Below are 110,199 nucleotides of genomic sequence, written 5' to 3'. Positions count from 1 at the left end.
TCTGAGTTGGAGCGCTTCATGACCGCCCTTTTGATGTTCTGCCGCGCCGGCGTTCGGCCGCGCGACGCATCGTCATCAGGAGTGAACACCATGAATATGCTGCGAAAACTGACTGAAAACATCCGGCAGAAAGGACTCTCTGCCACGGTGAAAAAAATTTGGAAGCACTACGTGTTTTTCCATCAGGAATTGCTGTGGATGGAGCGCGATCTGGCCAGCCCGGTGCCACCGCACAGCCTTAAACCTTATCCGCCGCTGAGGGTGGTGAAGATCACGACGGACAACGCCAACGCCTTCGCCCGCTATTTCGGCGACCGTGTCGGGACCATGGCCGAACTGGCCAAAGAAGGTCACACCGGGCACATGCACCTGGACGATCAGGGTGACGCCGTGGCGTTCATCTGGGGCAGCGCACAGAACTATTTCGACCGGCATTACTACGGTTGCCTGTTCCCGGTAAAACCTGGCGAGTTTTTTGAGTTCGGCGGTGAACTGACCCGTGCCTATTGGGGCACCGAGCTGTCTGTGGACCTGCAACTGGAGTTGTGGAAAGCCATGGCCGCCCAGGGCTGCGACACAGTTGTCGATGTCTGCGAGTTCCATAACGTACCGGCACTCAAGCTACACCTGCGCATGGGCTATACCGAACAACACCGGATCATGAATGTTTACACCCTGTTCGGTCGCTGGCGCTTCTACCGCGAAACCCGCTACAGCGGTTCGCGCCTGGATGCCCTGCGCAAACCTTCCCGACCACCTGTAACAGCAACGGCGGCCTGAGCCTATGGTGACGCGATTCGAATGGCGCACTTCACTGTGCGCCGCCGATTTCCCGGCAGCAGCCTATGAAACGCTGCGCCTGCGGGTGACGGATCACACGCCGTTCAACAACCTTGGCTGGTTGTGTGCGGCTGAGCAGGCACTTGGCGAGGGTGAGCATCTGCACATCCTGCTGGGTTGGGAAGCGGAGGAGTTGCGTCTGTGCTTGCCGCTCGTGGCGAGTCGCGAGCGCTTTTTCGGCGTACCGCTTCGAGTGTTGCATCACTTGGGCTATCCGCTGGCCGATCGACTGGCATTGCTCTCTTTGCTCGGCAGCGAAGACATGCGCGAGGCCTTGCTGTTGATCCGCCAACGCCTGCCCCACGCGTTGCTGCAACTCAACGAATTGTCCGAGCCCGCCGGTGAAGAAAGCGCCCTCACCGAGTGGATGGCCCACAGCTCCAACGGTGAGCGACGGCTGAGCTGTCGGGTGCCAGTGCATCTGATCAGCGAGGCGGATCATCAGGAAGTCTCCGGCGATCCACGCTACAAACTGCGTCGGGCGCGCAAGCGGATTGCCGCCTGCGGTGCCGAGGTGCGGCGGATCATTCCGGATGCGATTTCGATGGGGCCACTGCTGCAGCTGATCAGAGAAGTCGAAGCGGTGAGCTGGAAAGGTGACGAAGGCGTCGGCATTTTCGCCAGCGAACACAGCCGCCAATTGATCGAGCGCGCGTTCACCGCGCTCGCCGAACAAGGCCTGGTGCGGGTGGTGACGCTGGAGTTGAACGGGCGTTGCATCAGCTACCGGCTCGGGCTGCTCGAACAGGGTCGACTCTACGATTACAACCTCGCGTTCCTGCCGCAATACGCTGATCTGGGCAGCGGTCGGGTGTTGCTGGAAGAGTGGATTCGCTGGGGCCTGGACGATCACTGGCGCTGGATCGATGCCTCGCGGGTGAGCCTGGAAAACTCCAGCCATCAACTCCATGAGCGCATGACCGGGCAACTGGAACACTGGCGCTGGAGCTTCTATTCCTGGCGGCCCAGTGGTCTCGCACTCGGCCTGGCGTTGCGCGTATGGCAGCGGTTCAAACCTGCACTGCAGCAGTGGCGAGCCAAGCGCGCAGACAAACCTGCACCCGTCGTCAAACCTGTCGCGATCACCAAGGAGGGCGAACAACATGCCTCGCCAAGTCATAGTCAACGCTGACGATTTCGGCCTCAGCCCGAACGAAAACGCGGTGATCTTCGCCGCGTTTCAGGCCGGGGTCATCAGCTCCGCCACCGCAATGGCCACCATGCCGGCGTTCGAAGCGGCCTGCGCCATGGCGCGGCATCCGTCGCTTGAGGGCCGGGTCGGGCTGCACTTCAACCTGACTTACGGGCGGCCGTTGAGCCAGGCGATTCTGGCTCGTCGCACGTTCTGCGATGGTTATGGTGTGTTCGACCTCAGCCTGCCGCGCCATCGCTTGTGGCTTTGCCGTGAGGATCGCGACGCGGTGCGTGAGGAGTTGCAGGCGCAGTGGCAGCGCTGTGTCGATCACGGTGTGCGCCCGAGCCACATCGACTCGCATCAGCACGTTCACAACATCTGGCCGATTGGCGAGATCGTCGCGCGCTTCGCCGCGCAGCAAGGCGTACCGATTCGGCTGGCGCGCAATCTGGGGCAAAACCTCAGCCTGCCCAAACGCGTGTTCAAAGGTCTGCTCAATTGGCGTTTGCAAGGTTTGGCCGGGGCCACTGCCGACTACGTCTGCACGCCGGTGGACCTGCGCAACGACAGTGCGCCGACCGACGGTGTGCTGGAAATCGTCGCCCATCCGACTCAGCTTGGGTCGGATTTCGGCGATGCCTATCTCCCCACTGACGAGTCCCTGAGCCGCGTGCTAGAGCGGCAGCTGAAGGGCGTTCCACGGGTTTCCTACGCAGATCTGAACAAGGAGTTTGTGCGTGGTGCCACGGCACTCGATTGACTTACATACCCTGCAATACTTTCCAGGATGGCACTTTGAAATGAAATTGAAGGCTTGATCTATACCCACAAAAGCACCATCCACAGCACCCTGGCTTCGGCCACGGAGGACATCATGAGCGTCATCGAAAAACTACAAGAACGCATCCGTCAAAAAGGCCTCGGCCGCACCTTCGGCACGATGTGGAAACGCTACGTGTTCTTCCATTGGGAACTGCTGTGGATGGAGCGCGACCTGGTCAGCCCGGTGCCGCCGCACAAGCTGCGCCCTTACGACGGCCTGCGCAAAGTCGACATCACCCCGGAAAATGCCGGGGCGTTCGGCAAACACTTTGGTGACCGCGTGGAGACCATGGCGGAGCTCGCCGCCGAGGGGCACACCGGGCACATGTACCTCGATGCGGACGGTCATGCCGTAGGGTTTATCTGGGGCAGTATTCGCGACTATCACGACCGCCACTATTACGGCTGCATGTTTCCGGTAAAACCCGGCGAGTTCTTCGAGTTTGGCGGCGAAATGATCCGTGCCTATTTCGGTAGCAGCCTGTCGGTGGACGTGCAAGTCGCCCTCTGGGAAGCCATGGCGGCCCAGGGCTGCAACAAGGTCGTGGACGTTTGCGAAACCCACAATATCCCGGCGCTGAAACTGCACATCCGCATGGGCTACCAGGAACAGGGGCGCATCACTCACGTCTACTGCCTGTTTGGCCGCTGGAAATTCTTCCGTGAAACACGCTACGAAGGCTCGCGGCTGGAGCCATTGCGCAAACCGGAGCGGCCGGTGGTGAGCGCGGCGGCGCAGACTTGAGCCAATCCACAAATGTATGGCGGCATTGATGCCGCCATCGCTGGCAAGCCAGCTCCCACAGGGTTTTGGGTGTACTCGGTATTTTGTACGACACAAAATGGCTTGCCAGCGAAGAGCCCTGTAGCCGCGCTGATGAATCTCAGACTTTGGTGGCAACCAAGGTGAAACACATCGGTAACTGCGCCTCCCGGTTCAGATACCGGTCATACAATTCCTCCCGATTCGAATGCGCATATTCCTTGAAGTGCGCGATGTTCAGCCCTGCCCCGATGGCGCCGCTGAAGATCGCGCCGAGGTTATGCACGAACCAGTAGGACTTCGCCGCCTGCTGCTCGACCTTGCCGACATAGACAATCGGTTCTTCCTGCACGAACGGCTCGGCGCGGAAGTACGAGCTCGCGAGGCGATACGGATCCTCGGCGTCGGGGTCGACCATTTCCAGAAACGGGTGGGTTTCGTAGATCACCAGTTTTCCACCCGGTTTCAGCGTCGACGCAACGTGACGGAAGAATTCGCCGATGTCGGGCATCCAGTTGAGTACACCGATGGTGATCAGCGCCACATCGAAGCGGTTGTGCAACGATGCCGGCAGTTGATGGATATCGCTTTCGATGAATTCGGCGTTGTGCGCTGAGCGGCTGTTCAGCTCACGGGCCTGATCGAGAAACGCGCTCGACTGATCGACACCGACCACACTGCGCGCACCGAGGGCAAACAGCGAAAGACTTTCGCGACCGTTGTTGCAGGCCAGTTGAACCACGTCTTTGCCGTCGACACCGACCTCTTCCAGCAACCCGCGCAGCGTGTAGTCGAGGCAGCAAAAATCCGCCTGTTCGACGTCGTTAATCAGCGCCTGCCAGTCAGGCGATTCCTGATGGTGGCGGGCGGAATCGTTCCACGCCTGACGATTGCTTTCGATGGCGTTTTTATTGTTCGGCACTTCCATGGCGCACTCCGGACGATGCTCGTGATTGAGCGGTCGGAGTCTAGATCAGGCTGTCAGGTGTAATTGTCGAAAACTTGTAAGCGACGCTCCTACAAAACAGGCGCTTTTCGCCCACAAGTGTCGACGAATTATCCTGGACCGATAGAAGACTTGGCCGACTGCTTATCTGTATCTAATTGGATACAGTCAGTAATGAGGTGCAGTCATCGTTCTACTGGCCGGAGGCGACAAATCCTCACAAAGCGCAGACATCCGGCGCGCAAAAAAAATGGCAAGGGAGGTTTAACCATGAGCCAGACTTTGACGAATTTCGACATGGCGACATTGTTGGACAGTGACGAGGCCATCAGCGAATACCTGTCCCAGGTTCTTGCAGATGGCGATAACGAGGAGTTTCTTCGAGCAATAGGTTATGTGCTCAGAGCCCGCGGAATGACGCAGATAGCCAAAGACGCAGGCATGGGTCGTGAAAGTCTGTACAAGGCGTTCGCGCCAGGCGCAAAGCCGCGCTTCGACACCGTATTGAAGGTCATCCATGCCCTTGGCATTGACCTTTGTGCACAACCGGGGCATTTGATCAATCACTCGACATCTTGAGCTCGTGGATGGCAGAGGCAGCTATAGTTAATAGCCTTGGGGAAAACCGCACTCGCAGGTGCCGCCATGCAAATGCTCAATCGGCTGTTGTTGACCGTCTGTCTGCTCGCCGCCACTTCGACGCAAGCGCTGGACAGCAATTTCGTTTACTACGGGCCGAACCAGCCCTTCGCCCACCCTGCCCCGTATTCGCTGAACGCCACGCCTCCGCGGCCCTTTGATGACACGGCGCCGCAGGATTTCGTGATCATTCCCGACCGCCGCGTGTTCTCCGACTCGCAACTGCCGACGGTGGCGGATGCGACAGTGCGGGTGTTTATCCGCACGTACGATGCCGAGCGCGGGATTTATGTGAATGACGAGGTGCTCGACCCGAGTTGTGTACTGGAGTGCCTGAGCCGCCAAGTGCAACACTAATCCCCTGTGGGTTCACCACTGGCGTTTGTCCGGGCGCGCGAGGCCGAGCTTTTCGATGCGGTAACGCAGCATGTCGCGGCTCAGGCCCAGCAAACGCGCGGATTTGGTGACGTTCCAGTCGGTCTTGTCGAGCATCTTGCGCACCATGTCGCGCTCGACTTCCGGCAGGTTCATCGATTCGGTGTTGCTCGCCGGGCGTGGTTCGTAGTGCGTCGGCACTTCGTGCAGGTGCAGCGGCGGCTCGTCGACCAGGCTCATGCACACGTTCAACTGATGCGCGGCGATGGTGTCGCTCGGCGCCAGCAGCACGGTTTGCTCAAGCATGTTGCGCAACTCGCGCACGTTGCCCGGCCAGGTGTAACTGAGCAGCAGCTCTTCGGCCTGCTGGCTGAAATGCAGGTTCGGTTTGCCGTAGCGTTTGCCGTGGCTGGCGAGGAAGTGCCGGGCCAGCATCAGGATGTCTTCACCTCGGGCATACAGGCGCGGCACCTTGATCGAAATGATCCGCAAGCGGAAAAACAGATCGCGACGGAACTTGCCCTGCTGGACCATTTGCTCAAGGTTGCAGTTGGTCGCGCTGATCACCCGCAGATTGACCTTGCGCTCCTTCACCGAACCGACCCGGCGAATCGTCCGGTCCTCCAGCAACTTCAACAGCTTGGCCTGCAACAGCAGATCCATTTCCCCGACTTCGTCGAGAAACAATGTCCCGCCGTCAGCGGCTTCCACTAACCCCACGCGACGATCCTTGGCGTCGGTGAACGCGCCCTTTTCGTGGCCGAACAGTTCCGACTCGACCAGATTCGACGGGATCGACGCACAGTTGAATTCAATGAACGGGCCTTTGCTGCGTGGGCCGTCGAAGTGCAGCGCGCGGGCCACCAGTTCCTTGCCGGTGCCGGTTTCGCCCTCCACCAGCACGGGCGGCAGATCGGTGTTGGCCATGCGCCGTTCGGCATCGAGCAACTGACCGATGGTGTTTTTCAGGTACTGCATCGGTGCCGACTCGCCGATCAGCGCCTGAATGCCGGACTTCTGCGCCTCGCGTTCCTGATAGAACGACAGCGTGCGCTCCATGCGCTCGGTGGCCAAGGCCTTGTCGAGCAGCAGTTTGAGTTCCGGCAGTGCAACCGGTTTGGTGACGTAATGAAAGGCGCCCTCCTTCATGGCCACCACGGCATCGTCGACGTTGCCATAGCCGGTCATCATGATCACTTTCAGATCCGGCGCGCTTATGCGCAGCTTCTGGATCAAGTCGTGCCCGCTCATGCCCGGCAGCGAGTTATCGGTCAGCACGATGTCCGGCATGAAGCTGCCCAATTGCTCCAGCGCGTCTTCGGCCGAATGGCAAACCGTCACCTCGAAGTCTTTGCGCTCCAGGTAGGTCTGAATATTTTCGGCCAACAGTTCATCATCCTCGACCAGCAGAATGCTGTGCTCCATATTCCCCTCCCGATGCCACTTTGAAGTTGAGACTGACGCGGGTTCCTTCCTGCTCTTTGCTGGTCAAGACGACCGAGCCCTGAAAACGCTCCATGATTCTTTTGACCAACGCCAGACCAACCCCGAGGCCGCCCTGCTTGGTGGTGAAAAACGGTTTGAACACCAACAGTTGCTGTTGCGCACTCATGCCCTTGCCGGTGTCGCTGAGGGTCATGCGCACGCTGTCGGCCTGCGGTGTTTCGAATTCGACGCTGAGCACACCGCCCTTGGGCATGGCTTCCAGAGCGTTGGCAAACAGGCTATTGAGTATTTGTGTGAGCAGCACCCGCTGACTGACGACTGGCGGGCAAGGTTGCGGACTGAAGCGCACCTCGACTCCATTGCGTTTGATCAGCGCGTCGAATGCGCCCAGAGTATCTTCGACCGCCAGAACCAGATCCACTGCCTCGCCTTCCTCGCCCATCGGCCGCAGCGACACCAGCAACTCACGCACCCAGCGCGACATGCGATCGACCTGGCTGATGATGTCGCCGATATTGCGCTGCGCGCCCTCGCTGGCGACTTCCTGCGCCAGTTCGGCGCTGGAGCGAATGGTCGCCAGCGGATTGCGCAGGCTGTGGGCCACGGCCGAGGACATCTCGCCCAGCGCGACAAAGGTTTCATTGCTGATCAACTGTTGCTGCTGGCTCTGCAGCAACTGCGCCGCCCGGCGGACGATCCAGAACAGCGCGAGAAAGATCACCGCGCCCCCGAAAAGCGTTGCCGCCCAGATCGAGGCGAAGCCACGGTCGATCCGGGCGACCAGATCCGCCGGCTCCTTGTAAACCTCGACCATGGCGATGACTTTGCTTTTATCGGCGTTGAACATCGGGATGTAGTTTTCGATGAAAAGGTATTTCGGTTCGCGCAGCAGCCGCTGCTCCGGACGCTCATCATCGATCTTGTGATAGCTCGACGACACCGGCACTTTCATCTCGAATGACTCGTCAAGTTCGTCGTCATCGTCGATGTGTACACCGATCAGCTCCGGATTGGTTGACCAGATCACCGTGCGATCCAGCGCATAAACCGTGGCCAGCAAAATGTCCGGCAAGTGTTTGACGTGATCGAGAAACTCGATGCGGGCGGAGACATGCGCGGCCGGATCGACATCGGGATAGCTGTTGTCCTGGCGCGGATCAAGCATTTCGCCCATGGTCCTGGCCGAAGTGATCTTGGCATGACGCATTTCTGCCTCGCCGATTGCCTGGACGAATTGCGCGGTCAACAGCGCATCGCGCTCGACACTTTCAGTGACCACAAACCGCGTGGAGATGTAGGCCAGCCCCACCGCCACGGCGGCGATGATGAAAAAACTCGCGAGCGAGAACCAGCGCAACAGATTGAACTGCGTCCGCCAGCCTTTGCCTGCTGCGGCCGATGCCGCCGGCGCAGGGATATTTTGTGCTTCCAGTCGCTGCATGAGAGTGCCCTGGAGATTTGTATCGAGCCGGTCATAGCAATCAGTGTAGGTGGCTATGACCGCGACACATGGTTCAATGATGCTATTTCGCCGCTATTGCGTACGACTCACCTTCGCGGCGGGATCGCCCGGTTTTACTCGCGTCAATGCGCAGTCAACAGTCGATGATCGCCCGCGCGAACGCCTCGTCCAGACGCCGGTCGGACATCGGGATTCGGGCATGATCAGTGTCGAATTGAGGCCAGCTATCGCTGAGGTCACGCATAGTTATGTCCATCACCAGCCTCTTCATCAGGAAGGGGTGATGGTGTTTTGCAACTACTGCGCCAGAATATTATTTCCAGCTTTAACAGGTAGTTAAGCGTGCTGTGAGTTGCCCCACTCCACCGTGACCGGGGTTTGGCACCCACTATTGGGGAAAGTCAGCAAACCTCGCGGTTATGGCACGCGCTGGAACGCCAGACGCACCGTGGTTCCCTCGCCTTCACGGCTATCCAGGGTCACGCCGCCACCAAAGCGTTCCATGATGCGTTTGACCAGCACAAGGCCCACGCCAAGACCACCGGACTTGGTCGTGAAAAACGGCCGGAAGGCCATGCTGCGCTGTTCTTCGTTCATGCCTTTGCCGGTGTCGCTGAGTACTACGCAGACTCCCCGGTCGCCGCTCGGTTCGAGGCTGACGGTCAATGTGCCGCCCTTGTCCATGGCCTCCAGTGCGTTGGCCAACAGGCTGTTGAGGATCTGCGTCAGTTGCACCGGTTGGCTCAACACCATGGGCGTACTTTGCGGCTGAAACACCACTTGCACGCCGGCCCTGGCGATCTGTTGCTCGAACGCGACGAGGCTTTCGTACAGCGTCGCCACCAGATTCACCGGTTCCGGGTCATCGTTGAGCGGGCGCAGCGACTGCAGCAACTCGCGCACCCACTTCGACATGCGGTCGACCTGACCGATGATGTCGTTGATGTTCTTCTGCGCGGGGCCAGCGTCGAACTCCAGCGCCAGTTCGGCACTGGAGCGGATGGTCGCCAGCGGATTGCGCAGGCTGTGCGCCACGGCTGAAGACATCTCGCCCAGTGCGACAAAGGTTTCATTGGCAATCAATTGTCTCTGCTGCGCCGCAAGCAGAATGGCCGCGCGCCGCACGATCCAGTACAGCCCCAGATAAATCAGGCCGCCGCCCAGCGCGGTGGCCAGCCAGATCAGCGTCAGCCCGCGTTCGATACGGGTAATCAGGTCTTTGGGCTCCTTGTAGATCTCGACCATCGCCGTAACGTTTTTGCCGTCGGCGTCGAACAGCGGAATGTAGTTTTCAATAAACATGTAGTCCGGTGGGGTGACGAATTTCTGCTCCTCACGCTCCTTGTCGACGTTGTGATAACTGGCCGACACCGGAATCTTTTCATTGAAGGCGCGATCGAGGTCTTCGTCGGAATGAATGCGCGTGCCTGTCAGCGCCGGGTTCGTCGACCAGATCACCAATCGATCGGGGGCATAGATATTGGCGAGGATGACATCCGGCAAGTGTTCGATGTGATCTAGAAACTCCCCACGGGCATTGGCCCGGGCTGCCGGATCGACGTCGGGAAAATCCTTGTCCAGGCGTGAATCGAGCAACTCGCCCATGGTCCGCACGTTGGGAATCGAGACATGCCGAACTTCGGCCGAAGCGATGGCCTGAATGAATTGCGCCGTCAGCAAGGCATCGCGCTGCACGCTTTCGTCGATCACAAAGCGTGTCGAGACCATACCGAGCGCCACGGCCACAGTGCCGATCACGGCCATGCTGATCAGCGAAAACCAGCGCAACAGGTTGAACGGCAGCGTGCGCGAGCTCAACCGTAGATTGCGGTCCTCGACTGGAAGCGATTTCGACTGCATGTTCATGGCGGCGACTTCCGGAAACTTCCCTATAGGGTTATAGCCCACGGTTGGGGCTTTGCCCGGATGCGGGGCCATCTACCCGATTGCGCTAGTCGCCAAACACCGCAGAACCCTGTGGGAGCGAGCCTGCTCGCGAAGGCGGTGCGTCAGTCGACATTTTCTTCGCAACAAGTCCGCTTTCGCGAGCAGGCTCGCTCCCACAGTTTTTGCATCCCCACCGCCCCCAATCCTGGGGACTGGCGCCCTATCCAGGCCGAACCTCCAACTTACCTCCAAGCTCCGCAAGCCCTCTAATCCAGGCCTCTCGAGCACTTTCGCCACACCTTGGCATGGAAGGTGTACAGGCCCTCTGCAACTGACCCATCCCTAAGGGGCAGGTACTTCGATAGAGGGATTAACTCATGCACCCTTTACTGTCCAAAACCGCGACCGTCCTGGTCGTGAGCGCCCTGGCCCAGGGCATTGCCCAGGCCGCTTTGTTCGCTGTTGATCCGGGTCCGTACATACCGGCCAACGGCGGTTTCGCCAGTTGGTATCAGGACACCCACGGCCGCACCCTGGATCTGTGCCTGTCCAAAGCGCTCAGCTCGCGAGTGCCCAGCGCACCCGGCGCGCCTTCGTACATGTGCACACTGCTGCCAACCCCCGGCGTGTTCGACGACGCACAGCCGATTGTCTTCCCGACCAACTTCCCCGATGAAGCGTTCTGGTTCACCGGCGAAACCACCATCGTCGATGCCGCACGCGGGATCGACCTCGGATTCGTCAGTGCCATCGAAGCCGCGTTCGCTGCCGAAGAACCGGTGGAAGGTGATCAGGTCAGCTTTGCGCGGATCCGTATCCGCGTCGATGTACCGACCGCCGGCACCTACGTGATCACCCACCCGTACGGCGTCGACGTGTTCAACATCGACACCCCCGGCCGGCGCGCGATCAACATGACCCGCGACATCGGCATCGGTATACCGCAAACCTACGACGGCGCGCTCAAGGGTGACATTGGCCCGTTCCTGCGCAGCGTCAATGGCCCCTACACCGAGACCAACCCGGTGACGGGCGCCGCCGAGCAGTTTGTCGGTGACCCGAACCTCAACGAAGCGGTCACCGGTAGCCCGTTCAACACCAACTACGTGCGGATCGAAGGCCCTAACGGTCTGGATCTGCGGTCGACCACTTTCGCCGTCTCCGGCAAATTGTCGACCGTAGTGCGGCCAACGCCAATGATCACCGAGCGCAGCACCTACTCGCGCAAAGCAGGCGACAGCGCACCCGTGGCCCAGCAGGACGTGTTTGTGAAAGCGCCGCCCGCGCCGGGCACCGTGGCCGTCACCAGCAGCACCCCGGTGCTGAACATGACCGAAGCCAACTCAACCGGTGCCTGGTACGCGCAATCGGCAGTCAACCCGACATTGCCGACCACCCTGCAAGTGACCGCCGACAACCACTTGGCCATCGCCAGCAGCACGCCAACCACCCTGCCCATGACCCTGACCGACCTGGTGGTGATCCAGCGCGCCGAATACAGCCTCAGCTCCGGGCAATTGACGTTGGTCGCCTCGACCAGTGACGAGACCTCGCCGCCGGTGCTCACCGCCAGCTCCTTCAGTGGTGCCGCCATAGGCGCCCTGAGCGGCGACGGCGCGGTGAAAACCCTGGCCACCGGGATCTCGCCGATACCACCGGCCAAGGTTCGGGTGACGTCGTCCAACGGCGGCAGCGATACCGAAGAAGTGGTCATCGTGCAATGAACGCTCACATGCCCAGATCCGTATCAGGAGGCATCATGAACAAGTGGCCACGCTTTGCGCTCAACGCGCTCGGGCTTGCTCTCTCGCTGACCGGCAGTGCCTATGCGCAACTCGCCGCCGTCGACCCCGGCCCCTACACCTTCGCCACCGGGAAATTCCCGATGTGGTATCAGGACAAAAATTTGCTGTCGATGGAACTCTGCCAGTCGCGCGCCGCCAGTTCGCGAGTGCCTGTCAGCACACCACCGGCCTACATGTGTATTTTGCTGGCCGAGCCTGGGATCTATGACGATGCCCAGCCGATGATCTTCCCCGATAACTGGCCACCGGAATCGTTTTGGTTCCTGGCAGAAACCACGATTCCGCAAGTCGGGAACAGTGGTTATGAACTGGAAGCCTACGTGGCCGCGATGGAAGCGGCGTTCGCGTCGGAGAACCCGGTCGATGGCGATCAGGCGAGCTTTGCGCGGATCCGCATTCGGGTCTCGGTACCCACCGCCGGCACCTATACCATCACCCACCCCTACGGCGTGGAAACGGTCAATGTCACCACCCCGGGTCGGCGGGCGATCAACATCACCCGCGACATCGGCATCGGTACCCCGGGCAACTTCAGTGGTGCGCTGAATGGGGCTATCGGCCCGTTCCTGCGCAGCGTCAACGGTCCTTATACCGAGGTGAACCCGGACACCGGCGCCACCGAAACCTTCGTTGGCGACCCGAACCTCACCGAGGCGGTGACCGGCAGCCCGTTCGACACCAACTTCGTGCGCATCACCGGTCCCGCTGGCACGATCCAGTCCAATATCTTCAGTCTGTCCGGCAAGGTGCTCGACAACCGTCAGCAAACTCAGGTGGAAATCGACCGCGCCACCTATCACCGCACTGCCGCTGGCGTGCGTGCCGAAGTGTTTGCCAAGGCTGACAGCAGCTCGGCGCTGTGCTTCCGGGAAACCGTGGCATTGCTCCCCGGCCCGCCGCCAACGCCTTGTCAGACCAGCCTGCTGGGTGACAACAACGGCCTGTTCTTCGGTCAGCGCCTGGGCACCGGCGCCGTCCCACCGGTCGTGGTGGTGACCGCCACCAACCCTACCGGTACCACGCGACCTACGGCCGTGTCGGCCAAACTCACCGACGTGGTGAAAGTGCAGACCGCGCGCTACAGCTGGAGCAATCACAGCCTGTTGATCGAGGCCACCTCGACCGATGAAGTGGCCGTGCCGGATATGGTCGCGCAGGGCTACGGACGTCTGTCGAAAACCGGCACCCTGCAACGCATCACCATCGCCGACCTGACCCAGCCACCGGCTACCGTAACGGTCAAATCCGCCGCCGGCGGCAGCGACACCGAGGCTGTTGTGGTGGTCGGCACCGCGCCGAACACCGGTGAGAACCAACCACCGATCGCCAATACCGACGCCGGCAGCACCAGTTTCGGCGTGCCGATCACCCTCAGCCTGTTGACCAACGACAGCGATCCCGACGGCGACACGCCGCTGAGCATCACCGCGCTGACACAGCCGGCTGCCGGCCAGGGCACCGTCGCCCTCAGCGGCTCTACCGCTGTGGTCTACACCCCGCCAGCCGTGGTGAACGCGCCACTGACCACGACCTTCACTTACAAGGCACAAGACGTCAAAGGTCTGGCCTCGACGGCTCCGGCCACCGTGACCATCACCGTAGCACCTAACCGGGCACCGACTGCGGTCGCCGACAGCGTCGCGACACTGGGCGTGGCGATCCCGATCAACGTCCTGGCCAACGACACCGATCCGGAAGGCAACGTGCCGCTGGGCGTCGCCAGCCTGACCCAACCGGCCGCCGGCCGCGGCACGGTCAGCACCGACGGCACAGTGATCACCTACACCCCACCGGCCACCGTGACCACGGCGTTCACCACCACCTTCACCTACATCGCCCGGGACAGCTTCGGCGCCCAGTCGACGTCGACCACGGTGACGGTGCAAGTCTCGCCACGGCCAGCGGCGGAGACCTTCGCAGTCACCGCCTCGACGGTGCAGGCACGCTCCGGTGGACGCTTCAACTGGGACTTCACCGGCACCTCCTCGGTGACCACCGGCAACACCATCACCGTGCAGGTCACCACCCCGACCGGGCTGGTCACCTTGGGCACGACGACGGTGCCGCTGACCGGTCGCTGGCGGTTGACGCTGAACAACACGACGGTGGTGCCATCGGCTAACCCGACCGCAACCATCCGCTCGTCCCAGGGCACCGTTCGCACGGTGTCGGTGAACACGCTTTGAACCTGCGCCCCACCCACTTTCGGGTGGGTGGGGCTTGGCTTCAAGCGCTTATTGCCCAAGAGGTTTTCCGCCATGAACACGCCGACCGCCGCCCTGCTTTGCCTGCTCTTGCTGTGCAGCAGTGCAGGCGCGCGCGCCGACGACCTGATGGAAAACGACGACCTGGCGCCCTCCAGCGCCGACCTCGGCGAGCTGCCACCCCCCGTGGGCCAGCAAGCCCTGATCGAGCAGATCGGCCAGGCCAACCTCGCGCTGCTGCAACAGAACGGTCAGTCGCTGCTTGGGCGGATCGTGCAGTCGGGCAGCAATCAAGAAGCTTACATCCTGCAACAGGGCAGCGACCTCATGGCCTTGATCACCCAGAACGGTTCCGGCAACGCCGCATCGATCACCCAAAACGGCAGCCACAACCGCGCGCAGATTTCGCAAAACGGCAACAACAACGACGCCAGCATCGAGCAGGCCGGCGCGGGGCTGCAAAGCGCCGTGACCCAGTCGGGCAACGGCATGAGCGTTTCGGTCAAGCAATATCGCTAAAGCACTGCACTCATCGGAGAGTTAATCATGTTCAAACTGACGCCCCTCACCGCCGCCCTCCTGGTCATGATCAGTGCCCAGGCCATGGCCGACGACAGCCTGTCCACCCAGAACCAGTCCGGTACTGCCAACATCGCCGATGTGAAGCAGACCCAGGCCCCGTTCAGCACCGCCACCCAGACCCAACTGGGCCAAGGCAACAACGCCGCCGCCCTGCAAGACAACGCCACTAGCGTGATCACCCAAGACGCGGTCGGCGACTACAACGCCGGTTACGCCGAGCAACTGTTCGAAAACAACAGTGTCATCACCCAGCAGCAAGCCGGCGCGTTCAACACCAGCCACGCCAGCCAGTCGCTGGGCTTCGGCGCCGGCAACCAGGCCCTGCAACAACAGCAAGGCACCGGCAACTTCTCGTTCGTCTATCAAGACTCGCAGAACGGCAGCGAAGCCAAAACCTTCCAATACGGCGACGGCAACGAAGCCAACATCGAGCAACTCTACGAAGGCACCGGCAACAGTTCGGTGATCACCCAGTACGGCACCGCCAACTACGGCACCGCCGAACAGGTCACCCACAACGGCGGGCAGATCGGCATCAACCAGGCTGGCGAAGGCAACTACGCCTATGGCGACCAGCGCGACGGCACCGGCGGCAACATCACCATCAACCAGTTCGGCAACCTCAACGGCACCGAGATCTGGCAAGACGCACAACTCGCCAGCCAGGCCACCGTCAACCAGTACGGCGACAGCAACGAAACCGTGGTCGATCAAAGCTTCGGCGAAAACAACAGCGCCGCCGTCACCCAGGTCGGCAACACCAACGCCATCTATGCCGACCAGTTCGAGTCGGTCAACTCGACCCTGGCGCTGTACCAGGTCGGCAACGGCAACGTGCACTACACCTACCAAAGCGGCGACAGCCACGTCCTCAACGCCACATCGGTAGGCAACGACAACAAGGTCTACGCCAGCAACTGGAAAGGCCCGCAAACCGGCGGCCAATTCGGCAGCAACCAGCGCGCCAACATCACCCAGGCCGGCACTGGCAACATCGCCAACTTCACCCAGGATGGCGTCGGCCAGATCATGACCACCAGCCAGACCGGCACTGGCAACAAAACCACGGTCAAACAGGCTGACTCCTACAACGAGCTGTACTTTGATCAGAACGGCAGCGACAACATCCTGATCTCCGATCAGCGCGGCACTAACAACCTGATCCAGGGCTCGTCGAACGGCACCGGCAACAGTGCTGAGTTTGATCAATCCGGGACTGGCAACCAGGCGTACACCGCGCAGCTCTATGGCAGCGACAACATGATCACGGTCAAACAGGCTGACACCATGAACGTGGCGTATGTAACCCAGGGCGGGACGGGGAACATTGCCAATGTCGATCAGAGCGGGATGACGCAGACGGCGAACATTCAGCAGTTCGGGTCGGCTAACCAGGCGAGTGTTTTGCAGCAGTAAGGGTTGAGTGTTGATGAACCGCGATTCTCTGGTGAAGAGGGTCGCGGTTTTTTTGTGGGCTGACGTAACCACACGCGCGGCTTGCCAGACCAGCCGAGTCCTACAGAAAAAAGAATGCTTTTACCAAATCCGTGGTGTTTTCCTACCACTTCTGGCGGTTGGCGGTCGGAAGTACGGCGTCTAGGATTCTTCGGGACAAATTGATCCTCATGGAGCTTGACCAACGTGCTATTCATCCAGCCAGCGACGACAGCAAATGCTTTACCGAATAGACTTCGAGGCATTAAACCCGGAGGTGCCATGATCGACCCGTCTTTAATCGACCCACTGTGCCCAGTCGTTTCAGATCTTGACCCTGAAGAGCAAGCCGCGAGCTATGACCGCTGGTTAATCGCCAAAGTGCAGGCTTCAATGAATGATCCACGACCGAGCATTCCAAATGATCAGGTTATGGTGGAGATGCGTGCCCTGATGGAAGCAAAGCGTAAAAAATACGATGCAGGTTGAGTGGCAGCCCGAAGCTCGGGCTGAACTCCTGAAAATCCTTGATTACATCAGTGACCGGAACTTAGTAGCGGCTGACAGACTTTCCCAAGCTATCGAAGGCGCTACGGTTACCCTTGCTCAACATCCACACCTCTATCGAATAGGTCGAGCGCCCGGCACTCGCGAGATGGTTGTGCACCCCAATTACCTGATCATTTATCAAGTGGTGGGTCGGATAAATATTTTGAGCGTTTTGCATGCGCGTCAGGAATATCCATAACGCAGACCGAAAAATGCCGGCAGACCAACGTAATTATTTTGTTAACGACAAAAACGCGACCTTTTCGAGGGTCGCGTTTTTTGTTTCCCATCCTTCCTGAGTTATGGGGAACTCTTGGATGGTGATTCCGAGCAACTCAAAGAGTCAGCCCAGTCCTGCACTGCTTGATCATCAATAAAGCGACCAGCATCCACATCGGCCAACGCTTCCAAGGTCAGACGGCGCTTTTCTACTTCCTGATCGTTTTGGATCTTCGGGGAATTAGCCATCCTTCAACTCGACGTGATCCAGCGCTTGATTGACTGCCAGTTCACCCAGCATCACGACTTGTGCGATACCGAGCGCGGTCTTGCGGTGTGAGGGCGGCAGCGAGGCGGCGAAGTTGTTGAGCATTTCACTGGCCGAACCGAGGGTTTCGCTGGCATTGGCCAGTAGAGACTCGGTGTTGTACCTGGGGTTGGCGAAGTACATGGGCTCCGGCTCGTTAGTGCTGGACATGATCGGAGCGGAAGGATTGAGGTAGTAATCGAGCGCACGGTCGGCGGCTTCGTGGAGTTTTTTGCTGTCGACTGAGGCGTAGGGGGATGTGGTTTCGGTGGTGATTTCTGATTCTGGCGGATTGGGTGTTGGTTTTTTCATGATTATTTACCCTGTATGACGGTTATAGCTGGCCCCCCATTCGGTTTCCAAGCGAATAGGTGGCAGCTGTACGCAGGTTGGAAACCCGGGACAGAGGCAACCCGGCAGACACAAGGTCTCCCACGCACAGCCGCCATAACAAAGTGCACACAGTGAAGGTGCGCAAGGATACGTTATGAATTGCGCTTGTGCGCTCTGTAGTTACTCGGGTTTCCATGCCCGGCCGCTGAATTGGCAGCGACGAACACAGGCTAGAGACCGGACGTCCGACGGACAACCTGAAAACATTGTGGGAAGGTTCCGCCAATTCAGACACTTTTTTAAACAAACTTCAGATCGTAACCCTCACCCTAGCCCTCTCCCGGAGGGAGAGGGAACTGACCGAGTGGTTTGGTGGAAGTACGCCGACGTGCGCTATCGCGTTGAACTCGGACTTTGAAAAGCACACAAATCGGCCCCCTCTCCCTCCGGGAGAGGGCTGGGGTGAGGGGCAAATCCACCACAAATCCAAAGCCGACCACGCTGTACTCCTCACCACTCAACAGGATGAGCGTTAGCTCGGCTGCTGCTTTTGATCTTGATCCACCGGCCCCGTCGGCAGGCTGAGTGGAGGGATTTATCCGGGGGGGGAGCGCAGCGACTGTTTGGCGAAGCCAAACACATCGAGAGGAGGTGCAGCGAAGCAAACCGGAGGCGATGCCCCCGGATCAATCCCGGAGCGAAGGAACCCCGAGCCTCAGCGAGTGGGCCGAACGTTGGGGCAAGCCTTTTTTTGCTTACTTTTTTGAGGCGTTTGTCAAAAAAGTGAGTCGCCGTCAGGGCGAAACCCTAAGCAGCCGTTACCGCAGCAACGGATATGTACTCAATCAACAAGAACCTGGTCGGCCCAAAGGCCGCCACGTTCACTCAACGTCAGCCTCAGCCTCAGCCCCCGGATCAACCTTGTTCTGACTCAAATACCGATTCAAAACATCATCCTGAGAAGGCGAAGAACTATCCCCCGCCACCTGCCACAACCGCCGCTCAATCCCCTGCGCCACCATATGCCCCACCGCCGCCTCAATCGCCGACAACACACACAACTGCGCCGGCTCATTCGTCGTATAACCCACCTCGGCCTCGAGCAACTTCTTGAACTCGATAAACTTGAACACCCCGGCACTGCGCGCCACCGAATAAATCGTCTTGCTGGTCATCACATTCGACAACACCTGCCCACTGCGCACATCCACCGCACGCAAGTTGACGGTCACCTGATCCACCCGATACTCCCGGGAAATATCAATCCCCAGATACCGCGCCCCTTCCCCACCACTACGCACATTCGTGTCGTAAGCGATGATCCCGCCCTCAAGCATCATGTTCGCCGCCTGCAACGGTGGCAGCTCACCCTGAATATTCACCGGCGTATTCGGCTTCTTCTGCGAGGCGCGAATAATCTTGCGCTCGGTCAGAAGGTTCTGCAGCCCTTCGCGCTCCAGCACCACAAACCAGCCACTGGCCTGCATCGCGTCCATCAACATCGAGGCCGCGCCCTGGGTCACGCTGGTGGAAAACGAACTCGCCGGCGTCGGCTTGTACTGCCCGGTCTGGTCACGGAAGCCGTACACCACCGCCATCAAACGCCCCTTGGGTCGCGGCATCTTCAGCAAGTCGTAGTAGGTCGAGGCCCTGGGGGTCAGGGTCGGAGTTTCGGTGTCCTGCTCGGCCGACATCGGCTCACGCAGACTGCACCCTTGTAATGTCGCCAACATCAGCCCTAGCGCGATGATCTTTTTCATGTCCGTCTCTCCCCGGAACCGTCAGCCCGTCATGGGTTGAGGCCGTTCACCTGAATTTCCGAAACTTCACCAGTCGCTCGGTCGGTCACTTCAATGCTCAGTGCCCCGGAGTCGTCGATGACGTTGACGATAAAAGTGTCGGTGGACAGGCTCCCCGTGTTGCCGGTGGAGATGTTGTCCAGCAACTGCCCTAGCAACCGCGATTGCAATTGACTGGTGAAGCGCTCCAGCGCCGAGGTGCCGGCCACGGTCGAGCGGCTTTTGAGGTCCGGGTCGTCGTGATCGTTTTGCGCCTGGGCGTTGTTGAGCAACCAGGTGCCGTTGAGCGGGTTGCCGCCGAATGACGGGTTGACCGGCGTGTAGACCAGTTCGGTGGCCTGGACGGCGGCAGCGCTGGCAAGGCCGATCAACAACCCCGAGATCCAGAATCCGCTGCGCCGTGAGAACGTTGTGGTTTTCATAGTTCGTCCTTCTCAAGGTCGGTGGTGTCCTGCAACAGAGCCTCCAGCTTGCGCTGGACAACCTGGCGTCGAACCCAGTCAGCGGCCGCGTAGGCCTCTTCCTTCAGTTCCACGGTGTTCGGCGGCAGGAAGCGCCGATACACCAGGCGTTGCTGATATTCCACGGTCACCAGGCTGCCCCAGCGCGCGTCGGGCCGCTCGCGCACCACCAGGTTGAAATCCATCCGGCTGGTGTCGCGCAGGCGTTCACTGAACGAGTAGTAAAAGTCGTGGCCGATGTGCGAGATCGTGTCGTCGACGATGAAGCCCATCAATTCATCCTCTTCAGCGGCGTGAGTGCAGCCCACCACGACACTGAGGATCAGCGCGCACATCCACTGGCGGCTCATGGCTGCAACGCCTGCGGCAAGACCGACTGGCCTTTTGCCGGGCCGTTGGTGCCGTCGAGGAAGGCTTTTTCGGCAACGAACTGCCAGTCCGAATAACGCTGCATGCCTTGAAAATCCGACCACTGCGTGGGGAAGTCCGCCTGCTTCAACGGCACCTCGGTCGAAGGGCTGTTGAGGCCGGTGATGCGTCCGTCAAAACCCCGTTGCAGTGCCCATTCACCTTTACCGATCGGGTCCGGATAGAGCTGACGCAGATGATGCCGAGCCTCCGGAAAACGCTGATCGTCGAGCAGGTCAGCGAGCTCTTTCGGGTACTGCGCCAGCCCCGGCGAACTGCGGTAGTAGCTGCGCAGCGCCTGGGCATATTGCGTGCCGACCCAGAGCAATTGCTTCTCGCGGTCGCGGCGCGAGGCGGTCGACCACAACTCGCCGGCACTGGCCAGGCCCATGCCCATCACGACGATCAGGAACAGCACGCCCAGGTAGGTGAAGCCACCCTGCTGCGCGCGGTTACCACTCGGAATACTGGCTGCCATCACGCGCCCTCCCGTTGGCACCGCTTTTGATATCGGCCACGCCGCCCGCGACGCCTTCCGGTGGCGCGATCAGCACCCACAGGTCTTTGCGTTCGGTGATCGGGTCCAGTGGCGCGTTGCGCAGGTAACGTTGTTCGATCAATTGCTCGATGGAATCGGGGTAGCGTCCGGTGTCACCGTAAAAGTGATCCAGCGCTTCGCGCATCGCCGACAGGCTCTGGCGCAAAGTGGTTTCCTTCGACGCTTCGAGGCTGTTGAAGTAGCGCGGCAGCGCGATGGTCATCAGCGTGGCGATGATCGCCATCACCACCATCAACTCCAGCAAGGTAAAGCCTTTTTCCCGGCGCATGAGGTTCACCACTCGCGGTAGGCGATGCCGTTGAGGCCCTTGCCGCGCGCCGTGGAGTAGACGTCGAACACGTCCTCGCCATCGCGCGGGTTTTGAGCCGAACTGTTGTAGGCGCGCACGCCCCAACCCCCTTCGTCATCACGTTTGGCCGGCACCAGCGGGTCACGCGGGATACGGCGTAAAAAGTAGAACTTGGCACCCTTGGCACTGCGCACATCACGCACGCCTTCGACCAGCACTTGCAGGTTCGGCGGGTAGCCGCTGCTGTTCATCGACTTCTCGATATAACCGGCATCGAACGCACGTTTGTAAGCGTCGATGCCATCGCGAATCTGATACAGCGCGGTGCGCAAATCCTGCTCCTTGCCGCGCCGCACCACGGTCTCGGTCAGTGGCGCGGCCATGCTCGCCAACAGGCCGATCAGGGCCAGCGTCACCACGACTTCGATCAAGGTAAAACCGCGCTGGGAGGCGTTCATGATCAAGGCTTCTCGACGGTGACACGGGTGGTCGCCACGGCCGAACTGCCGACAGCGCGAGGCTGCACGACAGGCGCTGGCGCGGTGTAGGTTTGCATCGAGCGATCCGGCGCCTGAATGTGCATGCTGGTTTCGGTGCCGGTAGAGAACTCCATGTCCGACGGGCTTTGATACGGCAGGTTGCGCACGATCCGTGGGGTGATCGACAGCACCAGCTCCGATTTGCCGACGGTGTCCTTGTTGCTGCCGAACAGCCGGCCAATGCCAGGTATGTCGCCAAGGCCCGGAATCTTGTTGCCGGTGGCGCCGTGGTCATTGCGCATCAGGCCAGCAAGGATCTGGGTTTCGCCGTCATGCAGGCGCAGCGAGGTCTGCGCGTTGCGGGTGTCGACCTGCACCGGGATCGTGCCCTGGCGGGTCGGTTCCAGCGGCGTGGCGTTACTCACTTCCAGGGCAATCTTGATCGCCACTTCGTTGTTCAAATGCACGGTCGGTTGCACTTCGAGTTTCAGACCGACATCCAGATACGTGACGCTTTCAGTGATCACCGGGCCTTGGGTTGAAGGCACTGAGGTGGCGCTGATGATCGGCACGCGCTGACCGATGTGGATACGCGCCTGCTCACGGTTGCTGACCCGAATCACAGGGCTGGCGAGGGTGTTGATGTCGTTGTCCTGCGCGTTGATCTTGGCCTGTGGCGATGGCGATATGCTGATGCGGCTGGAGTTGATGCCTTTGAGTTGATCAAGCAGAGTCACCGCCGAACCGTCGCTGTTGACCACACCAAAGGTGTTCGGCCATTGCAGGCCCAGGTCGAGAATGCGCTGGGTGGCGACTTCCATCACTTCCACTTCCAGCACCACTTCGGGGTTGGACTGGTCTTGCGATTGCAGGAGTTTTTCCGCCATGCGCACGGCGTCTTCGGTGTCGCGCATGGTCAGGGTGTTGAGGCGTTCGTCGACGAACACGTCGCGGGTCTTGAGCATGGTTTTGACCATGTTCAACGCGGTGTTGGCATCGATGCTGGTCAGGTAGAAGGTGCGCATCACCAGCTCTTGATAGTCCTTGAGCTTCTGTGGCGAATCCGGATAGATCAGCAGCGTGTTTTCGTTCACCACTTTCTGGTGCAACTGGTTCTGTTGCAGCAACAGTGTCACCGCGTCTTCGATGCGCACGTCACGCACGAAGATCGTCGCTTTCATGTCCGGGCGCAGGTCTTTGTCGAAGATGAAATTCAGGCCGGCGACCTGCGACAGCACTTCGAAAATGGTTTTGAGGTTGGCTTCGCGAAACTCCAGGGTTACCGGGCGGTCGAGCTTGGTGCGCAGTTGCGGATACGGGATCACGTTGCGGCTCTGCACCAGGCGAATGTTGCCTTGCAGCTCCAGCGCACCTTCGTTGGTCGGGTCGAGTTCGAGGATCTGTTTGACCTGGCGGTCGGCACCGTAGATGTCACCCCGGCGCAAGTCGCCACGGGCCAGTTCAAGCTTCTCGTCCATGCTGCGCAGGTAGTCGAGTTGGCGCAGGGCATCCTGGGCGCGGCGGTTGTTCGGCTCGATGGTCAACACGCGGTTGTAGGCGGTGCGCGCCGAGGCGAAATCGCGGCGTGAGCGGTCGGTGTCACCGGAGGTCAGCAATGCAGTGATCGCCTTGGCCCGGCCGCTGTTGAGCAGCAGGTGCAACTCGGTGTCGCGAGGATCCTCGCGCAAGCCTTCCTCGACCCGGGCCAGCCCGGCCTCGTATTGGCCCTGCTCGATCAGGTCGGCAGCTTCCTTGTTGGCCACCTGCGCAGAACTGCACGCGGCCAGCCCGGCGCAGAGGCCCAGGCTCATCAGTAAAAGGGATCTGTTCATTGCGTACTCCCCACAGACAAGGTCTGCGACAAATGCAAAGGCAGGTAGACCAGACTCAATTCCAGTTCGGAAATGCCGGTGATCTTCCAGGTGTCGTCGATCACATCCCCGTTGCGCACGACGTAGATCTTTTCGCCGCTCTGCAAAAACACTTGCAGGTCGCTGCGGTCATGCAGCTTGCCGACGAACTGAAACGGCACCGGTGGCAGGCTCGGGGCAGGCACCACCGGGGTTGGCGTAATCGCTTGTTCAGTGACCGTGGCCAGGGTTGGCGCGGCCTTCCAGCTCTTGGTGGCGAACAGATCACCGGCCGGGCTCAAGTCCTTGATCGGCGCCGCTTTGACTTTGCCGCTGCTGGCCGGCAACGCACCACGGCTGGCGCTTTTTGCAGGCGTCGCTACGGCCACTTCAGCCGAATCGGCGTCTTCGCTCGGCGAGAGAAATTCCGGCAACCAGGCCAGCGCCGCCGCCACGCCGAAGAACGCCACCCAACCTGTCACGCGCTTGGTATTCATCACGACCTCGACAGGTAAAGGGTCATACGGATCCGGCCGTTGAGGTCGGTGTCGCCAATCTTTTTGCGTTGAAACTCGACGTCTTCCACCACCACCGCCGGCAACTGACCGAGCAAGGCGTGCAGGAAGCGGCGCAGTTGCGGATAGCTGCCGCGCACCGGCAGCAGAATCTGGTAGCGCGCCAGATGGGTTTTCGGATCGACGCCGAGGGCGTATTCGCCGCGTGCCAGGGTGATGTGTTCCTGGGCGGCGAGCGCGTAGATGCGGTCGATGGCCACGGTGGCCTGCGGCTGCGCCGGCAGCTTGTTGCGGAAATCGTCGAGCTGACGCTGTGGCACCACCGGCGGCGCGATGCTGCCGTCCTCCACCTTGGCCAGATACTCGCTGGCTTCCTGAGTCTGCTGGTTCAGGTGCTGCAACGATTGCCAGCCCGGCAGCAAGCCGCCCAGTGCCCAGATCAGCGCGATCAACAACAGCGCCAGCCCGGCCAGACCCGGCAGGCCAAGGCCTTGCAGGTATTCGTGGACGATCAGTCTAGGGATTCGCATCGCCAATCTCCCAAGTCGCCGACAGGTTGAATTGCACCGGTTGTTCCGGCGATTTGACGACAATTTCGTGGCTCAGCAGCGACACGTCGGACAGCTCGTCGCTGGCTTCCAGACGCTTGTGGAAAGCCAGCATCGCTGGCAGATCCCGCGCTTCGGCGCTGATGCGCAACTGGCCCTTGCGCGCATCCGGGGTCAGGGTCAGCAGCGCGATGTCCTCGCGTGGCATGGCCTCAAGCATGGCGAACAGGCGTTCCCACGGGCGGCGCAGTTGCTGCGAGACCTTGCGCATTTCCGCAAGGTTTTGCGCTTGCTCACGGGTTTCGGCCGGGCTCAAGGTGCTTTTGCTGGCGCTGTCGCCGGTGAGCTGGCGTTGCGTGGTTTGCAAATGACCTTGCTGTTGTTCGGCCTGGGCATCGAGGTGCTGTTGCACGCCGAAGCACAGCAGCGCCAGCAACGCGCCGCCGCCGAGCAGGCTCCAACCCAACAGACCGGAGCGTGGACGTGGCTGAAAGTCGAGGTTGAGGGCGCGCATATCAGGCCACCGCCCGGGACATGACGTACAAGCCGTCACGCACGGTCATCGAGTCGTCTTCAAGGGTGCGCAGTTGCACCCCGGCCACGTCCGGATGCGCATCGAGGCGCGCCGGGGCATGCAGATAAACGTTGAAGGCGCGTTCGCTGGTCGACGCCTGCAACTGCCGTTCGCGACCGATCAAGGCACTGAGCGCTGCATCGCTGTCGCTGCCACCCGCCGAGCGCACGCCGGCCCAACGCCCTTCCCGGGCCAGCAGCAACACGCTGCGTTGCGGCTCGGCGACCACGAAGAGGAAGTCGCCGGCGTCGAGGCTTTTGTCGAAACGGTTGAACGCCGTCATCAGGTATGGCTGCACCGAGCGCAGGCGCACACCACGGCCGCTGACCAGTGCCCGCAGGCGATCGAGCAAGTCTTGCGGCAAGGCGCTGGCGATGCGGTCGTAACCGGCAGGCTCGGCAGACAACACCAGAGTCCAGGTTTGCGTCGGCACGCCGAACAGGTCTTCGAAGCACAGTTGGGCGAAGCCCCTCAGCTCATCCGGGCTGCTGATTTGCGCGCTCCACGGCACCAGACAGAAACGGCTGAAGTGGCCGGAGATCACCACGCTCAATTCGGCACCGGCGCGGGCGTGTTCGCCGAGCAGACGGTCGAGGGTGTCCAGCGCCACCGCGTAGCTCTGGAAGCCTTCGTCGATGTAACCGACGCTGCCCAGCCACAGGGTTTCGCTGCCCCGCCGCTGCCCCAGGCCAACACCGCTGGCGCCGAGCACGGCGACAAAATGTTCACGAGATAAAAGTGACACGATTGATCTCCTCCAGCGTGGTGCGACCTTGTTCCACCAGCTCCAGCGCCGATTCGCGCAGCAGGCGCAAACCACGGGCACAGGCCAGGGCTTTGATTTTGGTGATGGGTTGGCGCTCGACGATCATCTGCCGCAGCTCGTCGTCCAGGTGCAGCAACTCGGCAATCGCCGTGCGTCCGCGATAACCGCTGCCCCGGCAGTGGCCGCAGCCTTTGCCGTGAACGAAGTGGTAGTGGTCGACTTTCTGCGGGTCGAGGCCCGAGGCGCGCAGTTCTTCATCGCTCGGGTTGACCGGCGCGCTGCAACTGCTGCACACCAGCCGAATCAGGCGTTGGGCGAGGATCGCGTTGAGCGCCGAGACCAGGCTGTAGGGGTCGATTTCCATTTGGGTGAAGCGGCCAATCACGTCGAAGACGTTGTTGGCGTGGATGGTGGTGAACACCAGGTGCCCGGTCAGTGCCGATTGCACGGCGATTTGCGCGGTGTCCGGGTCGCGGATTTCGCCGACCATGATCTTGTCCGGGTCGTGACGCAGGATCGAGCGCAGCCCCCGGGCGAAGGTCAGGCCTTTTTTCTCGTTGACCGGGATTTGCAGCACCCCCGGCAACTGATATTCGACCGGGTCTTCGATGGTGATGATCTTGTCCACGCCGTGGTTGATCTCGGTGATCATCGCGTAGAGCGTGGTGGTCTTGCCGCTGCCGGTCGGGCCGGTGACCAGCACCATGCCGTAAGGTTCGGCGGCGAGGCGCCGTAACTGGCGCAGGGTCTCGTCTTCAAAGCCCAGCGCTTGCAATTGCACGCCGCAGACCTTGTCGGCCAGATCCTGTTTGTCGAGCACCCGCAGCACCGCGTCTTCGCCGAAGATGCTCGGCATGATCGATACCCGGAAGTCGATCTGCCGGCCACTGATACCGATCTTGAAGCGACCGTCCTGCGGTACGCGTTTCTCGCCGATATCCAGTTCGGCCATGACTTTGACCCGCGAGATCACCTGTTCGGCAAACTCGGCGCCCTGGACTTTGCTGATGTTGTTGAGCACGCCGTCGATGCGGTACTTGATCACCAGACCGTGGCCGGTAGTACCGAGGTGGATGTCGCTGGCGTGCATTTTCAGCGCGTCGTAGAGGGTCGAGTTGACCAGTTTCACCACGCTGCTGGCGTCTTCGCTGATGCTGGTCAGCGACAGGCTTTGCAGGGTGTCGATCTCGCTGTGGGTGTCGCCCTGGGCGTTCAGCGATTCGACGGCGTGAAAGCTCTCTTCGTGGCGTGCCAGATAGGCCTTGAGGTCGTCTGCGTGTACCAGATGCAGCGGCGCCCCGTGCAGGCAATCGTCGATCCAGGCCAGCCGCGCCGAATCAAAGGGGTCGGCAAACACGCCGATGACTTCGTCGTTGTGGCGCAGCAGGATGAATTCACGTTTGAGGCATTGTGCGAGGGTGACCCGGTCGAATACCGGCGTCGATTGAAACAGGCTGTCGGTGTCGAGCACCGGGTAATGCAGGGTGGCGCCGAGGCAATCAATGAACGGCATCGGCGCCAGTTCGCACAGCACGCCGAGCGCATCCAGTACGCGTTCCCCGGAACTGGCGGCCCGCGCCCGGGCCTGGGCCAACTGCTCACTGGAAAAGCGTTGCGGTGCGCTTTCCACCACCAGCGGTTCGACGACAACGGACAGACGTTCCATGGTTTGCTCTCCAACCGGGGCTTAAAGCCCTGTCGGCGCGACAAACCCTGGCGGCAAATGCCGGAACGTCTGATCGCGCCACTACTCCCCGGTGAGCATTTGATCGTCGTCCGGTGCCTTGGATGGCGACTGTCGTCGTCGATCCGCCAGCACCCAACTGCCATCGTACAACTGCAACGGGAAGCTCTCGGTCCTGCTCTGGCGTCGTTCGACGAAACCCTCGGAAGGGTTCGCACCGGGTTTCGCTTCGCGCTTGAACCCCAGAAGGTCGCAGACAGCTCGGGCCAGTTCCGCCAATGGAAACGGTTTGAACAGGATGTGGCTGACTTCCAGTTGCCGTGCCCGCTCACAAACTTCAGCGGTCGGGTGACCCGTTATCAGCACAAAATGACACGCCCTGTTCTGGCGGACCGCGTCGAGCACCTCAAAGCCTTCCATATCGGGCAAGCGGTAATCGAACACCAACACGTCGGGGGCAAACGTTTCGGCTGAACCGATACCCGTCGCTCCGTCATGTGCAATCCGGACGTCCAGCCCCTGCGCCGACAGATAATCCTGAAGATTCTGTGCAAGCAGCTGTTCGTCTTCGACAACCAGTACTTTGTTAACCAAGGTCGACTCCTTGAAACCCGCAAGTCCGAAAACTGAACCCGCTGGAGTGCGCCTTACCATGGGTAACGCACACTTCATGCCAGGCTGAGTGCCGGTAAATTTTAGTCTTCATGTCCTTGAATTTCATGACAATGCCCGCTCGTCCCGGTACCCCGTTCCCCAAAAACGGGGAAGCACCTGAATGGGCATCGAAGCCATTCCCCACTAATGGGGGGGAACCTTCAATCGTCGTCAATTCGTTCGATCCTGTTCTGCGCCCGCAATTGCGCGAGCACTTGGCGACGAGCCTGGGTCTGTTGCTGTCGGGCAAACTCGCCCGTGACTGCTTCCAGCCCCTCTGATTGTGGGACATCGCTCGCCTCCAACTGGTTCTGCAAATAAATCAGATGCCAACCAAACGGTGATCGCACCGCACCGCTGGCAAACCCCGAAGCGCTGATGATAGACGCTCGCATCTGATTTAAGCGTAGACGTGCCTGAGCCTGCGTGGCGGCATCGGCGTTCGGCGCGACTTTGATCAAGACGTGCCTCGTCTGGGTGAACCGCTGCCGGATCAGGTCGGCGAACATCTGCTGCGCGGCCAGTTCGCGACGCATGTACTCGACGTACGAGGCTTCATCGAAACCCGCCTCCTGCAAACGCCGGTTGAAGTTCTCGGTGCCGCCGATTGTAGTGCGAGTCTGTTCGACCTGCCGGCGCACGCTTTGCTCGTCAATCACCACGCCACGTTTGCGCGATTCCTGCCACAGCAGCTCTTTGTCGATCAGCGCATCGAGCGCGGCCTGACGCAGCTGTTTATAGGCTTTGGGATTGCGAATGCTCGCCACCGCGCGGCCCTGATCTTCCAGGTACTCGGCGAAGAACCGCTCAAGGCGAAACTCGGAGATTTCCTCGCCATTGACCCGCGCAGCCGCTGGCCCATTGTTGGCCAAGGCTACGGGCAACCAGCATGTCAGCAACAGCATTAACGTTCTGAGCTTCATGATCAGAGCCTCCGTTCAGGGGCTGGCAACAATCGGTTTATAGGGTGCAACCAGATAAAAGCGCTGATCCGGTAAATCCACCGTGACGACATGCGCGCCGCTCAACCCCAGACGTCGTCCGGGGCCGAAATTGAGGCGCGGGGTCAGACCGGTGTCGAAGTCGTGCAGGCCTTCCAGCGCGGCCACCAGCTTTTCGCGGCTGGCATCGCGTCCGGCCTGTTTCATGCCTTCGCTGAGCAGCAACATCGAGGCGTAGGCGCCGACCTGCAGCACTGCGTGCTGAGCGCCAAGGCCTTGATGCTCGCGCAGCAACGTCAGGGCCATGCGTCCGCTCTGGGTCCAGTCGCTCGGTACGAACGGATAGGCGAGGAACACCCGCCGGGAAAAGCCTTCCGGCACCTGCATCAGATCCCCGGCCACCTGGCTCGAGGCGGCGAACAGGTACGGCACCTGCCCGGCACTTTGCAAGCGTGCGGCCAGGCGACTGAAGCCAGCGCCGCTGCCCAGATAGAAGACTGAACGCGAGCCCAACGGCAGCGCATCCGCCGCCGGGTCATAGACGTGTACCTGGACGTTCTGCCAGCCGTGACCCTGCAAATACTGACCCAGGGTTTGCGCCGCTTGCGTCTGCGCGGGGTCGTCGGCACAGGCAATCAGCGTCGGCCCCTGCAGCACGCGCAGGCTGGCCGTGGCGTAATCGGCCAAGGCAATCAGTTGCTCGCGCAATCCGGGCAACGGTTCGAAAATCTGCGCACTGGCCTGCACCGAGCCGAGCAGCGACAACGGCCCGATCAGCGGCACGCCGGCCTGCTCCAAACGGGTTGCCAACGCGCTGTCGAGGGCCGGCGCCAGCGGCGCGATCAGGGCGAACACCTGTTCCTGCTCGATCAGTCGCTGCAACGCCTGTTCGGCACTGGCGCGATCCGGGCCGGGGTCGATCACCGTCAGGCGCAACTGCCGGCCATGAATGCCGCCCGCCTGATTGATCCGCGCGACACTGCCGTTGAGCACCGCCGCCACCGTGGCGCCCTCCTCGGCTAACGGTCCTTGGCTGGGCAGTAACGTACCGAGGCGCAAGGTCTCGGTATCGAGACCGGGGTCGCGCTCATCGGCCAGGCGTTTAAGGTAGGCGGTGAGGTTGCGCTGATCCTTCATCGACAGCAGAAAGCGCGGCATGCTCGGGTCGAGACGGTTGTTGCCGGGGTCACGTCCCTGCTGAATCACCCTCGCCACGCTGCTGTCGGTGTAGGCCGGATAGTGGCGGCCGTTGACCTGTTGCTGGCCATAACTGCTGGTCAGACGCGACCAGTTCAACGCCGGCGGACGCACCCCGCCTTCGGGCCGGCCGAGGCCATCGGCGCCGTGGCAGTTACTGCACGGCAGGCTGGTGGCCGGCAGCAACACATCCGCCGCGCCGACCCGCGCCATGATCGCCTCGCCACTGGCCGACAGACCTTCGCGGTACAGGCGCTTGCCCGCCGCTTCTTCGGGCGTCAGCGGCAGCGCCGTCGCGCCAAAGCTGACGCTGGCGAGCAGGAACAGGGCGAGAACGCGGCAGCGCTTCATGGTGCGTGCTCAACGGCCAGCCACGGGCATTGTCAGCAACTGCAAGCGCTGGGCAATGGCGGCGGCCGGGGCATCGGGGCGGATTTTGCTCCAGCGTTTGTTGGCGACATCGCCGACGATCAACTGCGTGGAGTGTTGTTCCGGTGTCGGAATGATCTGGCCGATACGGCTCAACACCAGGTCCATCTGCGCCTTGTCGCCGGTAAGAAAAAGCCAATGAGGGTCATCGGAACCCTGCTTCAAGGTGTAAGCCTTGAGCACCGCCGGCGTGTCGCGCAGCGGGTCACTGGTAAGGGAAATAAAGGTGATGTCCTGAGCCTTGTCACCCAGCAACTCGCGCACTTCCTTGAGTTTGCGGGTAATCAACGGGCAGGCATCGTTGCAACTGGTGAAAATCACGTTGAGCAGCACCACGCGGTTTTGCAGCGCGTCGCTATAGAAGCGCAGGGTTTCGCCATTCTGATCCTGCAACGGCGTATCGGTGAACCAGGTTTTAGCGTCGCGGGTGCCTGTGGCCGGTGCCGCCGCAACGCTTTCAGTTGCGGTGGCAGAAGCCTCGGGAGCATGGCCTTCGTGGGCAACGGCGACGTTGCCGAAAATGCACAAGCACGCGGTCAGGGAAATCCAGTCGAGGGCTCTCATGGCTGTTGCTCCATGGCAATGGCGGTGTGTTTGGCGTGGGTGCGCAGGCCGCTGAGCTTTTCCACTTCCTTGGACAGCAGCGCCGGATCGGTGAAGCCGTAATAGCGGGTCCAGTGGCGGCTGTCGCCATCACCGACGAGGATCAGCGGTTGATGATTCTTCAAGTCGCCGCTGAAACTGCCCAGCCCCTTGAGGGTTTCAGTGATCGATTGCGACGAGCCGGTCAACCAGCTCCAGCCCGGGCCGCGCTGGAAGGTGCGGGCGTATTCCTGCAAGCGTTTCGGGTCATCGCGTTGCGGATCAACGCTGATCGACACCAGTTGCACTTCAGTGCCGACCCGTGCGCCCAGCTGCTTTTGCACCTTGCCCATGATCGAAGACACCACCGGGCACACCGTGGTGCAACTGGTGTAGATGAAGCTCATGACAACGATTTTGCCCTGCACCAGATCCTGCTCCAGGCGCACGGTTTTGCCGTTTTGATCGAGCAACGAGACGTTGGCGAATTTGACTTGAGCGTTTTCCTGCGAGTTGCTGGGGACGGCTGCTTTGTGCCCGGCATGTTCGTCGGCTGAATGGGCCTGAGCCTGGTGAATGCCCACGCTCAGCAGGCACAGGGTCAACAGGCCACGGGATGCAAATCGGTTCATGTCGAAATTCCTCTTCATGAGAACGGATCAACGCGTCTGGCCCGGGGCTACCCGAACACTGGCAAAGGTCTTGTCATCGAAACCGGCACCCAGCGATGCCGCACGCACATGCAGGTACCAGGCGCCGCTGCGATCAAGGGTCACCGGCGCTTCGTACACGCCATCGGCGACTTCCCGTGCCGCCACTTCGCGGGGGTGCGAGGTCGGTGCAAGGAAGTAGCGCAACTGCACGTCTTTCACGCCGCTGCGCTGGACTTTCTGCTTGCCCTGAACGATGCGAAAACGCACCACGTAGGGGTCATTGAGCGCCACGGCAGTCTTGTCGAGCAGAAACTCGACCTTCGGCTGCCCGAGGTGTTTTGCCACCGTGCCATCGGCTTCGATTTGCGCCGTGAAGCAGTGAATGATGTTCGGTTGATTGAGCAGGAACGCCACGTCGAAACGCCCCGCTGGCGGCAGTTTCACCCGCGCGCTGTACAGCCCCGGCGACACTTCGCGCAGGCTGCGGTCGATGACCATGGCCGCCCGCGCAATCTGCCCCCGGTTGGGGTAACCGGACATCGGCGCGTTCATGCCTTCGGCGTAGAAATAGGTGGTGTTGTCCACCGGGTTGACCACGAACACTGCGTTGTCATCGCGCGATACCGCCAGGCTTGAGGCCAGCGGCAAATCCCCGGCCATGCGCGGTGGTTGCGGGCCGGCTTGAAAACCCTGGCTGATCGGCTGGCGGCCTTCACCGAGCGAGGCCAGATTGATCATGGTGACCTTCGGCGAAGCCAGTCCGCGCACGTAGGCATAGGCCTTGGTGAACACCACTTGATAGGGTTCTGCGGACACGTCGAGGTCGTGGATCGCCGAGTCGTTGGCCGCGTCGATGATCGAGGCGCGGTTTTCCACGGTGTTGAGCACCACGCCAAAGCGGCCGTCAGCGCTGAAACCCATCGGGCCGAGGCCTTGCTGGAGCGGGATAACCCGGCGCACGGCATGGCTGTTGCCGTCAATCACGGTCACGGTGCCGTCCTTGCCATCGGCCACGTAAACCGCGCCGGACAATGGCGAGTACGCGACCGACAGCGGGCTGGAGCCGGTTTTGACTTGCTTGAGGATGTTCAGGCTGGCGATATCCACCACGCTCACGGTGCCGTCGTCACGGTTGCTGACGAAGGCAAAACGGCTGTCCTTGCTGAAGCTGATTTCGTGATGGCCACGGCCGGTGGCCAGATGTTTGAGGGTTTTGAGGCTCTGAGTGTCGATCACCGTCACCCCGGACTCTTCGGCTTTGCTCGCGTTGTTGCCGACCCACAACAGACGTTCGTCCGGTTGCAGTGCCACGCGCACCGGTTGGCTGCCAGCGGCAATCGAGTCGAGGACTTTGAATTGTTCGCTGTCGATCACCGCCACTTCGCCGGCCGTGGGCATCGACACGAATACGCGTTTGTTGTCTTTGGGCGTGACCCAATCCATCGGCGGTTGCTTGAGTTCGATCCGCGCCATGGTGCTGGTGATGCCGCCGACCGACACCGAGGGATCGACCACGGCAATGCTCGCGTCGCGGTTCATCACCAACAGGTAATAACTGTTGAGATCGAGCAGTGGGCGCGCGCCGATGTTGGATTTGAGGAACACCCCGACCCGGGATTTGCAGCTTTTTTCGCGACCCTGGGCCAGATCGGCGGCGACGGTTTCAGGGTCGACCCACGCCCCCGGCGCCACACCGGACAACGGCTGGCCGGAGGCGCTGTCGGTGATGCGGAACTGCACGTCGGCGAACTCGCCTTCACGCAGTTTGCCGTCAGCGGCCAGCGGCTGGAGTTTGAAGTCCACCGCCACGCCATCGCGTTTCAGCACCTGGCCGGTCTCGGGTTGCGCCAGCGCCATTTCGCTGAGCGTGAGCAACGCCCCCGCGACTGCCAGCAGACAAACTCCCGTGATGTTGATGATCCTGTTCATACCGCACTCCCCAAGAAACTTATGTCCAGAAACCGTGTTTCCTGTGGGAGCGAGCCTGCTCGCGAAATCGGTGTGTCGGCTAGCGCTGATGCCGCAGGTACCGCCGTCTTCGCGAGCAGGCTCGCTCCCACAATGGATCGCATGTATGCCGCTCCTGCTACTGCCCCTGCGGTGCCGGTTCCGGTTCATTGGTCACCCGCAGCAATCCCCACAACCCGGAAATGTTGCCGTAGGCGCCGTAGTCGCGGAACAGGTAGTCCCCCGGTATCGCATTGCTGCCCCCGGCGCTCGGCAGCATGAGGCTGAAGTGCGCTGCCGGCAGGACGCTCTCGCGGGCGCCGATGTACATCGACATCGGGTTGTAGCCGTAACGCACCGAACCCACGCCCGGCGTGCCCAGCGGATAGCCACTGGTGTCGCTCTTCTCGGCCTGGAACGGATTGATCGACCAGACGTGCCCGTCGAGCTGGAACGTGCTGCCACGGCTGCCACCGCTCGGCATCAGGACGTGTGCGCGCAACGGCTGCCCCGGTTTGGCGTAGAGCACCGGCGTCTGCGGATCACCGCCGACCAGCGCATTGCTGTAGGCCATGTGCGCGTTGGTCATGTCGCCATAACCAGCGCCATCGGCGTGCCCGAACGGTGCGTCCGGGGCGAGGCCGAAGCGATACCACAGCGGCTCGGTCTTGTAGTTGATCGCCATGCTCGAGTTGTCCTGCGGATCGGTCGGCAAGCCGAAGCCTTCGGCGGCAATGCCTTCGACCGGCCGGCCGTTGGCCCAACGGGTGTTCAACGCTTTGTGCCAGACCATCGCGAAGTCGCGGTAAGTCGTTTGCCCCGGCGCGGTGACCGTGGCGTTGACCTTGCGTGCATCGTCGACCCAGGTGGCGCCGATCGGCAGGATGCTCATCGCCCCGCCAAGGCCTTTTTGCGGCTGCTTGATCACGTCCGCCGGAGTGAAGTTCAAACCGCCGAACTCGACCGCCGTGGCATTAATGTTGTCGACGCTGCGACCCAGTTGGGTCACCGGTTTGCCTTCACGCTCCAGGTGCCCGGCGTAGTACTGATAAGTACGGGTCGGGTACGCGCCGCTGCTGCCAACGCGCGGCGGCACGGTCTGGGTCGGATTGACGCCGACGTTGGTGCCGTCGGATTTGGTGATGTCGTAGGCCAGCAGTTGCGCGTGCAGGCCGACGTGGCTGGACGGACGCATCAGGTTGTTGCTGAAGGTGGTCGAACCGAGGCCGCTGTTGCGGTCGCGCTTGACCATGCCTTGCATCACGGCGGTCTGGGTCAGATCCGGCATCACGCTCGGCAGACGGTTCTCCAGAGTGATGTTGATGCAGTCCCCGGCAGCCGCGCGCAGCACCAGCGGCTCGACTGGAATGCCGGGCTTGAGCTTGCCGCTGACCGGATCAAGGTCGGATTTGCGCACGTACAGGATCGCGGTCGGATCATGCAGCGGCCCGCTCTGCCCGCCGATGGTGATGGTCTCGCCATTTTCAGGGTCGGTCACCGTCACCTGCGGGATGCTCACCGTGCGCGAGTTCAGCACCAGGGTGCCGCCCGCCGGGTTTAGCGGCCCGCCAACATGCTGGCCGAGGCCTTCGGGATCGCCGATGGTCAGGCCCAGCGTATTGCCGAGGATGTCGTTGGCCAGGGCTGCGACCACTTCATAGTTGCGCTGCACAGTCGGCCGGGTGCCGATGCCGTTCGGGTTGGCGCCGTAGCGTGGGCAACTGCCTTCAAACGCGACGGTGTTGCGCATACCGGCCGGAGTCGGGTTGTTCGGGATGGCGAACAGGTCACTGCGTTTGGCGGTGTAGTTGCGCATCACGCCCCAGATTCCGCTCCAGTAGCCTTCGATCGAGGCGTCCATCGAGTACAGATAGTCGCCCGTCGTTGCCGCAGAACTGGAGAGCATCGACACCGGCGCAATGAAGCCCATCTGCTCGGAGATGCCGATCATCTGCGACGCACGCCAGCCGGAGTTGGAGCTGTTGCCGAAACCGGAACCGCTCTGCAGCCATTTCACGCCGTGCAGGGTGACGTTGTGCTCTTCCTCATGACCGCCGGCATGCACCCGCAGCCGCACGTTGTCGCCGGTGTAAGTGCGCAGCATTGGCGTGAACGGGTCGCCCGGTTCTGCGCCGCCCTTGTTGATGTGCGGCGGGAACAGCGTGGTGCCGCCGGTAGGCCCGGTGGCCGAGGTGAGCAGGTTCGGCGCCAGGTTCATCGCCGGGATTGCACGGTCGGTACGGCTCTGCATGGCATACGCCAGGTCACCGCCGAGGCCGTCGGCCTGCATGCCGCGCTTGCCGTCCGGGCCGACCTTGTTCGGGTCGTAGACGCGCAGGGCCAGCGGCTCGTTGCGGTAGTTGACGACGAACATGCCAGGGTCATCCACCGAGATCGCCTGTGGGCATGGCCGGCTCGGGCAGCCCGGGACCTGACCACCCTGCACTTCCACGATACCTTCGAGCAGGTTGCTGGCGTTGTTGCGCACTGGCGGGTTGATCGCGTAGCGGAAGCTGTCGGCCGTGGCCGGGAACGCTTGCGGATTCGGCACGCCATTAGGCCCGGCGCCGACATACACACCGGCTTCATAGGCGTGCTGGAAGTCGCTGTATTCGAGGAAGAACTCACGGAAGCTGTCGTTCTTGCCGTCGCCATCGAGGTCGCCGGTGTTGATCACCGCCTGCCATGAAGTCGGCCCACCGTCCTGACGTGCGCCGCTGTACAGAGGCTCGCCGGTTTCGGCGTGCAGCCAGGTGGAACCGGCAGGTTCAGCCAGCACGGTGGCGTACAGACCAATCTGTTGGTGCGTCGATGGGCCTAAGTGGTCGTGAGTGAAAATCGTGCCGAGGCCACGGTCCACGCCTTTGATATTGACCACCGGATCGACGAACCAGCGCTGCATCGCCGTGCGCGCACCGATCCAGTCGGCACGACCGAATTGACCAAAGTACGGATGCGCCTTGGCTTTCGGGCAGGCCTGAGTGCCATCGCGCGGGTCGGTGCCTTCGCACTGGTTGAACTCGCGGATCGCGAGGATACGTTCCTGCACGGCACCTGGGGAGAGCACGCCGTCCTCGTAGTTCCAGCCGTTGGACGAGCCATCGGCAGAGGTCAGATCCCACTTCGGCAAGTGGATGTGCTGGCCGATCACGTCGGTTGGCGTGCGGACTTGATAGTCGTCCATTTCATAGGTGGCCGGCACCAGGTTGGTTTGCTGGTATTGCACGCAATCGAAGGTGTTCATGCGCATCACCAGAGGCTCTGGCGGACGCTGCTTGGTGATCACCGGCCAGGCGTCTTCCCACAGCGCCAGAATGCGCGCCTGCGGAAAGTGGTAGCCGACTTTGTTGTACACCGCGTCGAACTGGATGTTGGCGGCTTTGTAGATCCGTGGCCGGTCGGCGGTGAACGTCGAGGCGCCGACGAAGGACATGCCGTCAACCCGCTCGCCGCTGGCAAACTCACCGCTGCCGGCGCTGCTGGTCAGGCGTTTTTGCCGGTCATCCATGCAGGGCTCGTAGTACGGCGCGCCGGCAATCGGCAAGGCGCCGTTGGTGCGGAAAGCCTTGGCCACCACCTGATTGCCGGGCAGCAAGGCATAGCTTGGGTGATCCTTTTTCGCGTGGAAGGCCATGGCCGCCTGTTCGACTTCAGTGCCCTCTTCCGGCATGTAAATCGGTTTGGCACGGGTGACTTCCTTGGAGAAATCCAGCGACGTGGTCACGGTGCGCGCCTCGCCTCCCGCCGACACGCCATCGAGTGTATGGCGCTGCAAACCACCGTCCCAGCCACCGGATTGCGCCGGCTCGAGGTTGGCCCACAGCGCTTTGCCGCTGGCCTTCAGGGATTGCGCGGTGGCGGCGTCGAGCATGTCCAGCGGTGGGGTTGGCGGACGTTGGCCGACCGAGCTTTCCATGCCGCCGATCCAGAATGGATAACCAGGGTTTTTCAGGCTGCCGTCAGCATTGCGGTTGGCTTCGCTGCGATCCACCAACGCCAGGGAACCGATGGCTTGCCCACCCGCGTTGCCGCCTTGGTGCTCGCCGTCGTCGTCGCCCTCTTCTTCGTCATCGTCGTCGTTGCCGGCCACCAGGGTTTCACCGATTTTCGGCACCACCACGACTTTGCCGGGCATCGGTGCCATGGCTTTGCCAGGCAGCGGCACTATTGCAGGAATGGGTGTGCCGGCGATGATTTCGCCATCGGGCAATGCCCGGGCACCGACCGCCGGTTTACCGCTGCGCAGCGCAAACGGTTCGCTGTGATAACCGTCCGCGCCTTGCTGCGAAACATCGAGTCGGGTGCCTTCTTCAAACACATCGTGAACCCGCCACATGGCCCACATGCCTTGGGCGAAGTGCGGGTAGAAGTGGCAGTGATAGATCGCATCCCCCGCCACCCGGTTGCGGTTACCCGAACCGCCGTTGGCGATTTCATAGGTATAACCGGCGCCCGGCCCAATGCCCTGGGCGTCGACGTAATCGGAGTTGTCGTCGTTGGGGTTGAACAGCCACTGATGGCCGTGCAGGTGGAAGATGTGCTGCTCGTGACCGTTGTGGGTATTGCGGAATTTGACGAAGTCACCAATGTAGCTGTGGTTGACGTTCGACGGCTCCGACGGATACAGGGCCATGGTCGCTTTGACACCGATCTGATCGGCACGAGGCGTTTGGCCCGGGAGAATATTCTCAAGTCCCGCGTTGGCCGGTACGTCCACCAGCATTGCCACGTCGCCGACGGTGTGCGAGCTGAGGAAGAATTCTTCGTAAGCGCAGGACAGGCAGTCATGCATCGGCCCTACGCCCAAACGGTTGGCGACTACTTCGGCGCCCATGCCGCCGGAGCCGTAGTTGATCATGAACGAATCGCGGGTCGGCTCCAGCACATGGGCCATCACCGGGTCTGCCCAGTAAGCGGGAAATGCTTGCGTGGCGGCGGTTTCGTCCTGGAATTGCGAGGCGAAATCGCGGAACGGTTCGAGTCGGTTAGGGATCGCAGGGTTGCGTTTGCCGACCGATTCCAGCGGATAAGTGCTGGCCGGGAAGCTGCCGTCGGCGTTGCTGCCCATGACAATCGCGTCGCTTTCGCTGGAAATGATTTCACTGCCGTCGACCATGTTGATGATCGGCGTGCCGGCCTTGCCTTCGCGCAGCCACGGTTCGCGCTGCGGATAACGCGCCTGGTAGTCGACGATGGGCTGACCGGTCGGTGCACGGCCGGTGGTGGCCAGGCGCATTTCCTCTTCGGTCAGGGTGTTGCGATAGCTGCGGCCGCCCTTGGGCACCACCACGACCTGGCCGAACAGGCCGTTGGCAACGTTACCCGCCGCGCCTTCGCCGCCAAACGTCGCACCGCGGCTGCTGACCGCAAACGCGCCTTCGCGCTCAGCGAACAACGTGTAGGAGCGGCTTGCGCCCGGCACCACCAGGGTGTTGGCGTTGCGCCCGGTGAACGAGGAAATGTCGTCGATGCTGTTCACCGCTTGCAGGCCGTTGACCTGAAAACCGACATGACGATCAGCGACTTGCTCGTCGACTTTGAATTCTTCGGCGCCGTTGGCGTTTTCACCGCCCTCTTCTTCGCCCTCGTTTTCGAAGTGCTTGTTCGGGTTGGCCTGATAGTCGAGCAGGTTCTGCAGATTGATCGTCAGGCAATCCCCCGCCGCCACCCGCAGCACCAATGGCCGCGGACGCTTGTCCGCACGCAACGACACCTTGCCCGGCACCGCCGCGCCGCCGTAGGCCAGCGACACGTCATGCTCATCGACCACATCGCGGCGCAGGGCGTACATCATGCCGTTGGCATTCTGCGCACCGAGGCGGTTGAACATCAGCGGCTGATCGAAGGCCACGACATTGGCCACCAGGTTGCGCTCGCAGCGAACGGCCGCGCTGGCCAGGTCGATGCTGAGCATCGAGGCCAGTATCAGCAACCAATTGAATGAGCGATGAGCGTGATGAAAGCCGACCATGATCGCAAACCTCGTAGTGGGTGCTCACGGGAATGATTCTCGTAAACCGGTGGAGCAATCCGCGTGCCACAAAAAATTTCATTACCGTTCAATCAGTTACCGCAACGACTTGAGATTACGGGGGATATTCCCCACCGCTTTTCCCCACTTTTCGGGCCTGCCCGATTTGCTCCGAAAGTGGGTGAACCGGGTGGGCCTACAACGGCGCATCCATCGCCAGCCCCTGCAATCGCCGGTATTGGCGCAGCACGTTGGGCACATAACGCTGGGTTTCAGCGAACGGCGGAATCACCCGGCCACGGCTGAGCACGGCTTCCGGCCCGGCGTTGTAGGCGGCCACCGCGAGCGCGATATCGTTGTCGAACAGGGTCATCAGACGCTTGAGGTATTTGGCCCCGCCCTGGATGTTGGCCTTGGGGTCGTAGACGTCCTTCACCCCCAACTCCCGTGCGGTGTCAGGCATCAACTGCATCAACCCGCCTGCCCCTTTGGGCGAGGTCGCGCCGGCGTTGTAATGCGACTCGGCGTTGATCACCGCGTGCAGCAACGCTTCAGGTAATTGATGGGCTGTCGCCGCCGCCGAGACCAGTTCGGCATAGGGCTGCCTGGCGATCATCTGCGGCTGCTGATCAAGGCTGACCAGCGGTTTTTCGGCTTCCTGAATCACCCGTTCGTAAGTGCGTCCGGGACGGTGAACATTGGACAGAACGTAGCTGCCCTTGGCGTCCACGGAGATGAACACATCGGCTTGCGCGGTGCCGCCAAGCAGCACACAGCCGAGCAATCCGCTGGCAAGAAATTTCATGTCGGGCCTCCCCGGATCAGCCCCGATAAATTGGGGGAAATGCCCCAATGGCCGATCACGTTTGAGCCATACGCAAGCACTGTGCCGTTTCATGGAAAGCCCGAAACACAAGGGCTTCAGCCAATCAACCAGGTTTAAGCGGGGGCTGAGCATGGCAATTGCATAAGCCCTCCTGGCGACACGGCTGCCACTCACGGGAGGTCATCATGAAGCTGCAAATTCGTCCGCGTAGCCAACGCGGATTCACCCTGCTCGAACTGCTTGTGGTGCTGGTGGTGCTCGGTCTGTTGGCCGGGATCGTCGCGCCGAAATACTTCGCCCAGTTGGGCCGCTCCGAGGTGAAAGTGGCCAAGGCGCAGATCGAAGGCCTGAGCAAGGCGCTGGACTTGTATCGACTGGAGGTAGGCCACTACCCGTCCACCGAACAAGGCCTACAGGCATTGGTACTTGCGCCGAGCGATGAAGCGAAATGGACCGGCCCGTACTTGCAGAAAAAACTTCCGCAAGACCCATGGGGCCGAAATTACGCCTACCGCTATCCCGGCGAAAACAGCGAGTACGACCTGCTGTCGATGGGCAAGGACGGCCAGCCCGGCGGTGACGGCGAAAACGCCGAAGTGACCAATTGGCAGTAAGCGGAGCGCGGCCCATGCGATTTAATCTGAAAGCGGTCGGCAAGGCTGGTGTGGTGTCTATGAGCATCGAGGCGCCGGGGCACAGCGAGGCGCGGCACATCGCCGAAGACCAGGGTTTGCGCGTGCTTAGCCTGCACGCAGAAAAACACTGGCGCTCACTGCGACTGCGCCAGCGCGAAACCTTCAATCTGGTGTTGTTCAGCCAGGAACTGACCACCCTGATCAACGCCGGCTTGCCGTTGATCGATGCGCTGGAAAGTCTCGCCGAAAAAGAAACCGCCCCCGCTGCCCGCAAAACCCTGAGTGAGCTGGTGCGCCTACTGTACGAGGGCAAATCGTTCTCCCAGGCATTGGGCCAGTTGTCGGCAGTGTTTCCGCCGCTGTACGTGGCGCTGGTGCAGTCCAGCGAAAAGACGGGTGCGGTCGGCGAAGCACTGGGTCGTTACGTCAGCTATCGCCAGCGTATGGACGAGGTGCGGCAAAAGATCGTCAGCGCCTCGATCTACCCACTGTTGTTGCTGGTCGTCGGCGGTGGCGTGGTGTTGTTTTTGATGGGTTACGTGGTGCCGCGCTTCAGCCTGGTGTTCGAAGGACTGGGCTCGAACCTGCCGTGGCTGTCGCAGATCCTGATGAGCAGCGGGATGTTTCTGCATGCCCATCAGCTTGAGTTCTTCGGTGCGTTGGCGGCGATTGTCGTGGCCCTCGCCCTGCTGCAAAAACAGCCGGCGTTTCGCCGATGGCTGGATCGGCTGGTGGAGAAGCTGCCCGCCGTCCATCAACGGATTTTCATGTATGAACTGGCGCGGTTTTACCGTTCGCTGGGGATTCTGCTGCAAGGCGGGATTCCGCTGGTCACCGCCATGGGCATGGTCCGCGGCTTGCTCACCGTGGCGTCGCGGGCGCGGCTGGATCAGGCCTGCGAGCGAGTGCGCGAAGGCCAGTCATTGTCTGCTGCGCTGGAACTCAACCGGCTGGTGACGCCAGTGTCCCTGCGGCTGCTGCGAGCGGGCGAACAATCCGGCAACCTTGGGCAGATGATGGAACGCAGCGCCGATTTCTACGACGAAGAAATCAGCCGCTGGATCGAGTGGTTCGTGCGTTTGTTCGAACCGTTGCTGATGACCTTCATCGGCCTGCTGATCGGGGTCATCGTGATCCTGATGTACATCCCGATTTTCGAACTGGCTTCGAGTATTCACTGACCTCGGGAACGGGTCGGATCGACGCAACATCGCTCATCGACGTTCCCAACCAAATCACAAAGATGGAGAACGATATGCACATTCAAAAGCTCATGCTCGCAATGGCCATCGGCGCAGTTCTTTCAGCGTCTACCGTATTGATTCCGGACAGCCTGTCGGGAGTAGCCACTGTTCAAGCCAAGGAAGGTGGCAGTGGCGGAGGCGGTGGCGGACATGGCGGCGGTGGCGGTGGCGGTGGCGGTGGCGGCCATGGTGGGGGGGGCGGTGGTAGCGGCGGCGGAGGAAGTGGTGGCGGCAGCGGCGGTGGCGGGAATGGTGGTGGCCACGGTGGCAGTGGCAGCGGTAGCGGTCATGGCGAAGGCGGCGGACACAGTGGCAGCAGCGGTCAGGGCTCGGGACATTCCGGCGATCACTCAGCCTCGGGTCGCAGCGGCAATCACTCCGAACCGGGGGATGATCACGGCGTACACCGGTCAGGTGAAGTCGGTGATGATCGCGGTGTTCACGTCGGCGGCGAACCTGGCGATGACAAACGCGCCAACTGAATCGAGATAACACCTCGATACCTGTGGGAGCAGCCGCAGGCTGCGATCTTTTGATCTTGACCTTTGCCAGCAAGATCAAAAGATCGCAGCCTGCGGCAGCTCCTACAAAGGGTGGGCGACTGGATTCTGGTTAAGGCGTTCCCGCAAAAACTCCACCAGCGCCTGCACCGGCCGGGAAGCCTGACGATGTTGCGGATACACCGCCGACAACGTCAGCGGCTCCGGACGCAAGTCATCGAGCACCGGCACCAGTCGGCCATCCTTCAACGCCGCACCGACAATGAACGTCGGCAGATAGGTAATCCCCATCCCCTGCACCGCAGCATCGCGCAGCAACTCGCCGTTGTTGACGCGCATGCGCCCGGTGACGTTGACCAGCAGCGGCTTGCCCTGCCCCTCATTGAACCGCCATTGCACCGAGCGCCCGTGACCGTAGGGCAAGCAATCATGACTGTGCAAATCTTCGGGTTTGAGCGGCGTACCGCGTTCGGCCAGATAGGCCGGGCTGGCGCAATACACCCGTTCGATGGAGGCGATACGGCGGGCGATCAAGGTCGAGTCTTCCAGCACACCAATGCGCAGCGCCAGGTCATAGCCTTCGCCGAGCAGGTCCACCGGGCGGTCGTTCAAGTCGACTTCCACCGTGACCTCGCGATAGCGCTGCAAGAACATCGGCAGCAGACAACCGAGATGCGCCACGGCAAACGACAGCGGCGCACTCAGGCGGATCGTCCCGCGTGGCTCGGCGGTTTGCCCGGCGATGCCCTGCTCGACCTGCTCCACCTCACTCAACAGGCGCAGGGCCGATTCGTAATAGCTCTGGCCCAGTGGCGTGACGTCCAGCCGGCGGGTCGAGCGGTTCAATAAGCGCACGCCAAGGCGCTCTTCCAACTGCATCAACCGGCGGCTGACGAACTGCTTGGACAGGCCCAACTGATCGGCTGCTGAGGTGAAGCTGCCGGAGTCCATGACCTGGCAAAAAATACGCATGTCTTCGAACGGGTTCATTGTCACTCTCTGGTGGACAGTTAAACGCTTTATAGCCGCTTTTTCACTTTTCGGCATCCCACTAATCTGTGCTCACGGTGTTGCTGAGGCCTGAACCCCAGCGCCACAGCAGCCCGCAACTCAGGCATAAAAAATCAAACGGATTAAAAGGAATTGCACATGAACATCGTCAAAAAAACCCTGACCGCTTCCCTCCTCGCCCTGTCCATCGGCAACGCTTTCGCCGCTGGCAGCCCGGGTGTCGAACACAACACCCAAGCCTTTCTCGAAGCCCTCGCCGCCGGTGGTGGCAAGCCGCTTGAGCAACTGAGCCCAAAAGACGCCCGTGCGGTGCTGACCGGCGCGCAGGCTTCGGTGAAGGTTGATCTGTCCGGTGTGGAAGTCAGCGACAAGGCGATCAAGGTCGACGGCCAGACGATCAACCTGAAAGTGGTGCGTCCGGCCAAGGTCAAAGGCGAGTTGCCGGTGTTCATGTTCTTCCACGGTGGCGGCTGGGTATTGGGCGACTTCCCGACGCACCAACGCCTGATTCGTGACTTGGTGGTGGGTTCTGGCGCTGTGGCGGTGTACGTCGATTACACGCCGTCGCCGGAAGCGCAGTACCCGACTGCGATCAACCAGGCTTACGCCGCAACCAAATGGGTGGCTGAGCACGGCAAGGACATCGGTGTCGACGGCAAGCGTCTGGCGGTGGCCGGCAACAGCGTCGGCGGCAACATGGCGGCAGTCGTGGCACTGATGGCCAAGGAACAGAAAGCCCCGGCGCTGCGCTTCCAGTTGCTGATGTGGCCGGTGACCAACGCACAGTTCGACGATGGCTCGTACCAGCAATTCGCCGAGGGTCACTTCCTCACCAAAGGCATGATGAAATGGTTCTGGGACAACTACACCACCAACCCGGCCGAGCGTGCGCAGATCCACGCCTCGCCACTGAACGCCAGCGCCGAACAGCTCAAAGGCCTGCCCGCCGCGCTGGTGCAGACCGCCGAATTCGACGTGTTGCGTGATGAAGGCGAAGGTTATGCCCGACACCTGGATGCGGCAGGTGTACCGGTGACCGCGGTGCGCTACAACGGGATGATCCACGACTTTGGCTTGCTCAATCCGCTGAGCCACATTCCCGAAGTGAAAGCGGCGGTACGCCAGGCAGCGGCTGAGCTGAAAACCCACCTCAACTAAGCCCAAGCCCTTCCCCACGCAGCGATGTATGGGGAAGGGCTTTTTTGTGGAAGCGCTCCCATGAACTTCATGCTTGCTCACCTGCTGTCCTGGAGTGCCGTGTTGCTGGTGCTCGATGGCCTGCTCTGGCACCTCGCCCCCTTCACACATCGCGCGCCGCGCGTGGGTGTGCGGCTGGTGCTGTTTCTGGCGTTCACCGCGCTGGTGATCAACGCCGGTGTCAGCCCTTTGCAGGCGCCGCAGTTTGCCGATGACCAGGTCGCGCAACTCGGTGCAACCGCGCTGGGCATTATCTGGTGGTTGTACGCCGCGCGAGTCCTTACCGAAGTCATCGGCCTGATCCTGATGCGGCGCATCGGCCACAGCGGTCGCTTATTGCAGGACGTCATCGGTGCGCTGGTGTTTCTGGTGGCCATCGTCGCTGCGGCCGGCTACGTGCTGGAGCTGCCGGTCAAAGGCTTGCTGGCGACGTCCGGTGTGTTCGCAATCGTCGTCGGTCTGGCACTGCAAAGCACCTTGGCCGATGTGTTTTCCGGGATCGTTCTGAACACCACCAAGCCGTATCAAGTGGACGACTTCGTGGTGATCGACGGCGTCGAGGGCAAAGTGCTCGACATCGATTGGCGCGCCACGCACCTGCTGACCAGCGCCGGCACCATGGCCGTGGTGCCGAACTCGGTGGCGGCCAAGGCCAAGATCGTCAACCTCAGCCGGCCGAATAACATGCATGGCGTGTCGATCAGCATCAAAGTGCCGAACCACATCCGCCCACGCCGCGTGCTCGACGCCCTCGACCGGACGCTGCAAGGCAGTAGCAGCCTGCTGCTGAGCCCGGCGCCGAAAGTGGTGTTGAAAGAGGCCGGCGAAGAAATGTCCGAATACGTGGCCAGCGGGTTTATCGCCGAACTGGGCAAGAAAAGCGAAGTGCGCAATCAACTTTTCGACCTCGCACACCGCCACTTGGAAGCCGCCGGGATTTCGCGGCATCCGGACGGCGTGATCGAACCGTCGACCCGCGCCCGCGCGTTGCTCGATGAAGTGAAAATCTTCCGCTCGCTGAGTGCCGACGAACGTGATCGCCTCGCCGAATCGATGGTCGCGCAGCAGTACAGCGCGGGCCAGGTGGTGCTGGATCTGGACGAAGTGCCGGAGAGTCTGTTCGTGATTGCCACCGGGGTGGTCAGCGCAACGGTACCGGATGGCGCCAGCCAGACAGAGGCCGGGCGCATGGGGCCGAGTGAGGTCATGGGCGAGCAAAGCATTCTGGCGGATACCCCGTCGCAGGCTACGTTTACGGCGCTGACGTCGAGCATCATCTATCGCCTCGACAAGAACCTGACGCGCCAGTGCATGGAGCAGCGCAAGGAGGTTGGGTCGGCGTTGAACAAGTTGCAGGCGGTGCGGCAGCAGAACAGTCGCCTCGCGTTGATGGTTAAACCGGTGGTGGTGAGGAAAGGCGGGTTTCTCGGTTGGCTGCAAAAGCGCTGATGCGAAGATTTTAAGATCAAGAGCTTACCCCCTCACCCCAACCCTCTCCCCCAAGGGGGGCGAGGGGGAAAGGGAGCTGATCTTCAAGCTTTTCAAGACCGGAGATCGACTCGATCGCTCAGGTCGGTGCAACTCGAAAGAACCCCTCGGTCAGTCCCCTCTCCCTCGGGGAGAGGGCTAGGGTGAGGGGCTTTTCAGGCGCGATCGATTACTTGGCCGTGAACTTGGTGTAGCTGTTGATCAGGTTGCGGTAGTTCGGCAGACGCTCGGACAGCAGATGCGCCAGGCCTTCCATGTCGTTGCGCCAGTCACCCTGCAGCTCGCAAGCCACAGCGAACCAGTTCATCAGATGAGCACCGGCCGCCGACATGCGTGCCCACGCCGCTTGTTGCACGGTGGTGTTGAAAGTGCCGGAAGAATCGGTCACCACGAACACTTCGAAACCTTCAGCGATGGCCGACAGCGTCGGGAATGCCACGCACACGTCAGTCACCACACCGGCGATGATCAGTTGCTTGCGACCGGTAGCCTTGATGGCTTTGACGAAGTCTTCGTTGTCCCAGGCGTTGATCTGGCCTGGACGCTGAATGAACGGCGCGTCCGGAAACTGCTCAAGCAGCTCAGGTACGATCGGGCCGTTCGGGCCTGCGTCGAAACTGGTGGTGAGGATGGTTGGCAGCTTGAAGAACTTGGCGATGTCGCCCAGTGCCAGCACGTTGTTCTTGAATTCGTTTGGCGAGAAATCCTGTACCAGCGAGATCAAACCGGTCTGGTGATCGACCAGCAGCACAACCGCATCATCTTTGTTCAGACGCTTGTATGGAACGCTCATGGGAAACTCCTGGGTGGATGGTTGTTGCGTGAAGCGCCGACCGTCGAGGCCGGCGCTTTTGGGTAAGAATCAGAAGGCGAAGCAGGAACAGCCGAACGCGCCCCAGAAACCGGCGAAATCGCTGACCGGGGCATTCGACAGGCGCGCCTTTTCATGGCTGTGCGAGTGCACGGCGCACGCGCCGACGCATTGGTGCACCTGAGCCTGCATCGGCGCGTTCTGGCGCCAGTGGCCCGGGACTTTTGCCACCGGCGACCAGTCCGGCAGCACCGGCACGCTGGCTGGCCCGAGATCCTGGAAGTCGCCCGCGGCGTAAACGATCTTGCCGCCAACCACGGTCAGTACGGACTCGATCCACTTGATGGCTTCTTCTTCGACGTGGAAGAAGTCCGCGCTCAGCGCCGCCAGATCTGCCAGTTGCCCGACTTTGATCTGGCCTTTCTTGCCCTGCTCGGACGAGAACCAGGCACTGCCGTGGGTGAACAATTCCAGCGCGGTGGTGCGCGGCAAACCTTCTTCGTACAGCGCCAGACCACCGACGGTGCGGCCGCTGACCATCCAGTACAGCGACGTCCACGGGTTGTAGCTGGAAACCCGCGTGGCGTCGGTGCCTGCGCCGACCGGCACACCTTCGGCGAGCATGCGTTTGATCGGCGGCGTGGCTTCAGCAGCTTTCGCGCCGTAACGGTCGACGAAGTACTCGCCCTGGAACGCCATGCGATCCTGAATCGCGATGCCACCGCCCAGCGCTTTCACCCGTTCGATGTTCTGCGGGGTGATGGTTTCAGCGTGGTCGAAGAACCACGGCAGACCGTTGAACGGAATGTCACGGTTGACCTTCTCGAACACGTCGAGCATGCGGCTGATCGATTCGTTGTACGTGGCGTGCAGACGGAACGGCCAGCGCTGTTCAACCAGATGGCGCACCACCGGTTCCAGCTCCTGCTCCATGGTTTGCGGCAGGTCCGGGCGCGGTTCGAGGAAGTCTTCGAAATCCGCTGCCGAGAACACCAGCATCTCGCCGGCGCCGTTGTGGCGCAGGAAGTCGTCGCCCTGGTGCAACTTGACGCTGCCGGTCCAGTTCTGGAAATCGGTCAGCTCTTCTTTCGGCTTCTGGGTGAACAGGTTGTAGGCGATACGCACGGTCAACTGGTCATCTTTGGCCAATTGCTCGATCACCTGGTAATCGTCCGGGTAGTTCTGGAAACCACCGCCGGCATCGATCGCGCTGGTCAGGCCGAGGCGATTGAGTTCGCGCATGAACTGGCGAGTCGAGTTGACCTGATACTCCAGCGGCAGCTTCGGCCCCTTGGCCAGCGTCGAGTAGAGAATCATCGCATTGGGTTTGGCCACCAGCATGCCGGTCGGGTTGCCATTGGCATCACGGACGATCTCGCCACCCGGCGGGTTCGGCGTGTCACGGGTGTAACCGGCCACGCGCAATGCGGCGCGGTTGAGCAGCGCACGGTCGTACAGGTGCAGGACGAACACTGGCGTGTCCGGCGCGGCCTGGTTGAGTTCTTCGAGGGTCGGCATGCGTTTTTCGGCGAACTGGAATTCGTTCCAGCCGCCGACCACGCGCACCCACTGCGGCGTCGGTGTGCGGTCGGCCTGCTCCTTAAGCATGCGCAGCGCATCGGCCAGCGACGGTACGCCTTCCCAGCGCAGTTCGAGGTTGTAGTTCAAACCGCCACGGATCAGGTGCAAGTGCGAGTCGTTGAGACCGGGGATGACGCAGCGGCCGTGCATGTCGATCACTTGCGTGGATGAACCGCGCAGGGCCATGGCTTGGGTGTCGTTACCAACGACCACGAAACGGCCGTCCTTGATCGCCACGGCACTGGCCAGTGGTTTAGTGCGGTCTACGGTATGAAATTGGCCATTGAAGAGAATCAGATCGGCGTTCATCGCAGTTCCTTCGACAAAAAATGAATGGTTTCAGCGTGACGGGTGTTCTGTGGATTCGACGTGTGTATGGGCCTGACCGGCTTCCAGCCAGGGCGCAAACAAACGGGTCACGGGCGGCATGAACACGTACACCACCGACAACACGATGGTCAGGGTGATCAGGAACGTGGCAATCACGTAGTTGGAAAGCAGTGGGTGCAACCCGAGCAGCGGCCCCCAGATCAGCGGCACCAGCAAGGTGTGCGGAAAAATCACCAGCAAGGTGACCACCGCCTGCTTCCAGCGCGGCGGCGGCGAGGCGGCATCGGCCAGCGGCGCGAACCAGAATTCATTGACCGGGGCGACCTCAGTCTGGTCGCCATCAGCGAGCATCGGAGCGGCTTCATCGACCAGGGCCTGACGCTGCGGTGACTCCAGCCACAATTGCATCGCCTCGGTCGAGCAAAAGCGCAGCACACACGTGTAAGTATCGAGGCCGGCGCGCTTGCCGCGCACCACGTCGACGCCCAAGTGCCCTTCGCGCTGCCCCGCCACCTTTACGATATTGCGCAACCAGGCTTCATAGGCTGCTTCAAAACCGGCCTTGACCCGGTGCTTGACGATCAGCGTGACGGTCTCATCGGCCCCCGGTGCTTTTTGACTAAGGACTTCAGGCATAACGCAGTACTCCGGGTAAACGAACATTGAGCGCCAGCCGTCCCGGCCCGGCGATAAACACAGTGGCAAACAGGATCAACAGCAACCAGCCGAACTGCCCTTCAGCCACACTCCATTGCGGATGCACGACTAACAGCGCTACCAGCAGCACAAACAGAATAGGCAAGCAGGCCAATCGCGCCAGCACCCCGCCGACGATCAGTAGCGGACAGAGGACTTCGGCGAAGATCGCCAGAATCAGGGTGAGGTGGGCGCCGAGGTGGAACGGGTCTTCGATGAGTTGCAGTTGGGCCGTAAAGTCCAGCAGCTTGGGCAAGCCGTGTACCCACAGCAGAAACAATCCACCGCTGCCCCGTAAAAACAGTAAACCGAGGTCGCGCGCCCGTTCGTCTCGTTGCAAAGCATTCATGACCCGACCCTTTAAATGTCATTGACCTGAATAATGCCAATGCGGGGCGGGAAGAAATTGGATGGATGTGCTCTCTTTCTTTCAGTCACCTAAAACCAATGTGGGAGCGAGCCTGCTCGCGATAGCGGTGTGTCATTCAACATTGAAGTCGACTGACCGGGCGCCATCGCGAGCAGGCTCGCTCCCACAGGGGATTTACGTTTTTTCTTCAGGCTGGCGGAATATCCAGCGATGCCGACATGAACTGGCTGATCCGCGAGCGCAACCACTTCTCCGCCGGGTCGTTGTCATGCACCCCGCTCCAGGCCATCGACAATTGCGCCGCCTCAATCGGGAACGGTGGGTCTTCGGCGCGCAGGGCGCAGCCTTCAACCAGCGCACAGGCGGCGTAATCCGGCACCGTGGCGATCATTTCGGTGCCCGCCAGCAAAGCGCGCAAGCCGCTGAACTGCGGCACGCCAAGCACCACGCGACGGCAACGGCCAAGCTTGGCCAGATCCAGATCGATGTTGCCGCTCAAGTCACCGGAGAAGGACACCATCGCGTGCGGCCGTTCGCAGTATTCGTCCAGCGTCAGCGGCCCCGGACGGTCGTCGCCGCGCAGGACTTTGCAGGGAATGTCGCGCAGCTTCTTGCGTTTGGCGTTGGCCGGCAGATCGGTGGTGTAGCTGACGCCAACCGAGATTTCTCCGGAGGCCAGCAGCGCCGGCATCAGCAAATAGTTGGCGCGGCGTACCACGACCACAATCCCTGGCGCTTCCTCCTGAAGTTGGCGCAGCAGCGGCGGAAACAGACCGAATTCGGCATCATCCGACAGACCGATGCGAAACACCTCGCAACTGCTCGCCGGTTCGAATTCCTTGGCCCGGCTGACCGCCCCGGAAATAACGTCCATTGCCGGTTGCAGCTCTTTGAGAATCGCCAGGGCGCGGGCGGTCGGCTCCATGCCGCGACCGTTGCGCAACAGCAACGGATCATCGAACAGATCCCGCAAACGGCCGAGCGCCGCGCTCACGGCGGGTTGGCCCATGAACAGTTTTTCGGCGACGCGGGTCAGGTTCTTTTCGAACATCAGTGCTTCGAAAATCACCAGCAGGTTCATGTCGACGCGACGCAGATCGTTACGGTTCATGGGCTCGTGTTCCTTGCCTGGAGGTCTTGTTCAGTCATGCGAAAGCGCCTTACTTTACTCGATCAACGGTACTTTGGCCGCGCGTTTGTAAGGGCCGTATTCCACCGGCACCCATTGAAAATGCTTGTCGATGGCGGTGACGTGACCGATCCCCGGAAACGGCAGGTGCGCGGCGGTCACCCAGGTTTTGCTGGCGGCAGCAGCGCTGAACACGGCGTTACGGCTTTTGATGGCCTGCTGACTGTTGACGTCAAAACTGATCGACACTTCAGGGTGTTCGAACTGCACGGCAAGGTTGTGCACCAGATCGCCCATGAACACGATGCTCTGGTTCTGCGAGGTAAATCGGTAAGTGGTGCTGCCTGGCGTGTGCCCGCTTTCAAGTTGCGCCTCGACCACGCCCGGCAAGGGTGACTGGCCCGGCGTGAAGGTTTTGAAGCGGCCGGCGGCCACGTAGGGCGCCGTGGAATCCTGAGCGATTTTGAAGAACTCTTTCGCCCCGGCCGGTGCCTTGGCCAAGGCCTGCGGATCAAGCCAATAGTCAGCTTCAGCCTTGGCCGCATACACCGTGGCGTTGGCGAAAATCGGTTTTTGCTGAGCGTCGACTAATCCGCAAACGTGATCCAGATGCAGATGGGTCAGCAGGATGGTATCGACCTGTTCCGGTTTGTAGCCCGCTGCCTGCATGTTCGCCGAGAGCTGGCCGGCAGTCGCGCCAATGCACTGCCCGGCGCCCGTGTCGACCAGGACCAACTGTTTGCCGGTGTTGACCAGAAACGCGTTGAACGCCGTTTGCACACCCGGGGTTTCAATCGAACGGCGAGCGAGCAATGCACGGATCTGTCCCTGACTCATGCCCTGAAGCAGTTTGGGCGACAGATCGTTGTAGCCGTCGAACAGCGCGGTCACTTCATAGTCGCCCAACGCCAAACGGAAGTAACCGGGCGCCTGCGTACCGACCTGCGGCGCTTGTGCCCCAGCACTACCGGCCGCCAACGCGAGTGCCAAACCGAGTGTGCCCAATGCAGCGTGCAACGAACCTGTCATGCGAGTCCCCTTGCTTGATCGATCTTCGACGGCACCGAACGTGTGCCTCTTATTAGTCGTCATCCTCGCCGATCCGCCCCGTCGCCGACTTGCAGCGATGTGCTGAGTTCAAAGTTTTGCGGCGCAATTAACAACGTTTAACTCGTCAGTCCTCCGGCCCCGTCCAACAATGAAACCCACTGCGAAACATTGTTTTCTTGACCAGAGGGGAAAGCACCCAGCGTGCGTCCCCTCCCCCGACACGGACATTGGCCATGGCTCACTTACAACAAACAGTCGCCCTCGCCCCCGCCAGCGAATCCCGCACACCGCGCATCGGCGGCCTCAGTCCACAGCGCGAACGGCGGGTCAAACAGTTGATCCTCGATCGCCTGGGTGAAAGCCTGGAGGTCACCGAACTGGCAGAAGCATGTTCGTTGTCACGCAGTCATTTTTCCCGAGCGTTCAAGTGCAGTACCGGGCTCTCGCCACAGGACTGGATCCGTACTCAGCGCATCGCCCGCGCCAAGCTGTTGATCCAGCACACCCACTTGAGCCTGACGCAGATCAGCCTGGAATGCGGCTTCTGTGATCAGGCGCACTTTTGCCACATCTTCACCCGTAGCGAAGGGATCAGCCCGTTTGCCTGGCGCTGTCGTGAAGTGCCGGATATGAAGCTCAAAAGATCGCAACCCTCGCCAGCGTCTGCCGGCATGCGCCTTGCGGTGTAGACGCCGATCCTATCGCCCCTTCCTCACTTGTGCCTCAACCGCTGCGCCACTTGTGCCACCCGCTCACCCAGATGGGCCGCCGTGCGCCGGTCTTCGAGCGGCGGCGCCTGCCCGGGCGTCTGTTCGACATTGGATTGGGACATCGCACCGAGCGAGCTGCCCAGACGGTTCAATTGCCCATCAAAGAACCCGGCCGCCGAGCGCGCCGGGAGCAAATCGAGGCCAACCCATATCATCGAATGTTGCGCGGCGAACACCGCCATTTGCAGCAACGTATTGAGCTTGTCGCCGCACAGACTGCCGGAATTGGTGAACCCCGCAGCGACCTTGTCGCGCCACGGTTTGGCCAGATAGAACGCCGCGCTGGCCTCCATGAATTGCTTGAAGCCCGCCGACGCGCTGCCCATGTAGGTCGGCGCGCCGAAGATGATCGCATCGGCGCGGTGCAACTCATCCCAATAGCGTTCGACTTCTTCTACCGCGACCAACCGACAGGTACTGCCCAGGTGCCGTTCGACGCCCTGCGCCACGGCTTCGGCCATGACGCGCGTGTGGCCATAGCCGCTGTGATAGACCACCACCACGTTGCTCATTGCGCCGTCCTCCGGACGAGTGCATTCCATTGCAGCCATCAGGTCTGTGCCTGAGGTTGAACTTGTTTGATCGGAGTTTTGAGGCTGGAGCGGACGCAGACGAGTTAATCGTTGTTAATTGTCCGTGGCACAGAGCGGTGATTTGGGCATTGCCGTGTGTAAAAACGGAAGTTACGCCATAGCGTTTCGAGTGTTGACGGCAATCTGCACGTTGCACTGGCGCCAGAACCTGAGGAATATGTCCGCAAACTGCGGATTAGAAGGCTTGCGTGCAACTGACGCCCTGATCCGCCCTGCCCTTCACGGAGGCTTCACAAGCCTGGGGCAGGATGACAAGAATTTCGCAGGAGTGAGCGGTTGAGTCTTTCCCCGAATCAGGCCATCGGTTTCGGCCCCTATCGGATTCATCCTGGACAACGGCTGGTGCTTGAGGGCGACCAGCCGTTGCGCCTGGGCCGACGCGCCATGGACATTCTGCTGATCCTGCTGGCGCATGCCGGCGAAGTCGTGAGCAAGCAGCAATTGATCGCCGGGGTCTGGCCGGACAGCGTCGTGGAAGACATCAACCTGCGGGTTCACATGGCGGCCCTACGCAAAGCACTCGGCGATGGTCAGGCCGGACAGCGATACATCGTCACCGTGGCACAGCGCGGCTACAGTTTTGTCGCACCGCTCGTGCTGCAATTGATCGAACAACCCACCTGCGCCGAGACCGGTACGCGGCATAACCTGCCGTTGCGCCGCACGCGAATGATCGGCCGGCAGCCGCTGGTCGACAGCCTGATCAGGCAGTTGCCGCGCCAGCGCTGCATAACGCTGGTCGGCCCCGGCGGTATCGGTAAAACCACCGTGGCCCTGCGCGTTGCCGAACAGATGATCGGCCACTATCGGGACGGTATTCGGCTGCTGGATCTGTCGCCCATCAACGACGCGCGAATGATCTGCTCGCACCTGGCGGCCCTGCTTGATGTGCTACTGCATGACAACGAGCCGCTGACCAGTCTGGTCAACGCCCTGCGCGAGCGCCAGATGCTGCTGGTGATCGACAATTGCGAACACCTGATCGACGCCGTGGCGCTGATCGGCGAGAGCATTTTGCGCGGTGCGCCACAGGTCCACATTCTGGCCACCAGCCGCGAGAGCCTGCGTGCCGAAGGCGAGTATGTGCAGCGTCTTGAGTCCCTTGATTACCCGCCGCCGATTGCCGTGCTTGATCGCGTACAGGCGTTGAGTTTTTCTGCACTGCAACTGTTTGCCGAACGCGCACTGGCGGCTCATGAGGGCTTCGAACTCAGCGACGCCGAGTTGCCCGATGCCATTGAAATCTGCCGTCGTCTGGACGGTATTCCGCTGGCGCTGGAGCTGGCGGCGGCACAGGTCGCCGAACTGGGTCTCAATGGTTTGTTGAGCCAGTTGCAGGGCCGCTTGCCGGCATTGGCCGCCGGCAATCAAAGCAGTGTGGAGCGTCATCTCACTCTGCGTGCCACGCTGGACTGGAGCTTCAACCTGCTCACCGATTGCGAACAGACTTGCCTGCGCCGACTCGGCGTGTTTCGTGGCGGCTTCACGCTGGAGTCCGCCGCTGCCGTGATCGGTGGCCAGCACATCAAGCCCGGCGAAGTGTTTGGCTCGATCACGCAACTGGTCGCCAAGTCGTTGCTCAACGTCGAAGTCGGTGATGAAGAGGTGTTCTACCGGCTACTCGATACCACGCGCCGTTATGCCCTGGAAAAGCTCGACCAGTGCGCCGAACTCGCCGAAACCCGCGAACGCCACGCTGAACGCTGCCTGGCACTTATGTATCAGGGGCAGACCGATTGGGAAAACACCCCAACCGACCTCTGGATCGAGCGTTATGCACGCGGCCTGGAAGACTTGCGCGCGGCGCTGGACTGGAGCCTGAACGGTGTCGGCCCCAATGATGTAGGGATTTATCTGGCCGCGACCTCGGCACCGCTGTGGCAAGAGCTGTCGCTACTCAAGGAATACGGTGGTTACGTGCGTCAGGCGCTGGCCCTGCTCGAAAACGCTGATGAGGCTTGCCCTCGGGTGAAAATCGCCTTGAAACTGGCGCTCGGCAGCGCCTGCTACCACACCTGGGGCGGCACCCCGGAAACCATCGCGGCCTTCGTCGACGCCCACGCGCTGGCGCAGGAACTTGACGATGTAGCCGGGCAACTGCGCGCGGTGTCCGGGCACATGGCGGTCAACCTCAGCTGTGGCCACTATCGACTGGCGCTGGAACAGAGCGAACAGTTCGATCGACTCGGCGTGCACGGCGATCCGCTACTGTCGCTGAGCACGCATCGCTTGCGAGTATTGGCGCTGCATTACGCCGGCGACCAGCCGCAGGCGCGCCTGCATGCAGAGCAAGTTATTCAGCGCATGGCGCAAAGCGGTAATCTCAACCGCTTCACCCATGGCTTCGGCGTGCAGTACGACCAAAGCGTCGCCTCATTGACGGTGCTCGCCCGGGTGTTATGGCTGCAAGGCTTCCCGGAACAAGCCTGGCGTACGGCACGGCAGGCACTGGACATCGCCGTGCAAATCAATCACGGCACCTCGATCTGCTACACCCTGGCGTTGGCCAGTTGCCTGATCGCTCATTACAACGGAGACCAGCAAAACGCCCGTGCTTTGCTGAATCTGTTGCTGGAGCAGGCACAGAAGCATTCGGTACTGCTGTTCTATCGATGGGCACGGCACTACGCGCAGGTCATCGACGCCGATACCGCCGCGCCGATGCCAACCGATGACAGCGGCCTGATCAGGGAAATCATGGTGACGCTGGACAGTGGCTTTGTTGATGATGCGTTGCTTGAACGGGCACAGAGCGGTGCAGCAGGCTGGAGCGCGGCAGAAATTTTGCGCGCTCGGGCGGATCGATTGTTGAATGAAGAATCGGGTTGCCCTAAAACCAACAACACTCAGCAAGCAGAAGATGTATTGCGCCAAGCGCTGTTGATCGCTCAAACCCAAGGCGCTCTGGCCTGGGAATTGCGCAGTGCCACATCGCTGGCCCAACTGTGGCAACGGCAGAACCGCTATCGCGAAGCGCTGGACCTGTTGAGTCCGATATACCAACGCTTCACCGAAGGCTACGCGACACCGGACTTGCGCAAGGTGCGCGTGTTACTCGACGAGTTGGGCGGTCAACTGCGAACCTGAAGCCAAACGACTGCGACTGACGTGGCGCGCATGCCGGCGCACGTAGTCGCTGGACTCACCACTGCGCTCCAGTTGCTCGCGGGCATAACGACGGGTCGTGTTGAGCATGCGATAGCGCACCCCGGCACTGCCCCGCTCCACCGTCAGCAAGGACTTCTGCGCCAACCGCTCAATTATCAAGGCCAGCGTCGACGGTGGTAATTGCGCGCAACTGATCACCCCCATCGCGGCATCAATGGCAAACGCCATTTTGAACACTGACAGGCGTTGCAGCACCCGTTGTTCCTGATCGCTCAGGTGCTGATAACTCCAGTCCAGCGCAGCTTTCAAGGTTTGATGGCGGGGCACGGCCGTACGCCGGCCATGACTGAGCAATTGCAGACAATTGTCGAGCTGTGACTGCAACCCGACCATCGCCAACGCATCGATGTGCGCCGCCGCCAGTTCAATCGCCAACGGCAGCCCGTCGAGTCGTCGACAGATGTCACGCACGGCATGGAGATCCTGTTCGCGCAGGGTAAAACCCTGCTGCCGGGCACGAGCACGACTGACAAACAACTGCACTGCCGAATAGCCCATGGTCTCCTCGACACTGCTCAACGCCGAGGATTTTGGAATGACCAGCGGCGGCAGGATCTGCACCGTCTCCAGACTGGCCTGCAATGCTTCACGACTGGTGGCGAGAATCGACAGCCTTGGCGCGGCCTCCAATAAACGTTCAACCAAAGCCTTGCAGGCTTCGCGCAGGTGCTCGCAGTTGTCCAGCACCAACAACGTGTGGCGGGCAGACAGCGTGACAAGATCGGTATCAAGGGTTTGCAACAGATGATCGAGCAGTGGCGTAGGGTCGTTGACTACCGCCAGATCCACCAGCCATACCCCGTCACGAAAGTGCTGTAACAGCAATTCCGCAGCGCGCAACGCCACCGTGGTTTTACCGACACCCGCAGGCCCCGTCACGGTCATCAACCGGCACAGCGGCAATTGCCGTACCATCGAGCCCACCACTGAGTCGCGACCGGTAACCGGCGTCAGCCGCACAGGCAAGTTGTGTTGCGGTGCCTGGAGGTTTTCCAGGGCCACTTGCGCGGTACTGTCGCCGTGCACCGGAGCAACGAAACAGTAGCCGCATTGCGGCACGTTGACGATGTAGCGTTGGCCGTTCTCACCATCACCGAGGGCCCGTCGCAGGGCAGCAATGTGTACGCGAAGATTGATCTCCTCAACCACCGACGTGGGCCAGACCCGCGCAATCAACTCTTCCTTTCTGACTACTCGACCTGCGCGCTCGACCAGCACCTGCAGAATGTCCAGCGCACGCCCGCCCATGCGCAGTGGCCGATCCCCTTCGAGGATCAGCCGTTGGCGCAGATGAAAGGCGTAGGGGCCGAAATGCAGCACGGTCGCCTGGTTCAAATCGTTGAGGCTGTTCATGCCAACTATCTTGGCAGCCTGCGATGACGGCACAACCTCCGTACAGGGCGCATCACGGACATCCGGGTGCGCGTAACGGACAGAACCGCTCTAGCTGAACTGTTCGCGGTACTGCACGGGGGTCAGGCCGAGTTTTTCAGCGAACAACAGGCGCATGTGCCGCACACTGCCAAAACCGCTCTTGTAGGCCACGGTTTTCAAAGGCAGATCACTGGTTTCCAGCAGATTTCGTGCGCAGTCGATGCGTGCACTTTGCAGGAACTCCATGGGTGTCATATTGATGTCGCGGGCAAAAATCCGCGCAAAGTGCCGCGCACTCATGTTGGCCAACCCCGCCATGCGCTCGACGCTGAAAGCTTCGTCGAGGTGCTCCAGCACGTAATTCTGTACTCGGGTGACCGGTGTTTCCAGAGGGGCGACCGCTGCCATCAAAGGGCTGAACTGAGCCTGTCCGCCCTGACGCTTCATCACCACCAGCAACACTTTGGCGACGTCTTGGGCCAGCTTCTTGCCGTGATCCTGGGCGACCAATGCCAGCGCCATGTCGATGCCCGCCGTGACCCCGCCTGAGGTGATGAGATTGCGATCCTCGATGAAAATCTGATCGGTTGCGACGCTAGCCTTCGGAAAAGCCTTGATCAAGCGTTCGGTGTAGTTCCAGTGGGTAGTCACCCGATAGCCGTCGATCAACCCCGCATGTCCGAGCACGAAGGCGCCAGTGCAGATCGAACCGTATCGCTCGGCACAGGGTACGGCTGCTTTCAGCCAGGCAAGCAGCGCCGGGTGTCTTTCGTTGTAAGCCCCCGGCCCTCCCGGCACCAGCAGCAAGTCGTAGCGCTCAGGGGCATCTTCTATATGCCGGTCGGTGTGTACCAGCACACCATTGGATGCCCGTAACGGGCCGCGCTCGGTGCCAAGGGTGGTCAGTTGATAGTGCAACTCCGGTTTCAAATAGCGATTGGCCACCGAAAACACCTCCAGCGGCCCAGCCATATCGAGCAGAAGAAAGTCGGGGAACAACACCATTGCCACGGTTTTCATGAGGTAAACATCACTGATAAAGAAGGGTAAACGGACAAGACAGGCTGAGCATTATGGCCAACTGCGGCGCAGTCGTCGGAAAAAAATACGTGATCGACCGCACACAACTGTCAACCAAAACAGGACAGTATTTCAATTTTCATCTACTTATTGCCTTTAAGAGTAAACAGTAACCTTCTCCTCACTCGGACGAATTCACGTCCCCCAAGGAGATTTCATCATGCTGACTCTTCGCAAAGCCTCCGATCGTGGCCTCGCCAATCATGGCTGGTTGAAGTCGTTCCACACCTTTTCCTTTGCCAGCTACCGCGATCCGCGTGAACAGGGTTTTTCCGACCTGCTGGTGATCAACGATGACCGCGTTGCCGCCGGCAAGGGTTTCGGCCAACACCCGCATCGCGACATGGAGATCTTTTCCTACGTGCTTGAAGGTGCGCTGGAACATAAAGACACCCTGGGTACAGGCTCGGTAATCCGCCCAGGCGACGTACAACTGATGAGCGCCGGCAGCGGCGTGGCGCACAGTGAGTTCAACCATTCGGCCACCAAGCCTGTGCACTTCCTGCAAATATGGATTGTGCCGGACGTCGGCGGCGCCAAACCGCGCTACCAGCAGGAGCACTTCAGCGCGCAGAAAAAACGCGGTCGTCTGCAACTGATCATCTCGCCGGACGGTAGCGATGGTTCGCTGACAGTGCGCCAGGATGCGCGGGTCTATGCCGGACTGTTCGACGGCAAAGAGAGTGCCACCCTGAAGCTGCGAGCCAACCGTTACGCCTACGTGCATGTGGCACGCGGTAGCGTCGAACTCAATGGCCAGTTGTTGCAGGAAGGTGACGGCGTGCGGGTTCGCGAGGAACAGGCGCTGACCTTGAGCAACGGCGTGGATGCCGAGGTATTGGTGTTTGATCTGCGGCCTCAGGAATTGCCGCAAATGCCATGAGGCATGGGTTTCAACGCCCACAAGAACGGCCTTCATTTGAAGGCCGTTCTTTATTGTGGCGTGCTCGGTAGTGGCGACACGGCAGGTTTAGGCGGATGGGTGTCCTTGCCTGCTTGAACCGCCGACAAAGTCGTTTGAATCGCTACATAGACGTTGGCTTGATTGGCGTAGTAAGTCGCCACGACTATGCCGACGATCCCGAGAAAATACACAGCGGTTGAAGCCCAATAATTCGCCTTGATCGTAGAGGCCTGTCGGACCGCCTCTTTTGACTCTAGAGCGATCTGCTGCACATTTGCAGAAATGGAGTTGTAGCGGTCGAGCAGCGCCTTGTCTCGCTCGAGCTGAACATCCAGAAACCCCTCGATTTTCGCTGACACAGATTCGACCCGAGCATCCATTCTTGCCTCAATGGTCTCGATCCTGGCGTTGAATTCTTCACGACTGATAGCGTTCATGGCTTGAATGTTATGCCCTTTGCTCAATGTGATGGTGCTTTGATATTGCTCAAATTCCCTGGCGTTCAATCCGATTCCCTTCCTTGGGTTACCGATACCTTCCCTGGCGCATCACTCACAAGCGAATTTTCTGTTGCTGCGAGTCACATCAACAATAGGGCCGGTCTCCCAAGCCCACAAGCCGGCAGATTCTGCTGTGGATGTAGGGCGTTTCGTCAGACGACGTAGCTTCTCCAAAGCGCTTTAAGCCGTCACTCATTCTCCAGCGCAAATGCCTCGACAATCTGTTCAATCACTGCCCGAACCCGCGCGGTATGGCGCAAGTCCGCGTGGGTCACCAGCCACACCTCATACGGTTGCGGACGATTGCGCTCCGGCCAAAGCCTGATCAGGCCGTCACGCTCGCCCATATACACCGGGATTTCTCCTACACCCAGACCCGCCGCAATCGAGCGGCGCACCAACAGACTGGAACTCAGGCTGGCGACAATCCGCCCGCGATGCAGCGGTTCGGAAACCAGCGTCATGTCTTTGTTCGTCTGCAAATACGGCTGGTAGACCACCAGGTCATGGCCTTCGAACGCCGTTCCCTGCGGTGGAGCGCCCTTGGCGTCGATATACGCCTGTGACGCGAACAATCCCACCGGCCAGCGGGCAATCCGCCGGGCGATGAGGTCCGGATTGTCAGGCCGGGTGTTGCGCACGGCGATATCCGCCTCGCGCTTGGCCAGGCTGAGGATCTGCGTGGAGGCATCCAGTTGCACGCGCACGTCCGGGTGTTGCTCGTGCAGACGGGCGATGGCCGGGATCAGGAAGTCGATGGCCAGCGAATCGGTGGTGCTGACGCGCACGATACCGGTCAGGCGATCATCCAGCCCCTGAATCTGCCGCTCCAGCTCCAGCGCCGAGTGCTCCATTTTCTCAACGCTTTTGAACGCCGCTTCGCCGACCGCCGTCAGCGCATAACCGTCGGACGTGCGCAGGAACAACGTCGCGCTCAGGGACTTTTCCAGCGCCGTGATCCGTCGCCCGACGGTGGCCTGATCCACGCCCAGTAACCGCGCCGCGCCGCGTAATGTCGACTCCCGACATACCGCGAGAAAAACCCTTGCATCGTCCCAATTCATTCTGTTCCCGCCCGATGCAAATCTGCATCACAATAAAGCCAAATCGCTGCATTAACGCAGCAAAGATAGCCGATATGCTGAGCGCCATAAACCTTCCTCAGGATTGCTGTCATGCGTACATCAACCTCAGCGTTACCGATCTTCGCGGGACTCTGCGCCAGCCTGGTCAGCATCGGCCTGGCGCGTTTTGCCTACACACCGCTGATTCCCTCGCTGATTCAGGCGCAGTGGTTTTCCGCCAACGATGTGGTCTACCTCGGCGCGGCCAATCTGGTCGGCTATCTGATCGGCGCCCTGCTCGGCCGGCCTATAGCGCGGCAACTCGGTAATAAAAACGCCCTGCGACTGATGATGCTGCTGGTCACCGCCGCGTTTTTTGCCTGTGCGTTTCCGATATCAGTCAGTTGGTTCTTTGGCTGGCGTTTGCTCTCGGGGATTACGGGTGGCGCGATCATGGTGCTGGTGGCGGCGACCGTACTGCCTCATGTGCCAGCGTCCCGCAAAGGGCTGGCCAGTGGAGCGATTTTTCTAGGCATCGGTCTGGGGATTGCCGGTTCCGGGACAATCGTGCCGCCGCTGTTGAGCCTTGGCCTGCAAGCCACCTGGTTGGGGCTGGGCGGATTGTCGTTGTTGCTGACGGCACTGAGCTGGTTTGGCTGGCCTTCCGATTTACCGCACCCGACTGCGACCCACGAGGTTGCGGCCGTTGAGCCAACGCCGCCCGCTGTCTATCTGCTGTTCGCCCAGTACGCGTTTATGGCCGCAGGTTTGGTGCCGGCCATGGTGTTCCTGGTGGATTACGTGGCTCGCGGGCTCGGTGCCGGGGCGCATATTGGCGCACTGGTGTGGGTCATGTATGGCCTGGGTGCAATCGTCGGGCCGGTGAGTTATGGCTTTCTGGCGGATCGGCTTGGCGCACGGATGGGCATCCGACTGGTATTGGCGGTGCAGGCGATTGCGCTGGGGCTGTTGGCGATTTCCCAATCATTTATGGCGCTGGCCGTGCTGGCAGTGATTATCGGTTCATTCCCACCCGGCATCGTGCCACTGGCCCTGGCTCGCGTGCATGAGTTGGTGCCGAATCATCATCGCCAACAAATCGCCTGGAGCCGCGCCACCGTATCGTTTGCCACGTTTCAGGCGCTGGCCGGGTTTGCCTATTCGGCGTTGCTCAATGCCACGGGCGGCCATCATGCATTGCTGTTCGTGATCGCTGCCGGCGCGATTACAGTGGCGCTTTTGCTGGAGCAGGCCCTGAAATGGCTGCCCTCTTCGACTGAACAACGCTATTGCGCAAATTGAAGGGAATCATTGCCTGCGGGCCGTGCTCCGATCTACAGAACCTCTAGCAACAGGAATCGACATGTCCTTACCCAACGAAATGACCCGAATCGAAATCACTGAACCCGGCGGCCCTGATGTCCTGCAAGCCAAACGCGTGCCGCTACCGGTGGCAGCAGCAGGTGAAGTGCTGATCCGTGTGCATGCCGCCGGAATCAACCGCCCGGACGCCTTGCAGCGTGCCGGCAAATACCCGATGAAACCCGGCATGAACCCGATTCCCGGCCTGGAAGTCGCGGGTGAAGTGGTGGCGCTCGGCGCCGGAGTCAGCCAGTTTGCCGTGGGCGACAAGGTTTGTGCGCTGACCAATGGCGGAGGGTATGCCGAATATTGCACAGTCCCGGCGGGCCAGACGTTGCCAATTCCCGATGGCCTCGACTGGGTGCAGGCCGCCGCGATCCCGGAAACCTTCTTTACCGTATGGGCCAATCTGTTCAGCCTCGGCGGCGCCAGCCGGGGGCAACGTGTATTGATTCATGGCGGCACCAGCGGCATCGGTACCACTGCTCTGATGCTCTGCCGCGAATTCGGCATCGAAGCCTTCGCCACCGCCGGCAGCCCTGAAAAATGTGCGGCGATTCGTGAACTGGGTGGCGAGGCGATCAACTATCGCGATCAAAATTTTACTGAAGTCGTCGCCGAAAAAACTGCTGGCCGGGGTGTGAATGTGATTCTCGACATCATGGGCGGCTCGTACTTCAACGGTAACGTTAGCGCCCTGGCGATGGACGGGCGGTTGGTAATGCTCGGTTTTCTGGGCGGCGCCAAGGCCAACGACGTGGACCTGCTGGCAATCCTCGGCAAACGCGCGGTGGTCACCGGGTCGCTGCTACGTGCGCGAACCACTGCGGAGAAAGCCGCCATCGCCGACGCATTGCGCGAGCACGTTTGGCCAGCACTGAACGCCGGACGCTGCCTGCCGATGATCGACAAGGTTTACTCACTCTCCGACGCAGCGCAGGCCCATGCGCACATGGAAGCCGGCGACCATATCGGCAAGATTGTGCTGCGGGTCGACTGAGCCGTTGCAGCATTTTGTAATCGTTGCGCATGCACGGTGGTCGAAAATATCGCGCGCAGACCGAGGCATCTGGTAAAAAGCGTTCTCTGTCTGCGCCGTGGTGAAACGTTTAATGTTCCTTTCCTTCATGACTCGTCTGCGCCGTCGCCGCTTGGCGTTTGCCTGCATGGCCGCCTTGATTATCGGCGTGCCGACGAGTTGTGCCGTGCTGGAACATACCGAACGCAAACTGCTGTTTCGCATCGAACCGGGCACGGCCGGCTGGTATCGCGGCCTGCCCGGCAGCGTGCAGGAACTCGATCTGCAACCGAAGAGTTTCAAGGCCGGGCAAAACATTCATGCCTGGTGGTGGCCGGCGGAAAAAGCCAACGCACCGGCGATTCTCTATCTGCACGGCGTGCGCTGGAACCTCACCGGGCAGTTGTTCCGCATCGAGCAATTGCGCGCGGCGGGCTACTCGGTACTGGCCATCGATTACCGGGGGTTCGGCAAGAGCAAGGGTGATCTGCCATCGGAAAGTAGCGTTTACGAAGATGCCCGGGTGGCCTGGGAGCGTTTCAAACTGCTGCAACCGGATCCGCAAAAACGCCTGATTTACGGTCATTCCCTCGGGGGCGCTGTGGCGATCGATCTGGCGGCCGAACTCGGTCAGGACGCCACCCGCAGTCACTTGCCGCTACCGGTGCGCGGTCTGGTGATCGAGTCGACGTTCACGTCGCTGGCGGATGTCGCTGCCGCCGTGGCCAACACCTCGCTACCGGTGCGCTGGCTGCTGTCGCAGAAATTCGATTCCGTCGACAAGATCGCCGATATTCATATGCCGCTGTTGGTGGTGCATGGTCTGGCAGATGCTTTCGTGCCGTCGCGCTTCAGTGAGCAACTGTTCAACGCCGCGCAACAACCCAAGCGCCTGCTGCTGATACCGGGAGCCACGCACAACAACAGCATGGCGCTGGGCGGACAGAATTATCGCAAGGCAATAGATGCGTTGATGCAGACCAAACCTGCTCCGCGGATTGCCGGGCCAGCGGCGCTGCGCAGCGCACGGGACTCCTAGCGATAGCCGCGGGCCTGCAAATCGAACAGTTGGGCGTAATGCCCTGCAACGGCGATCAGATCTTCGTGGCTGCCCTGCTCGAGTATCCGGCCCTGCTCCAAGACGATGATGTGATCAGCATTGCGCACACTGGAAAAACGGTGCGAGATCAGCAAGGTCATCCGGCCATCCGTGTGTTGGCTGAAATGCTCGAACACTGCCGCCTCTGCCGCCGGGTCGAGGGCTGACGTCGGTTCGTCGAGGATCAGGACGTCGGCATCACGCCGCATATAGGCCCGGGACAAGGCAATTTTCTGCCATTGCCCGCCAGACAACTCCTGACCACCGGCAAACCAACGCCCCAGTTGTGTCGCATAACCACGGTCAAGGGCTTCGATAAAGGGCGCTGCCATGCCTTCGGCTGCGGCCTCTTTCCAGCGCTGTTGATCGTTGAACGCAAGCGTGTCGCCGACGCCGATGTTTTCTCCAACGCTGAACTGGTAGCGGATGTAATCCTGGAAAATCACGCCAATGCGCTGCCGTAACGTGGTTTCCTCCCAATCCTGCAAATCGCTGCCATCAAGCAGAATCCGCCCTTGATCGGGACGGTAGAGCCGGGTCAGCAACTTGATCAGCGTGGTCTTGCCTGAGCCGTTTTCCCCGACCAGCGCCATGCTCTTGCCCGGCACCAGATGCAAGTCAATGCCCTCCAGTGCCGCACGACTTGCACCGGGGTAACGGAAACCGACGTTTTCGAAGCGCAACCCATCGCCCGGTCGTGCGCCGGCAGTCAGGTGACCGCTGTCGGCGAGAACCGGCTCGGCCAGGTATTCATAAAGACTCGTGAGGTACAGGCCATCTTCGTACAAACCACTGATTGCGCTCAGACTGCTACTGACTGCACTTTGCCCCTGTTTGAACAGCACCAGGTACATGGTCATCTGACCCAGGCTGATATTGCCATGCACCGCATCGATCACCACCCAGGCGTACGCCACGTAAAATGCCGCCGTGCCCAGCAAGCCGAGACCGAAACCCCAACTATCGCGGCGTAACGTCAGTCGCCGGTCTTCGGCATAGAGTTTGGCGAAGGTGTCGCGATAGCGTTGCAACAGCAGCGGAGCGAAACCGAAGAGCTTGACCTCTTTGATGTAGGCCTCGTGGGACAGCAGGGTTTCGATGTAACTCTGCTGGCGGCTCTCCGGCGCGCGACGGGTGAACAGCCGAAAAGCATCACCGGAAAAATGCGCCTCGGCGAAGAACACCGGCAACGCACCGATCACCAGCAGCACCAATGCCCACGGGGAAAAATGCACCAGCAGCACACCGAAGCTGATCAGCATGATCAGGTTCTGGATCAGCCCCAGCGACTTCATGACCAACGCCAGTGGCCGTGTCGAGGCTTCGCGGCGCACGCGCACCAGTTTGTCGTAGAACTCAGAGTTCTCGAACTGCACCAATGACAGAGTCTGAGCTTTCTCCAGAATCAACGTGTTGACCTTCTGCCCCAACTGCACCCGCAACAACGACTGCTGCACCGACAACGCCCGTTGTGTAGCGGACAGCAACGCCAGCACACCCGCCTCCAGCAGCACATAACGCAACACCGGCCATAACGGCGCATCCCCCTGCTGCGCGTGCAACTGCATGGCTGCGACCACTGCATCGACAATCCGCTGCCCCAACCATGCCGCGAGTGCCGGCAGAACACCTGCAATCAATGTCGCCAGCACCAACCCCAGAAACAAACCGCGCGACGTCCCCCAGACCAATCGCAAGGCGCGCTGCGCCTGGTCGAGTAACGAAGTGACGCGGGAAAATGCAGGCATGGGACAATGAGCTCGGCAGGTGAATAGAGCGCGACATGGTACTCCGCTGCTCCTGCTACGACTTCTTCAAGGTATTAAAAAGCCCAACCTGAAAAGGTTGGGCTGATGACTTAATTGCAATCAATCAAAGGCACCATTGAGCACTTCATAGATAAGCCCCGTGGCGAGAGCGACCAGAATCAAATCCGTACCCGCCTGCTGCCATTCGTAGCCGTCATAGCGCGGGAGGTGGCCAAGCAGGCGATTGTCGAGTTTTTTCGCGATACCCGGCGGCAGCGGCTTGCCGCGAGCCAGGTTTTTCTGGATGCCCGGAGGCAGCGCAGGGCCTGGGCTCCAGTAGTCGCGATAGCCGCCAATCACACCGATCACATTACCTCGGTCGACAGCCGGGCCATGACTCCAATCGTCACGCCCCGCATTTTTGCCTTTGTTCCCTTGGCCCTGGCCCTGGGAATTGTGAGGATTGCCTTTACCGTTGCCCTGCCCTTTACCGTTACCGGGATCGGCCAGCGCCACCGACGAGCCGGCGGCCAGAACAAGTGACATCAAACCTGCAACCCATCGAGTTGATCTGAACATATCCGTACTCTCAGACAGTGGGATCATCCACTGAACTGTAGACCGCGATTGGCCAATTGGTTCTGGATGTCGAGTAGTCCCCGTCTATCGCTGGGCCAGTTCATGTCGCACGCACTGCTCGTAGTAGGTCTGCTTGACCGCCGCCGGTTTGAGCTTTGAGCTGCTGTTGTAGGTCTGTTCGGTAATCCCCATTGCAGTCATGCGCATCCATGGCTGCTGAAATCGACGTACCTGCAATTGTTTACGCGCGCCATACAAAGACATCCCTGAGAGCTTGGATCGCTGCGCTCCTGCGGCGATATCCGAGCCCCAGGTACAGGCGAAACGATGGCTTTTGCTTAACTCTTTTGCCTGTACTCCCGAGGCAAAGACAGCCAGGGAAAGCGTTGCAACGGTTATGACAATCGTCCGCATATAGCCAACCTAACCTTTTGAAAAAAGGCGAGTTTGACGATGAAAGGACAACTCGGGGGCCAGCAATTTGCCGCTTTTTGCCAATATCTGGCGACAACTCGCCAAGCCAAAGGCTCAGCCAAATGACGCGGGTTGCAAGTCGGTAATTACTACCACTCGTCTATCGCCGCGCACCTTTTCCCGACTCACAATTCCAACGCAGTACACCCCATCGCGTGGAAGGCTTGGATGATGAACAAGAAAATTATGGCGGTATCGTTTGCCAGTCTGTTGCTCATCGGGCCGGCATGCGCCTTGGCAACAGAGAAAACCAGCGCTGACTCCGCCGCGCCACCGAATGCCCTGCCGGGCGTCAATCAATCGAAAAGCACGCGCGCCAATGATGAGAAGGCGAACAAAAAGGGAGAGGAGTCTTCAGGGGGAAATGCGGGTGCGCAAGCCCATGAAACTGAAAAAGATGCGGCGACGTCGAGTGACTCGGAAGATATCGAGAAAAAACCCGATCAGTAATCACCTAAACAGCATTACTGATATCGAGTCTTTCCCTATTAGCGACTAGCGAAGCCTGGTGCGATGGCAATATGATGCCGCCACTGGAATCCCATGAAGGGTAACCAGAGGAAAATCTATCCAAGGAATGCACATGAAAGACTTCGTTATCAGCGTCAACAACACCGTTCTCTACATTGCACTGGCAGTCATCTGGATTGCTGCACTGGTAATGCTGAGCCAGAGTTTTCTCGCAGCCATCAGCACCTTCGTCATCGGCACTTTGAGCTGGTGCATCATCTCAGGCTTCTGGTTCGTTCAATCCGCGACCTACGAAGAGCTTCGCAAGCTAAACGCAAAAAATAGCTGATTTATCGAGAACGCTCGACTGCGCGGCACCGACGGAGAAATATCGGGCAACCGCAATCCATTTGCGCAGATTCGTAGTGATAAAGCCTACGTTCGAACAAGTCCCGCAAAAATCACATACATGAAAAAGGCCAATGCTGTGAACTTTGGCCTAAGTCATTGAATTATATGGTCGGGACGGAGTGATTCGAACACTCGACCCCTAGCACCCCATGCTGGGGACTGTATCGTCACAAGCTATTGTTTTATAAGGATAACAGCCCTTTTTGAAGGTAGCAAACCATCCCGTTTTTTGTGCTTATGCAAACTAAAACACGCGGCCTCCAGAGGAGGTTTTGCGCACTCCCTCCCCCGGCGTCCTGCCGACTGAACAATCCCCCTGCTACTCTGGTTTCCTCCACAGAGGAAACCAAATGCCGAACTCAGACCTACTCCCTTCCCTTCTATTCAAGATCAACGAAAACCAACTCGCCTTGGAAGCCGCAATCATGGAGCTATCCAACTGGGTCGAGCAGCGCGGATCCGCCGACGTCGCGGAGAACGTCCGCGGCGCCCTATGGGCAATCGACAAGAACGAAGAGTTCATCAGGATGACCCTCGCAGTGCTTATGACGCCGAAGTGATCGCTACTTGCAGGCTACTGACGAGGGCTGGTCCGGCTTGATGGTGTAGCTCTCGCTCATCATCCCCCCATACTGGACTATCCTACCGTTCGTCTATCTCTTCCCAGCTCCAACCCGCCAGCTTTGACAGTTAAATATTCGGTTCTATAGTTCAGTGGGCTTGTTGAAAAACCCAAGATATAGTGCAAATGGAGTAATACTGGCAAAGTTTGGATGGATTAAAAAAGCGACGAGTCTGGTTATTCACCTCGTTGTGGATTTTCACCATGAGCCAAACGCCTTTTAAAAGGAGCAAGAATATGTCTTCCGCAAGAAAATTCGCCTCAAGTAAAGCGTCATTATGCTTGGCTGCCATTTTGACCTCCTGCTCACAAAACAACCTCCAAGCAAGCGCACGTCTTCTGTGGCCTCAGGAACATCTTTATTTACCAAAGGCCACCTGAAACGCATTTAACAAGCTCACAAACAAAAACTTACTTACGCACTTATATTCAAACCAACGCCATCAAAACCAGAACAATACACCTACAAACACAACTCTTCAGACAGCGCAATAGGTTGTTATTTTACCTGATCAAAAATGATAGACATTGTTATGAGAAAAATGGATTGCAGCATCAACATTAAATAGCATCTCCAGGGAGGAGGAACCCATCATGACTTCGTAGCCATTAGCACTTCTTAAAACACGCAATAGAAAAAAACAGCCATTCATTCTAATGCAACTGGAGATTTCATCATGGGCGCAGCTGAAAAATTTTACCTGACCATTATTAATGACTCCAAAACAAAAACCCTTATATATAAAGACATAAATTTTGACTGGGGAAGAGTAGAATCTGGTCCTGTAGCTCAAGTCCCGCCAAAAACAACAATTCAAGTTTTAGTCGCTCAAGGCAGGGACAATACATCATCTGGAACGGAGGGTTCTATTACTTATTCCATCTATGGCCAAAATGACAGATGGGTAAAAGCCTCATGGAATGTACCGTGGGCATCAGGACAGGAAAACACATGCGTCCCTAGCACAAGCGATGATAATGCGCAGGACAACCCAGATGGAAATATTGTTTGGCAAGCACAAACACCTACGGCCGACGGCGGCACAACTCTATCCGTAGTAATGAAATTTGGGTATGAAATAGAAGAGTAATGATTATGAACAGCTATCAACGGACTATAGCCCTTTAATATATGCAGAGATCAACTTTGCTGGGTTTCCAAAGATAGTTTGTCGTTTGGTGGCCAGCATGGATGTTGACGCACCTAGGTTGGCCGCTTTTTTTACTTTGTCGCGGACACTTCTTTTACATAGGCTTGGCACGCTGCCAAAGCGATCAATCCTCGATCGCCGGCGTCGGTGATGCCGATAATTCGCCGAGCATGCGCTGGGTCAAGTCGGGCGCGTACGGCTGCATGATCCACGCCGCCGGCACCGGCGGCGGCAGACACTGAACAGCCACCGGTTGAATCCGCGTCGAGGAGGACTGACAGCCGGACATCAGCAGTGGCAAGGCGATCGCGCAGGCGATCTTGATCACGTTGGGCATCACTCATTTTCCTGAAGTGGGTTTGCTCGCTGGCCGACAGCCGCTGCTCGAGCGCCAGCCGCTTATCCTGCTCGGCCTGCTGCGCAGTCGCCGCAGCCAGAGTCAGTTGATTGAGGGTTTCGGCGTGCAACCGGTCCTGCTCGGCCAACTGCTTCCCATAGCGCCAGTCCTGAAACTGCCAGGCGCCGCCGAAGCCGCCTAGCACCAGCGCCAGCAAGCCAATCAACCGCCAAGGCACGACCATCACGGCACATCCTTGAAGAATACGTGTCCGCCCAGCTTTAGCGTCTGATTCGCCTTCGCCGACCACGCCGGCGCCTTGATGCTGGTCGCGTAGTAGTGAGTGGCGCCGCCGGTAGGATCTGGCGCCTTGCCGTCGATCACCTGGTCAGCAGCAATTCGGCACTGGGCCAGCTCGCGGAACTCGATCTGCTTCACGCCGATCAGGAACTGGTAGTTCGGGTCGGCTTTGTTCCAGCAGCTGAACTGCCACGGCTTTTGGCAGACGCCGGCGTATCCTTCACCCCACCACGACTTCTCTTTGCCGTCGAAAACACGGTTTCGGATCGTCCAAGCCACGGCAATCTGGCCGGCCGTTCCTTCGCCTCTCGCCTCGCCCCACAGAGTTCGGGCGAGGATGTCGCGATCTTTATCGGTTACAGGCATCACTTTTCTCCAGGCAAAAAAATACCCGCTCAAGGCGGGTGCGGTATTTGGCAATGTCAGGCTGCAGGCGCGGCGCGGGCCACGGACGTCTCTTCGTTGTACGGCTCTGGCTGCTCTGGCCATGCCGGCTCAGTTGGCCAGACCGGGAGCCCGGTCACGCGCCCGAGCAGAACGCGATACTTTTTCCATTCGGCGAGTGCCGAAACTCGCGCCGGCTTTTCTTCGACCTCTTCGGGGAGCGCGTAGTCGCCCTCGATGGCATCGTTGATGGCGTCAATGCGACCTTGCAGCGCGGTGATTTGTGCGGTCGCCAGACGGGTTCGAGAGTTGAGAGTGGCAGACGTTTCTCGCAGCAGATCCTGAGCGGCGATCGAGTCGATCAACGACTGCGGAATTTCTTCCACGTAAGTCTCGCCGACCATCAACTCCATTTCGGGGCTGACAGATCGCCATCCGGTTGCAGTGATTGCATAAGGCATAATTATCACCTGTCAAAGAAGTAGCCAAGGGCGTAACAGTTCGCGCTTGCGCCGCCCGTAGCGCTGTAAGTGATTGTGCCGTCTACCGCGATCGGGCAGCTGTCGTTGAAAATAGAACCAGCTGAGACAGCGATCATCCAGCCGGTGGCAATGGCTGTGCCCGCATCGGATGGAGTAAAGAATGCCAGCGCAGTGCCGACGTTTTGCCACGCAGCCTTAAGGGTGTGCGCTGTCGAAGGCGTGATGGTCCGGGTGTTGAAAGCGGCAGTACCGGTGCCGCCACTGATCATGCGGAACAGCGCGCCCTGAGGGTTGGCTACCGTGTACTTGATTTCGTCTGACTCGGGCCGGTGAATAAACTGGTAGGCCCCGGCCGCGTTGCTGGCGATCAGCAACGATCCAATATACCGACGCGTGTTGTCTCCCGATTTCTGGTGCGCCCGATTGTAGTACCGCACTGGCGCAGCCGTAGCGGACTGTTCAATGGTGCCGGTTTCGGTGAGGTACAAGTGCACGAAGGTGTTGACTACGCCCACTGTCATGGGGGCGATCGTACCACCGGCGTACGTCACCACTCGGCCGACTGAGGGTACGTACGCACTGCCCGCGCGAATGGCGATGCTTGTGCCTGAAGACCAAACGAGCGTCAGTCCTTCAATGAACCCTTGTGCACCGCCGACCCCGCCCTGCTCGCGGGATAGAGGCGTGGTCAGTCCAGTGAGAGAGGTGATGTCGCTGTTCACGCCCTTCGCCGCCTTCGATGTTGCCTGCGACTGCAACTTCCCCAGCGCAGCAAGTACGGTGTCCGCCGCCACAATCGCTGCCGGAGCTCCAGGAATTGAAAGCCCCGTCAATGCAACCGAGCGAACGCGGGCATCGGTGAAATACTTGTTGGTCGTCCCTTCTGAAAGACCATCGGCATTTGTCAGGCTCAGGGAAGCACGAACGCCGGCCAGGGTTGGATCTTCGCCCAAGACTGCCAACACGCCGCCGAACTGATTCTTCAAACCGTTGAAAGCGTCGGCCAGTAGTTTCGGGTAGCCCTGCACCGGCATGATCGCGTAGGCAGTTCCGCTTATGGTCGCGCCTTTATATGCGGGGATGATCGATAGCTGGGTCGGACTGGCGATGTTGCCGATCTCATAGTTCAGTCCATCAGGCCCTACAAACGCGTCGCCCACCCGAGCATTGGCCACAAAATCGGCATTTGCCCCTACGACAGTCGTTGATCCGCTGGTGACGGAGACTGTTCCCCCTCTGAGCCAAGCCATGATGTTTCCTTTTTTTGGTCGATAAAAAACCCGCTCATCGGCGGGTTGTGTGCTGACTTACAGCGCGCGCATGGGCCTAGCGGCGAAAGTCGTCCTGCCGTTCTTGGCAGTGCCACCCTCGGAAATTACCACCGCACCCACGTAACCATTGAGCGTCGAGCGCACACCTGCATGGAAGCCGCAAGGAGTCTCGAGTGTCGTGTTTCCGTTATAGATCTTCCCGCCCAGCAAGGTGGAGGCGAGGAAATAATCCTCGTAGGACCCGGTCCATGGCATCTGGTACCCACTCCAGTAGATGCCAGACACCTCCCCTCCTCTGTTATCCAGCGACCAGCCCTCGTTGATCGGGAATCCTGTCAGGACCAGAAGGTTATCCGCTCCAACGAAGATCTGTTCATTGGCTGCATTGCGCAGTCTCAGATCATATTGATTCGGCGGTGAGGTTGAGCGGAAAGTCGCTACCAGCCATTTACCGCTGCAGTCCGTACTGTTGAACGGCGCCATCAAGTGAAGCTTGAAGGCAAAGCCCGTCCAGTTCCCTGGACCACCCGAGTGAATCAGTGTGTGATACATACCTTGATTGGTCGGATTGAGAAACACATGAGGAGCTTCGGCGGTGGTTATTGGCGAAGGGTAAGTGATGACAGCGGTAGTGATCGTTGTTGGCGAGGTCGGGGGTTTGCCAATTGAGTAGCTGCCTGAAGCCGCGACGTTTAGAACCCTGTTTTCGCTATCGATCTGAAAAAAGTTTGACCCGTTTCGCGACCGGAACCCGTAGTCCATGCTCGCTCCTATTGGTATGTCAGGATGAAAACATTGAGCACCATGCCCTGCCCGCGCCGTACCCTTAACTGTCCCGCCGACCAGAAAACGGCAGGCAAGGTAGAAAATTCATTGGTCGGATTGGGCAAAGTTACGCAGACAAATGACTGTGCGGTGATCTCCGGCATGCTGATGAAGCTGGTAAAGTCACTGGTGATCGGAGGGACGGTGACCTGTTTTGTCACGACTGATCGAACGGTCATCGTCGATGACTCCAGCGTCACCCTTCCCATTGCGTCTTTCGTCCTCGCGCCGTAGTAGTCCATCACGTCATCTTCCCGAGCGCTGCGCGCTCGATGTAGTTGAGGTCGTAGACGTAGATACCGTTGTTGTTGAGCAGCGTATAGCCGCTGTCGGACTGACCACGTAGCGTGAACGTCCCTGCCGGAATGTTGATCTCGAGAAGCGGCAGGCCCTGATTGTTCAGCGCTGCTGACCTCAGCGTCATGCCAAGCACCAACTCCTTGATGAAGGCTTGGCTGATGATTGCCGTGTTCATGAACACTTGGCCACCCTGAACCACGAATGGCGCAATCATCTGCCCGCTCACCTCATCCAGAATCGCAAAGCGCTGAGCGAACGCGAGGATCTGCGACTCCTGCTGCTCGCCTTCTACACCAATGGCCAAGCCAGACATGACGGTTCTTCCGCCCACGGTGGTGGACGTCTTGATCGTTGTCAGGGATGAGACCTTACCGTTCAAGCCAGCAACTACGGTGCTGGCAATCTCGGCCTTTGCTGTGGCGTCACTTGTTTTCGCGGTGAGGGTGTCGATCTTCTGAGCCGTCGCTTCCTTGTCGGTCGCTACAGCAGTCGCCAGAGAGGTGACATTTGCGGCGTTGGTTTCCACCGCCGCATCAAGCGTCGTGATCCTGGTTGCAGACGCTCGGTTTTCCTCCGCCCTCACTTTGTCGTTGTTCACGATGCTGGCAGTGTTTTTCCAGCCGTGAAGCGCATCGGCCATTGCACCTGTTCCATCATCTTCACGCCAGGCAGCCTGCAGCGCCTGCATCGTCGATGCCTGCGCCGAGACCTTGCCGTCGAGGGTTTCGATCTGCGTGCTGTGTTGCTGAACCTGCAAGGCCAAGGCATTGGTGGTCTCAGCAATCGTCCCCATGTCATACCAGAACTCGGGGTTCGTTGGTGCCGTGCCGGCCGGTACAGCCTTGATCGCCGAGAACAGGCGACCATCGAGCCGAACCACTTCACCTTTGCCATACGGCTTCGCCGGGTCATAAACCATGGCATCTGTAATCTCACCGATCAGATCTTCCAGCTCCTGCTTGGCCTGTTCGATCCGGTCGTTGACCGACCCCTCCTCATCACCCGAGATCTTCCCGATTTCCTCGAGCAGTTTCTGCCCTAGCGCGGACTCCTGGATCTTGCCGAGGAAGTACTGCTCGTACTCGGACTGGTCAATGCTCACCTGTCCATTGACCCCGTTCACCACTGGAAACCATGGACCAACGTTGCCAGTTCGGTCGACCAGACGCGCCCAGAAAAACAAGCTGGTACCGGGAACGATGTTCTGCATTTCGTGGTTTGCTTGTGGGTAGGCAAAGTCTGCCAACTTCACGGCACTGGCGAGGTCGTTGGTCTTGTTGTTCCATATCTCAGTGCGCTGGGTGTCTTCCGCGCCTGGGGGAAACCCCCACTCAAGGCCGATACCGTAGACCTTGCTGACAGTGCGCAGGAACGCAACCGCCGGCGGCAGCCCCTGCTTCCCGCTGAGGTTGGTCAGAATCGAGTTGCGCCACGGCGACGTGATATCGAAAGCACTCACCGCGCGCACCCGGGCCACGTATGCACCGGCATAGATACCGACTACATCAACGTTGGTCATGCCGGTGCGCTGCAGTTTGATCCAGTTGCCGCTGTCCTTGCGCCATTCAACGTCATAGCCGACCGCGCCATCCACGGCAGGCCAACTGATGGTCATAGTGGCCACGGCCAGCCCCTGCACAACCGATGAATTCGACGAAAGCGTAACGCTCGCCGGAGCCGGAACAACGGTGATCGGGATCACACTGATCGGGCGCTCTTCCAGGCGTGCGCCGGTGTCAATAAATGCGAACTTGCTTGGTTCGAACTGCAACGCGCTGATTTCGTAGTCGCCCTCGGTGGTGCGCTTGGTGCGCAGCACGCGATACAGCGGGATTGCCAGGTCATCGGCGTCGAGCGCCCATTGCAACTGCGCCACCGGCGGCTCGCTGTAGGCAACTGTGACGGTCACGGCGCGGGCATTGACGCTCTGCACAGTGCGGCCCTCAGCGCGGCCGCCCGGCAGGTTGATGATCAGTCGATCACCGGCCTTGGCCTGGGTATCGCGATCGAGCGTAATCACCCGACCTGCCACCGCCGAGATCCGCCCGCCAACTTCACGACCAGCCAGCAGCGAATCCGCCACCGGGATGATGTGGCCCGGCAGCGGAATCACACCTTCCATGCCAGTCTTGAACGACACGGTTCGGTCTTGGTTGTTGCTCAAGATCGCCCACTTGCCGCGGCGCTGTGCCTCTGAGGCACGGGTGCAGCCAATGGCGCTCAGCTCGGTCGGACGATCGCCATAACGGCGCTGCAAGTCCAGATCAGCGAAAGGGATGACGTCGGTGTCGTAGTTGTTCGCTGGGTTGTCGTAGCTGACCAGCGCCCGGGTGTAACGAGTCTTCGCCGAGGCGCTGCCATAGGAGAACTTTCCATCGATGACATTCGACCGGGTGAACACATAGTCGAAGTCCTGCGCGCGCGGCATGTCCGCCTGCATCACCAGCTGACCTTGCGCCCAATACGTCATGCCCCGGTAGATCGCCGAGATATCGCGCAGTAATGACCAGGCATCGGCCTTGCCCTGCAGGTTCATGTCGCAGAGGAAGCGCGGTTCTTGGCCGCCGAGGCCATTGGGCACCAACTGATCGCAGTATTGAGCGATGCGGTACAGCTCCCACTTGTCGACCATGAACGGCTTGATGCGCTTGCCGAGGCCGAAGCGGTCTTCGGTGCAAATGCCGTAGGTGATCCACGCCGGGTTATTGGTCCAGGCCGACTTCATCGAACCGTCCCAAGTCCCGGTATAGGTGCGCAGGATTGGGTCATAGTTGCTCGGCACCATCCAGCGCCGCGCCTTGCACTTCACGGTCACCGCCGGGATGTTGGTAAACTGCTCGGCGTCGAATTCGATGTAGAGCAACGCGGTGTTCGGATAGCGCAGCTTGGCGTCAATCACTTCGGTGTAACCGGCTACCAGCATGGTGTCGGCGATCTTGTTGGTGTTCTGGTTTGGCGTCAGGCGGCGTACTCGGATCTGCCAGCCGGTAGTGGCGTCTGGCAGATCGATGCGGCGCGAACGCTCGTAGCGCGTGGTGGTCTTGCCGTCGACTGCGTCCACCAGCACTTGCTGATAGGCACCGCCGTCGGTGGCCACGTCGATCGCGTATTCGATACGGTAGCCGCCGACGTTGCCCTGGTCATCAGACCGTTGCAGCGCCGGCCACGCCAAGCGCATACGCACGGCGGAAAGCTGGGTGTTCGTGATCGAGCGCACCCACGGCGAATCGCTGCGCAGCTCAATGTTCAGCGACGTCTCGTTCTCGACGGATGGAATGCCGGGGATGTAAGTCTGATCCACCGAGCCAGGGCGCCAGTCCCACTTAACGTTCGGGAAGTTGTAGTTGCCGCTGGCATCGCGGATCGGCGTGTTATCCAGGTAGATATCGTAATCGGTCGGGAAGCTGTCGAACTCACCCTCGCCCACGGCGATCAGCAGTTTTGCCAGGTTGGTCGAGCGCAGGCTGTCGCTGGCTTCGGTCGGCGACTTCGGCTTGCTGCTGCCGCCCTTCTCGCCGTGGATCTCGATATTTTCCGCTGCGCCCATGCTTTCCTCCAGGCATAAAAAAACCGCCTCTTGGGCGGCCTAATGGCATTTCTGTAAAAGTCGTGATGATAGAATTCGCATGCTGAGCCCTCCTACGATGAGGCGCTCGACTCAGTCATCAAGGAAATAAGTGCTGATGAAAAAAGCTCCAACTTGGCTACGAACAACCCTTTCGCTTCCGGTGTACGCAATTTCAGCCGTGTTGTGGATTTTCACTGCATACACAATCATCACCTCTTCGGTAAAAATGCTCTCCAGATATGTAACGCCCGAACAGATTGGTCAGGGATTGGCCGAATTGTTTTTCGCTCTAGTCTTTGCCGCAGTTGGTTGCGGACTATGGATGCTTGCCAGGTACATTCGGACGTCAAACTTCAAGAAGCAACCGCGGCTTTCCGCCTCCCCCCAGTCATAAACCTTTTACACTTTGTCTTCAGCCAGGATCGAGGCCGAGATGATCATTCCACCCCACCGGCGCTCTCCGATGCAGATCGGTACCGGGTTGCCGCTTGCGGTGGTGTTCTTGGCGCTGCCGAATGCGTAGGACGGGGCGTTTTCGGGGGAGGCGCTTTGCGACAAGCCCTTTGCTTGCGGGCTGAGCATTTGGATAACACCGCCGGCGGTAGAAGCAATGCCTGCGGCATACAGCGCGGATACCGCTGGCCCTGAAAATGCGCCGAACGGGTTGAAGTAAGCAAGAGCGATCAGCACGGCGCCGACCACTGTTTGGAGCACACCAGCTCTCTTGCTGCCCGAGATCACTGGAACAATCTTCAAAACCCTCGTACCGGACAGCCCGAGCTCGCTCATTCCTGCGTTCTTGCCATTCCTGTAAATCGCAAAGCGCATCCCAAGTCGATCTAGCCGTTTTATTTCCTCTTGGAATCCCGCAAGGATAATGCTGAGCGCTCTGAAGACCTCTGTCGCCTGCCCTGAATCCAACAGCAAATAATGGACTTCGCCGAATTTGTTCGCGAGCTGTCTCGTTAGGTGAACCCGAGTTCTCGGCGTGTAATGAGCAACTGTGGCTGCCATGCTTTTCTCCAGGCAATAAAAAACCGCCCTAAGGCGGCTTGAAAAAATGATCACTATCGGGAGCAATTTCTGACTACATCTGTAACGCTTGTAGATGGATCCTGCCACGTTCGAAAGAAGTGGTAAGCAACCATAGATCCGTTCGGAGTCGGTGTTACGTCAGCGACATGCCAAGGCGATTCCGGGTTAGGGGCGATCACCGAATATTTTTCACCGGAAGTCTGTAAGACCCCTCCCACACTGCCGCCGATCAATGACGTGCCTTGCCAGCCATCGCGGATGCATTCGGCGACATGCTTTGCGGACTTACTTGAGGAAACCTTGACGATGGGCGGGTTATTCCGAATGTCGTTGGTGGTCGCACACCCCGCCAACAGCGCTACCGCCAGCGCTCCTACGATCAGTTTCATACAGGTCACTCCTGTGGGAAAGGATGCACTGTAGCGCGGCACTGTCCGGGCATCCAGTGTGGACGAAAGCCCAGTGGAAAAATTGGATCCAGACGTAGTAGCGTTGTGCCTTGACGCCCTGCTTATAGAGAGAGCATCAATCCAATAGAAAGGATCAAGGTAAAGACGATGCGCGTAAAAAAAGAGCTGCTTCTTCCGCTGGTGAATTACATCAAACAACACGAGAAATTTGAGGAGGAAACGTCGATTCAGTGCGGCACACAATACGTAGTGAGCGGCGTTGTAATTGACACCCATTTTTCGACCAAGAAAAAGGAAACCTTTAGCCTCGTGGTGAAAAATGAAACAGCAGATCCCGAATTCGTTGAAGTCTTCAACAAGTACATGGACGTCATAGCGGAACCGACAGATCCGAACAGCCCCGAGGAAGACTGACAGTAGAGTGCCCAGTCCTTTGCCTGCAAGCCCAAGGACTGGGATTGCGCCAATCTCGGCGCGTTTATGACCTGGAGGTCAAATGTCATTCAATATTACAAACGTAGGTGTTGCACGGGACGGTCGCCTTCTGGTTTCCCTTGAAAGCAGCGAGACAGGTACCAAAACTCAAATCTGGGTGAGACCAACATCTCCAATCGCAGACTTGACCATTTCCCAAATTGAGCAGTTGGCTAAAGAAGAAAGTGCTAAGGAGCACGCCTGCTGACGATTAATTCCGAAAGTTCATCAATCCGAGAAGAAAGATGCTCTTCGGCCAGAGTTCGTTGGCCTGACTCTTGATCGAGTCGGGCCTTCAGGTCGCAAACTTCCCGTATCAGATCTTCTATTTTTTCAGATATTCCATGATTGATCTCGACCATATTCTTCTCCTGCACATATTCTATTTTAAGGGTTTGTCGGTGCCTTCTTGTGACGCAGCACCAGTCGGGTGCGGTCGAGCCAAGGCCCGCCGAAAACTATGACCTCCGACGGCCTGCCGTACAGGTGATGGAGCAGGAACGGCCCGGGGCCGAACGTCGCCGCATCCTCACCCGGCAGCGCCGGATCAGTGCCGAGAAAGATTCCGGCGTGGTTCGGGTAAACCGTGCGCCCCACTTCCATCACGATCATGTCACCGCGCTGAGGTTGGTCGACTCGATAGAAGCCGGCGGCCTCGTAATTCGCTTCGTACAGACTGGTATTGTCCCTGCTCTCCCACCAGCCATCGGCGCGCTTGAAGGCTTCGAATTCCAGCCTCCATTCGCGCTTGTACCAATCGGCGCAGACCTGCCAACAGTCCCAGGCGCCGTGCACGAAAGGCCTCTTCAGCAGTGGCGCATCACCGGTCGGAACGATCGTACGCAGATCGCCCTCAGGCCAACTCAGGATGTGCCAAGGCATTGCCGTCGCTTCGCACATGGCGAAGTCACGCGGTGAAGGTCTGCTGGTTGCGTCCGGATGCGAATGAACTACGCCGATTACTTCGCCGATGTCTTCAGCTTTAGCGTATTCCTCCGGATCAATTCGGAACTCTTCGTTCGGCTCGGTCGAGACATTGATGCAGGGGAAGTATTGTTGCTTGCGCCCGATCGCCAGCAGCAGCCCACAGCACTCTTTCGGATACTCGGCCGCCGCGTGCGCCTGGATCGCATTCAAGATGTGCTTTCGCATGTCAGCTCCTTGCGATCAGGGATACAGCGGGGAAGCCGCCAAACGGCAGCGGGTTACCCTCGCCGAAGCGCGGGATGCAGCCCTTGCCCAGTGTTGCGTCGCATTCGTCAAGTTCCGGGTTATCGGTGACGACGCCGTCCTTGGTCACGTACGGGCCGGTGTAGCCACAGTTCGGCCCGCGGTAGCCGCCGGTGAGGCACCAGTGGCACAGCGTGGTGGCCTGCCGGCCGATGGACTCGTTTCCGACGTCGCCCGGGCTGGCGAGCTCCCAACTGACGTTTTCCCCGTCCTCATTCGTTTTCTGGTCGATGTACCAGACCTCGATTGTCTCTTGGGTTGGATCTGCCGTCGGATTGCCGGCCGGGAAGTTCGCCGCGTCGAGGTAAGTGCCGAGCGTGTGGCGCATCGTCAGCTTGAACTCGAGCAGATCTTCAAACGCCAGACAAAGCGCGGTAATGCGCCCGTTGACGTTGCCGACCGAAAGCGTTGGCCGGACCGCCGTGCCGTCGCCGTTCGCCTCAATGCCATCAATCTGCATCGGCCAGGCGCTGTACTCATTGCCCTGCCAGTAGATCGCTTTCGCCGGCAGTTGGTCGGCATCGTCGCCGGCGGCGATCAACTCGGCCGCCGTGTGCGGAATCGCATGCCCGTGAAAGCGCAAAACGTCCGCGCCGTATTCCGTGCCGTCCAATTCAAAGAGCAGCACTTCGCTGCCAGGCTCAAGCACCTGGATGTCACTGATCAGCGGCATGATTGCCCCTTATGGATGGAATGCACGCTCGAACGTGGCGATGAGTTTGAAAACACCGCCACCCACCGGAGTGGGCACGGGGTTCTTGCAGGTGAACAGGCCAAGCTGGCCCAAAGGCGTCGTCCAAAGGAAGGCTTTTGCGCCGGCGTGCCGGTCGAGGAACGCCATGATCTCCTGCACCTTGGCTTGGGAGCCGCTGTAGGTGATCGGGTAAGCGTCTTCCTTGTTGTGCGGCCCGTCGCCAACTTCCTGCTTGTAGCCGCCGCCAAACTGCGAGGTGCGCACCCGATAGGTAATCTCGGGCGAGTCACCATGCTGAGTCGGCCAAGTAAATTTTTCGATGGCCATCAGCCCCTCCCATTTGTAAGGCGCCAGATCGAACCGCCTGGTTGAAGCGCTCGGGCAATAGCGGTTTCCGCCTCAGCTTTCGCGGCTTGTTGAATGCCCTTGCCCAATTGCGATGTGTCTTCAGTGCTCGCTGCGCCCCCGTTGCCTGCGTTTTGCACTGACACTGCTACGGGGAAGTTGTAGGTGTTGCCGCCACCGGTACCGGACATTGCGGCAAGCGCTGGCCCGCCACCGAAAGTCAGAGGTGTGACGCTACCGCCACTCGCGCCAGTCATGAGGTAAGACCTGCCGCCCTGATTGAAAAGCTCAGGCCCCTTTTCGTTCACTTCGTAGAAAGTGTTCGGTTCGACACCACCACCAACAGCACGACCACCACCGAAAGACACGGATGCTGAGCTGGCATCAAACTGACTGCCAAAACTCTGAGCCCCGGCCTCCGCCCCGCCTGCCGTTGCAGACGCCGTCGCCCCGCCTCCTGTGAAGTAACTTGTAGCGGCCCCAACCAGACTGCTCAGCAATGCCGAACTGGCCTGCCGAGTGGCAATGCGCGCCATATCCGCCAGAATCGATTTGGTGAAGTCTGCGAACGACAGTTTCCCAGTCATGGCGAAATTGACGATCGCGTCTTCCATCGAACTGAAGGCGCTGGTAAACAAGCCCTTAGTCTGCCCCGCAACGTCCCGTGCGGAATCGAGGTAGTTCTGCCATGCCGAAGACGCTCCGGCACTCCAGTCACCGTGGGCTACCGTCATCTCGTCGAAGTTGGCTTGAACCGTGTCGTGCAGGTCCTGTTGGGTTACCTTCAGTGCCGCCAGCTTCTGCGTGTACTCGTCGAGGCTCATGCCGCGCGAGCCATCGCCGTACTGGTTCGCCAGATCCAGCTTCTGCTGATTGAAGCGATCGTCGATGCCGTTTTGCTGGCTCATCAGATCGCGCTGACGATCACCCAGGCCGATGCCCGCCGCCGCACGCTGGCCCTGCTCACGCAGAGTTTTGACTTGTTGCTGAAACGCGCTGCTGTAGGTATTGACGGCCTCGGTCTGCTTCTTCAGCCGACCTTCTTCGTTCTTCGCCAGCACGCTCAATTCGGTGTCAGCATCCTGCTGCACCTTGACCATGGCAGCCCGGGCGTCGGCGATTTTCTGGTCAAGCTGGATGCGCTGCGCGGCCGATGTACCTGCCTTGCTCTTAGCTGCTTCCAATGCGGCGATCTCAGCCTCATACGCAGCAGTGACCTCGTCGCGCTCGTTGCCGATCATGGCTTCGCGAGCTTGCAGATAATCAGCCTGCGAGATCAGCCCAGCCTTTTGTGAAGCCTCCAAATCCTTTTGAGCATTTTTGTACTCGGCGAGCACGGCATTGAGCGCGTTTTTCGAGTCATTGAAACCAGATAGATCGACGCTGCCTGCCGCTGCCTTGGGGTCCTTTTTCTGCTCGTCAATCGCCTTGCGCAGCTTGTCGTAGGCTCCACCAGTGAACTTCTCCCCGTCGTAGAACACGCCATCAAGCAACGGGGATTTCTGACCGGTCTTATCGGCGTTTTCATAAAGCGTCTTGAACTGATCATTGAGTTTCTTGTAGGCCTCCTGGCGCTTCGCGAGCGGATTAAGGTTGTCCATCTGCTTGTCCAGATCCTTCTGGACAGCGATCAGCTCCTTATTCGCCCGAGTCGCTTCGCCAGTCGCGGCAGTGTTGTTTTCGCTCGCTGATAAGCGTGCCTTCAATCCTGCAAGCCTAGCCTCCAGTGCCGGCGTCGAATCGTCGTTTTCTCCCTCGCCCAGCCCCAAGGAAGAGTTCAGCCAACTCAGTCCGTTCGATAAAGCGCCTGTAACTCCGCCCCCCTTCCGGGTATCCAGCACACGTTGGGTGATCTCAATCTGTTTAGCCAGATCAGGGAAAATCTCTGACCGGACTTCAGCGTAGGCGCCCTTGATGGCCACCTTCACTCGATCCCAATCGCGTTCGATATCGGACAGGGATTCGCGGTAGCTCTTCAGGCGTTGCTGGGCCGATTGATTGAGATCTTCACTGAGAGTGTCTAGCGCTCGCTGATGGTCGCCTTGATCATCAATCGCCTTGATCGTCTGGTACTGCTCGTAGGTGAGCAGCCCATACTGGTCGCTGATCTTCTGCGCTGCTTCTGTGGCGGTGTCTCCGGCATTCGCAAGCGACTTGGCGATGTCTCCAGCGCCCTTCCCTGTCACTTCACCTATTGCTGCGGCGGCCTGAGCCAGGTTCTGCATCTGGACGCCGCTGGTAGCGGCACCGGAAGCCAGGGCAATCACCGCCTCGCGAGCGCCCGCAAAGTTCTCAGTGATCGCCCCAGTGGTTTCGGCCATCAACTTGAGACTGGCAATGCTCTGACCGGCATCGTTCGATCCGCCGTTGATGGCGACGTTGAACTCGCGGGCCTGCTTCTGTGCGTCGAAGTAGGCATAGCCCAGCGCGCCGAGGACACCGGCCAGCAAGCCGGCAGGAATCAGTGCTGCGGCCAAGCTCTTGGCGGACGCGCCCGCACCAGCGCCCAACTGAGCAACAGCCCGCGCACCACTCCCCCAATCCCCAGACTGCAGGGCATTGGTCAACTGCATCACGTTTTCTTGCGCCTGGCGGGTGCCGAGCTTCAGCTTGTCGAATGCAGTTTCTGTCGCGGTCAGGCCGTCACGGTCTTTACCGATCTTCGCAAGCGCCTCACCGTAACGAGTCGCGTCGATCTGGCCGGCCTTGTACAGATCGTTGAGCGCTTTCTCCTGCGCCTCCAGCTTTGCCAGCTTCGCAGTGACCGGGTCGATGCCGTTGACCGTACGCTTCAACGCTTCGATCTGACGGTTTTCAGCATCGATCAGCCGCTGCTTCTGAGCCATTTCCTTGGCTTCAGCTTTCTCGATCCGCTCATATGCCTTGCCAAGCCGATCCTGATAGGACTCCTGCTGCTCAATGGTGACGAGACCGCCCTTCCTGGCTCGCTCCAGCAAGCCTTCAGCCTGGATCAGTTGCTCCATGCTGCCGATGTTGCCGGACATCGCCTTGTCGAGCTGGCTGATGATTGCGATTTCACTGGCCGCGCTGGCACCTGCCTTGCGGCTGGCATCGACCTGACGCTCTTTGGCGCCCGTGGCCTTGTCGATGCCCTGAGCAGCCTCGTTCTCGGCCTGGCTGATCTTCTTGCCGGTATTGGCCAGGCCTTCGCCCGACTTGCCGAGATCATCAATCGCCTTTTCGGCATCGACCGCCGAGTCGACCAACTTGTCGAGATCGTCAGCCGCCGTGGATGCCGACGAGGAGTTCACCTCGATGCCGAGGGACGCGAAAGTGGTGCTCATTTACTGTCCCTCTGTTCCGCCATCACCCGCAGGGCTTCGGCTTCCATGACGCGGATATCTGGAAAGACGTCGGCGACCTCCGACCGGGTAAGCCCGAGGAAGCCGGCGACATGGCGAATTGACGTGTAATCGAGTCCGGTAGCGCCGCACGCGCCTGTACGCCACTGGGTGCCCATGGCCTCGAAGACCTTGAAGGCTTGCCACACATCAGGCCAGACCTCGCAGATCTCATCGGGTATGTCACGAAGAGAAAGGCCGAAGGCCGCCAGCGATTCGGCTGACGGCCCCGCCTCGTACAGCTTGCGGGAGACGCTTAGGAGTTTCCCAGGCGTGCGTTGCTGAAGGCATCGGAATAAGCGGCCAGCACCGCGCCCGGCGTGGCGGCGATTGATTTGACCAGGATGCGCAGGTTTTCGTCGTTGAACTCTTCGGCGATATCCCAGCCGGCGACAATCGCCTTCAACTGCTCGACCTGCAGATCAATCAGCAAAGCCGTGAACTGCTCAATGCCGGCCTCTTCCGCTTTCTCCTTGAGCGCCTTGTGACGCTCACCCCACTCCGCGTAGAGCCCGGCCAGTTCGGTGCGATCGCGATATTTGAACTCGAACTCAACGCTGACCGGGTCACCACCTACCGTTGGCAGCATGACGAGGTGGTTGAAGGTTGGATTCCGGGCGAGTGTGAACTTTGCCATGTGCCTTCCTTACGCCGAGGCGCTGTAACGGGTTGGGCGACCGGTCAGCGCGATGCTGATAACGCGGGTCATCAGGTTGTTGCGCGACATGGTCGGGGTCGAAGTGATCGAGACGTAGCCGTTGTAGATGATGCGGCTGCCGCCCGGCAGGTTCAGGCGCAGAACGCGGGCCTGCTTGTCGTCGTCAGCCTCCTCGCAAACATCGACATAGGGCTGCGACGGATCGTCGGCGACCGTGATGGTCAGCGTGATCGGGTTCTTGGTCGTCGGCATCTGGCGGTCATCATCGTCAGCCAGGAAGCCGAACGTCAGAAACTGCTGGTCGCCGCCGCTCGAGCCGAGCTCGGTGATTTTCGAGATCTCGGTGAAGGTCGTCACCTCGCGAGCGGCACCGACGCCCGAGCCGGCCGGATACTGCTGAATGTTCGTGGTGTTCACGCCATCGAGCGCAAAGGTGCCGCTGGCAATCTCGCCGACTTGCACGGCGCGGCCGTCAAGGCGGGTCCAGCCAGAGCTGAGGGCGATGATGTCGCCCTCGGCCAGTCCGTGCGCTGCCGCGGTCGCCACTGCCGGGTTGGCATTGGTCAGGGCAGTGAATGGGATTGCAGAGCAATAGGCGGAAGCAATTTCGAACGTTGCGCCGTTGGGCATTTGAATGCCGGCCATGGGATTTTCCTCTCTTCAGAAATGACAAAACCCGCTCAATGGCGGGTTCTGGGTTTGCCCAATGGGCGGATTATTCGGCGGGGCACTACTCAGGAATTCGACAGTTCTCGTATTCCTCGAGCGGCAGCCCCGACGCGGAGCCAATAACAACGCCAGTCAGCCCGCAATGAGGGCAACAGGCGTGCTTCTCGTTGTACCACTTCGTGATTTGGGCGGGTTCTGACCATTGGCCGCAAGCGCTGCAGATGCATCTCACGCTCGCGTTAATTTCCTCACGATTGTTCCAACCGTGATCGCTGGCCGACTCGTCCAGCCACTGAAGGCGCGCCGTTGTTGCCTCATCCATCGAATAGACCTGATCACTTGTTCACAACACGGGATTTTAGCGCAACGTCGCTCAGTTCGTATCGGCCCTGTACGCGAACGAAACCGGAACGGTGTAGGTTGTGTCGTCGGGAATTCCAGGCCCTTGGTCAACCGGTGTCATGGTCACCACGGTCAGCGCGCCCTTCGTGTTTCGCTCGTACAGCGGAAACAGCACGGCGATCTGGTCAGCCAAAGCGCCGGCCGTGCCGCGATACTTGCCCGCTGGCGTCACGACGCTGACCTGAAACACACCGGTGAAGAGCTTGTGATCGCCGCCGAGCGTGCCGCTTGCGGTGTCGCCCGGCAGAGTGAAGGCTCGCAGGTAGGTGACACCATTTCCGGGCTCATAGGCCTCGTTCTCGACGACGACCTTGATGGGTGTCGGCAAAGCCTTCGCCCAGGCAATCAGTCTGGCCTCGAAGATCGACGCGATGATGTTATGGCTCATACCTAGTTGTTCCTGATGGCTTCGTCGACGATCTGCTGGAACCGCGCGAGCGTGATACGCACCATGCCGCCCGGTGCCTGCTTGGAATGGCCGTACTCGAGCGGCACCGCATATGGCAGGTTGTTCACGATGTACGCCGTTTGCCCGATGGTCAGCTGCTCGACCTGAAGCCTGAGCTTCGCCAGCGTGACGCCGCCGGCCGGATCGACCTGATCAAGTTCGCCTTCTGCCGGCGCCCCGATCGAGAACTGCCAGTTCCCGCGGAATCGGCCGCCGACGTAATCCTTGCCGGCAACCAGTCCATTCACGTTGAAGTTCTGGTCGCGCTCGGTCTTTGTCAGCGGCTTGGCGTACCTCACGCCGCGCTTCAGTTTGCCGGCTTTTGTGAAATTGCTCTCGTCGAGATTGATGAGGGTGTTGCGCACGGCGACCTTGAAATCGTAGTCATCGGCAGCGCGGGTGTTGGTCGCGCGATGCGCCACGTTCGCGGCCCAGATCTCGGGGTTGCCCACCGGTGACATGCGGATGACGCTACTGCCAATCTCAATCACGATTTCGCGGAAGGTGGCGTCGAGCCCGGCTTGTGCCTGCTCGGCAAACTGGCGGATGTTCTCGGCAAAGCTGCCGTTGAGGCCTGAGTATTTGCTCACGACCGCACCTGCAACTCATAAAGGATCGGCGTCCCGGCGGGATTCACCTCTTTCAGCGGCGGCACAATGGACCAGGTGCGCCCCTGAATGATCACCTTGTTCAGAAGGTCCGGCACCCACTCCAGCCCCTGCGCGGCGATCTTCAGCTTCTTGTCGCCCTGCTTGATGAGGCTGTTGTTCTGGAATTCCTGACCGGTGAAGTCGAGCAGGATGCCTTGGGCGGCCTGTTCAATGGTGGCGCCCGGTGAATCGCCACCTGTTTCAGGATCGTACTCGCCCGGCTGCGTCTTGCTAATGGTCACCGGCTGGCCGAACTCTGTGATCATCTCCAGAGCCATCACGGCCATTTCGTCGTAGAAGGCCATGGTGGCTCCGCTTCAGCTATGCGCGCACTGCGAACAGTCCGCGCTTCTGTAGATAGTCAGCAAACTGCGTGGCGCTCGGTCGGTCCGGCGCCGCCGGTAACAGTCGGCCACTGGTGTTTGGGATGGTCGCGTATTCGCGGGTTACCGCGCCCTCGACACGCTCAAGCGTCACCGCGCCTTTGCGCTTCTCGATCGGGTCGACGTCGTCAGTGTGGATCTCGGCAGCCAGCGCCATCTGGCCGTACTGGATCCGCGCCGGCAGGTAGTTGTCTGGCTTGATCTCGCGGTCCAGCTCAACGTCCCGGCGCGGCCAGGACAGGGCCTGCTCGCTATTGGTCTTCCGCCCTTTCCACGTCATACCGTCCATTGCCAGAGCGGCCCGACGCAGCAGCGCTTCCTGCGCTGGCACCTCCACCGGGATGGTCACGCCGAACTTCACGGCGTACATGGCCAGGTCTTCGGCGGATGCGTAGCTTTCGGCGTCAGGCTTGCCGGTACCGTCCTCAATGATGAGAGTCATGAATCAGCTCGCTGTGGTGTTCTGGATCGGATGCCCAGTTACCGGGCACCCGGATTATTACGCCTGCTGCAGATCAGCAACTGCCTTTTCAAGCGATTCTACCGAAGCGTTCGCCCGATACGGCACTTTGGCAGCGTCGAGCTGCGCTTTGAGGCTGGCGATCTTCTCGGCATTGTCGACCGGTTCCGCTGCTGACTTCAGGCGTTCGACTTCAGCGCGGAGAGATTCAACCTCGCCCGCCATGTTGTCACGTTCACCCGTAAGGGTTTCGAAACCCTCATGAATGGCTTTCAGCGCACCGAACAGGCGGATCGACAGTTCGCCCGCGCCCGGATGTTCCAGCTCCGATTGCCCCTCGGCGGCTTCGATCAGTCGAAGGATGCCGTCACGCTCAGCGCGGAGGATGTCGTTTTCCTGCTCCAGTCTGGCAATGGCTTCGGCACCATTCGATTCAACCGTTTGGCTAATCAAAGGCTCCGTCACCGAAACTTCGACGCCCAATGCCTCATAGGCGTCGACCACTTTCGGCCAGTCGCCAATCACAACTGCGTGGGTCACACCCGCTTCAGGCCGATCAAAGTGCGCCGGATTGCGGTACCGCTTTTCCGGATCGAAGTCCGAATTCTGAGTGGAGTAAACCAGTTCCATAAAAGTCTCCGTAGCGGCCATCGCTGGCCGCTGTCAGGGCCAGTATCAGCCGCCGGCTGGTGGCGTGGTGGTCAGGGTGATCAGCACGCCAGCAGTCACTTTGTTGCTGTTGGAATGCTTGACCCAGTTCGCGGCCGAACCCACAGCGGCAAGTGTAGGGTTTGCGCCGCCAGCGGTTTCCTTCCAGCTGTAGCCGAGGACATCGATGTTGACGGTGCCTTCAGCGCGGTAGCCGATGCCGAGGTTCTCTTCGTCGTTCACCGCGTACGAACGGAAACCGGGCGCCTGAGACTCAGTGATCACCACGGCATTGGGCAGCAGGCCGAAGATCACATCAGCCGGCGCGGTGTCGGTCACCAGCACTGGCTTGCCGAGAGTGCCCGGCAAGCCGCCGTAGATGACGACGCCGGCTTCTTCGTAGACCTTGTTCGCGATCGCCTCGTCGACGATGTCGAAGTAAGCGCTGGAGTGCATGACCCACAGAGCAATTCGGCCAAACTTGTCGCCGAACTTGCGCATACCACGGGTCAGGGTCTTCTTGCCGTCGGTCTCGATGTTGGCCGATACCACCATGTCAGCGTTGGAGCTGATCGAAGCGCGCAGCGCAGCAGTGGCGTACTGGATGAAGCCTTCCAGTGTGGCGTCAGCAACGTCGGCGCCGATGATCTGGGAGAACTCATCGACCGGACGACCGCGGCGCTTGAAGGCCTCTTCGGTGGTCTGGTACGGACCGTACTTCCAAGGTGCTTTGACGCCAACGGCTTCGCCGGCGCCAATCTTCTTCGCGGTCACTTTGCCGGTAGAGTTGACATCGCGATGCTCCAGCGAGCCGCCGATCTTGTAGAACGAACGCTTGCGGAAGTCGCCTTCGATCAGCTCGTTGTCGAGCACAATCGCACCGTTGGACGATGCGTTGAACACATCAAGGTTGTCCTGGACACGCTCCAGGTATGCAGTTTGCGCCTCATCGTTGTAGATGATCAGGTCGCTGTTAACAGTCGTTGCCATGGGTGAATCCCCTTACTTGGGCAATTGCAAATATGCGGTTTGGCCGTGCTTGCGCTGGTAATCGCGCTTTTGCTCAGCAGTCATTTCGGAGCGTTTGAATGCAGCCTGGCTGCCACCCCCGCCCGGGGCTTGAGTCCCTGAGGCCCTTGGCCACAGATGAGGTGCGCTTTCGCGCAGAGATTCCGCCCATTCGAGCGGAGCCAGAGGAGACTTACCGTCTTTGCCGAGGATGACCTGGCCGGATTCATCAACGGCGACCGCTTCGCCCTCTTCGTTCAGCGAGAACACGCCTTTGGCGCGCAGGATGATGTCGTCGGTTGCTTCCGGCAGTGCGCCGGCTTTCAGCGCAGCACCGCGTACCGAGTCGCCCAGGACTTTGCCCTGGAACTTGGCAGCGAATGCCTCGGCCTTTTCTGCTCGGGTAGTGAGGGCCTTCAACTGCTTGTCGTTGTCCGCACGCAGCCGCTCAGTGCGACGGTTGAAGACTTCGTCTACCTTGCCCTCAGTCAGCAGCTTGGTTTCTTCGTCTTGGCCGGCCCGGCTGAGCAAGCCTTTCACCGCGTCGATATCGATGCCTTCGAATTGGGTTTCGAACTGCGACAGCTTGGTAGTGGTGTCCTTCAGCTTGCCCAGCAGTTCGGAGTTTTTGGTTTTCAGACCAGAAACGGAAGCTTCAACGGCAGTCGCGATAGCGGCCTTGATTGCCGGATTGTCCAGGTCGATTTCGTTTTCTTCTGCCACGTTGATGCACCCCTTGGGTATGTGTTGCCCACTTTGCAGGCATAAAAAAACCCGCCGGAGCGGGTTTTTATTGAAATCTTTTGTAAGTTAAACGGCGTGAGCCTCGTTAGTTACAACGATGGCGCCGGACTCTAGCTTGTACTTGAACCGAGGTTCCAGAATGGTCACTGGACGCTCATTGGCATCCACTACGTCGATATGCGGTTGCCCGGCTTCATATGCCTGATAAGACGCATAGCGAGCTCTGAGAAGTACCCTTTCTCCATCAATTGCGTCAATGCGACCCCAAAATGGTGCTTCGAACATGTTTCGCTCCTTTGTTGTGAATACAGGAGCCTATATCTTGGCGAGGTCAAATGCTAGAGGCTCTAGAATGCGCATTTCAGCCAAAGTAATTGGCTTAAAGTTCCGATCAAGCTGCAGCTCCGCGAAGCGCTCGACGCTCAAGCCGCCTTCGCGGAACAGCTTTGCCCGCACCGGCCCGATTGCCACATCCTGAAACGACGCCGGCTGCTGCTGAAGCCAATGGTAGTAGTCGAGGCTCGCACTTACCTGCCCCGCTCCATCAGCGCTCACCGCCGCCCGTGTAGCGCCCTTGGCGAACATCTCGCTGAGCCTGGTCAGCAGGACGAACGTAGTGCGGCAATTTGGGTGAAACGGTGGTCGCGGCCCGGATTCGACTGGAAACCTTCGTTTATCCATCGACCGACACTGTTGGCTGGTCTTGCTGTCCAGCGTAGCGACCATCTCGACCTCGGAAACGACGTCCGTGTTGGCCTTGGCGACCTCCATGCGAGCTTGTGAAGACACATGCTGAATCGCCGTGTGCACGACCGTGCTGGCATTGCGGTTGGTGGTGGCGAGAACTCCGTCCTTGTACCCGGCTACCTTGGTGCCGCGAATGTTTCGGATGATCTGAAAGTTCGTTTGCCCTTCGAAGTAGCCCTGCCGGATCCTGCCGGTGACGCGCTCGCGCTCGGCACTGGTCCAGCCCTTGATGAACGACTTCAGCAGCTTACTGCCGCCGGTGCCGCGCACACTGAGGGGATTGGTCAGCACCGCGGTGCGGATAGCCGCTGCGGTCGGCGCAACCACATCCAGCGAGACGCCAACGGGGGCAGACTTGGCCAAACTCGTAGCTTCGAACTCAGCCTCGTAGTTAGCGATATCGATCAGGTCAAGATTCAGTTGCGTGCTGAACCGGTCGAAAATGCCCAGCAGCAGGCTATCGACCTCCTTGAGCAGTGCCTCCAGACGCTTCACGTTGTACTCGGTCAGATCTGACTGCGTGAGCCGATCACGAATCGAGCGGTCAATCTCTTTGAGAAAGGGTGCGAACTTGCCGACCTCTCCTGCCTTCAGCTTTTCGAGAAACACCGCGTGCCGGATCGTGGCATCAAGGATTGCTTGGTTTGCCGCCATCTAATTTGTCCTCGTCATCCAAGCCCAGACCGTCGCCCTGCTCCTCCAGCTCGCCGTCAATCTGCTTGTCGGTTCGCTCCGGCGCGATCAGGCCCAGTTTGCGCAGGTAGGCACGCAGGTCTGCTTTAGCGAAGCCGCCGTTCTGCCACAAGCCAACCAAGGCTGTGATCATCTGCGGATCGGCAGTCAGCTCCACGAACTCTTGATTGATCTGATAAGCGACCTTGTCGGAGATTCCCATGTACTGACCGCACCACATGATCGCTCGGGTGTACGCCTCACTGACGTTGGCCACGCAGCCGGCGAGCACCGATGTCGATGCTGACTGATCGCCGCGCGACTCGGTCGCGGTCTTGGTGGCCAGCGAAGCAACCACCATGCGAGCACCCAGTTCGATCATCATCTGGTTCTTGTCGGCCATCGCCTCCTTCACCAGCGTGTTCGGCAATGGCTGGGCGTATCCGAACTGACCTCCAACTGGCAGCATCATCGGTGCACGTGAGCCGACGTAAACGCCGTTCTTCTCCATCCAGTCGCGCCACTGTTCGTCCAGACCGGAAATCCATGGCTGAGCCTGGCCGCACCAGAAGACGCTATCTTCGTAGTCGGCACTGTTCCGGTAATGGCCTAGGTTGATCATGGCGATGTCGTAGAGCGGCGACTCGTCAATGCTCGGATCGTTGTTCTGTGCGCCGACGAAGGTGAACGGGATCTCCTTCAGGCGTCCGGCGGCGCCGGTGGGTTTGAATTCCTGAACAACGGCCAGCGGCCCGCCACCTTTCGGCCCTGACCGGCGCCAAACACGACAGACAAATCCGTCATCCTCGAGGGCCAGTTCCCGGTACTGCTCGACCACCTTGAAGCCGAAGCCGTCTTCGATCTCCGGCGACTCGCGCAACACCACCAGGGTCAGCACGCTGTGCCCGTTCACCATGCCCGTGCGCCAGTTGATGATGTCTTCGGCACAGTACGACAGGATCACCGAGTGCCCACCGGTGCCGGTGTCTTGATGATAGTCAACGTACAAGCCGTGGCGCCCAGCCTCAAGCACCTTTTCCAGCGTGCCCTGCGAGTGCTGATAGATGCTCACACCGGAGCCGTTCGCGTTGTCCTGTAGATACTCCATCTTCTTCGCAACGACCAGGGTCGGGTCTTTGTGAAACGCCAGACCGAGCAGCCCGTTACGCGTGTGCCCGGTGGCGTTCTTGAACACCGCACGTTCGCGATAGGCCTTGTTCCGATCTGTGTTCTCCGGCGACTTATCGTGAGCGTTGATGTAAGGCAATCGATCGACAACCCGGTGCTGGCCGGCGCAAACGTCGCGCACGGTTGCCCAGCGATCCAGCGCTTCGATGTAATCGGCCCGCTTGAAGGAGACGTCGTTGCTCATCGGGCGTATCCCATTTTGATAGCGGTGACCGGTTTGATGATCGGGTACTCGCGGTGAATGAAGTAACCGCCGCCGTCGTTGGCGTGGTCGTTTCCTTGGCTCTTGTCCGGCTCGCCGTTGGGTGCCCAGATCTGCTGTTCAAGGCCGTCGGCGTAAGTCGGGCATGTAAACGGATTGACCAGGTACCGCCGCTCGCCCTGCGCGTTGCAGAACATGGCGTTCATGGCGTTGATCCGATCCTTGACTGGCGGGTTGGCCGCCGGCGCGATGACTGTGAAGCCCGCCTGCTTGAGCATGGCGATATCGGTGAGGCTGGCATTGACCGACTTGCGCGAATCACCGGAGGCGTCCGGGTAGATACGGATCTCGCAGGTTTTCTTGTAGTCGTTGCCGGTGTGTTCCCAGTAGCGTTCCTTGATCCGTCGGATCATGTCCGGCGTGTCGTAGCCATCCATCAGCTCATCCACGGCGCGCGGTAGACCCTGATCACGTTTGACGTGGGTGATCGCGGCCATCTTGCCGACGTTGAAGTCCATGCCAATGAACAGCGGCTCACCGGGCTGCACAGTGTCGAAGCACTGGTTCAGCTTGCGGTCGTAGGCGTGGTAGATCGATCCGGATGTCAGGTTGACGAACTGGCCATTCAGGTAAGCGCGAATCAGTTGCTCGGGGTACGACTCCATCAGCGAGGCGATGTAGTCGTCTGGCAGGTTCAGCTCGTTGTCGAAGGTGCTGGCCTGGATCAGCCCATACATTTCCTTCAGCGCCGGCTTGTCGCGCAACTGCTTCACGAACTGGAGAAAGACGAACTTGAAGCCTTCCGGCGTCGTGGTCACGTCCACGCCGTTTTTGAGCCCGGGCAGGTTGTAACGCATCCGGGCAATGATCTTGCGCCAGGCTTGCTGAGCCTTGATCGACGTCAGCACGTCCAGCTCATCCACCAGTGCGTGACCGATCTTGAAGCCGACGATTGTCTGCGGCTTCTCCATCGAACGGCAAATCACAGTGCCGCGATACTGCCGGCCGCTGTAAATGTGAACCTCATGGTTCGCCTGGTTGATCTTGGTCTTCAGCCCCCAGTCGTAAGCCACCTCCTCCATCGTGGGATAGAAGATGTCGCGGATCTGGGGGTAAGTTGGTGCGAAGTAACCAGCGTTGACGCCCGGCCACTCCATGAAATGTTTGCTGAGCGCTGAGCATCCGACCCAGGTCTTCCCGGAGCCGAAACCAGCAACGAATGCGCGAAACTTGTGGGGCAACAGGAGGAACTGCGACTGCGGAACGTTAAGGCTCGGCATTCGGCTTCCTCGCATCCACTACATCGACCTGAATGCGCGTCGGGATTGCCGGTTCATCGTCAGGCTCGTCCTTTCGGTTGCGATTGACATAGACGTCGCCGACCTCCTTCGCAGCCTGCTCGAGGATCTGCATGGCGAGGCCGATGTTCTTCATTGTCTCGGCTCGCTCGACGAACCGGTTCATGGCGCGGAGCCGGAACGCTCGGTTGGCTATCGGAATCTCTGCCGTCTCTTCTCGAAAGCGCTTACGGGCATCTTCAAACATCGTCACCCAGCGCTTGGCCAGGCCTTTCCCTGATGTCTTCGTGGGATCGTGTGTCTCAACCTGCTGGCGAGTCACCGATATCCCGTATTCCTTTTGGACGGCTTCAACAACCTGTGAAGGCGTGTCGAAGCACGCCAAGGCCTGAACGATAAAGGCCTTCACGTCGTTTTGAAGTGCTGCCATAGATTTTCATCCGTCCAGAGCCTGTCCAGAATCAGGCCGACTTGAGCAGACAGGTTCCGCAGGCCCTCGATATGTTCAATTTGCCCACCTCAGCAGGATTGTTTGCAGCGTCCACCAACGCTTGGACGTCAGAGCTCGCACCGTAGCGGCGGACCACACCGACGAACTCTTCAACGTCGTGTCCGCGCATCTCAAGCTTGGGCAATCCTTCCTGGGTGAACTTGGGTGCGCCGTACTGATCGGTCGCTTGAGCGATGTGGTACAGCTCATGTTCGACCAGTGCGCAGAAGTCAGCGTCACTGCACTGGGCGCAGTAATCGGCAGCTAGGGTGATGATGTAGGCCGGCACGTCGCCGAACCAATCCAGCATCTGCTGTTCCATCCGGGCCTTCTGCCAGCCACCGGCGCGGAACGCTACCTGCTCAGCCTGGCCAACCACAGTGCGCCCCTTCTTCGTGAAGGCAGCAGATGCCCACATCACACGAATGTCCGCATCGATCAGATGGGCATGCTCTTCGTTGTGGATGCTACCGGTGTCGGCAAGGATCTCGCTTTGGAGCCATTCCCACACTTCGGGCGCTGGCGTCAGGCGAATGCCGAAGTCGGAAAGTTCGGACAGCTCAAGCAGTGACGATGGAGGGTATGGCCTGTCCATGGATCACCTTGAGCTTGAAATAGTGGCGCGTTGCCGGTATTGGTGTGGGCTGATCTTTTGGAGAAGACCTATGCTGAAATTCACAGATGGCGAGAAACACTATCTACTTGAAATGCGAGCCATATCCACAGATTCACAAGGGCGGGATATCTTTGTTGGACTGACCTCAGACGAATCTGAACGCTATCACCTCCTGAGCAACCCCCTTCGCCAAGGGACATTTGAGGAGAAAGATGAATATCTGGCTCTAAATGAGAAACACGAGAAAGCTCGTCACCAAGTGCTAGCGGCCGAATACATAAAACGCACCGAGTCTCCGTCTCTGCACTGATTCCGTTAGTGTTGATTAACATGATCCTCACGTCAGGAGATCTAGGCGAGGATTCACTTCTGCACCAATTTTTTACAACTTTTAACCCGAGCCCTTGGTGGCTGATTTGAGCAAGGAAGGAAATGGCAGTCCAACAGCAGCAACCACAAAGTAAGTTCTGGTCAGTAATTTCGAATTTAGCTGTCGCTGTACCGATAGCGGCATTGGTGGGGAGTGGATTGACCGCCCTTGTGATGGGTGGAGTCGATTACGGGCAGCTCCGAAGCTCTTTAGACACGGAGAAAAATCGCACCTCAGAGTTGCAAAAAAACAACGACAAATTGAATGGATTGCTCGCTGAATGGCGAGAGGCTGTCGCGCAACGAGACAAACTACTTGCATCCACTCAGGAGAAGCTTACCGCTATCCAAAACGATCAGTGTAATTCTATAAGCATGACTCTTTACATTACTGAAGCAACTCTAGCGAGAGCTGACTCTGAAGGGTTCTCAGACAGGCGCAGAGCAGAACTGAGCGAGTCGGTGCGTCTGCATCAGCAATCTCTACAAGCGTGCTTCGCTTCTAGAAAATAGCCTTAATGCGTCGCGACACAATTTGCTTACTCGCGAAACGTGTCGCGACTTACTCCGCCTTGCGGGTCGGAAGCTTGAAGTCAGTCACCCGATCCGCGATGTTGCGGATCTTTTCGACACCCAAGAAGCCAACCCAGCCGCCAGCGAAAGTGGCCATGCTCTGTGGTAGGCCGAAAAAGTCTAGGCCGCTGATGATGGTCAGGGTCAGGCCGCCGCAGATGGCGCCTTCCACCAGCATCTGGCGACGAGTGCCGCCACCGTAAGTGATCCGCAAGACGGCCATCGCGCAGGACAGCGCAGCCGCATAGAGGATTGGCGAATGCTGGCTCAACCACGCAAGCGCTATCGCCCATGTGTCTGGTTTGTCTGGCATGTTTGACATCTCAGTTCCTCCCCGTCAGGGAGTCAGGAATAAAAAAGCCCGGCAAAAAGCCGGGCTCTTGGTGTGGGATTGTCACATCCCGAAGGACGGACCTGATCTGCTTTTCTTCCGCTGCCTCTCCGCCTCAGCCTCCTGATGGAGCCCAACCTCGGCTTCCCTCTGGCGCTCGGCCTCAGCTTCCGCATCACGCTGCTCAAGAAGCTTGATATAGCCCTCGGCTTGTTCTCGGGATGGATGCGGATTGCCAATGGTCTTCCCGCCGATGAACACCTGATAGAGTTTCTGGCCGGTTCTGGAGCCACGACCTTCATTGATGTGGTACTTCGACATAAGATTCCCATCCGCGATGACAAAGTGCCACTCTATCAGAGACAAGAACGAAAAAGCCCCTGCAAGTGCAGAGGCCCTGAATAGGTGCGCTCGTCTTTCCGAGCTGTCGGCCAAAGGCCTTCTCAACGTCGACGCCCCTTTGTATCGATCTCGCTGATCCAGTCTCGCGCCACCCCGAAAGCTAGTTTGAGGTCAGGGTGCGCGGGCTGCCGGCGTTGATTCCGTAAGTCGCACTATCCGGCTATCGACGTCCAGGCATTCCCGAGGGCAGCTCTGGCTACAGGTGAAACTACAGATTCTTTTTATGGATGCGCCAACCCATGACGACACCGGGGTGCAGATACTCACCGGTGCGCGGATGGCGCGAGAAGTCGGTCTCGCCAACTTGGCGTGCGACCGCCTCCCAAGCAGTTCTGGCGCGCTCCAGGAGATTGTTTTTGGCTTGCAGCTTCATGCGCACCTCCGGAAGGTTGAATTTGAGGCAATAAAAACCCGACACGAAGGCCGGGTTTCAGGCGAACTACAAATTTCTAACTGGTTTGAGTCGGATCGATTCGATCAAGCTCATCATGGCCAAGCCAAGTAAGTTCGGTAAAAAGATAGTCAGTGTAGTAAATCCCGGTCCCTTTGACCGCCGCGGCCCCAAGCGCCTCTACATATCGGTTTTTAACCAAAAGCTCTGCTGCATACATCGCTTCTGCGAAATAGGACTCTCTAGCCTCTGGCGTATATGGCTTGCTGTATTCTTGGGCAATAGTTGATGCAAGCACCTCGCCCTGCATTGGAAGCGCACCAATTTTTTGCAGAATCAACTGAACCGCTGCTTTGCTTCTTCTCAAAGGTCGCTCCTCGACGGTTGTTCGACTGCCATCTGGCAGCGCAAGGAGCATACCAACACCGAGACCAAAAACACAAAACCCGGCGCGGTGGCCGGGTTTCGAAGTGGTCGTGCGCTGGAGGTAAGTTGCGCAGTGTGGGAAAAGTACATCAAATTCCCCACCATGGCAACACTTTTATGCCGCATCCTCTGATTTTTCTGCGTGAATAACCTGCCAAACTGGCTCCTGAGCTTGAATATCCACTTCCTCGATAGCATTCCGCAGGAAATTCCAGATGTCGAGCCAGTCGCGATCCCAGTGCTTGGGCTGGATAGCGATCCCGTACAGCTTCATCATGGCGTCAGACACTCGAGCCGGCCCCCAAGCATCGCCACCGTTTGCTTCAGACTTGTAGGACTGGAGCGCAACGGTGATCAGGCAATGCACCTTCGCCGCCTTGGCATCGGTGAGCGCACCGAAGTCTGTATCCGACCAGATCAGCTTCTCGGCGTTGAGCATGTGCACGACGGTCATGCACGGGTGGTAGAGGTAGTGCCCTAGCTGCTGCACCTGAAATGGCAGCGACTCGATTGCCTTCTGCACCTTCCCCATTGTCACCAGATGGGCGGCTCGATGTGTCGAACGGCCAATAGGAGTTCGGCGCGTCTCGGCAATGTGGATCTTCTGGCGCACAGCCATGATGCGTTCTTCCTTATCCTCGCCCTGTGCGGCAAAGATGATCTCTCGAAGCGCGGCCTTTTCCTTCCGGACGACAGTCGCGGATTTTGCCCGGTCAGCCGCTGCCGCACTGATTGAGGCGTTCGACTCATGCTGTGCGTCTGTCCACGCTTGACGTGCGTTGATCAATTTCATGCTGCCTGCCCCTTTTTCAGTTCTCGGGTCTTGGCCCGGTATTCGGCCTTGATGGTTTTGATTTCTTCGACGGTGTGCTTGCAGGCCGGATGAGGCCCTTCAAGCCATGCCACCTTCTCGGCGCCGATGCGCAGCACCAGTCGGATGCGGTACTCCACCGCGTTGCCGGACAGGTTGCGATTGCACTTCACGCACTGGCGGTGAATGTTCAGCGGCTCGAAGCGCAGCTCCGGACATGCTCCGACGGATCGGTAATGCCCGGCGTCCCAGCGGCTGCCGGTCATGAGGTCGTCGTCGTTCGGCATCGAGTCGCAGCTGATGCACGGAAGGTGCGCATCACGCAGGCGGACGTACTCGTTCACCGCGGCCTGGGCTTCGCGCAGGTGATCCGCCCTGGTCTTCAGCTTCTGCTTACGGACCTCGATCTCGCGGCGGTTCCGCTGATCGATGGCCTTCTTCGCCTTCTGCTCATTCCGATGTGCGTCCTTCAGCGCGCAGGCTGGACTGCACACAGCCTGACCCAGCCGCGCAGGGACGAATGAGGCCCTGCAGGTGGCAACACGGCATTTCTTCGGTTTGGGCTGCTTCCGTTCAATCGTCATGCAGCCTCCTGGCTCAGCAGATCATCGAAGTACACGCCCTGCGGAGCGAAGCGTGCGACGATGCGGTCGGTGTACGCCCCGCCCTGGGCTCGATTGAAAAGACTGGTCACCGGGAAACCGTCCGGGCCGAACAAATGGCAGCCCCCCATCATTTCCAGCTTTGTCGCGTAAGGAAGATGGCGCATCACCCGGTACCACTCAGCCTGAAACCCGGCGTCCTCGTTCAGCAGGATCTGCACGCCGACGTGCAACTTGCAGTAACGGCGGGCGTCGGCCTCGTCGCCAATCTGGGTCATCTCCGCGATGCGTTTGTACATCGCGAACCACAACCGGTTCTGGTCGAGCGTGCGATCCTTCCCTGGGCGCAGCGACACCACTACGAACTTCTTGTCGCGATACATGGCGCTGAGCTTCGTGATGGCCTCGGAGAGTTTTGCCTGACAGTTCACGGAGATTTTGTCAGCCATGGGCGGCCACCTTGTTGGGCAATCCGTCGATCAGTTCACCGAGTTGCTGTGTCAGTCGTTCGTTCTCGGCCAACAGCTCCAGCGCCACCTCCTCCACTGTCTTCTCACCGAGAAAGTCCTGCAGCGCCTCAGTGTTGCGCTTCCAGTCTGCGCAGTCGGCACGGAATGACGCGGCTTCGGCCCACAGCAGCTTCTGGAGTTTTTGTTTATCGATGCTCATTGAGCCGCACTCCTTGCTTCCAATTGTTCGGCCTGCTGAATCAGCAGCGCCCGGCGATCCGCCAGCTCATTGGCTGCCAGAATTCGCAGTTCTGTTTTTTCCTCGGCCGATGCTTGGCGCATGGCGAGCATCGAATCCTTCACCGCGGCGAGCTTCTCGCGCAGTTTTGGCGAAGGTCGGGTTACATCACCGGTGAGCAGCGCAACGACGGCACGGCCGTCTTCAGTAATCGGTGCGACACTCAAGTCGGCCAGGTAAAGCTGCCCGCGTTCCTGTGGGATGCGCTGCATTTGCACAGCCTTAGTAATCGCCTGCGTGCGGCGGTTGGCGTCGAAGCCGACCGACACGTGCCAATTGACGTGTTTGTTGTCCTCCCGAGCCTGACCCACCAAACGCTCGTAAGCGCTGTTGAACGCCATGCGCGCACCGACCTTGTCGCCGGCATCGAGGACAGGTTTTGCAGCGGCCAGAGCGAGTTGAATTTCGTCGGTCAGCACCACGGTTTCGAACTCGTCGTTCGTGGTCATGGCGATCGCCCATGCTTCGTCTTTACCTGGTCTGCCGTCAGCTGCCTGCACTCGCTGGAGGATGTCGGCCATCGCCAGCTTGCCCTTCACCTCGAAGCGGCAGGCCTTCAGCGCGGCTTTCACGGCGGGCACCGAGTAAGCGCAGAGGTCTTCGGCCATCATCGCCGCAGTGCCCGGGTTCATTTCCTGCCCCATGGCCTCGGCGGTGGCGCAGATCGCAGCAGCCAGCCCGGCAACCTGTTGATCGTTCATCTCAGAGGTATTCATTGCGCTCTCCCGCTTGGCGCTTGGCCAAAACCATTTGCGCGGCTTGTTCAGCGGCGGAGACGTTCGCTTCGGTCCGCTCCATCTGGCGGGCAGTTGTCCCGTTGATGCGCTGACCGGTCACCCACTGGGTGTGGTAGCTCTCGGCGTTGGCCAACAGTTCGTTGAGGCTGTGGCACTTCCGCAGCACGGCGGCATCGGCGGTTTTCAGGAAGTGAGCAGCGACGTGGTGAGCGACATCGGCACCGAGGCGGTCGACCAGTTGACCAAGCTGGCCGCCGACCTTGGCGTTCCACACCGGCCAAGTGGTGTAGCGCTTGCGGTAGGCCATTGCGTAGTTCGCCCAGACCTTGAAGGTTTTGCAGGACTGGTCTTTGGGGCCCGGCATGTCAGCGGGAATCTCAACCCGTGGCGCATCGGTGCGATCAACCACCAGAACCAGATTGCGGGCCGGCTTGTCCGGGCTGCTTTGCAAGTCCTGACTGGTATCCTGATTGGTACCCTGATGATTGGTATCCTGATTTGTCGGAGATTTTTCCGACCCTTGCTCGGATTTTTCTCCGACCTTGATCGGATTTTTTTCAGGGGTAGATCGGATTTTTTTCCGACCTTCGTTCTTTGGTGGGGTCGGATATTTTTCCGACCCGTCGAGCTTCTGGTTCCACTCGATCGCCTTCTCTGTCAGGCGGAACAGCGTGATGTTCGAAGTGCTAGAAAGCTCAATCAAACCTGCTTCTTCCAGGGCCTTCAGCATGCGGTAAGCAGTGTCTGGCTTGTCAGTGAGCAGCGGCAGCTCCTCGATGATCTTGGCCTTGCTCAGCGCGAAGAAGATCCCGTCGTCAGTCTTGATTGGCTTGGTCCAGCTCGGGCAGCCGTAGACGAAGGCGAACAGCAGAGCCTGCTGAGAGTTCAGCCCCCACTCCAGCGCCTTCACCTGATTGATCGTGACGGTGAATTGCATATCAGGCCTTCCCGACCAGTTTGGCCAATTCAGGGAAACGATCCACGTACCAATGAGGCTGTGTTTCGCGGGGGCATTGAGGACTGGTGAGGTTCTTGCCGTAGGCCAGGCCCTTGTCAGTCACCGACCAGAAGTCGACCATTTCCTGCTTGGAGTTTTTGCGCTGGAGCTGCTTGAGGAAACCGTGGGCTTCAAGAGCAAGGTTGAACGCCCGCGTTGTGCAAGCGATGCCGTTTTCCTTGATCAACGCGGTGACCGCCTTCGTCGGCATCGAGCTGCCGCCAGTGGCATCTGGCGCGGCATCGATCGCGTAACCCGGCAGAAAGCTCGACTCCAGACCGTTATTGGTGGCGATCTTCGCCAGCATCATCACTTGGCTGGATGGTGAAGGCTTGAGCAGGCGCGTGTAACACTCCATGAGCGCGAGTTCCCCGACAACCTTTGAACTGCTTGGGCTGGCGGCGTCGAACTTCCCGGTCTTGCGGATGCTAGGCAGAACCTCACCAACCACCCATTCCTCGAAACGTTCGGCGCCGACCAGCTTAGAGCGCATCACCAGACGATAGACATCGCGCTCAGGAATTACGGTCATGAAACCACCACCCTGTTTCGGGGTAGTGGTCGCGGCCTTGCAGTGACGGGAGATCGCGTTCTCTGGCTTGGCATAACCGAGCGCATCGGCAACATCACGGGCGACGAACCACGGGTCGCCGAGCTCGTCGGTTATGACGCGGATGGCGCCACCATCGAAGTCGAAAGGAATTACTGAGGTGGTACGCGACACGTTTTGCGATTTGTTAAAACGTGTCGCGACATTGTTCGGGGTATTGCTGGAATTTGGCTGGCTGTGCATAATCGGGCCTCTCTAGTTTTGCGAATCAGCCGACATTGCCCGTCGGCTTTTTTGTGTCTGTTATTTGTTCCATTTCTTCAACAGTGCTGTTGATGGCCCCTTTTTTTTCGATTTTTTGCGCGACAGCCGGAATAAAGATTGCGCATGCGCAAACTCCTCAGGCGGCCTTAACCGAGGCGTCCATCACATCCAAGCTTTGCCGAACGTGGTTGATCTCTTGGCGGATCATGGATTTTTCGAAGCCGCTGACGTGGTCGTCGTCGAGCGCCTGGTGAACCGCGATGGTCAGATCCGCCACTTCTTTCCCGACATTGATCAGCGACTTGGTGAGTGCCTGAGGTTCCGGCGCGGCTTTCGCAACGAGCTCGAAACCAAACTCGTTTGCCAGTGCTGTCAGAGGTCGTATGTCGCCGGTGTGCAACAGAATCCCGAACAAATGCTCCACAGTCAGGTGGTGTGCGTCGTTGTCCGGATTGGCGCGCTGAAGCAGTCCAACGTGAGGAACGCCCATCTTTGCAGCAAGGGTCTTGGCTTCGTTGTCCAGCACAGCGCTCTGGCAGGCCCGCAGAAAATCTTCCATTCGTAAAACCTCAAATTTGTTTCCGTGGCGCCCTGCCAGTGCGTGGGCGATCATTTGTTCAGGCAGTCAGCAATGAATGTTTCAAGCTGCTGTGCGTTTAGGGCGCGCAGGGATCGGGCGAATCTCGTTCGCCTCAATCCGGCCGTCGTCATAAAGGGTGATTTCAATGCTTCTGCCGGCTCGAACCATTTGCGAGATCGCGCTCTGGTTCACGCCGAGAGCAGCAGCAAGCGCGGCTTGAGTGCCGTGCTCTTCTAGGTATTTGCTCAAAGGGATCTTTTTCATGGAATTTCCACGGCTTGATATCTGCCATGGATAGTAGCAGCGCTGCTTTTTATCAGCAACAAAATACTAGCAGCGCTGTTTGCTTGGATATCAGCTCTGCTAATACTCTTGTACGTATGAAAATACGTCGCCCCCTCACCCCCGAAGAAGTCGCCGAGAGCGCCAGGCTCAAAGCTATCTACGAACAGCGAAAATTAGCTGCAAAAGCTGCCGGGCGCAGCCTGACGCAGGCGGACGTTGCTGAAGCGTGTGGATGGTCTGGGCAAAGTGCATTCAGCCAATACGCCACCGGGAAGGTGCCATTAAATGTGGAAGCGCTGCTGAAGCTCGCTAAGGCGCTCAACTTTGATGCAAGCGAGGTCAGCTCTCGACTGTTATCCACCGTCGCCAGCGTGCAGCAAGACCGCATACAGCCAAGCGTAAAACTTGGCACCATCGAAACTTGGGACGACGAAACCCCACTCGATGACGACGAGGTCTACGTCCCCTTCCTTCACGAAGTAGAGCTGGCGGCTGGATCTGGCAGGTTTGCGATTGAAGAAAACGCAAACTCGCGACTGCGCTTCAACAAGAAGGATCTGCGCCACAACGGCGTTCAGTTCAGCAACGCGAAGTGCGTCAAGGTAGGCGGCAACAGCATGGTGCCCGTGCTGCGCGATGGTGCTACGGTTGGCGTGAACGTTGGGAAAAACTCCCTGAGCGACATTGTCGACGGCGAGATGTACGCCATTAACCATAACGGGCAGCTGCGTGTGAAACAGGTTTACCGCATTCCGATCGGAATTCGCCTTCGCAGCTTCAATCGTGATGAGCATCCGGACGAGGACTACACGTTCCAGCAGATCCAGGAGCAGCAGATATCGATTTTGGGACATGTGTTCTGGTGGGCAATGTATTCTCGGTAGCCGTGATCTCGCATTTGCCATCAATTGACACTCACGGCTGTCGTGATTTGGCAAAAAAATCGCAAAATTGACCGCTGAACATATTGACGAAATTATCGTGACGAGATGCCGAGCTTCCTTCACCTGATGCTTGGTCGGTTTCAGACAGGCAACCGTACGCACAAATAGACAGAATCACGCACGGAAGCAACAATGGACGACATGAGTAAAGCATCCTTCAACGTTCTCTACGATGGCCCGGCCCTCGCTAACAGCGAGATGGACGTGCGCGAACTTGCACCAGCTCTCCTAGCCCTAGGCACCCTACTTGAGGAGGCCAACTCCGTCATCAACGATGGCCGGGCTCAAGTGGCTGTTCAGGTTAAAGCCACTTTCAAGACCGGATGTTTTGGCATTGAACTTGAAGTGATTCAATCGCTCCTTCAGCATGCCCACAACCTTTTTTCCAACGAATCGGTTGCTAACGCGAAAGAGCTTCTGGAATGGATTGGTCTCATCCAAGACAACGCTGGAAATGCGATCGCTGGTGGTGCCGGATTGCTCTGGCTGATCAAGAAAATTCGGGGTCGTAGGATCAATCAGGTGGTACTGCTGGATAACGGCAGGGTTCGAGTAGTTATGGATGACGGGGCACTTGAAACCGAGGAGAAAGTCCTAGCATTATACCGCCAATTTCGTGTTCGCCAGGCGCTGGAAGGTGTGCTCAAGCCACTTGAGGCTGATGGTATTGACACATTCGCAGTTACCAATTTGAAGCAGACTGACAGATTTATTGAGATAACAAAGGCTGAGAGGCCTTATTTCAAGACGCCCGAACCGGAATCTGAATCGCTTTCTGATGATGAGTTCGATGTGAACCTTCAAATTGTGAGTATTTCTTTTCAGGAAGGGAATAAGTGGCGTTTCAATGACGGAGCAAGCGTTTTCTATGCCGACATGCTTGACGAAGCATTTATTTCTCAAGTGGCGGCTAGTGCTACGAGCTTCACAAAAGGCGATATCTTAAAGGTTCGTCTTCGCAGAGTTCAGTCCTTGTCCGGCGAGCAGTTTAAAACAGATTACACAGTCATAAAAGTCCTCGAGCATCGAAAGGCAATGGCTCAATTGCCAATGAACTTCCAGCGAGAAGCTGACTAGAAGTTAAGGCCCGGCCCAGCGCCGGGCGTTTTTGCTGAACGGGACTCTAGTCTATCAAAGCTTTTTAACTGCACTTTCATTTATCGGTTTGAATTGGACGGCCAGTACATGTGGCGTAAGCTTAGTATTGGCATCATAAAGACGAGCCCTGACAGCGCTAACTGCCTGCAGTGCACTTTGCAATGACGCATCATTAATATCTGTTGGTGGCGGCAAGACAAAGTTTAACTGCGGTGAATCTATACCAATCTTAATAACCTCTATTCGGCCACTCAAGTAACCAGCCTTAGCAGCCACTGCAATTGCGAAAATATTTCCAAGATCTATATTGGATTTAGTTGTTGTCACATGCGCAAGGACCCTCACACCTACCCCAACACGACACGGTGTGTCTCCAACAGTCTCGATAACTTCATCCCTGTATTTAGCATAATCTAAAACCACATCATAACTGCCTGCAGAGCCTGAGAACTTGGCAGTCGCGAAACCAACACTGCCCTCTGTGTCTTTTCTGACAATAGAGACAAAAGATCTTTCTAGTGGAAGACTTATATTGACCTGCTCATTGCTTAGTGTTGACCAATAAACCTTTTTAACGCCTGTTGAGGTATCCATCTGCACCCAGTCAGTTCGTCTCGGATCAATTGACACATAATCGGGTGGATCGCGATCTATTTTCCCAGGAACCACAACCGAAGAAGCACAACCAGACAGAGTTAAAACGACGAGTAGGGGAATTATTTTTTTCATGTCTATCTTCCTAATAAACAATCGAGCTTAGGTGGTGGGTTCTCGCCTGCATCAATAGCAGTTCGAGATCACTCGCAGAGCATAGCCCAACATGTGTCGCTCGCCACATTCTAGGAATTGGCCTCCCCTTCCCCAATCACGCTTCGTTTCCACCCTCCGTCCCGCCCTCCAACCCTTCTACCGAATGCGCATAGAAAGCAGTCGCCTCCTCCACCAACTTCCGCCAGTCATCACCATCTTTCACGGTTGTGCGCTTGGCGAACATCCGAAAGCCACCGCAATCTTCGCGCTGAACCTGCTGGCCGGCTGGACGTTTATTGGTTGGCTTGTTGCGTTCATATGGGCTTTAAACAGGCCCACGCCAATCGAGTTCGCGAGAGCAAGTGGTTTCCGGAGTCGACTCATCGCGAACCAGAACGCATGCCCGAAACAAAAGACTGCCCTTTCTGCGCTGGAACCATCAAGGCCGCAGCCAAGAAATGCAGATATTGCGGCTTTGATTTGGAGCAGTAAACGGTGTGAGTAGCTTAAGCACCCTGTGAAGCCCGCCAAGTGCGGGCTTTTTTACGACCGTGGAAATTTTATTAGCAGCGCTATTTACTTTTAATATCAGCGCTGCTACTTTTATTCGCAAGCCAGGCAACTCAGGCCCAGCAGCGAAAGCCGCGCCGCTCTTTAGATCCTCCGTTTCACCTTGCCGAATCACCACCGGCCCAGATTCAAAGGCAGCGATGAACCGGCCTAAACGGTTCAGAGGGTTGGCAACTGACCCGGGCGTGCAGCGTAAAACGTCGAAAGCAGTTATCCAGCGGGAGAACAAGCCGAAAGGCCCGCGGCTGGAGGAACAATTTGAATGAGCCCGTACCGCGCCAGCAGCGCCGAAGGGACACGGAAAGTTTCACTAATGCGCCTGGTTGGCCGGGCGCATTGGGAAAACAACCGGAGTAAGTCGATGAACGACGTCCAGATAAAACGGGTAACGGAAATTGTTCAGGAGATCGCGACTGACGAGAGCATCTGCTTTGATGAGGCTTTCTCAATCGCGATGGGGCATTTGAAGCATTGGGCGGACGAAATGCCTAAAGGCAAGCCCTTCTCCGGAGGGGGAAAAGATCAGGCTGTTGGAAGCCAGGCCGACCAATTTTCGGACTGAGATACGAAAATCCAAGGGCCGCCGTGCGCTGAAAGCGGAGTTGCAAGAGTCCTGATTCTCTCGCGAAGATCGGTAATCTCAAGGCTACTCGTTCCGAAATAGGTTCCGATTGGCAGCTTTCGAATGCTCCCGTCCGAAAATACGACAGTCTTCTTGAGGCCCAACAATTCCATGCCTGCGTGAAGTTCATCGTAATCCTCCCAATCAGCCTTGAGCAGCTCAACTCGCACCATAAATTCAGCCATCAACGTATTCCTTGTCTCAACTGTGGTTCCAAGATCCTACCTATTTCCCTCGACTGTGGAAAGCGAGGAAACAGGGAGCCTGCCCCTGTAAAAAAAGGCGCCACGACAGCCTGTCGTTAACTGCCCGATCCTCTCTGTGAGAGCGCATCGGAGTGTGATCTGAGGCTAAGTCTCGAGCAGCGGATGAGCCAACCGGTCGCCTATAGGGCTACCCCTTCCGCCGAATGCCGGTTGAGCCCCGGCCAGATTACACCCCGATGCGGATGAAACTGCGGACTACTCCCGTTCCTTTGCATCTCGGTAATAGCTATCACATACGACTTCAAGTAAATCTTGGGTGGCCTCGGTCCGCATGCGCAGAACAGTATCCTCAAGT

123 protein-coding genes, 1 tRNA gene and 1 pseudogene (2 of these 125 running past the window's edge) are annotated in these 110,199 nt (G+C 59.3%); 36 read left to right on the top strand and 89 right to left on the bottom strand.

Going from position 1 to position 110,199, the window contains the following annotated elements; translation table 11 throughout:
- The 5 genes from ACA069_RS11335 to ACA069_RS11315 all read left to right on the top strand — a co-directional run.
- A protein-coding gene (locus tag ACA069_RS11335; RefSeq protein ID WP_497617554.1) for a hypothetical protein crosses the window boundary here: on the top strand, nt 1-22 show its final stretch. The gene continues 1,901 nt to the left of window position 1, outside the view; only the last 22 of its 1,923 coding nucleotides appear in the window; its start codon lies off the left edge, out of view; the stop codon is at nt 20-22.
- A gap of 68 nt (nt 23-90) precedes the next feature.
- On the top strand, nt 91-780 hold the full coding sequence (locus tag ACA069_RS11330; protein ID WP_497617553.1) for an N-acetyltransferase: 690 nt from the start codon (nt 91-93) through the stop codon (nt 778-780).
- 4 nt (nt 781-784) lie between these two features.
- Complete coding sequence (locus ACA069_RS11325) at nt 785-1,972, top strand: GNAT family N-acetyltransferase (protein ID WP_497617552.1); 1,188 nt, start codon at nt 785-787, stop codon at nt 1,970-1,972.
- Nucleotides 1,944-2,735, top strand: a complete 792-nt coding sequence (locus ACA069_RS11320) for a ChbG/HpnK family deacetylase (protein WP_187677030.1) — start codon at nt 1,944-1,946, stop codon at nt 2,733-2,735. Before ACA069_RS11325 ends, ACA069_RS11320 begins: the two co-directional genes overlap by 29 nt.
- 114 nt (nt 2,736-2,849) lie before the next feature.
- Nucleotides 2,850-3,542: a GNAT family N-acetyltransferase gene (locus ACA069_RS11315; protein WP_489880810.1), complete on the top strand. Its 693-nt coding sequence runs from the start codon at nt 2,850-2,852 to the stop codon at nt 3,540-3,542.
- A gap of 139 nt (nt 3,543-3,681) precedes the next feature.
- On the opposite strand, the gene ACA069_RS11310 is transcribed toward ACA069_RS11315, so the two are convergent.
- Complete coding sequence (locus tag ACA069_RS11310) at nt 3,682-4,488, bottom strand: class I SAM-dependent methyltransferase (protein WP_497617549.1); 807 nt, start codon at nt 4,486-4,488, stop codon at nt 3,682-3,684.
- Between the two features lie 288 nt (nt 4,489-4,776).
- Here ACA069_RS11310 and ACA069_RS11305 point away from each other — a divergent pair, with 288 nt between their 5' ends.
- Complete coding sequence (locus ACA069_RS11305; RefSeq protein ID WP_187677027.1) at nt 4,777-5,085, top strand: addiction module antidote protein; 309 nt, start codon at nt 4,777-4,779, stop codon at nt 5,083-5,085.
- 66 nt (nt 5,086-5,151) lie between these two features.
- Entirely contained in the window at nt 5,152-5,502 is a 351-nt protein-coding gene (locus ACA069_RS11300; RefSeq protein ID WP_497617547.1) for a hypothetical protein, read from the top strand.
- 12 nt (nt 5,503-5,514) lie between these two features.
- Here the strand turns inward: ACA069_RS11300 and ACA069_RS11295 are convergent, their stop codons facing one another.
- From ACA069_RS11295 to ACA069_RS11280, 4 genes are all read right to left on the bottom strand, one after another.
- On the bottom strand, nt 5,515-6,945 hold the full coding sequence (locus ACA069_RS11295) for a sigma-54-dependent transcriptional regulator (protein ID WP_401265752.1): 1,431 nt from the start codon (nt 6,943-6,945) through the stop codon (nt 5,515-5,517).
- A complete protein-coding gene (locus tag ACA069_RS11290) occupies nt 6,914-8,407 on the bottom strand; it encodes a sensor histidine kinase (protein WP_497617545.1) in 1,494 nt (497 codons plus the stop codon). The genes ACA069_RS11295 and ACA069_RS11290 overlap by 32 nt, the downstream gene beginning before the upstream one ends.
- Nucleotides 8,408-8,561: 154 nt before the next feature.
- Nucleotides 8,562-8,684 carry a hypothetical protein gene (locus ACA069_RS11285; protein WP_497617543.1) on the bottom strand — a complete coding sequence of 41 codons (123 nt, stop codon included), beginning with the start codon at nt 8,682-8,684 and terminating at the stop codon, nt 8,562-8,564.
- A 161-nt stretch (nt 8,685-8,845) separates the two neighbouring features.
- Entirely contained in the window at nt 8,846-10,294 is a 1,449-nt protein-coding gene (locus ACA069_RS11280) for a sensor histidine kinase (protein ID WP_497617541.1), read from the bottom strand.
- A gap of 398 nt (nt 10,295-10,692) precedes the next feature.
- Here ACA069_RS11280 and ACA069_RS11275 point away from each other — a divergent pair, with 398 nt between their 5' ends.
- From ACA069_RS11275 to ACA069_RS11250, 6 genes are all read left to right on the top strand, one after another.
- Nucleotides 10,693-12,039 carry a hypothetical protein gene (locus ACA069_RS11275; protein WP_497617539.1) on the top strand — a complete coding sequence of 449 codons (1,347 nt, stop codon included), beginning with the start codon at nt 10,693-10,695 and terminating at the stop codon, nt 12,037-12,039.
- 35 nt (nt 12,040-12,074) lie between these two features.
- Nucleotides 12,075-14,306 (top strand): Ig-like domain-containing protein, encoded by a 2,232-nt coding sequence (locus ACA069_RS11270; protein WP_497617537.1) that lies wholly within the window; start codon nt 12,075-12,077, stop codon nt 14,304-14,306.
- 72 nt (nt 14,307-14,378) lie between these two features.
- Nucleotides 14,379-14,843 carry a curlin gene (locus ACA069_RS11265; RefSeq protein WP_401265765.1) on the top strand — a complete coding sequence of 155 codons (465 nt, stop codon included), beginning with the start codon at nt 14,379-14,381 and terminating at the stop codon, nt 14,841-14,843.
- Between the two features lie 27 nt (nt 14,844-14,870).
- Nucleotides 14,871-16,322 (top strand): curlin, encoded by a 1,452-nt coding sequence (locus ACA069_RS11260; protein ID WP_497617536.1) that lies wholly within the window; start codon nt 14,871-14,873, stop codon nt 16,320-16,322.
- A gap of 300 nt (nt 16,323-16,622) precedes the next feature.
- Nucleotides 16,623-16,829 carry a type II toxin-antitoxin system RelB family antitoxin gene (relB, locus tag ACA069_RS11255; protein WP_401265770.1) on the top strand — a complete coding sequence of 69 codons (207 nt, stop codon included), beginning with the start codon at nt 16,623-16,625 and terminating at the stop codon, nt 16,827-16,829.
- Nucleotides 16,819-17,088, top strand: a complete 270-nt coding sequence (locus ACA069_RS11250) for a type II toxin-antitoxin system RelE/ParE family toxin (protein WP_083368636.1) — start codon at nt 16,819-16,821, stop codon at nt 17,086-17,088. The genes relB and ACA069_RS11250 overlap by 11 nt, the downstream gene beginning before the upstream one ends.
- A gap of 101 nt (nt 17,089-17,189) precedes the next feature.
- Here ACA069_RS11250 and ACA069_RS11245 read toward each other — a convergent pair.
- The 22 genes and pseudogenes from ACA069_RS11245 to ACA069_RS11140 all read right to left on the bottom strand — a co-directional run.
- A pseudogene (locus tag ACA069_RS11245) lies at nt 17,190-17,330 on the bottom strand (hypothetical protein); the annotation flags it as partial.
- Between the two features lie 19 nt (nt 17,331-17,349).
- Nucleotides 17,350-17,727 (bottom strand): DUF6124 family protein, encoded by a 378-nt coding sequence (locus ACA069_RS11240; RefSeq protein WP_497617534.1) that lies wholly within the window; start codon nt 17,725-17,727, stop codon nt 17,350-17,352.
- Between the two features lie 902 nt (nt 17,728-18,629).
- Complete coding sequence (locus tag ACA069_RS11235; RefSeq protein WP_187677014.1) at nt 18,630-19,508, bottom strand: CsgG/HfaB family protein; 879 nt, start codon at nt 19,506-19,508, stop codon at nt 18,630-18,632.
- Between the two features lie 29 nt (nt 19,509-19,537).
- Complete coding sequence (locus ACA069_RS11230; protein WP_187677013.1) at nt 19,538-19,969, bottom strand: curli assembly protein CsgF; 432 nt, start codon at nt 19,967-19,969, stop codon at nt 19,538-19,540.
- Complete coding sequence (gene csgE / locus ACA069_RS11225) at nt 19,966-20,358, bottom strand: curli production assembly/transport protein CsgE (protein WP_497617533.1); 393 nt, start codon at nt 20,356-20,358, stop codon at nt 19,966-19,968. The genes ACA069_RS11230 and csgE overlap by 4 nt, the downstream gene beginning before the upstream one ends.
- Entirely contained in the window at nt 20,355-20,894 is a 540-nt protein-coding gene (locus ACA069_RS11220) for a type II secretion system protein (RefSeq protein ID WP_401265775.1), read from the bottom strand. The genes csgE and ACA069_RS11220 overlap by 4 nt, the downstream gene beginning before the upstream one ends.
- Entirely contained in the window at nt 20,869-21,243 is a 375-nt protein-coding gene (locus tag ACA069_RS11215; RefSeq protein WP_305442477.1) for a type II secretion system protein, read from the bottom strand. The genes ACA069_RS11220 and ACA069_RS11215 overlap by 26 nt, the downstream gene beginning before the upstream one ends.
- 5 nt (nt 21,244-21,248) lie before the next feature.
- A complete protein-coding gene (locus ACA069_RS11210) occupies nt 21,249-21,722 on the bottom strand; it encodes a type II secretion system protein (protein WP_187677009.1) in 474 nt (157 codons plus the stop codon).
- Between the two features lie 2 nt (nt 21,723-21,724).
- Nucleotides 21,725-23,575, bottom strand: coding sequence for a secretin GspD/PilQ domain-containing protein (locus tag ACA069_RS11205; RefSeq protein WP_187677008.1), 1,851 nt, complete (start codon nt 23,573-23,575; stop codon nt 21,725-21,727).
- Nucleotides 23,572-24,090: a hypothetical protein gene (locus ACA069_RS11200; RefSeq protein WP_401265782.1), complete on the bottom strand. Its 519-nt coding sequence runs from the start codon at nt 24,088-24,090 to the stop codon at nt 23,572-23,574. Before ACA069_RS11200 ends, ACA069_RS11205 begins: the two co-directional genes overlap by 4 nt.
- Entirely contained in the window at nt 24,090-24,638 is a 549-nt protein-coding gene (locus ACA069_RS11195; protein ID WP_187677006.1) for a GspMb/PilO family protein, read from the bottom strand. The genes ACA069_RS11200 and ACA069_RS11195 overlap by 1 nt, the downstream gene beginning before the upstream one ends.
- The gene (locus ACA069_RS11190) at nt 24,625-25,170 is read right to left on the bottom strand and encodes a PilN domain-containing protein (protein ID WP_187677005.1); all 546 of its coding nucleotides are present in this window, start codon (nt 25,168-25,170) and stop codon (nt 24,625-24,627) included. Before ACA069_RS11190 ends, ACA069_RS11195 begins: the two co-directional genes overlap by 14 nt.
- 1 nt (nt 25,171) lies before the next feature.
- Nucleotides 25,172-25,975: a hypothetical protein gene (locus tag ACA069_RS11185; protein WP_497617531.1), complete on the bottom strand. Its 804-nt coding sequence runs from the start codon at nt 25,973-25,975 to the stop codon at nt 25,172-25,174.
- Nucleotides 25,956-27,662 carry a GspE/PulE family protein gene (locus tag ACA069_RS11180; protein WP_401265789.1) on the bottom strand — a complete coding sequence of 569 codons (1,707 nt, stop codon included), beginning with the start codon at nt 27,660-27,662 and terminating at the stop codon, nt 25,956-25,958. The genes ACA069_RS11185 and ACA069_RS11180 overlap by 20 nt, the downstream gene beginning before the upstream one ends.
- A gap of 81 nt (nt 27,663-27,743) precedes the next feature.
- Complete coding sequence (locus tag ACA069_RS11175) at nt 27,744-28,274, bottom strand: response regulator (protein ID WP_187677002.1); 531 nt, start codon at nt 28,272-28,274, stop codon at nt 27,744-27,746.
- A gap of 221 nt (nt 28,275-28,495) precedes the next feature.
- Nucleotides 28,496-29,257, bottom strand: a complete 762-nt coding sequence (locus tag ACA069_RS11170) for a SurA N-terminal domain-containing protein (protein ID WP_187677001.1) — start codon at nt 29,255-29,257, stop codon at nt 28,496-28,498.
- 15 nt (nt 29,258-29,272) lie between these two features.
- Complete coding sequence (locus ACA069_RS11165) at nt 29,273-30,823, bottom strand: ABC transporter substrate-binding protein (protein WP_497617528.1); 1,551 nt, start codon at nt 30,821-30,823, stop codon at nt 29,273-29,275.
- A gap of 9 nt (nt 30,824-30,832) precedes the next feature.
- Complete coding sequence (locus ACA069_RS11160; RefSeq protein ID WP_401265794.1) at nt 30,833-31,465, bottom strand: SCO family protein; 633 nt, start codon at nt 31,463-31,465, stop codon at nt 30,833-30,835.
- A complete protein-coding gene (locus ACA069_RS11155) occupies nt 31,462-32,115 on the bottom strand; it encodes an SCO family protein (protein ID WP_187676998.1) in 654 nt (217 codons plus the stop codon). The genes ACA069_RS11160 and ACA069_RS11155 overlap by 4 nt, the downstream gene beginning before the upstream one ends.
- Nucleotides 32,116-32,142: 27 nt before the next feature.
- Nucleotides 32,143-34,065 (bottom strand): YncE family protein, encoded by a 1,923-nt coding sequence (locus ACA069_RS11150; protein WP_497617527.1) that lies wholly within the window; start codon nt 34,063-34,065, stop codon nt 32,143-32,145.
- Nucleotides 34,066-34,222: 157 nt separating this feature from the next.
- Nucleotides 34,223-40,054 (bottom strand): manganese-oxidizing multicopper oxidase MnxG, encoded by a 5,832-nt coding sequence (gene mnxG / locus ACA069_RS11145; protein ID WP_497617525.1) that lies wholly within the window; start codon nt 40,052-40,054, stop codon nt 34,223-34,225.
- 196 nt (nt 40,055-40,250) lie between these two features.
- Nucleotides 40,251-40,859, bottom strand: coding sequence for a lytic transglycosylase domain-containing protein (locus ACA069_RS11140; RefSeq protein ID WP_187676995.1), 609 nt, complete (start codon nt 40,857-40,859; stop codon nt 40,251-40,253).
- Nucleotides 40,860-41,065: 206 nt separating this feature from the next.
- On the opposite strand from ACA069_RS11140, the gene gspG reads away from it, so the two are divergent.
- The 3 genes from gspG to ACA069_RS11125 all read left to right on the top strand — a co-directional run bounded on the left by gspG (nt 41,066) and on the right by ACA069_RS11125 (nt 43,241).
- Nucleotides 41,066-41,494: a type II secretion system major pseudopilin GspG gene (gene gspG, locus ACA069_RS11135; protein ID WP_401265805.1), complete on the top strand. Its 429-nt coding sequence runs from the start codon at nt 41,066-41,068 to the stop codon at nt 41,492-41,494.
- Nucleotides 41,495-41,508: 14 nt separating this feature from the next.
- Complete coding sequence (locus tag ACA069_RS11130) at nt 41,509-42,696, top strand: type II secretion system F family protein (protein ID WP_187676993.1); 1,188 nt, start codon at nt 41,509-41,511, stop codon at nt 42,694-42,696.
- A 74-nt stretch (nt 42,697-42,770) separates the two neighbouring features.
- The gene (locus ACA069_RS11125) at nt 42,771-43,241 is read left to right on the top strand and encodes a hypothetical protein (protein ID WP_497617522.1); all 471 of its coding nucleotides are present in this window, start codon (nt 42,771-42,773) and stop codon (nt 43,239-43,241) included.
- 102 nt (nt 43,242-43,343) lie between these two features.
- Here the strand turns inward: ACA069_RS11125 and ACA069_RS11120 are convergent, their stop codons facing one another.
- Complete coding sequence (locus tag ACA069_RS11120) at nt 43,344-44,249, bottom strand: LysR family transcriptional regulator (protein WP_187676991.1); 906 nt, start codon at nt 44,247-44,249, stop codon at nt 43,344-43,346.
- Nucleotides 44,250-44,408: 159 nt separating this feature from the next.
- Here ACA069_RS11120 and ACA069_RS11115 point away from each other — a divergent pair, with 159 nt between their 5' ends.
- On the top strand, nt 44,409-45,428 hold the full coding sequence (locus ACA069_RS11115) for an alpha/beta hydrolase (RefSeq protein WP_497617520.1): 1,020 nt from the start codon (nt 44,409-44,411) through the stop codon (nt 45,426-45,428).
- 60 nt (nt 45,429-45,488) lie between these two features.
- On the top strand, nt 45,489-46,916 hold the full coding sequence (locus tag ACA069_RS11110; protein WP_497617518.1) for a mechanosensitive ion channel domain-containing protein: 1,428 nt from the start codon (nt 45,489-45,491) through the stop codon (nt 46,914-46,916).
- A 208-nt stretch (nt 46,917-47,124) separates the two neighbouring features.
- Here the strand turns inward: ACA069_RS11110 and ycaC are convergent, their stop codons facing one another.
- The 6 genes from ycaC to ACA069_RS11080 form a co-directional block, all read right to left on the bottom strand.
- The gene (gene ycaC / locus ACA069_RS11105; RefSeq protein WP_016774080.1) at nt 47,125-47,748 is read right to left on the bottom strand and encodes an isochorismate family cysteine hydrolase YcaC; all 624 of its coding nucleotides are present in this window, start codon (nt 47,746-47,748) and stop codon (nt 47,125-47,127) included.
- 69 nt (nt 47,749-47,817) lie between these two features.
- Nucleotides 47,818-49,656: an amidohydrolase gene (locus ACA069_RS11100; protein WP_401265817.1), complete on the bottom strand. Its 1,839-nt coding sequence runs from the start codon at nt 49,654-49,656 to the stop codon at nt 47,818-47,820.
- 30 nt (nt 49,657-49,686) lie between these two features.
- A complete protein-coding gene (locus ACA069_RS11095; RefSeq protein ID WP_489880834.1) occupies nt 49,687-50,313 on the bottom strand; it encodes an antibiotic biosynthesis monooxygenase in 627 nt (208 codons plus the stop codon).
- A complete protein-coding gene (locus tag ACA069_RS11090; protein ID WP_497617515.1) occupies nt 50,306-50,722 on the bottom strand; it encodes a DoxX family protein in 417 nt (138 codons plus the stop codon). The genes ACA069_RS11095 and ACA069_RS11090 overlap by 8 nt, the downstream gene beginning before the upstream one ends.
- A 208-nt stretch (nt 50,723-50,930) precedes the next feature.
- Nucleotides 50,931-51,854, bottom strand: a complete 924-nt coding sequence (locus ACA069_RS11085) for a LysR family transcriptional regulator (protein ID WP_187676984.1) — start codon at nt 51,852-51,854, stop codon at nt 50,931-50,933.
- 54 nt (nt 51,855-51,908) lie between these two features.
- Nucleotides 51,909-52,901, bottom strand: a complete 993-nt coding sequence (locus ACA069_RS11080) for an MBL fold metallo-hydrolase (RefSeq protein WP_497617513.1) — start codon at nt 52,899-52,901, stop codon at nt 51,909-51,911.
- A 254-nt stretch (nt 52,902-53,155) separates the two neighbouring features.
- On the opposite strand from ACA069_RS11080, the gene ACA069_RS11075 reads away from it, so the two are divergent.
- The gene (locus ACA069_RS11075; protein WP_187676982.1) at nt 53,156-53,611 is read left to right on the top strand and encodes a helix-turn-helix domain-containing protein; all 456 of its coding nucleotides are present in this window, start codon (nt 53,156-53,158) and stop codon (nt 53,609-53,611) included.
- 23 nt (nt 53,612-53,634) lie between these two features.
- Here ACA069_RS11075 and ACA069_RS11070 read toward each other — a convergent pair whose 3' ends face one another.
- The gene (locus tag ACA069_RS11070) at nt 53,635-54,204 is read right to left on the bottom strand and encodes a flavodoxin family protein (protein WP_497618220.1); all 570 of its coding nucleotides are present in this window, start codon (nt 54,202-54,204) and stop codon (nt 53,635-53,637) included.
- Between the two features lie 357 nt (nt 54,205-54,561).
- On the opposite strand from ACA069_RS11070, the gene ACA069_RS11065 reads away from it, so the two are divergent.
- On the top strand, nt 54,562-57,372 hold the full coding sequence (locus ACA069_RS11065; protein WP_489880836.1) for an ATP-binding protein: 2,811 nt from the start codon (nt 54,562-54,564) through the stop codon (nt 57,370-57,372).
- Here the strand turns inward: ACA069_RS11065 and ACA069_RS11060 are convergent.
- Both ACA069_RS11060 and ACA069_RS11055 read right to left on the bottom strand, forming a co-directional pair.
- Entirely contained in the window at nt 57,337-58,806 is a 1,470-nt protein-coding gene (locus ACA069_RS11060; RefSeq protein ID WP_497617511.1) for an ATP-binding protein, read from the bottom strand. The genes ACA069_RS11065 and ACA069_RS11060 overlap by 36 nt on opposite strands.
- A 90-nt stretch (nt 58,807-58,896) precedes the next feature.
- Nucleotides 58,897-59,847 (bottom strand): GlxA family transcriptional regulator, encoded by a 951-nt coding sequence (locus ACA069_RS11055; RefSeq protein ID WP_497617509.1) that lies wholly within the window; start codon nt 59,845-59,847, stop codon nt 58,897-58,899.
- A 220-nt stretch (nt 59,848-60,067) separates the two neighbouring features.
- On the opposite strand from ACA069_RS11055, the gene ACA069_RS11050 reads away from it, so the two are divergent.
- On the top strand, nt 60,068-60,790 hold the full coding sequence (locus ACA069_RS11050; RefSeq protein WP_497617507.1) for a pirin family protein: 723 nt from the start codon (nt 60,068-60,070) through the stop codon (nt 60,788-60,790).
- A gap of 50 nt (nt 60,791-60,840) precedes the next feature.
- Here the strand turns inward: ACA069_RS11050 and ACA069_RS11045 are convergent, their stop codons facing one another.
- Together ACA069_RS11045 and ACA069_RS11040 are read right to left on the bottom strand one after the other, a co-directional pair.
- Nucleotides 60,841-61,317, bottom strand: a complete 477-nt coding sequence (locus tag ACA069_RS11045) for a hypothetical protein (protein WP_497617505.1) — start codon at nt 61,315-61,317, stop codon at nt 60,841-60,843.
- 182 nt (nt 61,318-61,499) lie between these two features.
- Nucleotides 61,500-62,375: a LysR family transcriptional regulator gene (locus ACA069_RS11040; protein WP_497617503.1), complete on the bottom strand. Its 876-nt coding sequence runs from the start codon at nt 62,373-62,375 to the stop codon at nt 61,500-61,502.
- Nucleotides 62,376-62,486: 111 nt separating this feature from the next.
- Here ACA069_RS11040 and ACA069_RS11035 point away from each other — a divergent pair, with 111 nt between their 5' ends.
- From ACA069_RS11035 to ACA069_RS11025, 3 genes are all read left to right on the top strand, one after another.
- Nucleotides 62,487-63,677, top strand: a complete 1,191-nt coding sequence (locus tag ACA069_RS11035) for a YbfB/YjiJ family MFS transporter (RefSeq protein WP_497617501.1) — start codon at nt 62,487-62,489, stop codon at nt 63,675-63,677.
- Between the two features lie 61 nt (nt 63,678-63,738).
- Nucleotides 63,739-64,737: an NAD(P)H-quinone oxidoreductase gene (locus ACA069_RS11030; protein ID WP_497617499.1), complete on the top strand. Its 999-nt coding sequence runs from the start codon at nt 63,739-63,741 to the stop codon at nt 64,735-64,737.
- Between the two features lie 112 nt (nt 64,738-64,849).
- On the top strand, nt 64,850-65,794 hold the full coding sequence (locus ACA069_RS11025; RefSeq protein ID WP_497617497.1) for an alpha/beta hydrolase: 945 nt from the start codon (nt 64,850-64,852) through the stop codon (nt 65,792-65,794).
- On the opposite strand, the gene ACA069_RS11020 is transcribed toward ACA069_RS11025, so the two are convergent.
- From ACA069_RS11020 to ACA069_RS11010, 3 genes are all read right to left on the bottom strand, one after another.
- The gene (locus ACA069_RS11020) at nt 65,791-67,602 is read right to left on the bottom strand and encodes an ABC transporter ATP-binding protein (protein ID WP_489880842.1); all 1,812 of its coding nucleotides are present in this window, start codon (nt 67,600-67,602) and stop codon (nt 65,791-65,793) included. The two genes, ACA069_RS11025 and ACA069_RS11020, sit on opposite strands and share 4 nt — an antisense overlap.
- A 120-nt stretch (nt 67,603-67,722) precedes the next feature.
- Nucleotides 67,723-68,181, bottom strand: a complete 459-nt coding sequence (locus ACA069_RS11015) for an anti-virulence regulator CigR family protein (protein ID WP_187677107.1) — start codon at nt 68,179-68,181, stop codon at nt 67,723-67,725.
- 84 nt (nt 68,182-68,265) lie between these two features.
- The gene (locus ACA069_RS11010) at nt 68,266-68,595 is read right to left on the bottom strand and encodes a hypothetical protein (RefSeq protein ID WP_401265850.1); all 330 of its coding nucleotides are present in this window, start codon (nt 68,593-68,595) and stop codon (nt 68,266-68,268) included.
- Between the two features lie 231 nt (nt 68,596-68,826).
- Here ACA069_RS11010 and ACA069_RS11005 point away from each other — a divergent pair, with 231 nt between their 5' ends.
- Nucleotides 68,827-69,105 carry a hypothetical protein gene (locus ACA069_RS11005; protein ID WP_401265853.1) on the top strand — a complete coding sequence of 93 codons (279 nt, stop codon included), beginning with the start codon at nt 68,827-68,829 and terminating at the stop codon, nt 69,103-69,105.
- 133 nt (nt 69,106-69,238) lie between these two features.
- Complete coding sequence (locus ACA069_RS11000; protein ID WP_187676970.1) at nt 69,239-69,454, top strand: hypothetical protein; 216 nt, start codon at nt 69,239-69,241, stop codon at nt 69,452-69,454.
- Nucleotides 69,455-69,622: 168 nt separating this feature from the next.
- On the opposite strand, the gene ACA069_RS10995 is transcribed toward ACA069_RS11000, so the two are convergent.
- Nucleotides 69,623-69,741 (bottom strand) — tRNA-OTHER (locus ACA069_RS10995).
- 125 nt (nt 69,742-69,866) lie between these two features.
- On the opposite strand from ACA069_RS10995, the gene ACA069_RS10990 reads away from it, so the two are divergent.
- Nucleotides 69,867-70,076 carry a hypothetical protein gene (locus ACA069_RS10990; protein WP_497617494.1) on the top strand — a complete coding sequence of 70 codons (210 nt, stop codon included), beginning with the start codon at nt 69,867-69,869 and terminating at the stop codon, nt 70,074-70,076.
- Nucleotides 70,077-70,227: 151 nt separating this feature from the next.
- Here the strand turns inward: ACA069_RS10990 and ACA069_RS10985 are convergent, their stop codons facing one another.
- Nucleotides 70,228-70,431 (bottom strand): hypothetical protein, encoded by a 204-nt coding sequence (locus tag ACA069_RS10985; protein WP_497617492.1) that lies wholly within the window; start codon nt 70,429-70,431, stop codon nt 70,228-70,230.
- Nucleotides 70,432-70,815: 384 nt separating this feature from the next.
- On the opposite strand from ACA069_RS10985, the gene ACA069_RS10980 reads away from it, so the two are divergent.
- The gene (locus ACA069_RS10980; RefSeq protein ID WP_497617490.1) at nt 70,816-71,229 is read left to right on the top strand and encodes an aegerolysin family protein; all 414 of its coding nucleotides are present in this window, start codon (nt 70,816-70,818) and stop codon (nt 71,227-71,229) included.
- A 131-nt stretch (nt 71,230-71,360) separates the two neighbouring features.
- Here the strand turns inward: ACA069_RS10980 and ACA069_RS10975 are convergent, their stop codons facing one another.
- The 9 genes from ACA069_RS10975 to ACA069_RS10935 form a co-directional block, all read right to left on the bottom strand.
- Nucleotides 71,361-71,870 (bottom strand): lysis system i-spanin subunit Rz, encoded by a 510-nt coding sequence (locus ACA069_RS10975; protein ID WP_497617488.1) that lies wholly within the window; start codon nt 71,868-71,870, stop codon nt 71,361-71,363.
- Nucleotides 71,870-72,292: a cell wall hydrolase gene (locus ACA069_RS10970; protein ID WP_497617486.1), complete on the bottom strand. Its 423-nt coding sequence runs from the start codon at nt 72,290-72,292 to the stop codon at nt 71,870-71,872. Before ACA069_RS10970 ends, ACA069_RS10975 begins: the two co-directional genes overlap by 1 nt.
- A gap of 56 nt (nt 72,293-72,348) precedes the next feature.
- Nucleotides 72,349-72,771 (bottom strand): tail fiber assembly protein, encoded by a 423-nt coding sequence (locus ACA069_RS10965; protein WP_497617484.1) that lies wholly within the window; start codon nt 72,769-72,771, stop codon nt 72,349-72,351.
- Between the two features lie 5 nt (nt 72,772-72,776).
- Complete coding sequence (locus ACA069_RS10960) at nt 72,777-74,042, bottom strand: hypothetical protein (protein WP_497617482.1); 1,266 nt, start codon at nt 74,040-74,042, stop codon at nt 72,777-72,779.
- A gap of 57 nt (nt 74,043-74,099) precedes the next feature.
- Nucleotides 74,100-74,825 carry a hypothetical protein gene (locus ACA069_RS10955; RefSeq protein ID WP_497617480.1) on the bottom strand — a complete coding sequence of 242 codons (726 nt, stop codon included), beginning with the start codon at nt 74,823-74,825 and terminating at the stop codon, nt 74,100-74,102.
- An 8-nt stretch (nt 74,826-74,833) separates the two neighbouring features.
- Nucleotides 74,834-75,130 carry a hypothetical protein gene (locus ACA069_RS10950; protein WP_497618219.1) on the bottom strand — a complete coding sequence of 99 codons (297 nt, stop codon included), beginning with the start codon at nt 75,128-75,130 and terminating at the stop codon, nt 74,834-74,836.
- Entirely contained in the window at nt 75,130-78,735 is a 3,606-nt protein-coding gene (locus tag ACA069_RS10945) for a TipJ family phage tail tip protein (protein WP_497617478.1), read from the bottom strand. Before ACA069_RS10945 ends, ACA069_RS10950 begins: the two co-directional genes overlap by 1 nt.
- A 420-nt stretch (nt 78,736-79,155) precedes the next feature.
- The gene (locus tag ACA069_RS10940) at nt 79,156-79,770 is read right to left on the bottom strand and encodes a tail assembly protein (RefSeq protein ID WP_497617476.1); all 615 of its coding nucleotides are present in this window, start codon (nt 79,768-79,770) and stop codon (nt 79,156-79,158) included.
- Nucleotides 79,771-79,823: 53 nt separating this feature from the next.
- A complete protein-coding gene (locus ACA069_RS10935; protein WP_497617474.1) occupies nt 79,824-80,180 on the bottom strand; it encodes a hypothetical protein in 357 nt (118 codons plus the stop codon).
- Nucleotides 80,181-80,348: 168 nt separating this feature from the next.
- On the opposite strand from ACA069_RS10935, the gene ACA069_RS10930 reads away from it, so the two are divergent.
- Entirely contained in the window at nt 80,349-80,615 is a 267-nt protein-coding gene (locus ACA069_RS10930) for a hypothetical protein (RefSeq protein WP_320414142.1), read from the top strand.
- Nucleotides 80,616-80,863: 248 nt separating this feature from the next.
- On the opposite strand, the gene ACA069_RS10925 is transcribed toward ACA069_RS10930, so the two are convergent.
- The 21 genes from ACA069_RS10925 to ACA069_RS10825 form a co-directional block, all read right to left on the bottom strand.
- A complete protein-coding gene (locus ACA069_RS10925) occupies nt 80,864-81,037 on the bottom strand; it encodes a hypothetical protein (RefSeq protein WP_497617471.1) in 174 nt (57 codons plus the stop codon).
- Nucleotides 81,038-81,062: 25 nt separating this feature from the next.
- Nucleotides 81,063-81,827, bottom strand: a complete 765-nt coding sequence (locus ACA069_RS10920) for a C40 family peptidase (protein ID WP_497617469.1) — start codon at nt 81,825-81,827, stop codon at nt 81,063-81,065.
- Nucleotide 81,828: 1 nt separating this feature from the next.
- Nucleotides 81,829-82,578, bottom strand: coding sequence for a phage minor tail protein L (locus ACA069_RS10915; RefSeq protein WP_497617467.1), 750 nt, complete (start codon nt 82,576-82,578; stop codon nt 81,829-81,831).
- 9 nt (nt 82,579-82,587) lie between these two features.
- Entirely contained in the window at nt 82,588-82,926 is a 339-nt protein-coding gene (locus tag ACA069_RS10910; protein WP_497617465.1) for a phage tail protein, read from the bottom strand.
- The gene (locus ACA069_RS10905; protein WP_497617463.1) at nt 82,926-86,249 is read right to left on the bottom strand and encodes a phage tail tape measure protein; all 3,324 of its coding nucleotides are present in this window, start codon (nt 86,247-86,249) and stop codon (nt 82,926-82,928) included. Before ACA069_RS10905 ends, ACA069_RS10910 begins: the two co-directional genes overlap by 1 nt.
- Complete coding sequence (locus tag ACA069_RS10900) at nt 86,246-86,548, bottom strand: DUF1799 domain-containing protein (RefSeq protein ID WP_497618217.1); 303 nt, start codon at nt 86,546-86,548, stop codon at nt 86,246-86,248. The genes ACA069_RS10905 and ACA069_RS10900 overlap by 4 nt, the downstream gene beginning before the upstream one ends.
- A gap of 14 nt (nt 86,549-86,562) precedes the next feature.
- A complete protein-coding gene (locus ACA069_RS10895) occupies nt 86,563-86,943 on the bottom strand; it encodes a phage tail assembly chaperone (RefSeq protein WP_497617461.1) in 381 nt (126 codons plus the stop codon).
- Between the two features lie 9 nt (nt 86,944-86,952).
- Nucleotides 86,953-87,609 carry a phage tail protein gene (locus tag ACA069_RS10890; protein ID WP_497617459.1) on the bottom strand — a complete coding sequence of 219 codons (657 nt, stop codon included), beginning with the start codon at nt 87,607-87,609 and terminating at the stop codon, nt 86,953-86,955.
- A gap of 397 nt (nt 87,610-88,006) precedes the next feature.
- On the bottom strand, nt 88,007-88,423 hold the full coding sequence (locus ACA069_RS10885; protein ID WP_497617457.1) for a phage tail terminator-like protein: 417 nt from the start codon (nt 88,421-88,423) through the stop codon (nt 88,007-88,009).
- 2 nt (nt 88,424-88,425) lie between these two features.
- Nucleotides 88,426-89,073: a hypothetical protein gene (locus ACA069_RS10880; protein WP_497617455.1), complete on the bottom strand. Its 648-nt coding sequence runs from the start codon at nt 89,071-89,073 to the stop codon at nt 88,426-88,428.
- Nucleotides 89,070-89,438 (bottom strand): hypothetical protein, encoded by a 369-nt coding sequence (locus ACA069_RS10875; RefSeq protein WP_497617454.1) that lies wholly within the window; start codon nt 89,436-89,438, stop codon nt 89,070-89,072. The genes ACA069_RS10880 and ACA069_RS10875 overlap by 4 nt, the downstream gene beginning before the upstream one ends.
- A 16-nt stretch (nt 89,439-89,454) precedes the next feature.
- Nucleotides 89,455-89,958 (bottom strand): DnaT-like ssDNA-binding protein, encoded by a 504-nt coding sequence (locus tag ACA069_RS10870; protein WP_497617452.1) that lies wholly within the window; start codon nt 89,956-89,958, stop codon nt 89,455-89,457.
- 57 nt (nt 89,959-90,015) lie between these two features.
- Complete coding sequence (locus tag ACA069_RS10865; protein WP_497617450.1) at nt 90,016-90,606, bottom strand: hypothetical protein; 591 nt, start codon at nt 90,604-90,606, stop codon at nt 90,016-90,018.
- Between the two features lie 45 nt (nt 90,607-90,651).
- Nucleotides 90,652-91,614 (bottom strand): major capsid protein, encoded by a 963-nt coding sequence (locus tag ACA069_RS10860; RefSeq protein ID WP_008076958.1) that lies wholly within the window; start codon nt 91,612-91,614, stop codon nt 90,652-90,654.
- A gap of 12 nt (nt 91,615-91,626) precedes the next feature.
- Nucleotides 91,627-92,355, bottom strand: a complete 729-nt coding sequence (locus ACA069_RS10855) for a hypothetical protein (protein WP_497617448.1) — start codon at nt 92,353-92,355, stop codon at nt 91,627-91,629.
- Nucleotides 92,356-92,442: 87 nt separating this feature from the next.
- Nucleotides 92,443-92,661, bottom strand: coding sequence for a hypothetical protein (locus ACA069_RS10850; RefSeq protein WP_497617446.1), 219 nt, complete (start codon nt 92,659-92,661; stop codon nt 92,443-92,445).
- 30 nt (nt 92,662-92,691) lie between these two features.
- Nucleotides 92,692-93,777 (bottom strand): minor capsid protein, encoded by a 1,086-nt coding sequence (locus tag ACA069_RS10845; RefSeq protein ID WP_497617444.1) that lies wholly within the window; start codon nt 93,775-93,777, stop codon nt 92,692-92,694.
- Entirely contained in the window at nt 93,752-95,167 is a 1,416-nt protein-coding gene (locus ACA069_RS10840) for a DUF4055 domain-containing protein (protein WP_497617442.1), read from the bottom strand. Before ACA069_RS10840 ends, ACA069_RS10845 begins: the two co-directional genes overlap by 26 nt.
- Nucleotides 95,164-96,465 (bottom strand): terminase large subunit domain-containing protein, encoded by a 1,302-nt coding sequence (locus ACA069_RS10835; protein WP_090283127.1) that lies wholly within the window; start codon nt 96,463-96,465, stop codon nt 95,164-95,166. The genes ACA069_RS10840 and ACA069_RS10835 overlap by 4 nt, the downstream gene beginning before the upstream one ends.
- Nucleotides 96,452-96,913, bottom strand: coding sequence for a DUF2280 domain-containing protein (locus ACA069_RS10830; RefSeq protein WP_122706967.1), 462 nt, complete (start codon nt 96,911-96,913; stop codon nt 96,452-96,454). The genes ACA069_RS10835 and ACA069_RS10830 overlap by 14 nt, the downstream gene beginning before the upstream one ends.
- Nucleotides 96,914-96,944: 31 nt before the next feature.
- Nucleotides 96,945-97,568, bottom strand: coding sequence for a putative metallopeptidase (locus ACA069_RS10825; protein ID WP_497617439.1), 624 nt, complete (start codon nt 97,566-97,568; stop codon nt 96,945-96,947).
- Nucleotides 97,569-97,638: 70 nt separating this feature from the next.
- Between ACA069_RS10825 and ACA069_RS10820 the strand changes: the two genes are divergently transcribed.
- The gene (locus ACA069_RS10820; protein WP_497617437.1) at nt 97,639-97,899 is read left to right on the top strand and encodes a hypothetical protein; all 261 of its coding nucleotides are present in this window, start codon (nt 97,639-97,641) and stop codon (nt 97,897-97,899) included.
- Between the two features lie 122 nt (nt 97,900-98,021).
- A complete protein-coding gene (locus ACA069_RS10815) occupies nt 98,022-98,471 on the top strand; it encodes a hypothetical protein (protein WP_497617435.1) in 450 nt (149 codons plus the stop codon).
- 49 nt (nt 98,472-98,520) lie between these two features.
- On the opposite strand, the gene ACA069_RS10810 is transcribed toward ACA069_RS10815, so the two are convergent.
- From ACA069_RS10810 to ACA069_RS10750, 13 genes are all read right to left on the bottom strand, one after another.
- Nucleotides 98,521-98,853 (bottom strand): phage holin, lambda family, encoded by a 333-nt coding sequence (locus ACA069_RS10810; RefSeq protein ID WP_064116711.1) that lies wholly within the window; start codon nt 98,851-98,853, stop codon nt 98,521-98,523.
- Between the two features lie 72 nt (nt 98,854-98,925).
- Nucleotides 98,926-99,183 carry a hypothetical protein gene (locus ACA069_RS10805; RefSeq protein ID WP_497617433.1) on the bottom strand — a complete coding sequence of 86 codons (258 nt, stop codon included), beginning with the start codon at nt 99,181-99,183 and terminating at the stop codon, nt 98,926-98,928.
- Nucleotides 99,184-99,472: 289 nt separating this feature from the next.
- Nucleotides 99,473-99,637, bottom strand: a complete 165-nt coding sequence (locus ACA069_RS10800; RefSeq protein WP_497617431.1) for a hypothetical protein — start codon at nt 99,635-99,637, stop codon at nt 99,473-99,475.
- A 76-nt stretch (nt 99,638-99,713) separates the two neighbouring features.
- Nucleotides 99,714-100,073, bottom strand: a complete 360-nt coding sequence (locus tag ACA069_RS10795; protein WP_497617429.1) for a hypothetical protein — start codon at nt 100,071-100,073, stop codon at nt 99,714-99,716.
- Between the two features lie 123 nt (nt 100,074-100,196).
- The gene (locus ACA069_RS10790) at nt 100,197-100,874 is read right to left on the bottom strand and encodes a hypothetical protein (RefSeq protein WP_497617428.1); all 678 of its coding nucleotides are present in this window, start codon (nt 100,872-100,874) and stop codon (nt 100,197-100,199) included.
- The gene (locus ACA069_RS10785) at nt 100,871-101,476 is read right to left on the bottom strand and encodes a recombination protein NinG (RefSeq protein WP_497617427.1); all 606 of its coding nucleotides are present in this window, start codon (nt 101,474-101,476) and stop codon (nt 100,871-100,873) included. The genes ACA069_RS10790 and ACA069_RS10785 overlap by 4 nt, the downstream gene beginning before the upstream one ends.
- The gene (locus ACA069_RS10780; protein WP_497617426.1) at nt 101,473-101,943 is read right to left on the bottom strand and encodes a hypothetical protein; all 471 of its coding nucleotides are present in this window, start codon (nt 101,941-101,943) and stop codon (nt 101,473-101,475) included. Before ACA069_RS10780 ends, ACA069_RS10785 begins: the two co-directional genes overlap by 4 nt.
- Nucleotides 101,936-102,163 carry a hypothetical protein gene (locus ACA069_RS10775; RefSeq protein WP_497617425.1) on the bottom strand — a complete coding sequence of 76 codons (228 nt, stop codon included), beginning with the start codon at nt 102,161-102,163 and terminating at the stop codon, nt 101,936-101,938. Before ACA069_RS10775 ends, ACA069_RS10780 begins: the two co-directional genes overlap by 8 nt.
- A complete protein-coding gene (locus ACA069_RS10770) occupies nt 102,160-102,957 on the bottom strand; it encodes a hypothetical protein (protein ID WP_497617423.1) in 798 nt (265 codons plus the stop codon). Before ACA069_RS10770 ends, ACA069_RS10775 begins: the two co-directional genes overlap by 4 nt.
- On the bottom strand, nt 102,944-103,915 hold the full coding sequence (locus ACA069_RS10765; RefSeq protein ID WP_497617422.1) for a phage replication protein: 972 nt from the start codon (nt 103,913-103,915) through the stop codon (nt 102,944-102,946). Before ACA069_RS10765 ends, ACA069_RS10770 begins: the two co-directional genes overlap by 14 nt.
- Nucleotide 103,916: 1 nt before the next feature.
- Nucleotides 103,917-104,768 carry a BRO-N domain-containing protein gene (locus tag ACA069_RS10760; protein WP_497617420.1) on the bottom strand — a complete coding sequence of 284 codons (852 nt, stop codon included), beginning with the start codon at nt 104,766-104,768 and terminating at the stop codon, nt 103,917-103,919.
- A gap of 157 nt (nt 104,769-104,925) precedes the next feature.
- The gene (locus ACA069_RS10755) at nt 104,926-105,348 is read right to left on the bottom strand and encodes a phage regulatory CII family protein (protein WP_497617418.1); all 423 of its coding nucleotides are present in this window, start codon (nt 105,346-105,348) and stop codon (nt 104,926-104,928) included.
- An 81-nt stretch (nt 105,349-105,429) separates the two neighbouring features.
- Nucleotides 105,430-105,633, bottom strand: a complete 204-nt coding sequence (locus tag ACA069_RS10750; RefSeq protein ID WP_025110113.1) for a Cro/CI family transcriptional regulator — start codon at nt 105,631-105,633, stop codon at nt 105,430-105,432.
- A 116-nt stretch (nt 105,634-105,749) separates the two neighbouring features.
- On the opposite strand from ACA069_RS10750, the gene ACA069_RS10745 reads away from it, so the two are divergent.
- Nucleotides 105,750-106,538, top strand: a complete 789-nt coding sequence (locus tag ACA069_RS10745) for an XRE family transcriptional regulator (protein ID WP_497618216.1) — start codon at nt 105,750-105,752, stop codon at nt 106,536-106,538.
- 192 nt (nt 106,539-106,730) lie between these two features.
- Entirely contained in the window at nt 106,731-107,675 is a 945-nt protein-coding gene (locus ACA069_RS10740) for an LAPAL motif-containing putative phage structural protein (protein ID WP_497617416.1), read from the top strand.
- 54 nt (nt 107,676-107,729) lie between these two features.
- Here the strand turns inward: ACA069_RS10740 and ACA069_RS10735 are convergent, their stop codons facing one another.
- Nucleotides 107,730-108,425: a hypothetical protein gene (locus ACA069_RS10735; RefSeq protein ID WP_497617415.1), complete on the bottom strand. Its 696-nt coding sequence runs from the start codon at nt 108,423-108,425 to the stop codon at nt 107,730-107,732.
- 91 nt (nt 108,426-108,516) lie between these two features.
- Here ACA069_RS10735 and ACA069_RS10730 point away from each other — a divergent pair, with 91 nt between their 5' ends.
- The 3 genes from ACA069_RS10730 to ACA069_RS10720 are packed head-to-tail and all read left to right on the top strand — an operon-like array spanning nt 108,517 to nt 109,578.
- The gene (locus ACA069_RS10730; RefSeq protein WP_497617413.1) at nt 108,517-108,951 is read left to right on the top strand and encodes a superinfection immunity protein; all 435 of its coding nucleotides are present in this window, start codon (nt 108,517-108,519) and stop codon (nt 108,949-108,951) included.
- A gap of 46 nt (nt 108,952-108,997) precedes the next feature.
- A complete protein-coding gene (locus ACA069_RS10725) occupies nt 108,998-109,282 on the top strand; it encodes a hypothetical protein (protein WP_497617411.1) in 285 nt (94 codons plus the stop codon).
- The gene (locus tag ACA069_RS10720) at nt 109,279-109,578 is read left to right on the top strand and encodes a hypothetical protein (protein WP_497617410.1); all 300 of its coding nucleotides are present in this window, start codon (nt 109,279-109,281) and stop codon (nt 109,576-109,578) included. The genes ACA069_RS10725 and ACA069_RS10720 overlap by 4 nt, the downstream gene beginning before the upstream one ends.
- Nucleotides 109,579-110,099: 521 nt before the next feature.
- Here ACA069_RS10720 and ACA069_RS10715 read toward each other — a convergent pair.
- Nucleotides 110,100-110,199: the final stretch of a hypothetical protein gene (locus ACA069_RS10715; RefSeq protein WP_497617409.1), read on the bottom strand. 248 nt of this gene lie beyond the right edge of the window; the window shows 100 of its 348 coding nt (coding positions 249-348); its start codon lies beyond the right edge, outside the window; it ends in the stop codon at nt 110,100-110,102.

The sequence above is a fragment of the Pseudomonas sp. LBUM1652 genome, assembly GCF_059716105.1.
The sequence above is the reverse complement of the archived record's forward strand: the minus strand, read 5'-3'. Positions and strand labels throughout refer to the sequence as shown.

Excerpts from the sequence above, each read along its gene's own strand:
- mnxG (WP_497617525.1), bottom strand. The coding sequence starts at position 40,054 with ATGGTCGGCTTTCATCACGCTCATCGCTCATTCAATTGGTTGCTGATA.
- ACA069_RS10905 (WP_497617463.1), bottom strand. The coding sequence starts at position 86,249 with ATGAGCACCACTTTCGCGTCCCTCGGCATCGAGGTGAACTCCTCGTCG.
- ACA069_RS10750 (WP_025110113.1), bottom strand. The coding sequence starts at position 105,633 with ATGAAAAAGATCCCTTTGAGCAAATACCTAGAAGAGCACGGCACTCAA.
- ACA069_RS11130 (WP_187676993.1), top strand. The coding sequence starts at position 41,509 with ATGCGATTTAATCTGAAAGCGGTCGGCAAGGCTGGTGTGGTGTCTATG.
- gspG (WP_401265805.1), top strand. The coding sequence starts at position 41,066 with ATGAAGCTGCAAATTCGTCCGCGTAGCCAACGCGGATTCACCCTGCTC.
- ACA069_RS11215 (WP_305442477.1), bottom strand. The coding sequence starts at position 21,243 with ATGCGCCGGGAAAAAGGCTTTACCTTGCTGGAGTTGATGGTGGTGATG.
- ACA069_RS10890 (WP_497617459.1), bottom strand. The coding sequence starts at position 87,609 with ATGGCCGGCATTCAAATGCCCAACGGCGCAACGTTCGAAATTGCTTCC.
- ACA069_RS10735 (WP_497617415.1), bottom strand. The coding sequence starts at position 108,425 with ATGAAAAAAATAATTCCCCTACTCGTCGTTTTAACTCTGTCTGGTTGT.
- ACA069_RS11315 (WP_489880810.1), top strand. The coding sequence starts at position 2,850 with ATGAGCGTCATCGAAAAACTACAAGAACGCATCCGTCAAAAAGGCCTC.
- ACA069_RS10785 (WP_497617427.1), bottom strand. The coding sequence starts at position 101,476 with ATGACGATTGAACGGAAGCAGCCCAAACCGAAGAAATGCCGTGTTGCC.
- ACA069_RS11170 (WP_187677001.1), bottom strand. The coding sequence starts at position 29,257 with ATGAAGCTCAGAACGTTAATGCTGTTGCTGACATGCTGGTTGCCCGTA.
- ACA069_RS11030 (WP_497617499.1), top strand. The coding sequence starts at position 63,739 with ATGTCCTTACCCAACGAAATGACCCGAATCGAAATCACTGAACCCGGC.
- ACA069_RS11140 (WP_187676995.1), bottom strand. The coding sequence starts at position 40,859 with ATGAAATTTCTTGCCAGCGGATTGCTCGGCTGTGTGCTGCTTGGCGGC.
- ACA069_RS11160 (WP_401265794.1), bottom strand. The coding sequence starts at position 31,465 with ATGAGAGCCCTCGACTGGATTTCCCTGACCGCGTGCTTGTGCATTTTC.
- ACA069_RS10940 (WP_497617476.1), bottom strand. The coding sequence starts at position 79,770 with ATGGCAGCCACAGTTGCTCATTACACGCCGAGAACTCGGGTTCACCTA.
- ACA069_RS11330 (WP_497617553.1), top strand. The coding sequence starts at position 91 with ATGAATATGCTGCGAAAACTGACTGAAAACATCCGGCAGAAAGGACTC.
- ACA069_RS11180 (WP_401265789.1), bottom strand. The coding sequence starts at position 27,662 with ATGGAACGTCTGTCCGTTGTCGTCGAACCGCTGGTGGTGGAAAGCGCA.
- ACA069_RS10975 (WP_497617488.1), bottom strand. The coding sequence starts at position 71,870 with ATGGTCGTGCCTTGGCGGTTGATTGGCTTGCTGGCGCTGGTGCTAGGC.
- ACA069_RS11260 (WP_497617536.1), top strand. The coding sequence starts at position 14,871 with ATGTTCAAACTGACGCCCCTCACCGCCGCCCTCCTGGTCATGATCAGT.
- ACA069_RS11155 (WP_187676998.1), bottom strand. The coding sequence starts at position 32,115 with ATGAACCGATTTGCATCCCGTGGCCTGTTGACCCTGTGCCTGCTGAGC.
- ACA069_RS11110 (WP_497617518.1), top strand. The coding sequence starts at position 45,489 with ATGAACTTCATGCTTGCTCACCTGCTGTCCTGGAGTGCCGTGTTGCTG.
- ACA069_RS11010 (WP_401265850.1), bottom strand. The coding sequence starts at position 68,595 with ATGCGGACGATTGTCATAACCGTTGCAACGCTTTCCCTGGCTGTCTTT.
- ACA069_RS11080 (WP_497617513.1), bottom strand. The coding sequence starts at position 52,901 with ATGACAGGTTCGTTGCACGCTGCATTGGGCACACTCGGTTTGGCACTC.
- ACA069_RS11320 (WP_187677030.1), top strand. The coding sequence starts at position 1,944 with ATGCCTCGCCAAGTCATAGTCAACGCTGACGATTTCGGCCTCAGCCCG.
- ACA069_RS11195 (WP_187677006.1), bottom strand. The coding sequence starts at position 24,638 with ATGCGAATCCCTAGACTGATCGTCCACGAATACCTGCAAGGCCTTGGC.
- ACA069_RS10830 (WP_122706967.1), bottom strand. The coding sequence starts at position 96,913 with ATGGCAGCACTTCAAAACGACGTGAAGGCCTTTATCGTTCAGGCCTTG.
- ACA069_RS11250 (WP_083368636.1), top strand. The coding sequence starts at position 16,819 with ATGCAGGTTGAGTGGCAGCCCGAAGCTCGGGCTGAACTCCTGAAAATC.
- ACA069_RS11265 (WP_401265765.1), top strand. The coding sequence starts at position 14,379 with ATGAACACGCCGACCGCCGCCCTGCTTTGCCTGCTCTTGCTGTGCAGC.
- ACA069_RS10795 (WP_497617429.1), bottom strand. The coding sequence starts at position 100,073 with ATGCTCCTTGCGCTGCCAGATGGCAGTCGAACAACCGTCGAGGAGCGA.
- ACA069_RS10790 (WP_497617428.1), bottom strand. The coding sequence starts at position 100,874 with ATGAAATTGATCAACGCACGTCAAGCGTGGACAGACGCACAGCATGAG.
- ACA069_RS10960 (WP_497617482.1), bottom strand. The coding sequence starts at position 74,042 with ATGGCTTGGCTCAGAGGGGGAACAGTCTCCGTCACCAGCGGATCAACG.
- ACA069_RS10885 (WP_497617457.1), bottom strand. The coding sequence starts at position 88,423 with ATGAGCCATAACATCATCGCGTCGATCTTCGAGGCCAGACTGATTGCC.
- ACA069_RS10935 (WP_497617474.1), bottom strand. The coding sequence starts at position 80,180 with ATGAAACTGATCGTAGGAGCGCTGGCGGTAGCGCTGTTGGCGGGGTGT.
- ACA069_RS11125 (WP_497617522.1), top strand. The coding sequence starts at position 42,771 with ATGCACATTCAAAAGCTCATGCTCGCAATGGCCATCGGCGCAGTTCTT.
- ACA069_RS10915 (WP_497617467.1), bottom strand. The coding sequence starts at position 82,578 with ATGCCGCTGATCAGTGACATCCAGGTGCTTGAGCCTGGCAGCGAAGTG.
- ACA069_RS10730 (WP_497617413.1), top strand. The coding sequence starts at position 108,517 with ATGTGTCGCTCGCCACATTCTAGGAATTGGCCTCCCCTTCCCCAATCA.
- ACA069_RS10800 (WP_497617431.1), bottom strand. The coding sequence starts at position 99,637 with ATGAAGCTGCAAGCCAAAAACAATCTCCTGGAGCGCGCCAGAACTGCT.
- ACA069_RS11210 (WP_187677009.1), bottom strand. The coding sequence starts at position 21,722 with ATGAACGCCTCCCAGCGCGGTTTTACCTTGATCGAAGTCGTGGTGACG.
- ACA069_RS10910 (WP_497617465.1), bottom strand. The coding sequence starts at position 82,926 with ATGGCCATCGAAAAATTTACTTGGCCGACTCAGCATGGTGACTCGCCC.
- ACA069_RS10860 (WP_008076958.1), bottom strand. The coding sequence starts at position 91,614 with ATGGCAACGACTGTTAACAGCGACCTGATCATCTACAACGATGAGGCG.
- ACA069_RS11150 (WP_497617527.1), bottom strand. The coding sequence starts at position 34,065 with ATGAACAGGATCATCAACATCACGGGAGTTTGTCTGCTGGCAGTCGCG.
- ycaC (WP_016774080.1), bottom strand. The coding sequence starts at position 47,748 with ATGAGCGTTCCATACAAGCGTCTGAACAAAGATGATGCGGTTGTGCTG.
- ACA069_RS11020 (WP_489880842.1), bottom strand. The coding sequence starts at position 67,602 with ATGCCTGCATTTTCCCGCGTCACTTCGTTACTCGACCAGGCGCAGCGC.
- ACA069_RS11060 (WP_497617511.1), bottom strand. The coding sequence starts at position 58,806 with ATGAACAGCCTCAACGATTTGAACCAGGCGACCGTGCTGCATTTCGGC.
- ACA069_RS11115 (WP_497617520.1), top strand. The coding sequence starts at position 44,409 with ATGAACATCGTCAAAAAAACCCTGACCGCTTCCCTCCTCGCCCTGTCC.
- ACA069_RS10745 (WP_497618216.1), top strand. The coding sequence starts at position 105,750 with ATGAAAATACGTCGCCCCCTCACCCCCGAAGAAGTCGCCGAGAGCGCC.
- ACA069_RS11240 (WP_497617534.1), bottom strand. The coding sequence starts at position 17,727 with ATGAAAAAACCAACACCCAATCCGCCAGAATCAGAAATCACCACCGAA.
- ACA069_RS10760 (WP_497617420.1), bottom strand. The coding sequence starts at position 104,768 with ATGCACAGCCAGCCAAATTCCAGCAATACCCCGAACAATGTCGCGACA.
- ACA069_RS11290 (WP_497617545.1), bottom strand. The coding sequence starts at position 8,407 with ATGCAGCGACTGGAAGCACAAAATATCCCTGCGCCGGCGGCATCGGCC.
- ACA069_RS10990 (WP_497617494.1), top strand. The coding sequence starts at position 69,867 with ATGCCGAACTCAGACCTACTCCCTTCCCTTCTATTCAAGATCAACGAA.
- ACA069_RS11190 (WP_187677005.1), bottom strand. The coding sequence starts at position 25,170 with ATGCGCGCCCTCAACCTCGACTTTCAGCCACGTCCACGCTCCGGTCTG.
- ACA069_RS10825 (WP_497617439.1), bottom strand. The coding sequence starts at position 97,568 with ATGGACAGGCCATACCCTCCATCGTCACTGCTTGAGCTGTCCGAACTT.
- ACA069_RS10780 (WP_497617426.1), bottom strand. The coding sequence starts at position 101,943 with ATGGCTGACAAAATCTCCGTGAACTGTCAGGCAAAACTCTCCGAGGCC.
- ACA069_RS11015 (WP_187677107.1), bottom strand. The coding sequence starts at position 68,181 with ATGTTCAGATCAACTCGATGGGTTGCAGGTTTGATGTCACTTGTTCTG.
- ACA069_RS10770 (WP_497617423.1), bottom strand. The coding sequence starts at position 102,957 with ATGAATACCTCTGAGATGAACGATCAACAGGTTGCCGGGCTGGCTGCT.
- ACA069_RS11000 (WP_187676970.1), top strand. The coding sequence starts at position 69,239 with ATGAAAGACTTCGTTATCAGCGTCAACAACACCGTTCTCTACATTGCA.
- ACA069_RS10805 (WP_497617433.1), bottom strand. The coding sequence starts at position 99,183 with ATGTCGAAGTACCACATCAATGAAGGTCGTGGCTCCAGAACCGGCCAG.
- ACA069_RS10980 (WP_497617490.1), top strand. The coding sequence starts at position 70,816 with ATGGGCGCAGCTGAAAAATTTTACCTGACCATTATTAATGACTCCAAA.
- relB (WP_401265770.1), top strand. The coding sequence starts at position 16,623 with ATGATCGACCCGTCTTTAATCGACCCACTGTGCCCAGTCGTTTCAGAT.
- ACA069_RS10815 (WP_497617435.1), top strand. The coding sequence starts at position 98,022 with ATGGCAGTCCAACAGCAGCAACCACAAAGTAAGTTCTGGTCAGTAATT.
- ACA069_RS11300 (WP_497617547.1), top strand. The coding sequence starts at position 5,152 with ATGCAAATGCTCAATCGGCTGTTGTTGACCGTCTGTCTGCTCGCCGCC.
- ACA069_RS11280 (WP_497617541.1), bottom strand. The coding sequence starts at position 10,294 with ATGAACATGCAGTCGAAATCGCTTCCAGTCGAGGACCGCAATCTACGG.
- ACA069_RS11310 (WP_497617549.1), bottom strand. The coding sequence starts at position 4,488 with ATGGAAGTGCCGAACAATAAAAACGCCATCGAAAGCAATCGTCAGGCG.
- ACA069_RS10775 (WP_497617425.1), bottom strand. The coding sequence starts at position 102,163 with ATGAGCATCGATAAACAAAAACTCCAGAAGCTGCTGTGGGCCGAAGCC.
- ACA069_RS10755 (WP_497617418.1), bottom strand. The coding sequence starts at position 105,348 with ATGGAAGATTTTCTGCGGGCCTGCCAGAGCGCTGTGCTGGACAACGAA.
- ACA069_RS11075 (WP_187676982.1), top strand. The coding sequence starts at position 53,156 with ATGGCTCACTTACAACAAACAGTCGCCCTCGCCCCCGCCAGCGAATCC.
- ACA069_RS10930 (WP_320414142.1), top strand. The coding sequence starts at position 80,349 with ATGCGCGTAAAAAAAGAGCTGCTTCTTCCGCTGGTGAATTACATCAAA.
- ACA069_RS11235 (WP_187677014.1), bottom strand. The coding sequence starts at position 19,508 with ATGAAAAAGATCATCGCGCTAGGGCTGATGTTGGCGACATTACAAGGG.
- ACA069_RS11200 (WP_401265782.1), bottom strand. The coding sequence starts at position 24,090 with ATGAATACCAAGCGCGTGACAGGTTGGGTGGCGTTCTTCGGCGTGGCG.
- ACA069_RS11095 (WP_489880834.1), bottom strand. The coding sequence starts at position 50,313 with ATGCCTGAAGTCCTTAGTCAAAAAGCACCGGGGGCCGATGAGACCGTC.
- ACA069_RS10895 (WP_497617461.1), bottom strand. The coding sequence starts at position 86,943 with ATGGCAAAGTTCACACTCGCCCGGAATCCAACCTTCAACCACCTCGTC.
- ACA069_RS11295 (WP_401265752.1), bottom strand. The coding sequence starts at position 6,945 with ATGGAGCACAGCATTCTGCTGGTCGAGGATGATGAACTGTTGGCCGAA.
- ACA069_RS10985 (WP_497617492.1), bottom strand. The coding sequence starts at position 70,431 with ATGGCAGCCAAGCATAATGACGCTTTACTTGAGGCGAATTTTCTTGCG.
- ACA069_RS11275 (WP_497617539.1), top strand. The coding sequence starts at position 10,693 with ATGCACCCTTTACTGTCCAAAACCGCGACCGTCCTGGTCGTGAGCGCC.
- ACA069_RS10720 (WP_497617410.1), top strand. The coding sequence starts at position 109,279 with ATGAGCCCGTACCGCGCCAGCAGCGCCGAAGGGACACGGAAAGTTTCA.
- ACA069_RS10945 (WP_497617478.1), bottom strand. The coding sequence starts at position 78,735 with ATGGGCGCAGCGGAAAATATCGAGATCCACGGCGAGAAGGGCGGCAGC.
- ACA069_RS10765 (WP_497617422.1), bottom strand. The coding sequence starts at position 103,915 with ATGCAATTCACCGTCACGATCAATCAGGTGAAGGCGCTGGAGTGGGGG.
- ACA069_RS11085 (WP_187676984.1), bottom strand. The coding sequence starts at position 51,854 with ATGAACCGTAACGATCTGCGTCGCGTCGACATGAACCTGCTGGTGATT.
- ACA069_RS11070 (WP_497618220.1), bottom strand. The coding sequence starts at position 54,204 with ATGAGCAACGTGGTGGTGGTCTATCACAGCGGCTATGGCCACACGCGC.
- ACA069_RS11205 (WP_187677008.1), bottom strand. The coding sequence starts at position 23,575 with ATGAACAGATCCCTTTTACTGATGAGCCTGGGCCTCTGCGCCGGGCTG.
- ACA069_RS11120 (WP_187676991.1), bottom strand. The coding sequence starts at position 44,249 with ATGAACCCGTTCGAAGACATGCGTATTTTTTGCCAGGTCATGGACTCC.
- ACA069_RS10810 (WP_064116711.1), bottom strand. The coding sequence starts at position 98,853 with ATGTCAAACATGCCAGACAAACCAGACACATGGGCGATAGCGCTTGCG.
- ACA069_RS11025 (WP_497617497.1), top strand. The coding sequence starts at position 64,850 with ATGTTCCTTTCCTTCATGACTCGTCTGCGCCGTCGCCGCTTGGCGTTT.
- ACA069_RS10965 (WP_497617484.1), bottom strand. The coding sequence starts at position 72,771 with ATGCCTTATGCAATCACTGCAACCGGATGGCGATCTGTCAGCCCCGAA.
- ACA069_RS11270 (WP_497617537.1), top strand. The coding sequence starts at position 12,075 with ATGAACAAGTGGCCACGCTTTGCGCTCAACGCGCTCGGGCTTGCTCTC.
- ACA069_RS10950 (WP_497618219.1), bottom strand. The coding sequence starts at position 75,130 with ATGGACTACTACGGCGCGAGGACGAAAGACGCAATGGGAAGGGTGACG.
- ACA069_RS10875 (WP_497617454.1), bottom strand. The coding sequence starts at position 89,438 with ATGGCCTTCTACGACGAAATGGCCGTGATGGCTCTGGAGATGATCACA.
- ACA069_RS11040 (WP_497617503.1), bottom strand. The coding sequence starts at position 62,375 with ATGAATTGGGACGATGCAAGGGTTTTTCTCGCGGTATGTCGGGAGTCG.
- ACA069_RS11305 (WP_187677027.1), top strand. The coding sequence starts at position 4,777 with ATGAGCCAGACTTTGACGAATTTCGACATGGCGACATTGTTGGACAGT.
- ACA069_RS11050 (WP_497617507.1), top strand. The coding sequence starts at position 60,068 with ATGCTGACTCTTCGCAAAGCCTCCGATCGTGGCCTCGCCAATCATGGC.
- ACA069_RS11325 (WP_497617552.1), top strand. The coding sequence starts at position 785 with ATGGTGACGCGATTCGAATGGCGCACTTCACTGTGCGCCGCCGATTTC.
- ACA069_RS11165 (WP_497617528.1), bottom strand. The coding sequence starts at position 30,823 with ATGAAGCGCTGCCGCGTTCTCGCCCTGTTCCTGCTCGCCAGCGTCAGC.
- ACA069_RS11090 (WP_497617515.1), bottom strand. The coding sequence starts at position 50,722 with ATGAATGCTTTGCAACGAGACGAACGGGCGCGCGACCTCGGTTTACTG.
- ACA069_RS10970 (WP_497617486.1), bottom strand. The coding sequence starts at position 72,292 with ATGCCTGTAACCGATAAAGATCGCGACATCCTCGCCCGAACTCTGTGG.
- ACA069_RS10955 (WP_497617480.1), bottom strand. The coding sequence starts at position 74,825 with ATGGACTACGGGTTCCGGTCGCGAAACGGGTCAAACTTTTTTCAGATC.
- ACA069_RS10920 (WP_497617469.1), bottom strand. The coding sequence starts at position 81,827 with ATGCGAAAGCACATCTTGAATGCGATCCAGGCGCACGCGGCGGCCGAG.
- ACA069_RS11100 (WP_401265817.1), bottom strand. The coding sequence starts at position 49,656 with ATGAACGCCGATCTGATTCTCTTCAATGGCCAATTTCATACCGTAGAC.
- ACA069_RS10845 (WP_497617444.1), bottom strand. The coding sequence starts at position 93,777 with ATGGCGGCAAACCAAGCAATCCTTGATGCCACGATCCGGCACGCGGTG.
- ACA069_RS10835 (WP_090283127.1), bottom strand. The coding sequence starts at position 96,465 with ATGCCGAGCCTTAACGTTCCGCAGTCGCAGTTCCTCCTGTTGCCCCAC.
- ACA069_RS10870 (WP_497617452.1), bottom strand. The coding sequence starts at position 89,958 with ATGACTCTCATCATTGAGGACGGTACCGGCAAGCCTGACGCCGAAAGC.
- ACA069_RS10740 (WP_497617416.1), top strand. The coding sequence starts at position 106,731 with ATGGACGACATGAGTAAAGCATCCTTCAACGTTCTCTACGATGGCCCG.
- ACA069_RS11035 (WP_497617501.1), top strand. The coding sequence starts at position 62,487 with ATGCGTACATCAACCTCAGCGTTACCGATCTTCGCGGGACTCTGCGCC.
- ACA069_RS11285 (WP_497617543.1), bottom strand. The coding sequence starts at position 8,684 with ATGGACATAACTATGCGTGACCTCAGCGATAGCTGGCCTCAATTCGAC.
- ACA069_RS11005 (WP_401265853.1), top strand. The coding sequence starts at position 68,827 with ATGAACAAGAAAATTATGGCGGTATCGTTTGCCAGTCTGTTGCTCATC.
- ACA069_RS10865 (WP_497617450.1), bottom strand. The coding sequence starts at position 90,606 with ATGGAACTGGTTTACTCCACTCAGAATTCGGACTTCGATCCGGAAAAG.
- ACA069_RS10820 (WP_497617437.1), top strand. The coding sequence starts at position 97,639 with ATGCTGAAATTCACAGATGGCGAGAAACACTATCTACTTGAAATGCGA.
- ACA069_RS11230 (WP_187677013.1), bottom strand. The coding sequence starts at position 19,969 with ATGAAAACCACAACGTTCTCACGGCGCAGCGGATTCTGGATCTCGGGG.
- ACA069_RS10850 (WP_497617446.1), bottom strand. The coding sequence starts at position 92,661 with ATGTTCGAAGCACCATTTTGGGGTCGCATTGACGCAATTGATGGAGAA.
- ACA069_RS11220 (WP_401265775.1), bottom strand. The coding sequence starts at position 20,894 with ATGGCAGCCAGTATTCCGAGTGGTAACCGCGCGCAGCAGGGTGGCTTC.
- ACA069_RS10925 (WP_497617471.1), bottom strand. The coding sequence starts at position 81,037 with ATGGTCGAGATCAATCATGGAATATCTGAAAAAATAGAAGATCTGATA.
- ACA069_RS10840 (WP_497617442.1), bottom strand. The coding sequence starts at position 95,167 with ATGAGCAACGACGTCTCCTTCAAGCGGGCCGATTACATCGAAGCGCTG.
- ACA069_RS11055 (WP_497617509.1), bottom strand. The coding sequence starts at position 59,847 with ATGAAAACCGTGGCAATGGTGTTGTTCCCCGACTTTCTTCTGCTCGAT.
- csgE (WP_497617533.1), bottom strand. The coding sequence starts at position 20,358 with ATGAGCCGCCAGTGGATGTGCGCGCTGATCCTCAGTGTCGTGGTGGGC.